The sequence below is a fragment of the Microcoleus sp. PH2017_35_SFW_U_B genome, from assembly GCF_020737865.1.
Taxonomy (GTDB): Bacteria; Cyanobacteriota; Cyanobacteriia; order Cyanobacteriales; family Microcoleaceae; genus Microcoleus.
The window spans coordinates 57,672-158,893 of sequence record NZ_JAEQDE010000028.1 but is presented as its reverse complement, the minus strand read 5'-3'; the positions used below and the strand labels follow the sequence as shown (position 1 = coordinate 158,893).

65 protein-coding genes, 1 tRNA gene and 2 pseudogenes (1 of these 68 only partly in view) are annotated in these 101,222 nt (G+C 44.9%); 34 read left to right on the top strand and 34 right to left on the bottom strand.

Annotation, left to right across the window (positions count from 1 at the left end):
• The 3 genes from JGK36_RS06545 to gatB all read right to left on the bottom strand — a co-directional run.
• The coding region (locus tag JGK36_RS06545) for a Uma2 family endonuclease (protein WP_293196957.1) at positions 1-241 on the bottom strand (241 nt) is incomplete at its 3' end.
• 38 nt (positions 242-279) lie between these two features.
• Entirely contained in the window at positions 280-1,446 is a 1,167-nt protein-coding gene (locus tag JGK36_RS06540; protein WP_293196956.1) for a pentapeptide repeat-containing protein, read from the bottom strand.
• A 1,226-nt stretch (positions 1,447-2,672) separates the two neighbouring features.
• Positions 2,673-4,178, bottom strand: a complete 1,506-nt coding sequence (gene gatB / locus JGK36_RS06535) for an Asp-tRNA(Asn)/Glu-tRNA(Gln) amidotransferase subunit GatB (protein WP_293200851.1) — start codon at positions 4,176-4,178, stop codon at positions 2,673-2,675.
• Between the two features lie 265 nt (positions 4,179-4,443).
• On the opposite strand from gatB, the gene JGK36_RS06530 reads away from it, so the two are divergent.
• The 9 genes from JGK36_RS06530 to JGK36_RS06490 all read left to right on the top strand — a co-directional run bounded on the left by JGK36_RS06530 (position 4,444) and on the right by JGK36_RS06490 (position 32,063).
• Positions 4,444-4,680, top strand: a complete 237-nt coding sequence (locus tag JGK36_RS06530) for a hypothetical protein (RefSeq protein WP_293179892.1) — start codon at positions 4,444-4,446, stop codon at positions 4,678-4,680.
• A 91-nt stretch (positions 4,681-4,771) separates the two neighbouring features.
• Positions 4,772-8,059: a PAS domain S-box protein gene (locus JGK36_RS06525; RefSeq protein ID WP_293179895.1), complete on the top strand. Its 3,288-nt coding sequence runs from the start codon at positions 4,772-4,774 to the stop codon at positions 8,057-8,059.
• Positions 8,060-8,454: 395 nt separating this feature from the next.
• Entirely contained in the window at positions 8,455-11,625 is a 3,171-nt protein-coding gene (locus JGK36_RS06520) for an EAL domain-containing protein (protein ID WP_293179898.1), read from the top strand.
• Between the two features lie 126 nt (positions 11,626-11,751).
• Complete coding sequence (locus JGK36_RS06515) at positions 11,752-13,341, top strand: glycoside hydrolase family 57 protein (protein WP_293179901.1); 1,590 nt, start codon at positions 11,752-11,754, stop codon at positions 13,339-13,341.
• 973 nt (positions 13,342-14,314) lie between these two features.
• A complete protein-coding gene (locus JGK36_RS06510; RefSeq protein WP_293196955.1) occupies positions 14,315-19,987 on the top strand; it encodes an ATP-binding sensor histidine kinase in 5,673 nt (1,890 codons plus the stop codon).
• A 453-nt stretch (positions 19,988-20,440) separates the two neighbouring features.
• Positions 20,441-25,921: a non-ribosomal peptide synthetase gene (locus JGK36_RS06505; RefSeq protein ID WP_293196954.1), complete on the top strand. Its 5,481-nt coding sequence runs from the start codon at positions 20,441-20,443 to the stop codon at positions 25,919-25,921.
• 259 nt (positions 25,922-26,180) lie between these two features.
• A complete protein-coding gene (locus tag JGK36_RS06500; protein ID WP_293196953.1) occupies positions 26,181-30,029 on the top strand; it encodes a beta-ketoacyl synthase N-terminal-like domain-containing protein in 3,849 nt (1,282 codons plus the stop codon).
• A 229-nt stretch (positions 30,030-30,258) separates the two neighbouring features.
• On the top strand, positions 30,259-30,849 hold the full coding sequence (locus tag JGK36_RS06495; RefSeq protein ID WP_293179913.1) for a transposase: 591 nt from the start codon (positions 30,259-30,261) through the stop codon (positions 30,847-30,849).
• Positions 30,850-31,019: 170 nt separating this feature from the next.
• Complete coding sequence (locus JGK36_RS06490) at positions 31,020-32,063, top strand: methyltransferase (RefSeq protein WP_293196952.1); 1,044 nt, start codon at positions 31,020-31,022, stop codon at positions 32,061-32,063.
• A gap of 133 nt (positions 32,064-32,196) precedes the next feature.
• Here JGK36_RS06490 and JGK36_RS06485 read toward each other — a convergent pair whose 3' ends face one another.
• The 3 genes from JGK36_RS06485 to JGK36_RS06475 form a co-directional block, all read right to left on the bottom strand.
• Positions 32,197-32,973: an ABC transporter permease gene (locus tag JGK36_RS06485; protein WP_293190902.1), complete on the bottom strand. Its 777-nt coding sequence runs from the start codon at positions 32,971-32,973 to the stop codon at positions 32,197-32,199.
• A 181-nt stretch (positions 32,974-33,154) separates the two neighbouring features.
• Entirely contained in the window at positions 33,155-33,874 is a 720-nt protein-coding gene (locus tag JGK36_RS06480) for an HAD-IA family hydrolase (RefSeq protein WP_293179922.1), read from the bottom strand.
• Between the two features lie 432 nt (positions 33,875-34,306).
• The gene (locus JGK36_RS06475; RefSeq protein ID WP_293179925.1) at positions 34,307-35,500 is read right to left on the bottom strand and encodes an NAD(P)/FAD-dependent oxidoreductase; all 1,194 of its coding nucleotides are present in this window, start codon (positions 35,498-35,500) and stop codon (positions 34,307-34,309) included.
• A 352-nt stretch (positions 35,501-35,852) separates the two neighbouring features.
• Here JGK36_RS06475 and JGK36_RS06470 point away from each other — a divergent pair, with 352 nt between their 5' ends.
• Both JGK36_RS06470 and JGK36_RS06465 read left to right on the top strand, forming a co-directional pair.
• On the top strand, positions 35,853-38,903 hold the full coding sequence (locus JGK36_RS06470; RefSeq protein ID WP_293179928.1) for a PAS domain S-box protein: 3,051 nt from the start codon (positions 35,853-35,855) through the stop codon (positions 38,901-38,903).
• 194 nt (positions 38,904-39,097) lie between these two features.
• A complete protein-coding gene (locus JGK36_RS06465) occupies positions 39,098-39,535 on the top strand; it encodes a thiol-disulfide oxidoreductase DCC family protein (protein ID WP_293179931.1) in 438 nt (145 codons plus the stop codon).
• Positions 39,536-39,775: 240 nt separating this feature from the next.
• Here JGK36_RS06465 and JGK36_RS06460 read toward each other — a convergent pair whose 3' ends face one another.
• The 3 genes from JGK36_RS06460 to JGK36_RS06450 form a co-directional block, all read right to left on the bottom strand.
• Positions 39,776-40,195, bottom strand: coding sequence for a hypothetical protein (locus JGK36_RS06460; protein WP_293179934.1), 420 nt, complete (start codon positions 40,193-40,195; stop codon positions 39,776-39,778).
• Between the two features lie 515 nt (positions 40,196-40,710).
• Positions 40,711-41,343 carry a 7-carboxy-7-deazaguanine synthase QueE gene (locus JGK36_RS06455; RefSeq protein ID WP_293179937.1) on the bottom strand — a complete coding sequence of 211 codons (633 nt, stop codon included), beginning with the start codon at positions 41,341-41,343 and terminating at the stop codon, positions 40,711-40,713.
• Between the two features lie 195 nt (positions 41,344-41,538).
• Entirely contained in the window at positions 41,539-42,237 is a 699-nt protein-coding gene (locus JGK36_RS06450; protein ID WP_293179940.1) for a class I SAM-dependent methyltransferase, read from the bottom strand.
• Positions 42,238-42,279: 42 nt separating this feature from the next.
• On the opposite strand from JGK36_RS06450, the gene JGK36_RS06445 reads away from it, so the two are divergent.
• The 3 genes from JGK36_RS06445 to JGK36_RS06435 all read left to right on the top strand — a co-directional run bounded on the left by JGK36_RS06445 (position 42,280) and on the right by JGK36_RS06435 (position 44,672).
• A complete protein-coding gene (locus JGK36_RS06445; RefSeq protein WP_293179943.1) occupies positions 42,280-42,435 on the top strand; it encodes a hypothetical protein in 156 nt (51 codons plus the stop codon).
• 696 nt (positions 42,436-43,131) lie between these two features.
• Positions 43,132-43,902, top strand: coding sequence for a hypothetical protein (locus JGK36_RS06440; protein WP_293179946.1), 771 nt, complete (start codon positions 43,132-43,134; stop codon positions 43,900-43,902).
• Positions 43,903-44,255: 353 nt separating this feature from the next.
• A complete protein-coding gene (locus tag JGK36_RS06435) occupies positions 44,256-44,672 on the top strand; it encodes a hypothetical protein (RefSeq protein ID WP_293152017.1) in 417 nt (138 codons plus the stop codon).
• Positions 44,673-45,160: 488 nt separating this feature from the next.
• Here JGK36_RS06435 and JGK36_RS06430 read toward each other — a convergent pair whose 3' ends face one another.
• The 11 genes and pseudogenes from JGK36_RS06430 to JGK36_RS06380 all read right to left on the bottom strand — a co-directional run bounded on the left by JGK36_RS06430 (position 45,161) and on the right by JGK36_RS06380 (position 56,796).
• Positions 45,161-45,715, bottom strand: a complete 555-nt coding sequence (locus JGK36_RS06430) for a cyclic nucleotide-binding domain-containing protein (RefSeq protein WP_293179952.1) — start codon at positions 45,713-45,715, stop codon at positions 45,161-45,163.
• 336 nt (positions 45,716-46,051) lie between these two features.
• Positions 46,052-47,038, bottom strand: a complete 987-nt coding sequence (locus JGK36_RS06425; protein WP_293179955.1) for a DUF1517 domain-containing protein — start codon at positions 47,036-47,038, stop codon at positions 46,052-46,054.
• A 190-nt stretch (positions 47,039-47,228) separates the two neighbouring features.
• Positions 47,229-48,428 (bottom strand): LPS export ABC transporter periplasmic protein LptC, encoded by a 1,200-nt coding sequence (gene lptC / locus JGK36_RS06420; RefSeq protein ID WP_293196951.1) that lies wholly within the window; start codon positions 48,426-48,428, stop codon positions 47,229-47,231.
• Positions 48,429-48,716: 288 nt separating this feature from the next.
• A complete protein-coding gene (locus JGK36_RS06415) occupies positions 48,717-49,322 on the bottom strand; it encodes an NYN domain-containing protein (protein WP_096831201.1) in 606 nt (201 codons plus the stop codon).
• Positions 49,323-49,413: 91 nt separating this feature from the next.
• Complete coding sequence (gene metG / locus JGK36_RS06410) at positions 49,414-51,021, bottom strand: methionine--tRNA ligase (protein ID WP_293196950.1); 1,608 nt, start codon at positions 51,019-51,021, stop codon at positions 49,414-49,416.
• Positions 51,022-51,768: 747 nt separating this feature from the next.
• On the bottom strand, positions 51,769-52,866 hold the full coding sequence (gene hrcA, locus JGK36_RS06405; protein ID WP_293179964.1) for a heat-inducible transcriptional repressor HrcA: 1,098 nt from the start codon (positions 52,864-52,866) through the stop codon (positions 51,769-51,771).
• A gap of 272 nt (positions 52,867-53,138) precedes the next feature.
• Positions 53,139-54,005, bottom strand: a complete 867-nt coding sequence (locus JGK36_RS06400) for an alpha/beta hydrolase (RefSeq protein WP_293179967.1) — start codon at positions 54,003-54,005, stop codon at positions 53,139-53,141.
• A 265-nt stretch (positions 54,006-54,270) separates the two neighbouring features.
• Positions 54,271-54,996 carry a hypothetical protein gene (locus tag JGK36_RS06395; protein WP_006631881.1) on the bottom strand — a complete coding sequence of 242 codons (726 nt, stop codon included), beginning with the start codon at positions 54,994-54,996 and terminating at the stop codon, positions 54,271-54,273.
• A gap of 47 nt (positions 54,997-55,043) precedes the next feature.
• Positions 55,044-56,219 (bottom strand): transposase, encoded by a 1,176-nt coding sequence (locus JGK36_RS06390; RefSeq protein ID WP_293190945.1) that lies wholly within the window; start codon positions 56,217-56,219, stop codon positions 55,044-55,046.
• Positions 56,119-56,499 (bottom strand): annotated as a pseudogene (locus JGK36_RS06385) (hypothetical protein). The gene JGK36_RS06390 and the pseudogene JGK36_RS06385 overlap by 101 nt, the downstream one beginning before the upstream one ends.
• A 120-nt stretch (positions 56,500-56,619) precedes the next feature.
• Positions 56,620-56,796, bottom strand: a complete 177-nt coding sequence (locus JGK36_RS06380; protein WP_293179970.1) for a hypothetical protein — start codon at positions 56,794-56,796, stop codon at positions 56,620-56,622.
• 247 nt (positions 56,797-57,043) lie between these two features.
• Between JGK36_RS06380 and JGK36_RS06375 the strand changes: the two genes are divergently transcribed.
• From JGK36_RS06375 to JGK36_RS06365, 3 genes are all read left to right on the top strand, one after another.
• Positions 57,044-57,595 carry a GNAT family N-acetyltransferase gene (locus tag JGK36_RS06375; protein WP_293152075.1) on the top strand — a complete coding sequence of 184 codons (552 nt, stop codon included), beginning with the start codon at positions 57,044-57,046 and terminating at the stop codon, positions 57,593-57,595.
• Positions 57,596-57,827: 232 nt separating this feature from the next.
• Positions 57,828-57,901: transfer RNA gene (locus tag JGK36_RS06370), tRNA-Pro, on the top strand.
• Positions 57,902-58,054: 153 nt separating this feature from the next.
• The gene (locus tag JGK36_RS06365; RefSeq protein WP_293196949.1) at positions 58,055-58,888 is read left to right on the top strand and encodes a Tic22 family protein; all 834 of its coding nucleotides are present in this window, start codon (positions 58,055-58,057) and stop codon (positions 58,886-58,888) included.
• 282 nt (positions 58,889-59,170) lie between these two features.
• Here JGK36_RS06365 and JGK36_RS06360 read toward each other — a convergent pair whose 3' ends face one another.
• The gene (locus JGK36_RS06360) at positions 59,171-59,311 is read right to left on the bottom strand and encodes a hypothetical protein (protein WP_293190884.1); all 141 of its coding nucleotides are present in this window, start codon (positions 59,309-59,311) and stop codon (positions 59,171-59,173) included.
• A 28-nt stretch (positions 59,312-59,339) separates the two neighbouring features.
• On the opposite strand from JGK36_RS06360, the gene prmC reads away from it, so the two are divergent.
• The 3 genes from prmC to JGK36_RS06345 all read left to right on the top strand — a co-directional run bounded on the left by prmC (position 59,340) and on the right by JGK36_RS06345 (position 61,968).
• Positions 59,340-60,227 (top strand): peptide chain release factor N(5)-glutamine methyltransferase, encoded by an 888-nt coding sequence (gene prmC / locus JGK36_RS06355; RefSeq protein ID WP_293196948.1) that lies wholly within the window; start codon positions 59,340-59,342, stop codon positions 60,225-60,227.
• A 177-nt stretch (positions 60,228-60,404) separates the two neighbouring features.
• Complete coding sequence (locus JGK36_RS06350; protein ID WP_293181748.1) at positions 60,405-61,007, top strand: L-threonylcarbamoyladenylate synthase; 603 nt, start codon at positions 60,405-60,407, stop codon at positions 61,005-61,007.
• A 25-nt stretch (positions 61,008-61,032) separates the two neighbouring features.
• Entirely contained in the window at positions 61,033-61,968 is a 936-nt protein-coding gene (locus JGK36_RS06345; RefSeq protein WP_293181746.1) for a HAMP domain-containing sensor histidine kinase, read from the top strand.
• Positions 61,969-62,263: 295 nt separating this feature from the next.
• Here the strand turns inward: JGK36_RS06345 and JGK36_RS06340 are convergent, their stop codons facing one another.
• From JGK36_RS06340 to ffh, 5 genes and pseudogenes are all read right to left on the bottom strand, one after another.
• On the bottom strand, positions 62,264-62,752 hold the full coding sequence (locus tag JGK36_RS06340; RefSeq protein ID WP_293181745.1) for a GNAT family N-acetyltransferase: 489 nt from the start codon (positions 62,750-62,752) through the stop codon (positions 62,264-62,266).
• Between the two features lie 444 nt (positions 62,753-63,196).
• Entirely contained in the window at positions 63,197-64,180 is a 984-nt protein-coding gene (gene hemB, locus JGK36_RS06335) for a porphobilinogen synthase (RefSeq protein ID WP_293181743.1), read from the bottom strand.
• Between the two features lie 282 nt (positions 64,181-64,462).
• Positions 64,463-65,007 (bottom strand): annotated as a pseudogene (locus tag JGK36_RS06330) (Uma2 family endonuclease).
• Positions 65,008-65,025: 18 nt separating this feature from the next.
• Positions 65,026-65,580 carry a Uma2 family endonuclease gene (locus JGK36_RS06325; RefSeq protein WP_293200848.1) on the bottom strand — a complete coding sequence of 185 codons (555 nt, stop codon included), beginning with the start codon at positions 65,578-65,580 and terminating at the stop codon, positions 65,026-65,028.
• 190 nt (positions 65,581-65,770) lie between these two features.
• A complete protein-coding gene (gene ffh, locus JGK36_RS06320; protein ID WP_293196947.1) occupies positions 65,771-67,192 on the bottom strand; it encodes a signal recognition particle protein in 1,422 nt (473 codons plus the stop codon).
• 225 nt (positions 67,193-67,417) lie between these two features.
• On the opposite strand from ffh, the gene JGK36_RS06315 reads away from it, so the two are divergent.
• Positions 67,418-67,642 carry a type II toxin-antitoxin system HicA family toxin gene (locus JGK36_RS06315; protein ID WP_293181737.1) on the top strand — a complete coding sequence of 75 codons (225 nt, stop codon included), beginning with the start codon at positions 67,418-67,420 and terminating at the stop codon, positions 67,640-67,642.
• Complete coding sequence (locus JGK36_RS06310) at positions 67,639-67,866, top strand: type II toxin-antitoxin system HicB family antitoxin (protein ID WP_293181735.1); 228 nt, start codon at positions 67,639-67,641, stop codon at positions 67,864-67,866. The genes JGK36_RS06315 and JGK36_RS06310 overlap by 4 nt, the downstream gene beginning before the upstream one ends.
• Before the next feature lie 242 nt (positions 67,867-68,108).
• Here the strand turns inward: JGK36_RS06310 and JGK36_RS06305 are convergent, their stop codons facing one another.
• Positions 68,109-69,566, bottom strand: coding sequence for an NB-ARC domain-containing protein (locus tag JGK36_RS06305; RefSeq protein WP_293196946.1), 1,458 nt, complete (start codon positions 69,564-69,566; stop codon positions 68,109-68,111).
• 155 nt (positions 69,567-69,721) lie between these two features.
• Between JGK36_RS06305 and JGK36_RS06300 the strand changes: the two genes are divergently transcribed.
• The 4 genes from JGK36_RS06300 to JGK36_RS06285 all read left to right on the top strand — a co-directional run bounded on the left by JGK36_RS06300 (position 69,722) and on the right by JGK36_RS06285 (position 71,850).
• The gene (locus JGK36_RS06300; protein ID WP_293181731.1) at positions 69,722-70,231 is read left to right on the top strand and encodes a hypothetical protein; all 510 of its coding nucleotides are present in this window, start codon (positions 69,722-69,724) and stop codon (positions 70,229-70,231) included.
• Positions 70,232-70,234: 3 nt separating this feature from the next.
• A complete protein-coding gene (locus JGK36_RS06295; protein ID WP_293196945.1) occupies positions 70,235-71,014 on the top strand; it encodes a Tat pathway signal protein in 780 nt (259 codons plus the stop codon).
• An 83-nt stretch (positions 71,015-71,097) separates the two neighbouring features.
• Entirely contained in the window at positions 71,098-71,406 is a 309-nt protein-coding gene (locus JGK36_RS06290; protein ID WP_293181727.1) for a hypothetical protein, read from the top strand.
• 15 nt (positions 71,407-71,421) lie between these two features.
• Positions 71,422-71,850: a hypothetical protein gene (locus JGK36_RS06285; protein WP_293181725.1), complete on the top strand. Its 429-nt coding sequence runs from the start codon at positions 71,422-71,424 to the stop codon at positions 71,848-71,850.
• A 39-nt stretch (positions 71,851-71,889) separates the two neighbouring features.
• Here JGK36_RS06285 and JGK36_RS06280 read toward each other — a convergent pair whose 3' ends face one another.
• From JGK36_RS06280 to JGK36_RS06270, 3 genes are all read right to left on the bottom strand, one after another.
• On the bottom strand, positions 71,890-73,371 hold the full coding sequence (locus JGK36_RS06280) for a tetratricopeptide repeat-containing serine protease family protein (protein WP_293196944.1): 1,482 nt from the start codon (positions 73,369-73,371) through the stop codon (positions 71,890-71,892).
• A gap of 164 nt (positions 73,372-73,535) precedes the next feature.
• Complete coding sequence (locus JGK36_RS06275) at positions 73,536-74,141, bottom strand: Uma2 family endonuclease (RefSeq protein ID WP_293181721.1); 606 nt, start codon at positions 74,139-74,141, stop codon at positions 73,536-73,538.
• A 215-nt stretch (positions 74,142-74,356) separates the two neighbouring features.
• Positions 74,357-75,136 (bottom strand): calcium-binding protein, encoded by a 780-nt coding sequence (locus JGK36_RS06270; protein ID WP_293181720.1) that lies wholly within the window; start codon positions 75,134-75,136, stop codon positions 74,357-74,359.
• A gap of 707 nt (positions 75,137-75,843) precedes the next feature.
• Here JGK36_RS06270 and JGK36_RS06265 point away from each other — a divergent pair.
• Together JGK36_RS06265 and JGK36_RS06260 are read left to right on the top strand one after the other, a co-directional pair.
• Positions 75,844-78,237, top strand: a complete 2,394-nt coding sequence (locus JGK36_RS06265; RefSeq protein WP_293196943.1) for a GAF domain-containing protein — start codon at positions 75,844-75,846, stop codon at positions 78,235-78,237.
• A 226-nt stretch (positions 78,238-78,463) separates the two neighbouring features.
• Positions 78,464-83,968 (top strand): ATP-binding sensor histidine kinase, encoded by a 5,505-nt coding sequence (locus tag JGK36_RS06260; protein WP_293196942.1) that lies wholly within the window; start codon positions 78,464-78,466, stop codon positions 83,966-83,968.
• A 161-nt stretch (positions 83,969-84,129) separates the two neighbouring features.
• On the opposite strand, the gene JGK36_RS06255 is transcribed toward JGK36_RS06260, so the two are convergent.
• On the bottom strand, positions 84,130-87,786 hold the full coding sequence (locus JGK36_RS06255; RefSeq protein ID WP_293196941.1) for an AAA-like domain-containing protein: 3,657 nt from the start codon (positions 87,784-87,786) through the stop codon (positions 84,130-84,132).
• A gap of 291 nt (positions 87,787-88,077) precedes the next feature.
• On the opposite strand from JGK36_RS06255, the gene JGK36_RS06250 reads away from it, so the two are divergent.
• Positions 88,078-88,896 carry a calcium-binding protein gene (locus JGK36_RS06250; RefSeq protein ID WP_293196940.1) on the top strand — a complete coding sequence of 273 codons (819 nt, stop codon included), beginning with the start codon at positions 88,078-88,080 and terminating at the stop codon, positions 88,894-88,896.
• A 251-nt stretch (positions 88,897-89,147) separates the two neighbouring features.
• Positions 89,148-89,648 (top strand): hypothetical protein, encoded by a 501-nt coding sequence (locus tag JGK36_RS06245; protein WP_293196939.1) that lies wholly within the window; start codon positions 89,148-89,150, stop codon positions 89,646-89,648.
• A 50-nt stretch (positions 89,649-89,698) separates the two neighbouring features.
• Here JGK36_RS06245 and JGK36_RS06240 read toward each other — a convergent pair whose 3' ends face one another.
• Positions 89,699-91,054: an AAA-like domain-containing protein gene (locus tag JGK36_RS06240; RefSeq protein WP_293196938.1), complete on the bottom strand. Its 1,356-nt coding sequence runs from the start codon at positions 91,052-91,054 to the stop codon at positions 89,699-89,701.
• A 283-nt stretch (positions 91,055-91,337) separates the two neighbouring features.
• Between JGK36_RS06240 and JGK36_RS06235 the strand changes: the two genes are divergently transcribed.
• Both JGK36_RS06235 and JGK36_RS06230 read left to right on the top strand, forming a co-directional pair.
• Positions 91,338-92,072: a calcium-binding protein gene (locus JGK36_RS06235; protein ID WP_293181713.1), complete on the top strand. Its 735-nt coding sequence runs from the start codon at positions 91,338-91,340 to the stop codon at positions 92,070-92,072.
• Positions 92,073-92,269: 197 nt separating this feature from the next.
• On the top strand, positions 92,270-94,075 hold the full coding sequence (locus tag JGK36_RS06230; protein ID WP_293181712.1) for a serine hydrolase: 1,806 nt from the start codon (positions 92,270-92,272) through the stop codon (positions 94,073-94,075).
• Positions 94,076-94,319: 244 nt separating this feature from the next.
• On the opposite strand, the gene JGK36_RS06225 is transcribed toward JGK36_RS06230, so the two are convergent.
• A complete protein-coding gene (locus JGK36_RS06225) occupies positions 94,320-96,101 on the bottom strand; it encodes an SWIM zinc finger domain-containing protein (RefSeq protein ID WP_293196937.1) in 1,782 nt (593 codons plus the stop codon).
• Positions 96,102-96,448: 347 nt separating this feature from the next.
• On the opposite strand from JGK36_RS06225, the gene uvrA reads away from it, so the two are divergent.
• Positions 96,449-99,415 (top strand): excinuclease ABC subunit UvrA, encoded by a 2,967-nt coding sequence (gene uvrA / locus JGK36_RS06220; RefSeq protein ID WP_293181710.1) that lies wholly within the window; start codon positions 96,449-96,451, stop codon positions 99,413-99,415.
• 385 nt (positions 99,416-99,800) lie between these two features.
• Positions 99,801-100,154 carry a hypothetical protein gene (locus tag JGK36_RS06215; protein WP_293181709.1) on the top strand — a complete coding sequence of 118 codons (354 nt, stop codon included), beginning with the start codon at positions 99,801-99,803 and terminating at the stop codon, positions 100,152-100,154.
• Between the two features lie 557 nt (positions 100,155-100,711).
• Here JGK36_RS06215 and JGK36_RS06210 read toward each other — a convergent pair.
• Positions 100,712-101,222: the 3' portion of a hypothetical protein gene (locus JGK36_RS06210; RefSeq protein WP_293181708.1), read on the bottom strand. It continues 32 nt past the right edge of the window; the window shows 511 of its 543 coding nt (coding positions 33-543); its start codon lies beyond the right edge, outside the window — the gene reads right to left on this strand; it ends in the stop codon at positions 100,712-100,714.

Sequence of the window (101,222 nt, the reverse complement as noted above, 5' to 3'; positions counted from 1 at the left end):
GTTCGGTATCATCTGACAAAATAATCGGTTCCTGTACGCGCACGCGAGCGCGTCTTGCCAGTAAAATGATTAACTCCTCAACTAAAAGAGTATTACAAATCGAATGAAGCCTACCTTTGGCAGCCATTTTGATAATTTCTCCGCGAATCAATTCAAATCGGTTATCGGATTCAAAAAATCCCAGTTCTGCCAAACGGTCATATTCGGCGATCGAGAATCGTTTTGCAGTTACGGCAGTCATAGCTTTTATTCCCCTCTACAATTACCAACATTCCTATTTTACTCGAAAATCCCGCCCCGCGCGCTCAACTCAACTTTGACCCCTTCCGAAATCCCCAAACAACCAACAAACCTCGCATTCTCCACTACCACATTTTTTAAATCAGCGCGGCTTAAATCTGCACCGTTTAAATTTGCACCGCTCAAATCAACACCGCTCAAGTCAGCATTTTTGAAATCAGTGTTTGTCAAATTCGCATTAACTAAAATTGCATTCGGTAAATAAGCACTGCTCAAATTAGCTCCGGTTAAATTTGCACCGGTTAAATTTGCCCTCGGCAGCTTGGTTCGCAAATCTGCACCGCTCAAATTGGCGCTGCTGAGTTCAGCATCCCGCAAATTAGCATTGCACAAAGTAGCATCAATTAAAATAGCAGAACTCAGCAAAGCACCGCTGAGATCTGCCAAGGTCAAATCTGCACCTTGGAGGTTGGTTTCGCGTAAATCTGCACCGTTCAAATCAGCGTAGTTCAAGTCAAAATTCCTTAAATCAGCTCCGGCAAAATCTTCGACGGGATTCAAACCAACTGTTTCTGCAAGTTGGACAAAATCATGATGTTTGTCGGTTAAAAACAGTTCCCGCACGATCGCCAATTGCTGCTGTCGGTACTCGTCGGCTTTCTCGTAATCGGCTAAATATTTGTAAGCCAGCTTCAAACTCTTGAGAGCACTGCGCTCAACGCGATCGTCCTGGTGGGCGCGCGCCATCGACAATTGCTGCTGATAACACTCGATCGCATCGGGCAAATTTCCATTAGCATCGCAAGCCAGGGCCAAATTGCCCAAAGCTTCCAACTCTCCGCGAAAGTCGCCAGTCTCTCGCGCGATCGCCAAACGCTGCTGCTGGTAATCAATAGCACCAGAAAAATCTTCAAGGGCACAGCAAGCATTGCCCAGATTTCCCAAAGCATTTGCCTCGCCCCGGCGATCGCCAATTTCCCGCGCTAACACCAAATGCTGCTGATAACAGTCGATCGCGCGATCGTAATTCAAGAGCGCCTCGTAAGCCACGCCCATATTACCCAACGCTGCACCCGATCGGCGCTTATCGTCCATTGAGCGATACAGCGTCAGGGCTTCCTGCCAAGAATCCAGCGCCGCCTCAAATTGGTGCGCCTGATATTGCAAAATCCCTTGCTTGATTAGCTCGCTAGCTTGTTCGCTCATGCTGTCAAAATCACTTAATAACTCAAGTTGATATTAATCGACTTCCAGCGGTAATTGCTAATGGGTAATTGCTAATGGGTAATTGCTAATGGGTAATTGCTAATGGGTAATCGGCAATCAGTATGGCCAACTCTCGCCATTGTCCCCTCTCCCATTCTCCCCATTCAGACAAAAAAAGGAGAGTCACCTCAGTAACTCTCCCGACCATCAGGGTGCATCTCTGTAACATGATATAACATATTGAGAATGAGGGGCAAAGCCCAGTTTGTCAGGCTTTGATGAAAAAGTATAGCTGGCGCAACGATTTAAACCTTGCGGGCTGAAGATTGGCAGTTGCTTCAGGTATCTTCCTTCGTGACAAGCGTCCTCGCGGTTCCACAATTCGGGATTCTTCCAAGCAGAAACCGCTCATCAGTATTTTCACGTCCGTGCCCCACAAAAAAAGACAAAAAAAAAGAGAGAGCTACGGAAGTAACTCTCCCTGCCATCAGGGTGCATCTACATAACAGACTATAACACATTAGGGATGAGGGGTGACACCATCTTATGTAAAATTTTAATGAAGAAGTATAGCTAGCCCAAGCGCCTCAAACCTTTACATATCAAGATTGCCAGCTTCTTATTGTCTATTTCTGACTGTCTTTAGCATTTTCCTGCTGCGATTATTCGGTATTGGTCCAGCCAGAATCTTGCGATCCGTATTTTTACGACCGTAGTCACAAAAAAAAAGACAAAAAAAGAGAGAGCTACGAAAGTAACTCTCTTTGCCATCAGGGTGCATCTACATAACACAATATAACACGACAGGACTGAGGGGTGATACCCCCAAATGTGAAGATATTGTCAAGAAATGTATACTTAATTGTAAAGTTACCATGAAGCGGGAAGGACGGGCTCAGGAAAAACCGATTGCCCGCTACTCTATCCGCTACACGATACCACGATTGAAACCTTCCAGAAACCGCTCATCCGTATTTTCACGTCCGTGTCCCACAAAAAAAAGACAAAAAAAAGAGAGAGCTACGGAAGTAACTCTCCTTGCCATCAGGGTGCATCTACATAACAGAATATAACACAACAGGCATGAGGGGTGATACCCCTAAATGTGAAGATATTGTCAAGAAATGTATACTTAATTGTAAAGTTACCATGAAGCGGGAAGGACGGGCTCAGGAAAAACCGATCGCCCGCCACTCTATCCGCTACACGACTCCTTTAACGACTGCTTAGGCTGGGCTGTTAAGCTTGGCTGCCAGCAACTCATTGGTCAATTTGGGATCTGCCCGGCCGCCTGTTTCTTTCATCACCTTGCCGACGAAAAAGCCCAGCAGCTTAGTTTTGCCAGCCCGGTACTGTTCGAGCTCCTTGGGATTGGCGGCCAACACTGCATCGATCGCGCGATCGATCGCCCCTGTATCAGAAATTTGAATCAAACCCTTGCTTTCAACCAACTTCTGAGGCGAACCGCCGTTTGCTAGTAACTCCGGCAAAATATCCTTAGCGATTTTGCCGCTGATCGTGCCAGCATCAATTAGCCCCAGCAGTTCGGCCAAATCCTGCGGTTGGAAAGGAATTTGTGCGATCGCCAGTTTCTCATTTTTCAGATAAGCAGTGATATCGCCCATCACCCAATTCGCAGCGCCTTTAGCCACAGCACCGGCGGCGATCGACTTTTCAAAATACTCAGCCACCGCTTTGTCGTCAGTCAAAACCCGCGCGTCGTAGGGAGAAAGACCTAGTTGAGTTTCGTAGCGGTATCGTTTTTCTGCTGGCAATTCCGGCAGTTGAGCTTTCCAATCGTGCAGTTGATCTGCCGAAACTTCGATCGGAGGCAAATCCGGTTCCGGGAAATAGCGGTAATCGCTCGCACCTTCCTTAATCCGCATACTGAAAGTACACTGCTTGTTTTCATCCCAAAGCCGCGTTTCTTGGATGATGGTTTCGCCATTTTCGATCGCTTGAATTTGCCGCTCGATCTCGTAATCGATCGCCCGTTCGATCGCATTAAAAGAGTTCATATTTTTAATTTCCACCTTCGTGCCGAACTCTTTTCTGCCAACGGGGCGCACCGAAATATTCACGTCGCAGCGCAGGGAACCTTCCTGCATATTCCCGTCGCCGACACCGATATAACGCACGATCCGGCGCAATTCTTGACCGTACTCGGCAGCTTCCGCGCCCGTTCGCAAATCCGGTTCCGAAACAATTTCGATTAAAGGCACGCCGGCGCGGTTGTAATCTACCATTGAATAAGTAGAACCGCTGAGGCGATCGCTACCGCCGTGAACCAATTTCCCTGCATCTTCCTCCATGTGCAAGCGAGTGATTCCGATTTTTTTTCTAGTAGAATTGCCCGTCTCGTCCACCAGTTCAATTTCTATTGAACCGTTAGTAGCGATCGGCAAATCGAACTGAGAAATTTGATAATTTTTTGGCAAATCGGGATAGAAATATTGCTTGCGGTCAAACTTACTGTAAGGTGCGATTTCGCAGTTAAGAGCTAGCCCTGCCTTCACTGCATACTCCAGCACTTTTTGATTTAATACTGGCAACACTCCAGGCATCCCCATACAAATTGGGTCAATGTTAGTATTTGGAGCATTACCAAATTCTGTAGAAGAGCTGGAGAAAATTTTAGTATTCGTACTCAATTGACAGTGAGTTTCGAGACCGATAACAGCTTCGTACTGAGTTTTAACTGATGTAGCAGCAGTGCTAGAAGCCCATCCCACAAAAATCTTTTTTCTTGTGGGATGGGCTTCTAGCCCGTCCCAAAATTTGGTTAAAAGGATTTTTGCAAGAGGTCTATTATATTTTAGCTGTTTATTGACGAAACCGACTTGGGAGTATTTGTCGGCTAGGGACGGTTTTTACTTCACACCGGCAGAGTTCGCAAAAAAGATCGATCGACCATTTGGGCCACTGGTGGCTAATAATTGACTTCCCTGGGTTAGTTTTCCCCCGCCGCGCTCCTCTTGCTGGCGATCGGCACACCCAATGCTCTACTACGGATGCGCGATCGGCTCGCGCACAGATCTGCCTCAGTATTATTTCGACGCCACGGGAACACAATCCTGTGCAAAAATATACAGAGCAGAGTGCGCCCGTACTTGGGTGAGGAGAGTTTTGGGGCGATCGATCGCAAGTGCCGATCTGCACGCTAAACCTATACCTGCCGTCTTTAATAGCACCGCCGCCACTCAAAATCGGCGCCACGCACAAATTAAAAAGTAAAAATGTATAATTTAACAATAAACTACACATTTTTAATTGTTAAAGTTTAATTTAAAAGTCTCAACCTAACACTTGCTTAACTGTCAAAAATATGCCTGAAATTCCAGTGGAAAGTGCCGCACTGTTTCAGAACAGCATCACTGAGCTAGAGGAGGTGGAATCAGCCCTCGAACTCGCTTGGAACGAACTCGAAAAACAAACAGCAGAAACCATTGCTCAGATAGCCAAAGCCGGCGCCGCAAACGCACAGGAAATCAGCGAGCGCTTTGTCGCAGCCAAGGAACTCCGCCAGCAACTTCAAACCAAAATAAAACAAGCCAACTCGCAGCGGGAATTTCACCTAGAAAACTCGCCAATGGCAGTTCTAGAGTGGGATAGCGAACTGCGGGTAGTGCGGTGGTCGCCAATGGCCGAACAAATATTTGGCTGGAGTGCAGCAGAAATAATCGGCCAATACTGGCACGAATGCTCAATAATTTATCCAGAAGACTTCGAGCAAGTCAGCGCTGCGGCAAATCAAATGTTTTACAGCAGAGAACCCCGCAACGTTTGCCGCAACCGCAACTCTACCAAAGATGGCTCAGTAATTTACTGCGAGTGGTACAATTCTGCACTAATCGATGCAGAAGGAAAATTAGTTTCAATTCTGTCTTTTGCCACAGACATCACCGAACAGCACCGCACTCAAGAACAACTTCGCCAGCGCCAACAGGCCTTCAGCGCCCTCGCGGAAAATGCTACCGATATCATAGCGCGGTTCGATCGAGAACTGCGCCACCTTTACGTCAACAAAGAAGTCGAACGAGCCACCGGAAAACCCCCCTCAGAATTTATCGGCAAAAGCAACAAAGAATTAGGAATGTCCCCCCACATTTGCAACCTGTGGGACGAAGCGTGTGTCAAAGTTTGTCGCACCGGCAAACAAGAAACCATCGAATTTGACTTTCCCACTCCCGATGGGACAAAATACTATCAAAGTCGAGTAATTCCCGAATTTGCTGAGGACAATTCAGTAGAAACAGTTTTAAGCATCACCCGGGACATCACAGAAATCAAACAAGTCGAAGCTCAGTTGCGTCAAAGCGAAGCTAGGTTTAGGCGCGTAGTTAACTCTAATATTATCGGCATCTTTTTTTGGGAAATTAATGGTCAGATTACCGACGCAAATCAAGCTTTTTTAAACCTAGTAAAATACACAAGACACGATTTGCTTGAAAAAAAAATTAGCTGGCTAAAAATGACACCGCCAAAGTACCGCAGCCTAGACGAACAAAAACTTGCAGAAATGACAGTTACCACCACAGCTATTCCCTATGAAAAAGAATACATCTGCTCGGACGGCAGCCGCGTTCCGGTGCTGCTAGGCGCTGCATTTTTAGAAGGAAGCCAGGAAGTTGGGGTGAGTTTTGTGCTGGATTTGACACAGCGCAAACAAGCTGAATTAGAGCTGCAAAAACAGCAACAACTTTTAGAAAGCATTGTTACAACCCTCCCGAACTTTCTGTACATTTACGACACAGAAGCACAGCAAAATATCTATGCCAATGCAGCCGTCACAGCCATCCTGGGCTACACTCCCCAAGAAATGCAAGAGTTGGGTACAGAAGCTATTTCTAGCTTAGTTCACCCCGAGGATCTGCACAAGTTAAGTGCAAGTATGCAGTTGCTGGAAAACAGCACCAACCCTCACGCTACAAATGACACTGACTACAGAATCAAACACAAAAACGGCGAATGGCGGTGGGTGCACGATCGATCGACAATTTTCAAAAGAACCCCAGGGGGACAAATTCAGCAAATTATCGGTTCGATACTCGACATCAGCGATGCCGTGGCGGCAGCTACGCAACGCAAACAAGCCGAAGAATCCTTAAAAGAGCAAAACGAAGTGCTGCAAACAATCTTCGACAACGTGCCAGTCATGCTATCATTCTTGGGACATAGCGGTGAAATAGAGTGGGTAAACCGCTACTGGGAAAAAGTGCTGGGCTGGAGTTTTGCAGAACTCAAAAACTACGATATCTTTGCCGAATGCTACCCGCAGGCAGAATACCGCCAATACGTTTTGGATGAAATCCAAGCAGCAACTGAGAACTGGAAAGACTTCAAAACAACAGTTAGAGACGGGCGAATAATTGACACTACTTGGGCAAATATTCGTCTCTCCGACGGCCGACACATCGGCATCGGTCAAGATATCAGCGATCGCAAACGAGCCGAAGCAGAACTCAAACAGCTCTACGAAACTTTAGAAGTTCAAGTTGCCCAGCGTACCGCCGAACTTGAAACTTTTTTTGATGCTTTACCCGATCACATTTTTGTTGTAGAACGCGAAGATATGCGTCAGGTTTTTGTCAATCAACCTTTGGCAAAAATGGCAGGGTTCAACAGCCGAAAAGAAATGCAAGGAAAAACCGTGTCTGAGTGTTTTTCCCCTGAAGTTGTCACAAAATTTGTGCGTGAAAACTTGCTGGTATTTGAATCAGGTGAAACTCTACACTTGCAAGAAAAATTTGTATTGTCCGGCGATACTGTTTACTTCGACACTTTTAAAATTCCTCTCAGGAATCTCGATGGCGAGGTTTATGCTTTAATTGGCACTTCTCGCGATATCACTGAGTTGGTTGAGACAAAACAAGCTTTGTCGAAACGCACTGAGCAATTAGAGGCTGCTAATCAAGAATTAGAATCTTTTTGCTATTCTGTTTCCCACGATCTCCGCGCTCCTTTACGCCATATTTCAGGTTTTGTTAATGCTTTGAAACAACGCTTAGAATCAACTGAAATCTTGAACGATCCTAAAATCGTTCACTACATGGAAGTGATTGATGATAGCAGCCAAAAAATGAGTTTGTTGATTGACGGTTTACTCGCTCTTTCGCGGGTGGGCCGCACCGAGTTAGTGCAAATTCCGATCGATCTCACCCGCCTGGTGCAAACTGCGATTAAATTGACTAAACCCCGAACAGCCGGAGATCTGGGCCCAACTCCCGACAGCGTTGAATTTGCCGTCGGAGATTTGCCGACGGTGATGGGAGATCCCACCTTGCTGCAACAGGTGTTCAGCAACTTGATTAGCAACGCCGTCAAGTTCAGCCGCGGACGCACTCCGGCTACAATAGTTATTGATTCCTTACCTGATGGAACGATTTTTGTCAAGGATAACGGCGTGGGTTTTCCGATGGAATATGCCGATCGACTTTTTGGAGCCTTTGTGAGGCTGCATTCCCAGAGAGAATTTGAAGGTACGGGGATCGGTTTGGCGATCGTCGGGCGGATTATTCACCGCCACGGCGGCACGATTTGGGCAGAAAGCATACCTAGTCAAGGAGCCACGTTCTACTTTAAACTAGGCAAACAATCTCAAACAGCAATGTAGATTCGCAAGTGACCAGTATATAGCAGTTCTCAGAAAGATCGGGTACGCTTGGGTAATCGGGAAAAAGGTAATCGGCAATCACCGAAAAGCTTGCTGTTCAAAAGCTTTCTGGCACATTATTCATTACCTATTACCAGACATACGTCACTCTTCGCCTTCGATGCTATAGTAGTTCTTAATTTATAATTGAAAACTATTATACAGTTCAATAAGTAACAGTCGGTTCTGCCAGCCCTCCGTTGCACGTGCTAAATCAATGTCATCAAAACATCATTAATATTGCTAAAGCATTAAAAATCTAACTAAAAACAGTGATACAAACTTAACTATACTCAATTTAATAAATGAAATCTAGCCCAAAAACGAACAACAAATTTAATACTCCACAATACCGTATGTTAGATAGAACTCAGACAAACTATTTACTAAAAACAGTATCAGAATCAACGTTAAAATTGTTGATTGTCGAAGACATGGCGGAAGATCTGGAATTAATAGTGCTCGCGTTAGAAGCGGGGGGAGTAAATTTTAACTACGATACTGCCGAAACAGCAACAGAATGCAGACAACTGATCCACAATTGCAAGTACGACGCAGTGCTGTCAGATTACCGCCTCCCTGGGTTTAACGGTTTAGAAGTGTTGAAATTAATGCAGGAATTAGGGCAAGAAATACCATTTATTTTAGTAACGGGAAGTTTGGGAGAAGAAGCGGCAGTTGAGTGCATCAAAGCCGGCATGAACGATTTTGTATTAAAAGGGCGGCTGTTTAGGCTGCCAACAGTATTAGAACGATCGCTCCAAGAATACAAAATGCGCCGCCAGCAACAATTCGCGATCGCCCAAATTCAGCGGCAAGCGACTCGTGAGGCGATCGTCAACCGCATCATCCAAGCCATGCGCGAAACCCTGGTACTCGACGAAGTGCTGCAAACTACCGCAGATCAACTGCACGAATCTCTCGAAATCAGCGGCTGCGCGATCTTGCAGCCAGATGCTGAAGGCAGGATTGTAGTCCGCCATATCAGCAAAGCCGCAGAGAAACAAGGACTCATCGGGCTAAATTGCACATTTGCCCAACACTACCAAACCGAACTCGCGGCAGGAGAAGCCGTCGTCATCGAAGAGTTATCGGGCCTGTGCCCGTCCCTGCAAGCATCAGCAGAGTTTGTAGGGTTTCGCACCGTCACGATCGCACCGCTGCTTTACCGTCAGTCATTTTTGGGAGGAATTAGTATCTATCAGTGCGATCGCGATCGCTATTGGAGCGCCGAAGAACTGTCGCTACTCAAAGCGATCGCAGATCAATGTGCGATCGCAATCCACCAAGCCGAACTCTACCAACAAGCCCAAACCGAACTCGCAGAACGCAAACGCGCTGAAGCCGAAGTCCGCGGCATCCAGCAACAGCTAGCCACAATGGCAGCCAACATTCCCGGTTCAGTCTACCGCGCCGTGCTGCATCCAGACGGCACAACCTCCATGCCCTACATTAGTCCGGGGGTGCGCGAACTTACTGGGATCGGGCCAGAAGAAGCAATGGCGTACCCCGAACAGTTGACCAAAATCATCCATCCCGATGACAAAAGTTCCTATGACAGCAGCGTCGCAGCATCGAGTGCCAGTCTGTTGCCCTGCGATCGCCAGTACCGGATCCTGTTGAATTCAGGCCAAGTCAAGTGGGTGCAAGACAGCGCCAGATTTTCCAAAAACAAAAACGGGGACATCATTATAGACGGAGTAGCCCTTGATATCAGCGGACGCAAACAGGCAGAATCAGCCCTCAGACAAAGCGAACAGCGATTTCGATCGCTGATTGAAAACGCCACAGACATCACGATCATTCTCGACGCCGAGGGCATATTCCGCTACATCAGCCCTTCCGTCAAGCGAATTTTAGGCTACGCGCCCCACCAGGCGATCGGGCGCAGCGCCCTAGGGACTGTTCATCCCGACGACTGCGCCGCGATCGCCCAAACCCTCCACAAAGCCATTGAAAACCCCAAAACAAGCCAGTGCCCCCTGGAGTATAGAGTGCTCCACCGCAACGGTTCCTGGTGTTATGTAGAAGCTGTAGCCACAAATTTACTGCACGATCCGGCAGTCAAGGGCATCGTGATCAACTGCCACGACATCACTCAGCGCAAACTCGCCGAAGCACAATTGCTGCACGACGCTTTTCACGATGCCCTTACCGGATTGCCCAACCGATCGCTATTTAGCGATCGGCTGGAACACGCTCTGAGGCTAGCAAAACGGCGCAAAGACTACTTATTTGCCGTGCTGTTTCTCGATTTAGATCGATTTAAAGTAGTCAACGATTCCCTCGGCCATGCGATCGGCGATCAACTGCTAGTTGCGATCGCGCAGCGTCTAACAGCTTGTCTCAGAGTCGGAGATACAGTGGCCCGCCTCGGAGGAGACGAATTTGTGCTGTTACTCGAAGACATCGACGGCGTAAATGAAGCTACCAACATAGTCAACCGCTTGCAAAAGACAATCACCTCCCCCATCCTGCTAGACGGACACGAAGTCTTTATCACCGCCAGCATCGGCATTGCATTGAGCTCCGGCGAATACGAGGAACCGACAAGCCTGCTACGCGACGCCGATACAGCCATGTACCGCGCCAAAGAACTCGGCAGAGCCCGACACGAAGTTTTCAATAGTTCCATGCACGCCCACGCTTTGAAGCTGTTGCAGTTAGAAAATGACCTGCGACGGGCGATCGAATCAATTAGAGACCCCGCTAGAGAAGAAGACTCTCCGCAATCAGCCCGATCGGGCTTACCTCCCTTATCCCCAACACCCCAGTTTATCATTCACTACCAGCCGATTATGTCGATCGCCCATAACACAATTATCGGTTTTGAGGCCCTGGTGCGGTGGCAGCATCCTGAACGAGGCTTAGTTTCGCCCAACGAATTTATTCCCATAGCCGAAGAAACCGGATTGATCGTACCGCTGGGCCGCTGGGTACTCCGCACAGCTTGCCAGCAAATCCGCCAGTGGCAGCAGCTATTTCAAAATAACCCGCCCTTAAGCGTCAGCGTCAACCTGTCAGTCAAACAGTTTTCTCAGCCAGATTTAATCGAATATATCGATCGAGTTCTCGAAGAAAGTCACCTCGACGGCAACAGTTTAAAGCTAGAAATTACCGAAAGCGTACTCATAGAAAATTCCGAATCAGTCACAGCCATGCTGGTGCAGCTTAGAGCCCGAAACATACACCTGTGCATCGACGACTTCGGCACCGGCTATTCATCACTCTCCTACCTGCACCGCTTCCCCACCAATACCTTAAAAATAGACCGATCCTTTGTCAGCAGGATGGGAGGCGACTTCGACCTCGGCAAAGGAGGCATCGACCCCACAGAAATTGTGCGATCGATCGTGACTTTATCCCACAATTTAGGAATGGATGTAGTAGCAGAAGGAGTCGAAGAAGCCTCGCAACTATCGATACTCAAAGGATTAAAATGCGAGTTCGCCCAGGGATTCTTTTTCTCAAAGCCAGTAGACTCTCAAACAGCAGCAGTCTTAATCCAGCAGCAAGCACAAAATTAGAATTTGCGAAGATTTAGTCTGTCACACAAAGGTCATTAAAAAAACACTGAACTTTGTGGATCCCATTTCGGCATAAAATCTTAAAATATTTTAAAGCTGTCCCTAACTGGCGTCATCCAAATCATTATGGCTATTGGCTACCTCGCCCTCGTTCTCCACGCCCACCTGCCCTTTGTCCGCCACCCCGAAAGCGACTACGTTTTAGAAGAAGAATGGCTGTTTGAGGCGATCGCCGAAACCTACATTCCCCTGCTGCAAGTCTTTGAAGGGCTAAAGCGCGACGGCATCGACTTTAAAATTACCATGAGCATGACACCGCCCTTGGTAGCCATGCTGCGCGACCCCTTGCTGCAAGACCGTTTCGACGACCACTTAGCAAAACTCGAAGAACTAGCCGAACTCGAAATTGAACACAACAGCGACAACGGTCACGTTAGGTACTTAGCCGAACATTACACCGCCCACTTCTCCCAAGTTCGGAATTATTGGGAAAAGTTCGATCGAGATTTAGTCAAAGCCTTCAAACAATTTCAAGACAGCAACAACCTTGAAATCATGACCTGCGGGGCCACCCACGGCTACCTACCGCTGATGAAAATGTACCCCGAAGCAGTTTGGGCGCAAATACAAGTAGCCTGCGAAAGCTACGAACAAAACTTCGGCCGCCGCCCAAAAGGCATTTGGCTGCCCGAATGCGCCTACTACGAAGGCTTAGAGAGGATGTTAGCCGACGCCGGCCTCCGCTACTTCCTCACAGACGGTCACGGCATCCTCTACGCCCGCCCGCGTCCCCGCTACGGTAGCTACGCCCCAATTTTCACCGAATGCGGAGTAGCAGCATTCGGTCGGGATCACGAATCATCCCAGCAAGTTTGGTCATCCGAAGTCGGCTATCCGGGCGCCGCCGAATACCGCGAATTTTACAAAGATTTAGGTTGGGAAGCCGAATACGACTACATCAAACCCTACATCATGCCCAACGGCCAGCGCAAAAACACCGGGATTAAATATCACAAAATCACCGGTCGCGGATTGGGTTTAGGCGACAAACAGTTATACGATCCGTATTGGGCGCGGGAAAAAGCAGCCGAACACGCCAGCAACTTTGCCTTTAATCGCGAACGCCAAGTCGAGCACCTCAACGGCATCATGCAGCGTCCTCCGATTATCGTTTCACCTTACGACGCCGAACTTTTCGGTCACTGGTGGTACGAAGGGCCTTGGTTCTTAGACTACCTGTTCCGCAAGAGTTGGTACGACCAAAATACCTACGAAATGACGCACTTAGCCGATTATTTGCGCGGAAATCCGACTCAGCAAGTATGCCGTCCGTCCCAGTCTAGCTGGGGTTTCCGGGGTTTCCACGAATATTGGCTAAACGATACCAATGCTTGGATTTACCCGCACTTGCACAAAGCCGCGGAACGGATGATTGAATTGGGAAACATGGAAGCAGAGGATGAGTTGCAGTTGCGGGCTTTGAATCAGGCTGCGCGGGAAGTGTTGTTAGCTCAATCGTCTGACTGGGCGTTTATCATGCGTACAGGGACGATGGTGCCCTATGCAGTGCGGCGGACGCGATCGCACTTAATGCGCTTCCACAAGCTGTACGATGAAGTCAAAGAAGGCAAAGTCGATTCCGGCTGGTTGGAGAAGGTTCAGGAGATAGACAACATCTTCCCCGAGATCAATTATCGCGTTTATCGATCGCTTTAAGCAAACTTCGAGCTAATTTCCCGCATAAAAAAACCCGCCAGTGCGGGTTTTTTTATTAAGTCTTAATTTACCCGCTCGTAGTAAGTCCTAGGGTGCGCCGCCATCAACAATATGTCGAGCAAATCGAACCATATAGTAGCAACGCACCATGTCAGGGGTGGCTTAACTAATATCATTTCTCTCAATTAGGACTTACGCACTGGTGGTCTGAAACCGGATTTTTTTACAAAAATTATTCTCTAGAGGCACAACTTTTGGGGAAAAACCTGTTTACTCGATCTAAAATGCGTAATTAGTGTCAATTTTTGATACTAAAAAATTAGTTTTAAGTGTGTTTACTCAACTATTTTTCAGGTGCATCGCTGCTCAAAAAGTCGATTTTTATTGAAGATTTTTTATGTATCGGCACCCTAGGGCTTCAGACTACGTTTATCAACGTTAATCAGCCGTTTCCCTATCCATCAAAAAATTATGGGCGTTGCTGAATTTAGGTATGATTCAGTCGCTTAGGCAATCTCGGAAATGAGCGAGTAGGGGCAATTCATGAATTGCCCCTACTCGCTCATTTCCGAGGCAAATCATACTCCAAATCAGGAACGCCTAATTTTGTTCTCTAATTATACCGCGAATTTAGGAATACCAATTTGCTTACTTGTTCAGACGAAAAGAACATCAGGTTTGAGCGAACCAACTATACAATAAACAATCCTAATTTTTTATTGGTATTTAGAGGGTGGCAAAACTTGCGATCGCTTTTGGTAGTAGCAATAAAATGAAAATCATGTGGAAATTACGGATTCTAATCAGACCCCAAGTACGTTAAGATAATTTGTATCACAAACATAGTCAACCAAAAAACTCCCAAAAAGCTCCCAAAAAGCTCTCAGATATTGTGTAAAAAAGCACACTTTTAGATTGACTGTGGTATATTATAACATAATTCACTCACTAGATTTAATTTAACTAAATGCTTATGAGTATTAAGATTAACTACCAATTAATAGAAAAAATTAACCAAGGTTTGAATACAGTAGTTTATCGGGCTCAGAGGAAGCAAGATCGACAAGCTGTAATCATCAAAATTTTGAGAGCAGAATATCCTAATCTCGAAGAGATTATGCAATTGAGACATGAATACGAACTCTCTAGAAATCTCAATTTAGAAGGTATTGTCAAGCCCTACGGATTAGAAAATCATCGCAATGGTCTGGCATTGATATTAGAAGATTCAAAAGGAGAAGCACTCAAAAACTTTTTGAGCATTCACAAGCTTAAACTAAAAGATTTTTTATCAATCGCTATTCAGTTAGCAGATACTCTGGGTAAGCTGCATGACAACCAAATTATTCATAAAGATATTAAACCAACAAATATCATCATCCATCCTGCCACCCTCCAAGTAAAAATTACTGACTTTAGTATTGCTACGCGATTGTCTAGATCGACCCAAACACTCAGCCATCCCAATTTACTAGAAGGCACAATTGCCTATATGTCACCAGAGCAAACTGGGCGGATGAATCGCTCAATTGACTACCGCACAGACTTCTACTCTTTAGGTATCACATTCTATGAAATGATGTGCGGTGAAGTGCCATTTAAAGCTACAGATCCAATGGAATTAGTTCACTGCCATATCGCTAAACAGCCTGTATCGCCCTGGAAGATTATATGTGCAAAAGAGCAAAATAGGCAAGTAGAAATTAGCAGCAATCACTCCAAATCTCAAATTCAAAATGGCGAGATTCTCAAAGCAATTTCTGACATTGTGATGAAATTAATAGCCAAGACTGCTGAAGATAGATATCAAAGTGGTTATGGCCTCAAGGCCGATCTAGAACAATGTCTAAATCAATTGCAGCAAAGTGGAAAAAATTGTAACTTTATTCCGGGCAAGTGTGATAAATCAGGTCATTTTCTGATCCCCCAAAAACTGTACGGACGAGAAACGCAAGTAGCCAATCTAATGGATGCTTTTGATAGAGTTAGTGCTGGAACAGCCGAGATGATGCTAGTTTCCGGTTACTCAGGAATAGGTAAATCATGCTTAGTTTATGAAATCCACAAACCCATTGTCAGAGCAAGGGGTTATTTTATCGCTGGTAAGTTCGATCAATTTAAACGCAATATTCCCTATGGAGCCTTGATTCAAGCTTTTGAAGAACTAATTCGACAATTGTTAACAGAAAGTTCTGAAAAAATAAATTTTTGGAAACAGGAGATTTTAAATAATTTAGGTCAAAATACTAGAGTCATAATTGACGTTATTCCCGAATTACAATTAATTGTTGGCGAGCAACCCGAAGTTACTCAACTAGGGGCAAGCGAATCACAAAACCGTTTCAATCATGTTTTTCAACAATTCATTCATATTTTTACCCAAAAAGCACATCCCCTAGTATTATTTTTAGATGATTTGCAGTGGGCAGATTCTGCTTCTTTGAAATTGATTCATGTGCTGCTAACTGACCGAGATAGCAAATATTTATTCGTGATTGGAGCATATCGAAATAACGAAGTCAGCCCAGCTCATCCGTTAATGCAGACCTTAGATAGTATTTATTCATCTGGATCGATCGTCAATAATATCATCCTTCAACCGTTGACATTTAATACCGTCAGTCAATTAGTTGCTGATACTTTGGGTGAAAGCTTCTTATCAGCAGCATCTCCTCTGACTTGCTTGTTCGATCAACAAGAACAACTTGAGGAAGAAAGTTTACTTGTAGGAAACGATGGATATGAAACACAAAGATGGCAATTACTAGCTGAGCTAGTTTTCAATAAAACTCAAGGAAATCCCTTTTTCTTAACTCAGCTACTCACTACCCTTTACGCAGAAAAGCTGTTGACATTCGACTTCAGCATTGGCAGATGGCAGTGGGACATGGGACAGATTCAAACTGTAGGAATCGCCGATTATAATGTCGTAGAACTCATCGCCAGAAACATTGAAAAACTACCTTCAGATACCCAGAAAGTTTTAAAGTTAGCAGCTTGTATTGGGAATCGATTTGATTTGGATGTTTTGGCAATAGTCAATGAAAAATCTATATCAGAAACGGCATCTGCTTTATGGGAGGGGCTTCAGACTGGTCTAATTTTGCCTTTGGGAGAAAGTGCTTGCAAAATACCGTTACTGTGCCAGAGTAATGAGTCCTTGGTAGTAGCCAATACTCAAGGAACCCAATTAGAAATTAATAATTACAAAGTTTCCTACAGATTTTTGCATGACCGAGTGCAGCAAGCAGCATATTCTCTGATTCCTACTGAGCAGCAAAAAGCTACGCACCTGAAAATTGGTCAACTCTTGTTACAGAATATGAATCCAGACATCCTAGAAGACAATATCTTTGATATTGTTAACCAGCTAAATGTCGGAGTGGAATTCCTTACCGAGCAAGAAGAAAAATATAACCTGGCTCACTTAAATTTAATAGCTGGTCGGAAAGCCAAAGCAGCGTCAGCTTATGAAGCTGCTGTCACACAACTAAGAGTAGGGTTAAAACTCTTAGCAGAAAACAGTTGGCAGACCAACTACAATCTGACACTATCACTCTATGTAGAAGCCGTAGAAGCGGAATATCTTAATACCAATTACGAAAGGTCAGCAACCCTGGCTGAAGTTGTTTTGCAAAAAGCAAACACTCTGCTCGAAAGAGTGAAGGTATACGAGCTCCAAATCCAGTTTTATATGGCTCAAAATCAGATGTTAAAAGCCATTGATACGGGTCTGCAAGTATTGGATATGCTGGGTGTTTCCTTGTCAAATGAAGTGGGCGACGGGGGTTTTGTTTTTGAGTTACCAAAGCTCAGCGACTTAGAAAATATCCCAGAAATGACAGACCCCTACAAAATAGCGGCTTTAAGGATAATGACATCCCTTGTTTCTCCTGCTGTCGCTGCTAATCCCGAAATTTTGCCCCTGCTTATAGTGAGCTTGGTTAAAATCTGCCTGGAACACGGCAACTCCCCTCTTAGTGCTGTTGCGTATGTTTCTTATAGTGTAATACTGTGTTCGGCAATCGGGGATATAGATGCCGGATATCATGCAGGCAACTTGGCTTTAAAGTTGTTGGATAAATTTAATGCGAACTCGCTTATATGTAAAGTACATCAAATATTTTATGGTTTGGTTATACATTGGAAAGCGCATAGTAAAGAAGCGTTGTTACCCTTACTATCTGGGCTACAAAGTGGACTGGAAACTGGAGATATAGAATATGCTGGTTATTGTATTACTGTTTATTGCGCGAGCATATTTTTGACGGGGGAGCGATTAGACATTGTAGATCATAAGCAAAGACAATATCTTGATTTGGCAATCAAGCTAAAACAAGACTATTCAATCTACTACATCAAAATATTCCACCAAATGACGCTAAATCTTGAAGATAGAAGTGGAGAAAAATGTCAGTTGATTGGCGAAAGTTTTAATGAAACACAAATGCTGCCTGTTTTTATTGAAAGTAACAATCGAACTTTGCTATATGTTTCCTATCTTGCCAAAACAATTCTTTCTTATCTATTTAAAGAACCTAAGAATGCTATTGCCAGCGCCAGTTTAGGCGCAGAACACGCAGGTAACGTCATGGGTATGGTAGTTTCTGCTCCTCATAACTTCTATTATTCCCTTGCTCTACTCGCTGTTTATCCTCAAGTTTCTCAGGCCGAACAACAACAATATATGAGCTTGGTAGAAGCTAATCAACAACAAATGCAGAAATGGGCATTCCATGCCCCCTTTAACTTCCAGCATAAGTACGAACTTGTGGAGGCCGAAAAAGCAAGGATTCAAGGGCAAATTGTAGAATCAATGGACTATTATGACCGAGCTATAACGGGAGCTAAAGAACAAGGATACATTCAGGAAGAAGCACTAGCTTCAGAACTAGCGGCAGAGTTTTATTTATCCCTGGGCAGAGACAAGTTTGCTCAAATTTATCTGACACAGGCTTACTATGGATATATTCGTTGGGGAGCCAATGCCAAAGTTAAAGATTTAGAGTCTAGATATCCTTTGGTATTTTCCGAGATTCTAAAGCGAGAATCCATAGGCCTAGAGATTAATAGGACAACAACATCGGTCGCAGGAGGAAATTCGGCGGTATTGGATTTGTCTACTGTCAACAAAGCATCTCTAGCCTTGGCTGAGGAAATAGTGCTGGATAAGTTGCTGAATAAGTTACTTAAAATTGTGATGGAAAATGCCGGAGCTACAAGTAGCTGCCTGATTCTAGAAAAAGATGGAAAGCTTTTGATAGAAGCTACAGGTGTTGTGGATAGTGATGCGGTTGTATTGTATTCAGACTCACCATTTGAAACAAGTGACAATCTTCCTGTTTCTATGATTAATTATGTTCGCATTGCCAAAGAAAATATCGCATTAAATGATGCAGCAGTTTCAGGAATATTTATCAACGATCCTTACATCATCAAAACCAAGCCGAAGTCAATCTTGTCTATGCCTCTTATTAATCAAGGCAAACTAATTGGAATTATTTATTTAGAAAATAATCTGACAGTAGGTGCCTTTACAACGGAGAGGCTGGAATTGTTGAAGATACTTTCTTCACAGATAGCTATCTCCCTTAAAAATGCGATGCTCTATGGTAAATTGGAAGCCGCAACTCAAAAATTGAAAACAGCCAACGAGCAATTAGACGATTACAACCAAAGGCTGGAACAGAAAGTCGAAGCAAGGACGCTGGAGTTACAAGAAAAAAATAGACTTTTGAGAGAACAAGCAGTTGAGCTTGAACTTGCTTTACAGGAATTGCAAGCGACACAGACTCAACTAATTCAGACTGAAAAAATGTCAAGTCTGGGGCAATTGGTTGGTGGTATAGCTCACGAAATTAATAACCCGATTAACTTTATCTATGGCAATCTTACCCACTCTAGTGACTATGTCGATCACTTGCTGGGGTTGCTGAATCTTTACCAGCAGCAATTGCCTAATGCAACTCCTGAGATTCAAAACTATGCAGAAGATATTGATATCGAATTCATAATTTCAGATTTTCCTAGATTGATTGATTCGATGCAGGTAGGGGCAGAGCGCATTCGCCAGATTATCTTGTCGCTACGGAATTTCTCGCGCTTGGATGAGGCTCAAATGAAACCAGTAGATATCCATGAAGGGATCGATAGCACTCTGCTGCTGTTACAAAATCAGCTACAAGCCAGCACCTCAAAATTAGGTATTGAAATTGTTAAAGAGTATGGAAAATTGCCTAGGGTAGAGTGTTACCCCGGCTTTTTGAACCAAGTATTTATGAATATACTCAACAATGCGATTGATGCGATTGAAGAGTCATTTGCGGTTTGTCCCACAGTAGCTGCACAGAAAAAAGAATTTGTGACGCATAATAAAGGAAAAATTTGCATTCGCACCAGAGTCGTAAACCGTAATAAAGTGGAGATATCTATTGCGGACAATGGAGCGGGGATGACTGAGGAAGTATGTCGAAAAATTTTCGATCCTTTCTTTACTACGAAACCTGTGGGATCGGGTACTGGTTTGGGGTTAGCTATTAGCTATCAAATTGTGGTGGAAAAACATCAGGGGAGCTTAACTTGTATTTCAGCACGAGGTAAGGGAGCGGATTTCGTGATTGAGATTCCTATTCAGCAGAAAATTTAATAAGGAGAAGGTAGCAGGTATAATTTTTCTGAAAATTTGATAGTTAAAAATTATTCTATATTTTCGTCTTTCGATTATTGGCAATACCCTTTTTCAAGGGTTTTGCTACATCAGTCATGGATGCAAGTTTCACATTAAAGAAAGGTACGTTGTTGCGCTTGAGCGCTCTCATGTATCAACTAGAGCGCTCAAGCGCAACAACGTACCTAATTTTCGGACATTAGCGCTAAGTGAACCTTATAGAAATATAATAGGTGAGTTTAGGAATAGCAACTAAAATATAACGATGCCAGTGACTAGGTTTATGGGCTTGTATAAAGGGGTTTAACCCCTTATGTATGACGGCATTTTTGTTAATAATTTAAGCCTTTTGGCTGGATCAGCTTAACTCAGCAATAGTTACGAAAACAAAGAAAAAAAAACTCTGTATACCTCGATATAAGGAAAAATAAAATGTTAGATAATTTCCCGGATAGGTGCATTCACGAACTATTTGAGTTCCAAGTAGAGCGATCGCCTGATGCCATTGCCGTAATTTTTGAAGGGAAGCAGCTAACTTATCAGGACTTAAACTCTCAAGCTAACCAGTTGGCACATTATCTGAAGACTGTGGGTGTTGGGCCAGAGGTATTGGTGGCAGCCTGTGTGGAGCGATCGCTGGAGATGGTTGTAGGTCTATTAGGTATTCTGAAAGCAGGGGGAGCTTATGTACCGCTAGATCCGCATTATCCGGCAAATAGACTGGCATTTATGTTGGAACATTCTCAAACGCCAGTGTTGCTTACACAACAGCATTTAGTCGAGTCTCTTCCCTCGCATCAAGCGCGTGTCATCTGTTTGGATGGGAATTTAGAAACTGTCGATCGCTCCAGAGAGGAAAATCCAGACAGTGGGGTGACATCGGATAATTTAGCTTATGTGATTTACACATCCGGCTCAACTGGTCAACCGAAGGGAGTAGCGATCGAGCATCGGGGTGCTGTCAACACTCTACTCGATATCAACCAACGCTTTGAAGTGGGAGCGGGCGATCGGGTCTTAGCTCTATCTTCCCTGAGCTTTGACCTATCGGTATATGATATTTTCGGCTTGCTGGCAGCAGGAGGAACTGTTGTAATCCCTCAAGTATCAGCAACGCCAGATCCCGCTCACTGGGTCGATTTGATAGTGCAAGCACAAGTCACTATCTGGAACTCTGCACCGGCATTGATGCAGATGCTGGTAGATTATGCCGCTGTTCATAGCAAAGATTTATCTTCGTCTCTGCGATTAGTCCTTCTCAGCGGCGATTGGATACCTTTGACTTTGCCAGATCAAATCAAAAATTTAGTTTCTAGGTGGGTGTCGGAAAGTTTAGATTTAGATATTGAACCTCAGTTGAGTAGGGCGGGCGTCCAGCCCGGCCAGTGCCTTGATTCAAGCTCTCAGCTAGACGAATCTTTAATCCCTGCTGTCATCGGCTTAGGAGGTGCAACGGAGGCTTCTATCTGGTCGATTTTATATCCCATCGAAACAATAGACCCCACCTGGAAAAGTATCCCTTACGGTGGGTCAATGACCAACCAGCATTTTTATGTGCTCGACGAAGCGATGGAACCATGTCAAGAGGGAGTAGTAGGAGAGCTTTATATTGGGGGAATTGGTCTAGCCCGATGCTATTGGCGAGATGAGGAAAAGACTAGCAAACGCTTCATCACTCATCCCCATACAGGCGATCGGCTTTACTGTACGGGCGATTTGGGCAGCTATCTGCCGGATGGCAATATCGAGTTTATAGGCCGCATCGACCACCAAGTGAAAATTCGCGGTTTCCGCATTGAACTAGGCGAGATTGAAGCGGTGCTGGGACAACACCCCGACGTGCAGGTAGCAGTGGTAGCAGCACAAGAAGATGTCCCCGGACAGAAGCGCTCGATCGCCGCTTATGTTGTTTCCAAGGTCACCGCAGAACGAATACCCTTTAAAAGCGAGTGTTTAGCAGAATTTGATGGCGATCGCTCAGTTAAGTTAGAAACAGAAGACATATCGATCAGTGGGATTGGCGCGATCGGAGTGCCAGATAATTGGTCAAAAGGTAAACGCCTGCACTTGCGCCTCGTGCTACCGGGAGATACCGAAGAGCGATGTTTTGAGGGAACTGTCGCTTGGTGTCAAGGAAATCAGGCAGGAATTGAGTTATCTCTCACAGCGAGTGAAAAAGCTGTGATTCAGCAGAGTATGGACTACCTCCTAGAAACTCAAGGCTTCTTAAAATTTTTGCAACGCACGACAGCGGGCAAGTTGCGTAACTTCCTGAAAGATAAGTTGCCAGACTATATGGTGCCTTCCAGCTTTGTGTTCCTGAAAACCATGCCGCTCACGCCCAACGGCAAAATAGACCGTCAGAAGCTACTAGCGCCTGCCATTAAAATTCCCGAACTAGGACAAGATTATGTGGCACCTCAAACTCCTGTGGAAGATGTGGTGGCAGGAATCTGGGCCGAAGTTCTGGGACTAGAGCGAGTGGGTATTCGCGACAATTTCTTAGAATTGGGAGGTCACTCTCTGGTAGTCACGCAGATTGCAACTCGAATCCGAGACACTTTCCAGGTAGAGTTACCTTTGCGTACCTTGTTTGAGTCTGCCACAGTCGCCGATCTGGCTCGCAATCTGGAAATCGCCAGTCAAAAATCTCCAACACCCCAGCCTTCCTCGATTCAACCGATTTCGCGGCATCGGGACTTACCTCTATCCTTCAGCCAGCAACAACTGTGGTTTTTATGTCAACTGGCTCCCGATCTACCTTTTTATAACGAACCGATTACCATTCGCCTACCTGGTTCCGTCAACATTGCTGCTCTGGAGCGCAGCATCAACGAAATCATCAAGCGTCACGAAATTTTGCGAACGACCTTTGCTGTCGTGGATGGGCAGCCAGTGATGGTGATTCAAGATGCCTTTAATTTCATCCTGCCAGTGGTGAATATTGGGGAATTGCCAGAGGCAGAACGGGAGTCTGAAGCATTGCGGCTGGGAACTTTGGAAGCGCAGCAGCCTTTTGACCTTACCCAAGGGCCACTGCTGCGGGGTACTCTCATGCGGTTGGGCGAGGCTGATTACAGGTTGTTCCTGACCATACACCACATCGCGATCGATGGTGTTTCTTTGTACAGCTTGTTTATGAAGGAACTGGCGACACTCTACAGCGCCTTTTCTTTGGGCGGGCGATCGCCCCTGCCAGAACTGCCGGTTCAGTTTGCGGACTTTGCCTATTGGCAACGGCAATGGCTACAGCCAGAGGTGCTGGAAAACCAACTGAGATACTGGAAACAGCAACTAGCGAATCTGTCAACGCTGCAACTGCCCACAGATCGATCGCGATCGCCAATCCAAACTTTTCGGGGTGCAAGGCAATGTCTAGCGCTACCTCAAACTTTGAGCGAGGCGATCGCGAAATTGAGTCAGAAAGAAGGCGTTACCCTCTACATGACACTGCTGGCAGCGTTCAAAACCTTGCTCTATCGCTACACGGGGCAGACCGATATTGTTGTAGGCACTGTCACCGCAGGACGCAACCAGCCCGAGATTCAGCAGCTAATTGGGTGCTTCGTCAACACTTTGGTACTGCGTACCGATTTCAAGGACAACCCTACTTTCCGGCAGTTGCTCGAAAGGATGCGGGAAGTGACTTTGGAAGCATTTGCTTGCCAAGATGTGCCTTTTGAGAAGTTGGTAGAAGCACTGCAACCGGAGCGAAATTTGGGTCAAAACCCGCTGTTCCAAGTTGCTTTTGTTCTCCAACCCCCAATGTCAGGCGTTAATTCGATTCTGAATTGGAGCCAGTTAGATATTGATACCGAAACGGCAAAGTTTGATTTAACCCTGGAATTACAGGAGACATCCGAGGGCATAGTCGGTCGTTTTGAGTACAGCATAGATTTGTTTAATGCTGACACGATCGATCGGATGGTTGGACATTTCCAAACCCTGCTGGAAGGAATCGTCTCTAACCCAGAGCAAAAAATCTCAGAATTACCCCTTTTAACTGAGTGGGAACGGCAGCAGTTAGTAGCGTGGAATAATACCGCAACCGATTACCCTCAAAATGCGTGCATACACCAGTTGTTTGAAGAGCAGGTAGAGCGATCGCCAGATGCTATTGCCCTAGTATTTGAAGACCAACAACTTACCTATAAAGAGCTGAACCAACGAGCAAACCAGTTAGCGCATTATCTGGGCAAATTAGGTGTCACCGCTGAAGTAATGGTGGGAATTTGTGTAGAGCGTTCCTTGGAGATGGTAGTGGGACTGCTGGGTATTCTCAAAGCTGGCGGGGCTTATGTACCACTAGATCCAGCTTATCCGCCAGAGCGTTTGGCCTTGATGTTAGAAGATGCCCAAGTACCAGTGCTGCTGACTCAGAGGCGGTTAGTTGAATCTCTTCCCAAACACCAAGCGCGAGTTGTCTGTCTGGACACAGATTGGGAAATTATTGAGCGACAGAGTGAGGAAAATCCTGAATGCAGCTTAACCTCTGAGAACCTGGCTTATGTGATTTACACTTCCGGGTCTACAGGGAAGCCAAAAGGCGTACTTGTCGGGCATCGAGGACTATGCAACCTGGCTATAGCACAGATTCAGATATTCGACGTACAACCGAACAGCAGAGTTCTCCAATTTGCTTCCTTGAGCTTTGATGTTGCAACTTCCGATTGGGTTATTGCCTTGTGTTCGGGAGCAACTCTCTGTATCGCAATCAATAATGCTCTTTTGGCAGGTTCTGATTTGATTGAGGTATTGCGCGATCGAGCTATTACCCACATTGAATTACCAGTAGCAGTCTTGGGAGTTGTTCCTTTTGAAGAGCTTTCTACATTGCAAACAATTATTGTTGGGGGAGAAACTGTTTCCGTCGATGTTGTGGCTAAGTGGGCACCGGGTCGTCGATTCTTTAACGCTTATGGGCCGACCGAATCCACCGTTTGTGCAACGATCGCCGAATGTACCGATAGTCAAGAGCCGCCGTCCATCGGTCGCCCGATCGCCAATACGCAAGTTTATCTGTTGGATGCCCATTTGCAGCTTGTGCCGATCGGCATTCCCGGAGAAATCTATATTGGCGGTGCTGGTTTAGCGCGGGGCTACCTCAACCGACCTGAACTAACTGCGGAACGCTTTATTCCCAACCCCTTTAGCAACGAACCGGGTTCTCGCCTCTATAAAACAGGCGACTTAGCTCGCTACTTACCCGATGGCAATATCGAATTTCTAGGCCGCATCGATCACCAAGTAAAAATTCGGGGCTTCCGCATCGAATTAGGAGAAATTGAGGCGGTATTAAGCCAACACCCAGATGTGCAGGAGTCTCTAGTTATCAGCCGCTCCGATGTCTCCGGCAACCAGCGCTTAGTCGCTTATATTATTTCCAACCTCGGACTAGAACACACAGATTTCGGCAGTTGGCGAAACTTTTTGAAGCAAAAACTGCCCGACTATATGGTGCCTTCCAGCTTTGTATTTTTGCCTAATTTCCCACTTACACCCAATGGCAAAGTAGACCGTAAGGCACTGCCTGAACCTGAGGCTATTAACCCAGAGTTGTCAGCAACTTATGTGGCTCCTCAAACTGAGATAGAACAAAATATCGCTACTGTTTGGCAACAGCTATTACACTTGGAAAAAGTAGGTGTAGATGATAATTTCTTCGATTTAGGAGGTCATTCATTATTGATGGCTCAGGCTCACAGCCAACTGCGCGAAGTGGTGGACAGAGATGTGTCAATCGTTGAAATGTTTAAATATCCAACCATCAGCTCTTTGGCTAAATATTTAAGTGAGGAGGCTGCGGAACAATCCTCTGTTGGGTCAAGTCAAGAGCGGATCAAAAAACAAAAAGATGCCATGAACAGCCAAAAGCAAAAACAAGCGCTAAAGGGAAAGAATAAAAATCGATAACTCTAAATTTTCCAAATGAGGTACGTAGTTGCGCTCTTAGGTACGTAGTTGCGCTTCAGCGCTCCGGAAGGAGGCTCAAGCCCAACAACATACCATCCCGAAAGAGGGCTCAAGCCCAACAACATACCATCCTCAAAGAGGGCTAAAGCCCAACAACATACCTAAGAGGGCTAAAGCCCAACAACGTACCTAAGAGGGCTAAAGCCCAACAACGTACCTAATCAATTGTCCAAAGTATTGTTACCAGGAAAGAATCAAAATGGATAACTCTGAAAAAACCACCCAATCTTCTCTAGAAGGTATCGCGATCGTCGGCATGGCAGGTCGCTTTCCTGGCGCGAAAAATGTTGATGAGTTTTGGCAAAACCTGCGTGATGGTGTTGAATCTATTTCTTTCTTCTCCGAACAAGAACTAGAATCTTTCGGGATTGACGAGTCAGTCGTGCGCGATCCTCGCTATGTAAAAGCCAGAGCGGTACTAGCAGATATTGAGTTGTTTGATGCTTCATTCTTTGGGTTGAATCCTAGAGAAGCTGAAATCACAGATCCACAACACCGCTTTTTCTTGGAATCGGCTTGGCAGGCTCTAGAAAATGCGGGCTACAACTCGGAAACTTACGAAGGTGCGATTGGGGTTTACGCAGGTGCAGGGAGTTTCAATACTTATTTTTTGAATAACCTTTATCCGAATCGTCAGCTTAGAGAATCTGTGGGAGATTTCCAACTTACGATCGCCAATGAGAAAGATTTTTTGTCAACTCGCGTTTCTTATAAATTAAACTTGAAGGGGCCGAGTGTTACTGTCCAAACAGCCTGTTCAACTTCATTAGTTGCGATCGGCATGGCTTGCCAAAGTTTGCTAAATTACCAATGCGATATGGCTTTGGCTGGTGGCGTTTCTATAGGCGTCAATCAAAAGACAGGCTATTTTTATAAAGAGGGCATGATTCTTTCTCCAGACGGGCACTGTAGGGCTTTTGATGCTAATGCACAGGGAACTGTTAGCGGTAGCGGTGTGGGAATTGTGGTTTTGAAAAGATTAGAGGAGGCGATCGCAGATGGAGATTATATTCATGCGGTAATCAAAGGTTGCGCTATTAATAACGATGGTGCTCTGAAAGTTGGCTACACAGCTCCTAGTATAGACGGTCAGGCGCAGGCGATCGCAGATGCCTTAGCAATAGCCGAGATTCCCCCTGAAACCGTCAGCTATATAGAAGCTCACGGAACTGGAACACCCCTCGGCGATCCGATCGAAATCGCTGCGCTGACGCAAGCTTTCTCTGTGGATACTAAGAAAAAAGGCTTTTGTGCGATCGGTTCGGCCAAAACCAATATCGGACATTTAGATACTGCGGCTGGTGTTGCTGGCTTAATCAAAACTGTCCAGGCTCTCAAACACCAGCTAATACCCCCTAGCTTGCATTTTGAACAGCCAAATCCTAAGATTGATTTTGCCAACAGTCCTTTTTATGTCAATACCCAACTTTCCGAATGGAAAGCAGGTAAATCACCCCGTCGTGCTGGAGTTAGTTCTTTTGGCATTGGTGGAACTAATGCTCATGTAGTTCTTGAAGAAGCGCCTATTGCAGAAGCATCAGGAGAATCTCGCCCATCGCAACTATTAGTTTTGTCGGCAAAAAGTAGCTCTGCACTTAATAGTGCTACTGCCAACTTAAGCAAGTATTTGCAACAAAATACCGAGGTAAATTTGGCTGATGTGGCTTACACGCTGCAAGTCGGTCGAAAGGCTTTTAATCATCGACGCATAGTGGTTTGCAATGACAGTCAAGATGGTTTTACAGCCCTTGAGAATCTCGATCCAAAACGAGTTTTTACCAACTTCCCAGAGTCCAAAAATCCACCTGTCGTATTTATGTTTTCAGGACAGGGTTCGCAGTACATCAATATGAGCTTGGAGGTTTACCAAGTTGAACCAACATTTCGCGAACAGATCGATCTATGTTCGGAAATTCTGAAACCTTACTTGGGCATTGACTTGCGCCACGTACTTTATCCAAGCGCAGCAGAAGCAGAAGCAGCTACCAACCAACTAACACAGACTGCGATCGCACAACCTGCACTATTTGCGATCGAATATGCTTTAGCTAAATTGTGGATGTCTTGGGGAGTGCATCCTCAAGCAATGATTGGTCATAGCATTGGCGAATATGTAGCAGCTTGTTTGGCTGGCGTGTTCTCCTTGGAAGAGGGCTTATCCTTGGTAGCTGCACGAGGTAAATTGATGCAACAACTGCCTGCTGGTTCCATGCTTGCAGTGCCACTTACAGAACAGCAAGTCAAACCCTTACTCGGCAATAAGCTGGATCTAGCTGCGATCAATGGAGCATCTCTAAGCGTGATTTCAGGTGCCATCGATGCCGTAGATGAATTGGAACAAAAACTAAAAGAAAAAGGTATAGAGGGTCGCAGGTTGCACACCTCCCATGCCTTTCATTCACAAATGATGGAGCCAATTTTAGAGCCATTTACCGAACAGGTGAAAAAAGTCAAGCTCAAATCACCAAAAATTCCCTACATATCCAATGTTACTGGGAATTGGATTACAGCGGGGGAGGCGACAAGCCCCGGTTATTATGGTCAACACCTGCGTCAAACAGTAAGGTTTGCAGAGGGTTTACAACAGCTATTAAACCAGCCCAATCAAATATTGCTAGAAGTGGGTCCCGGACGGACATTGAACACGCTAGCAAAACAACATCACAATAAGCCTTCTGAACAGATTATACTTTCTTCATTGCGCCATCCGCAAGACCAAAAATCAGATGTAGCTTTCTTACTTACTACATTGGGTCAGCTTTGGCTAGGAGGAGTACAAATAGATTGGTCTCAATTTTATGCTGATGAGCAGCGTTATCGTCTCCCATTGCCAACCTATCCCTTTGAGCGCCAACGTTACTGGATTGAACCACCAGGAATCGAGCAACCGATTAAAATTGGATCTTTGTCCGATGACAATTCCCCAAATGTAGATTCAGCACAACTCCATTCTCGGCCGAATCTACAAAATACTTATAGTGTTCCTAGAGATGAAATTGAGCAAACTATTGCTACGATATGGCAAGAATTTCTAGGGATTGAACAAGTGGGAATTGATGATGATTTTTTTGATTTAGGGGGGGATTCATTATTAGCAGTTCAACTAATAACTAAGTTAAACGAAAAACTGCAAAAAAACTTGTCTCCCCACAGCCTGTTACAATCATCAACTATTGCAGCTTTGGCTGAATTAATTAAAGATGATTCCGGGTTGTCTGCGAGCGATAATCAGCAATCCCAGTCAGCTTCGGAGTCCTTATTAGTGGAGATTCGGCGGGGGAGTTTGAAACAACCTTTGTTTTTAGTGCATCCGGTAGGCGGACACGTTTACATTTATCGGGATTTGGCACGTTATCTCGGTTCAGAGCGGCCTATTGTGGGAATACAAGCACCTGCTTCGGTTGATGAAACAGATGCCTGTACTACAGTTGAGGAAATGGGAACTCGCTATATCGAAGCTTTGCAGATTCGCCAACCTGAAGGGCCCTATTTCCTAGGAGGTTCTTCCTTTGGTGGCACAGTTGCTTTTGAGATGGCGCAACAACTGAATGCGATCGGTCAAAAAGTAGCATTGCTAACTCTGATAGATACTCCTGGCCCCGGTCAAATGCCTGTTTTAGAGACAGAAGATGATACAGCAATTCTGGTTTATATACTAGGTGTTGGTTTCGATCTGTCTCTTTCTTTGGATGTCCTCCAACAGCTTGAGCAAGATGAGCAACTTCTCTACTTTTTAGAGCAAGTAAAGATTGCTAATAGGGTAGTTCCTCCCGATTTTGGATTGCCTGAGATTCGTCACTTTCTTCATCTGTTTAAAGTACACGGTCAAGCTATGCGAAATTACATCCCTCAAGCTTATCCGGGTCGAATTATCTTTTTTCGTGCTAGCGAACAAAATGAAGTTAATCCTAAAAATCCTGAATTGCCATGGATTGAGGTGGCTGGGGGAGGGATAGAGGTTCGAGAGGTGCCGGGAAATCATATTACTATGAATTACCCTCCTCATGTTCAGGTTATGGCCCAACAACTTAGAGAATATATTGATTAGGTACTGATTAGGTACGTTTTAGGTACGTTGTTGGGCTTTAGCCCTCTTTCAGAGCTCTGAAGCACAACTACGAGCCTTTCGGAGCGCTGAAGCGCAACTACGTACCTTTCGGAGCGCTGAAGCGCAACTACGTACCTTTTGGAGCGCTGAAGCGCAACTACGTACCTTTCGGAGCGCTGAAGCGCAACTACGTACCTTTTAGAGCGCTGAAGCGCAACTACTTACCTTTATGTATGAATATCGGAAATTAACTTTAGAAGAACGGGTGCAACTTGTTAATGAAAGGTTGGCTAAGGGATATCCTGCTCATTCTCCACCTCATCCAGTGCGAGATTTTGAATTTTATCATCTTACAGTTAGTTGTTTTGAGCATAAATCTCGGATTAATACTCAGGAACGCCGTCACCAACTTTTAGATTCAATTTTTGAGAAGTTTATTTCCGATGGTATCGAAATTAATGCTTGGGTAGTTTTACCGAATCATTATCATCTCTTAGTCCATCATGTTAATATGCCACAATTAAGTGTGCTATTTCGTTCGATTCATGGCCCCTTGGCTCGACAATGGAATCTTGAGGATCGTGTTACAGGTAAAGTGTGGTGTTCATTTAGCGATCGCGCTATTCGTTCCGAAAGGCATTATTATACAACTATTAATTACATCAATTACAATCCTGTCAAACATGGCTGGGCAAAATCTCCTTATGATTGGTCAGCAAGTAGCGTACATTGGTATTTAGAGTATCAAGGAAGAGAGTGGCTAAGAAGTGCATGGACAGAATATCCGGTAAGAGATTATGGAAAAGGATGGGATGATTAAGGTAGGTAGTTAAAGGTACGTAGTTGCGCTTCAGCGCTCTTAGGGTACGTAGTTGCGCTTCAGCGCTCTTGGGGCTCGCATCCCAACAACATACCAAAGTGCTCTTGGGGCTGAAGCCCAACAACATACCAACAACTTATAATTGAAGATTGTAATTCACAGGATAACTCATGGTTTTATATACAGAAAATGCCCAACCTGAAGGCGAAAAATCATCGTCAGTGCTACTAGAAATGATGTATGGATTTAAAAGATCCCAGGCTCTTTTTGTGGCGGCTAAACTTGAAATTGCAGATATTCTGAGTGAGGGTTCTAAGACTGCTGATGAACTTGCGGAAGCTGCTGGTGTAAATTCTCAGGGTATTTATCACCTGATGCGTATGCTAGTAAGTGTTGGTGTGTTTTCTCTCGAAGATAATGACAAATTTTGCTTGAATGCTCTCGGGAAACATCTCTTGACTGGTACTTCTGATTCTTTACGAGGTACGGTTCTGGCAATGGGTGATGAACTATATCAGGGATGGGGGAATTTATTGTACAGTATAAAGACGGGAGAAACGGCTTTTGAACATACTTTTAAGATGAGTTTTTATAGCTATTTGACGCAGAATTCTGAGGCGGCTATAAATTTCAATGAGTGGATGAAGGAGACAACCAGGGAGTGGCTGCTTCCGGTGCTTGAAGCTTATGATTTTTCAGGATTTAAGACGTTTGTGGATGTTGGAGGGGGCATTGGAACTCTAACGGCTGTTATTCTGAATGCGAATCCCCAAATGCAAGCTATTTTGTTCGATCGCGAAGATGTTATTGTGGATGCACCTCAGGTTTTGCACGTGGCTGGAGTTGCAGATAGGTGTGAAGTAGTTGGAGGCAGCTTTTTTGAAGCGGTGCCGCGTGGTGGGGATCTTTACTTGCTCTCTCGTGTCCTCCTGAATTGGGATGATGAGCGTGCTATTGCAATTCTTAAAAATTGCTATCAAGCTATGACAGCTAACGATCGCCTGCTGATTGTTGATTTTATGTTGCCTTCAGGCAAAATGTCGCCTTTTATTGGTATGGGTAGCCTAACTTTGTTTGTGATAGGCGGTACTTTTATGCGTAGAGATGATGAATTTTATCATTTACTTTCCTCCGCTGGCTTTAAAGTGACTGATACGATCGCCACAAAAGGGCCTGCAAGTGCGATCGAGGCGGTAATAACCAATCCTAGTTAGCCACTCCTGTTATGATTGAGCGGTTGAGACCGCTTGCGGACAAATGAAATGGGTGCATCTCACTTTGTACAAAGCAAAACTGAGATACTCTCAGCGAAGTCAGCCGACGCGGACTAATGAGTGCGGACTTCCTTCAGTCTTGTTGGGTAGAAAACTGGCGGGCGCCGATCGCAGAAAAGGCGATCGCAGCCACCAACAAAACAGGTATGCTGTACCAAGGAAACTTGGCGATATCGTAAGCAGCAGCCCTCAATCCAATACTGGCATAAGTCAGCGGTAACAGATAAACTATCCCTTTCAGGGCTACTGGTAGCGACGCGGGGTCGAAAAATGTCGCGCCCAAAAATGACATCGGAGTTATCAGAAAATTGTTGTACAATCCGACTGATTCGAGAGATTTTACGTTTAAACCCACTATCACTCCCAGGCCCGCAAATACAGCGGAGTTGAGAATTATCACTAACAAAAATAGCGGATGCAAAAATACTAGCTTTTGAGTAAACACAACTGCTACTAAAATCACGGAAACCGAAGTTAGCAGTCCCCGCAGTATTCCGGCTAGCATTTTGCCTGCGTGCAAAGCTAGGGGGTGTACCGGCAGCAGTAGCAATTCCTCAAATGTTTTACTAAAAAGGCGTTCGCCACAAATAGAAAATACTGCGCCTGTAAAACTTACTGTCATCGATGAAAGTGCAACCATTCCCGGCAGCATGAATTCTAGATAATTGCCACCAATTGCCGGTTTAGGCATGGAACTGCCCAACCCGAAACCAAAAGCTAGAATGTAAATTAATGGGGATGTTAAACCAGCAGCGGCAATTGGCAGGATTCGGACTCGCAAATCTAGCCATTCTCCCCAAAACACGGTCATTGTGTCTGTTAGTATAGTTTGAATTGAGTTTTGTTTCATGGCGAGGTGATTTGCATAATAGATATCAAGTTCTGTTAATTAACGGGACTAATGACCGTAGTAAAATTGGTTTGTAGTGAGGACTTTAGTCCGCATCAAAAAGGACTAAAGTCCTCACTACAAACCTTTTGGATGGCGGGTAATTGACCGGACATGATTTTACATCTTGCTCATTATCCGGTTAAAAGGTTAAATAATCAAGGCTGCTGCACTGTTCTAATTTAGTTTCAGTTAAAGGCAATGTGCCGGATTCTACTTTTTCCTGTTCTCGGTTCAACCAAATTGCTTTTAAGCCTGCGGATTTGGCGCCGCAATAATCGGCTTTGAAGCTGTCGCCGATATGCCAGACATTCTCGGCTGTGCAGTTGTGCTTTTGCAAAGCTGCGGTGAAAATTTCCGGCTGGGGTTTTGCTGCACCTACTTCGGTGGAAATTGTCACTGATGTGAAATATTCTGCTAAATTGAGTGCTTTTAATACTGGATAAAGTCGCGAGTCGAAATTCGAGACTACTGCTAATTCGATTCCTTGTTGCTGCCATTTATTTAATGCTGGGAATACGTCGGGATAGACGAACCAAGGTTCGGGGGTGGCAAAATGAGCGTAGAGTTCGGCAAAAAATTTGGGAAAGTCTGAAAATTGATTGAAAACGCCTGCTATTTGAAAAGCTTTTGCCGAAACTGCTAGCCACCACTCAAATTCTAGTTGGGGAATTTTTGCTGCTTCGATTCCTGGAAATGTCATCGGATTTGCTGAGGCGAAGCTTTGGTAAAATGCTGTATTTAAGTCTTTACTATTAACTGTTACTCCGAAGTTTTTGGCTAGTTTTGCGTAGACTTCGCCGACGCTACCGCGAACGTAAAATAGTGTGCCTGCTGCATCTAAAAAGATAGTTTTTGTCATTGGTTAGAATGAATTTGAAAACGAGTAATATAATACCGGGCGAAGGTCATTCGCGTCTACACAAACACTCACGTGCCTCCGCAGGTTGAAGAACCAGAATCAGAATAATACCGTGCGAAGGTCATTCGCGTCTACACAAACACTCACCTGCCTCCGCAGGTTGAAGAATCAGAATAATACCGGGCGAAGGTCATTCGCGTCTACACAAACACTCACGTGCCTCCGCAGGTTCAAGAATCAGAATAATACCGGGCGAAGGTCATTAAGTTATTTTTTTCAGTCCGCGGAGGCGGACATCGTTTGTGTAGACGCGAATTCTATTCGTACGTCTTATCTCAAAAAGATGAGGTATAACTGACAGCTTACATAACCGTTTAAACCAAGAGGGCCCAAGCCCAACAACGTCCGCGAATCTTTCTGATAACCGCTATATTACTTTTTCAGCAACTCCTGAATCGGCTTGCTAATCCAGTTGAAACCAACTTTTAGTTGGTGGTCAAATGTTGGCATTCGATAGAGATAGGCTAGGCGGCGTGCAATGTGTGCTAGTTGTCCGTCGAGTTTGATTCCTAAACCTGTCAGGGTGGCTTCGTCTATTCCTAATGTCATCATTTCTCCTAGCGGCTGGTACCGGAAAGGTAGTAATGGTCGATCGCTCAGGGATGCCCATATGTTCCATGCCGTGTAGTCAGCTTGCTGGAATGCTGTTTGGGCTGTTCCGGGGACTTTTTGACCTGTTGCGTCGTGACATTCGGCTAAGTCTCCCAAGGCAAATATGTCTGGATGGTCGATGATTTGCATCTGGGAGTTAACTATTAATTGACCGCGGTGGTTTTGTTTCAGGGGGAGCGATCGCACTGCTTGACTAACTTGGGTTCCTACTGTCCACAATACTATGTCTACGGGAAGAACATCTAATTGTCCTTTGTAGAGTAAGGATATGGTGTCGGATTCGATCGCCTCTACTGCTGTTTCTAAGTCGATCCAGACTTTGCGTTTTTCTAATGCTTTGTTGGCGGCTTCGCGGTTGAACTCGGGTGATGTCCGCAAAATCGTGTCGCCTTGCTCGATTAATCGGACGCGACCTTTGTCTCCGAGTCGATCGGCTAATTTACAAGCTAATTCTACTCCCGAATAACCGGCGCCGACGATCGCAATCCGAATTTTGTCGGGGTTGCTAGCTTCGAGAAACCGCAGTCTTTCTTCCAAGCGGTAGGCGTCGTCGAGGCTGCGGAAGGAATAAGCGTATTCAACGGCTCCTTTGACCATATCTAGGGGTGTTTCGCCACCTAAAGCTAATACTAGGCGATCGCACGGAATTTCTGGCCCGTCGTGTAACTGCACTTGCTTGGACTCCACGTCGATGCCGGAGACAGTGCCTTGACAAAAGCGCACGCCTGTGTTTTGCAAGAGTTCCGCAAAGGGCGGCGCGATTTCCCAGGTTTGGAGTTCGCCGGTGAGGAGCTCGTACAGTAGGGGAACGAACAGGAAGCGATCGCGACGGTCAACTAGGACTATTTCGGGTTTTTCGGTTTTGGAGAAGGGTAACTGACTCAAGCGCAGGGCTGTGTGGAGTCCGCCGAAGCCTCCGCCGAGAATGCAAATCCGGGGTTGTTGTTGAGCCATGGTTTTTGTTTGAGGGCGATCGGTAGCAAGGCAACTTATCTTATTGTAACGAGAGTGGAGGATTGGGGGAGCGGGAGATGGGGAGAGGGGGAGAGGGGGAGAGGGGGAGAGGGGGAGATGGGGAGATGGGGAGATGGGGAGAGTCGCAAAATCTTCCTTCTTCCGACTTCCTTCTTCCCTCTTCCTTCTTCCCTCTTCCTTCTTGCTATTATCCACCCTCAAATTTTTTGAATGTTCGGACAAGTAATTTTGTACTATATTAGTTGATAGCGTATTATTTCGCCAATTAAATTCACTTTTTATACAGCCATCTACTCTAACACTTGCCCCCGCAGTCACAAGTGAAAAAATCATGCAAATTTCCTCGAATTCTTCTAAAGTTAAGAATGGCGATCGCCATAACGAAGACAGCTCATCTTTGTTAAGCAGCGAAGAACGATATAAAAATTTAGTAGCTAATATTCCCGGTGCTGTATACCGCTGCAACTGCGAATGGACGGGATCCGATGGCGAATTAATACGGACAATGGCGTTTTTGAGCGAGGCTGTTCAAGAAATATCTGGCTATCCATCATCTGATTTTATCAACGATCGCGTCCGTTCTTTTGCGAGCATCATCCATCCTCAAGACCGCAAAAATATGGAGGAGGCTCTCATAAAAAGTGTAGCAACTAGAACTCCGTATATCCTGGAATACCGCATTCTCCGGGCTGACGGCGAAATTAGCTGGGTTTACGAAAAAGGTCAAGCTGTTTGTGGGGAGGGGGATGAGGCTAGAGAAAGAAAAGAGGGACAAGGGGAAATAGAGGAATTTTTGTCGGGTGTAGTTTCGTCGGTTTCGCCGATCGCAAATTCTCTGTGTCAGGTTGTCTATCTCGACGGAGTGATTTTGGATATTACTGAGCGCAAGCGCGCTGAGGAAAAGCTGCGAAACACTCAAGATTTTCTGAATGCGGTACTGCAAAATCTGCCGGTTAGCGTCTTTATTAAAGATGCCGTGGAACAAAGATTTATTTATTGGAATGCTGCTAGCGAAGAATTGTTTGGCTATTCGAGGGACGAAGTGCTGGGAAATAATGCTGCTGACTTGTTGGAAGCAGATCAGGCAAATTACTTGCAAGCACAAGATTTAGAAGTATTTGCCACGGGAAAAGAGGTTGATATACCAGAAGAAATTATCCAACTTCCGCACCGGGGAAAACGGATTTTGCACACAAAAAAAGTTCCTTTGTTTGACGCTGATGGCGCGCCTAAGTACATTCTGGGTATTTCTCAAGATATTACCGAAAGCAAAAAAACTGAAACAGAATTGTCGCGCTTGGCCATCGTGGCTCAAAAAACGCAAAATGGTGTGATTATTACTGATGCTCAAGGCTGCATTGAATGGGTGAATGAAGCATTTACTCGGATTAGCGGTTACGTGTTAGAAGAAATGCTGGGAAAAAAACCGGGTGATGTGCTGCAAGGCCCTCAAACAGATCCATTAACTATTGCCCAATTGCGATCGGCTTTGGATAAAGGCGAGCCGTTTAATCAGGAAATTTACAATTACAGGAAGGATGGAAAGGGTTATTGGGTGGCGCTTTCGATCGCCCCGATTTATCGAGAAACCGGGGAACTTGAAGGTTTTATTGCGGTGGAAACTGATATTACCGATCGCAAACAAGCTACTGAATCTGTCAGGGAAAGCGAGAGTTATTACCGCTGCATCGTCGAAACTGCTTCGGAGGGCGTTTGGATGTTTGACGCCGACAGCAGCACGACTTTTGCGAACTGTCGGATGGCCGAAATGCTGGGGTATACTGTGGAGGAAATGCTGGGGCGATCGCTATTTGAGTTTATCGATGACGAGGCTCGGGAAATAGCCGAAAGTTATGTGCAGCGCAGGCGGCAAGGCATTCGCGAACGCCACGATTTTCAGTTTACCCGCAAAGATGGCTCTCACTTGTGGGCGATCGTCTCAGCGACACCAATGTTCGACGCTGACGGCGAATTTGCGGGGGTTTTGCGGATGATTACCGATATTAGCGATCGCAAACAAGCCGAAGCAGAATTGCGCCAAACTCTCCAAGAATTAGAATTTGAAAAATTTGCCTTAGATCAATCGGCAATTGTCTCAAATACCAACGAATTCGGCGTTATTACCTACGTCAACGAGCAATTCTGCGAACTGTTTAAATATTCTCGGGAAGAATTGAACGGCAAAACCCACAAACTTGTAAATTCCGGCTATCACCCAACTGATTTTTTCAAGCAGCTTTGGTCAACAATCCGCCAGGGAAATGTTTGGCGGGGAGAAATGAAAAATCAAGCTAAAGACGGCAGATTATTCTGGTTGGATACTACGATTGTACCTTTCTTAAATTCTCGGGGAGAACCCCATCAATATGTAGCAATTCGCAAAGATATTACCGATCGCAAACAAGCAGAAGAAGCTGTGCGGCTTTCCGAAAGTCAATTGAGGACTAAAAATGAAGAATTAGCGAAAGCCCTGCGGGACGTGCATAAAACTCAAAGCATGATGGTTCAAAATGAAAAAATGGTAAGTTTGGGGCAATTAGTAGCTGGCGTCGCTCACGAAATAAACAATCCAGTTAGCTTCATTTACGGCAACGTCATGCACGCTGACGATTACTTTCAAGACTTGCTAAAAATGCTGCAACTTTACCAGCGCGAATACCCGGAACCAACAGAGGCAATTCGAGAAGAAATAGATGATATAGATTTGAAATTTCTGCTCAAAGATTTGCCAAAGCTATTAACTTCAATGAAAATGGGAGCCGAGCGAATTCGCCAGATTGTGCTGTCACTGAAGAATTTCTCGCGATTGGATGAAGCAGAACAAAAACAGGTGGACATTCACGAAGGGATTGACAGCACTTTGTTGATTTTGCAGCACAGGCTGAAAGAAACGGCAGGACATCCGAAAATTACGCTGGTTAAAGAGTTCGGCAATTTGCCCCGCTTACAGTGTTATGCAGGACAGTTGAATCAGGTATTTATGAATATTATTGGCAATGCAATTGATGCTTTGGAAGAGGCAATGGAAACCGGACAGTGGGGCGACGGGGAACAGGCGCCTATTCCTTCTTGTCCTTCGCCGACGCTGCGGATTTGTACTGAGGTAAAATATGAACAGGCTGCTGTTTGTGCTGATTCTATTCGCCGTCCTTCTCATATTGTGATTCGGATTGCTGACAACGGGCCGGGGATTCCGATAGATGTTCATGAAAGGCTGTTCGATCCGTTTTTTACTACGAAAGAACCGGGGAAAGGTACTGGCTTGGGGCTGTCTATCAGTTATCAAATTGTGGTGGAAAAGCACGGCGGGCGGCTGAAGTGCAATTCTGCACCGGGTCAAGGTACGGAATTTGCGATCGAGATTCCTGTCGCTAGAAGTTAGCGGTAAAATTGGAAATTATGAGTTATAATTCCATAGATGCAGACGGCGGTTGAAACCGCGTCTATACAAACAATGTCCGCCTCCGCGGACTGAAGAAGATAATGTATTTTAACCGCATTGCCTTCAACCCGCGGAGGCGGGTTTTGCTTGTATAGAAGCGGTTTCAACCGCCCAGTTTTCTAGGTTATTGACTTATGAATTACAACGTAATTTACGACGGCAATTGCAATCTCTGCGTCACATTGGTGCAGTTACTAGAAAATCTAGATCGAGGCGAGAACTTTGAGTATATTTCCATGCAAGATTTAGAGGGATTAAAGCGGTTTGATATAACTGCTGAGGATTGCGAAATGGGGATGATTTTGATAGATAAGAATAATCCCGAAAAACGCTGGCAAGGTAGCGATGCAGCCGAGGAAATCGGGCGGATATTGCCTGCTGGCGAGGTGTTTGTGGCAGCTTACCGGGCAATGCCGGGGATGAAGTGGATGGGCGATCGCGTGTACGAACAAGTGCGCGATAACCGCTATACTTTGTTTGGCAAGCGATCGACAACTTACAAATCGGCTTATCCAGTGGGCTGTAGGTCGATCGACAATTGCGATAATCAAGACTTAAAATCAGGTTCGTAGTGAGGACTTCAGTCCTCTCCATCTGTGGTTCGTAGTGAGGACTTCAGTCCTCTCCATCTGTGGTTCGTAGTAAGGACTTCAGTCCTCTCCATCTGTGGAGAATTTAATTCAAGAAGGACTAAAGTCCTCACTACAAACCTGGACTTCAGTCCTCTCCATCTGTGGAGAATTTAGTTCAAGAAGGATTAAAGTCCTCACTACAAACCTGATTTATGATGAGTCATTAACCGGGAATTATTCTCAGCAATTAAACAAACCTAATATCTCGCGGCAAAATTGTTTGAGCTTTTCGGCTGATTCCGCAGCGGGCTCAGTTTCACCCACAAAACCCCAATTTTCCACGGTAGAAAAGCGCCACTGTTGACCAGTATGATCGTAACCTGCCGCCTCAACCCCGATCGCCCGCCGAGATCCTTCGACCGGATCTTGGTAAAATCGGATTTGGATTAAGATACTGCGGCTTTGCAACAACCGACTTCTACCGGGAAAATGGAAGCCAATATCGATCGACTCAGGATCGACAAGTTCTCTGGTATCCTGGTCATTCATCCAAGGTTTCAAATCGACTTTCACATCCGGAAAATCTGACTTAAATAAATTAACAACCGCAGCAATTTTGCTAGCTAATTCTATATTTCTGGCTTGTTCGGCAGCGTTCACTCGAAATACTCCTATCAAATACAGTTATTACACATTTAGTTAACAATGTAACTGCATATTGCCTGCTTTAAACGGTAAACTGTGGACTATTTGATAGATTACAGTTCGCGATTGCACGGGTGGCCAGAAACCGGGTTGTTTTACGAAAAGACGTGTTACAGCCGACAATGCAAGTAAAAACCCGGTTTCTTTGGTATTGATGCGTTTAATCTGCTACATTTTCCCAGGTTGAATGAATTTTAGTCGATCGGCACTTCGATCGCAAATTCCGTACCTGGGCCCAACACAGATATGCCCTATGTAGTGGCGATGCGTCACAATCCTTTGTTGAAAGCGACTCGCTGTGCGATTATTGGCTCGTGGCTGGCGTGAAAATGCAGGTGATTGGTGCGAGTCATGCGGAAATGGGTACATTTGCCTTTTGGGATTTTAAAATCCCAAAAACCTTTCGATCCAACTTATTTGCTCGCTACCCCTTGACTTTTCAAGACAGGAACTACAGCATTTTGGGATGTTTATTGAACACCAATAAACTTGTGAGTTTGCAAAGACAACCTGTAACTCGGATGCTGTTTCAATAACTCCAAAATCATCGGAATTGCCCGATCGCGCTTTTCCCACTCCGGCTGCAAATATACAGGAATATTCACATTGTCAGCCAAATATTTTGTGTAAAAATCAACTTCTTCGCCACTGCTAACCACCAACTTAATTTCATTAGCTCTCGTCCAGAAACGGTCTTGCACCGGATATTGAGGATTGACGTGTTCTTTAGGAGAAAGAGTAATCCAAGCCAGCGGCGAAATATCCTGCCAGTAAGCGCCAGAAGTTTCAATATTCACCTGTTTGTCAGTTGCTAACAAAGCTCGCACTAACTCCGGCAAATTCTGGTGAATAAAAGGTTCGCCACCACTAATGACAACCCTCGAAGACTGCAATTGATCTAGCAATTGTGCGATCGACTGTGGCACCGATGGCAAACCTTTGCCACCATTTCCGTAGCCTGTATCGCACCAAGCACACCGCACAGGACAACCAGCTAATCTGATAAAATCAACTAAAGTCCCCGTCCAATAACCTTCACCTTGAACCGTACACTGAAAAGTTTCATGAATCGGTAATTTTATTTGTAAATTCGATCCCTGCATTTTTACCTCAAAGTAATTAATAATACTTGTTATTACTTTTAGTAATTGTAATTTGTCATCGGTAATTGATATAGTCCTGGATGCACCGGTAGGCAGAAACCGGGTTTTTTATGCAAATACTGTATCGCAGCCTTTAATACAGATAACCACCCGGTTTCGAGGAGTCTTAATGAAGTTCCCAGCCACTTGAACTATTTAATTCTGTTCTTCAGGTTCCATCATCGTAGCCCAGCGGCGTTTCAGGGCCAAACTCAACCCGTCACCAATGGGGACAACACTGAGTGTTATTCTCGGATCGTTACGCAACTTGTCGTTGAAACTACGAAGGGCGAGGGTACTTGTGTCTTGTACTTCAGGATCCGCAACTCGTCCAGACCACAGAACGTTGTCAATTACAATTAAACCGCCATTCCGCACCAGTTGGAGCGATCGCTCAAAATAAGCCTCATAATTTTCTTTATCGGCGTCGATGAAGGCAAAATCAAAGGTTCCGGCTTGTCCCTCGGCTATGAGTTTGTCGAGAGTATTTAGTGCTGGGCCCAAATGCAAATAAATTTTGTTAGCCACACCCGCAGCTTCCCAATACCGTCGCGCGATCGAAGTATATTCCTCGCTGACATCGCAAGCAATAATTTTACCGTTAGAAGGCAGTGCTAAAGCTACACATAGCGAGCTATAACCAGTAAAAACTCCAATTTCTAAGGTTTTTGTCGCTCCCATAAGCTGCACGAGCATCTCCATAAACTGCCCTTGTTCGGGAGCTATTTGCATCATACCCATAGGATGCTTAGCAGTTTCTTTCCGCAGTGAAGCGAGAATATCTGGTTCCCGCAAAGAAATAGATAACAGATAATCGTAAAGTTGATTTTCTAGGCCAAGAGTTGAGTTCGCCATCGGTTTGTCCTTGCTGCTGACTTTTGATTTTACGTGGTAGACGTGCAGTTATTGGAAATTGCAGACGGTAGAGTGAATTTTGGCACCTATTTTGCTGTCGTTTCTCTCAGGGTAAGAGTATCGCCGTCTCGCTTGCAAGAATCTGGTAACTTGCTCTCACGGGCGATCGACCTCCCAATCAGTTTATCTCAGCTATAGGTGATTTAGTCGCCCTGGAAAAGAAAAGAGAACAAAAGGATGGTTTTGAGATTGCTGCATTCCTCGCGCTGCGTAACACTGTGAGTAATGCCAGCTTAACAAAATAATCTAACAGTCGGCAAGTTGCCAACCGATACACAATCAGTCATTCCTCATCTCAACTCTCCAACTTGTAGGAGCGCGCCTTGCTCTGAGCGTAGCCTTTCATGAAGTCGAATGATCTCAAATGTCAAATGGTACGATCTGGGGAGAATATAACTTAATTTTGACAACTAATCGCCAATAAATAATTATTTATAATTTGCCCACAACTCACAAAAATAAAGTTTAATTTGAGTCTTGTTGATGGCTTATAGCCTGTGTATTCTTCAGGAATCAAACAGGCGCATGGCAATCCTTCTATCCGGGAGGATTACTAATAACTAACAAGTCGGCTAGACCGGGACAATTTTTTAAGTGTCACAGTATATTTATCCACACCTAAACCACCTACCACAATAAAAACAACATTCTCCTGTTGAAGCAGAACAAGTATTTTGGTGACAAAACCCGGTTTTGGGCAGCCTTTGCCCTGGACTGTTACTAACCACTAACGAACCGGGAACACTCTGACAATTTCTTAACTGTCACAGTTGATTGCTCGACACATAAACAACTTACCCACAATCAAAATAACATTTCGCAAAGGCAATCGCTATGTATTATACTTTTGCAGGTTTCGGTGCTGGTACTGGCCTATTGTTACTGTTAATTTTTGCTATTTTACAATGGCTGCACGTCCCCGCCGGCAGTTTTATAGATTGGGTAATTGCCATTGCTATTTTTGAATGGCTGTTGCTGATAGTTACAGTTCCTTGGAATATCCATTTTGAAGCTAAGGAAGTGTTAGCCCAAGGCGCAGAATCTACTAAAAAAAATATTGCTGTCGATTCCGAACAACTCAAATACGTTACTGTATTAGCTAGCCGATCGCTCTGGGTGGCGATCGCCCTTCACCTGGTTAGCGCGATCGCACTTTATGCCCTATCCGCCACCGGCATTAGCGCTGTTGGCTATCTCAGTTCCGGTGCAGCACTGCTTTTAACTATACTGCGTCCAGCTATCCGAGGTTATCAGTATTTAGCCCAGCGGCTGACAACCATCCGCAGCGAATTTTTCCACCCCCGCGAAGATATTCTCGAACTCCGCAACCGCTTTGCAGAATTAGAATCTACAGTCAAAAATTTGGCCGATCAATTAAATTCAGACGATCCTAATTCGTGGGCGACTCTCCAACAGCGGGAACAACGGGCCACTAGAAGAGAATTAACTAATTTAGCCGCATCTCTAGAAAATTTGCGATCGACAAATCAGGCAGAACACACTAAACTGGCAAGAGATGCCGAAAGTGCGATCGCCCAACTCACCGATGACGGACAATTTCTCAACCACGTCCGCGAAATCATCCGCTTCTTCAAAGAATCGTAAAAGTAGTCAGTAGTCATTAGTCATTAGTCATTAGTCATTAGTCATTAGTTAGTTGCCATGCCCAATTCCCAATTCCCAATTCCCAATTCCCAATTCCCAATTCCCAATTCCCAATTCCCAATTCCCAATTCCCAATTCCCAACCTTTAGATAGATGTCAGAGCCTCGCAGACTGTGAAACTTTTAATTAAAATAGAACTTTATCAGTCTTGAGGAAGACTCAATAAATGTGTTTTAGATAACAGCAAGTTTCAGGAAACTATAACCAAAGATAGTGAGTCAATGAGTTAGCTTAGGCTTAATATTTAAACATAAGCCAAAGACCTTTTTGAAAAGATAACTCAGGAAGAAATCATGACAACTAGCAAATCAACACCGACCGACGAACAAATCGAAGCTAATATGGAAGCCCCCCACTACGATAGGGGCATTACTCCTGCTGAGACAGCAGCGCGGCAAGAACGCGAAGGCTCTAACTTCATGCACACAACCACTGAAGCGAAGCAGCAAAGCGCCAAAACCGACGACCAAACCGATGACGAAAGCATTCACACTACAGATGGTTATACAGTAGACAAGGAAGGTCTGGTTAACAATTACGCGATCGAACCCGAAATGTACATCAACGAACCGGGCGATTTGAGAGCAAAAGAGGAAGCCGAAGCCGCAGAACGCGCTCAAATTCTCGCAGAAATCAAAGATAAAAAAGGTGAGGAAGGAAAACTGACAATGGATGAAGACACCCGCGGCAAAGGCCCAGGAATGATCTAGGTTGTCTGCTTGGTAGTTGCGCTTTGGCGCGCGAGGCTGCAACTGCAAAGCCAAGGGGCAGGTTTTTCTAGATACGGGAATTGTCGATCTTTTCGGTAAAACCAGCCTCTATTTTGCTTTCGACTGATGTTTTGATAATATACCTCTTGCAAAAATACCTACGACGGGCGGGACGCCCATCCCACAACTTTTTTTCTTGTGGGATGGGCGTCCCGCCCGTCGTAAAATTTCATTAAAAGGACTTTTGCAATTCAGGTCTAATTTAGGACTTAATATTATCCTCCGTCAATTACCTCCAATAAAAACAGCTCGAGCGCGATCGCTTCAGTCAAGCGTCATGGATGAGGGCTGAAGCCCTCACTACAAACCAATATTGTATTCGGAGATGATATTACGCACGGGTGGTTAAAAAACCCGGTTTCTTGAGCAGGAGTGCTTCTGTTTTGAGAGTTGAAAATTTACCTCAATGCCGATCGCATTAAAATTAATCAAGCCCTCACATTCTCCCTCAACCAATTAAACTTTGCTTGAGCTAGCGCCAAATTTTCCAGGACGTTCGGATTAATATCCTCCCGATCTAATTCTTGCTGCTCCAATTCTATATTGCGACCGTATTCTATATGTCGGATCGTACCGCGCATCCGGTCTGCCAGACACAGCGAAATTCCATAATAAAATCTGGAAGCAAAACCCATATCATGTTGAAGTTTGACGACTAGCTGCCTTCGGGGAATTACCAACAAGTGAGTTTCTTCGATCGCCATCACCGTGGCCAAAGGAGGGCGTGCGTCAATGAAAGAAACTTCTCCCACAAGTTCTCCGCTACCTATTTTAGCGAGTTCTTTACTCTGCTCAGCCTCGATCCAAACGCTCATACTCCCCTTCAAAACAATGTAGAGGGCATCGTGCTGTCTCCCTTCATGGATCAAAATCTCGCCCGGTTCGAGAATTTCTTTTTTCCCTTTTTGAACGATCCAGTCGATATCGTCATTATTTAACTGGCTCAAAATAAAAAGCGCTTTTTTTCTACTGCTGTCGGCCATAACTTTAGCTCCCGATCGCTTATTTATATTAAATTTAGAGGGCGCGCGGTCGCAACTTCTTCCTAAGCAGTCACTCCTCGCTGAATACAGTTTTTTTATCCTGCCTAACTGCTTGGCAAAATCCTATTAGGGCAGACATTCCCAATATTCACAGATGAACCAGGCTGAATCATAATCTCTCAATACTAGCATTCGTTGAACAATCTTTTTTAAATCGATCGGCATTCCAAAAAATCCTGCTTCATCTCCGTCTTAAAACCAACCCGGTTCTCCCCCACAGCATGGGTGTGGCAGGGGGCGCGGGAGACAGTGCTCCGCGCCCCATCTGCTGTATCGCTAAATCGATCGCAAATCAGGATAGCCAGCCAACATATCATCAGCAGTCAGAGTGTCGCCGTTAGCTTGAGGAGTCCACAGCACCTCAACCGCCAGCAACTGCTCGCTCGATACTCCCCCAATTTGGCGCAAAGCTTGGCGCAAATCTTCAGAGTTTTTCACTGCTGGCAATTGCAACTTGCCCTGAGTACCGACAATCACCGTTACCACAATAAATTCACCGGGCTCTGAATTCAAATCAGAACCAACTAGGGCGCCGTTTTCCTGCACAACTGGCAGGTTATTGCTGCTCCCTGCTTGCCGGAGCTGGTTGTTATAATTCGAGAGCGTTTCTTCAGTAAACTTACTGCGTTCTGCCAAAGAAAACTGGTTAAATTTAGCTTCGGCTGCTTCCAAGCGAGTTTGCACAGAGTCAGCGCCCGCGTAAACCCAATATTCAGGATGCCGCAGCATCGCCAGAGTAGATTCTTGCAGCACTTGAGCGCGGCCGATCGCTGTATCGGTATTCGCTTTGCGCGCTAGCGCGTCGAGTTCGGCTTGCAAACCGCGGGCTTCTGCTAGCAAACCAACTTGCAAGCGTGCCACAGATACCGTGGTAGTAGGCGCGCTGTTGCCGAGTTCGTCAGTTGAATCCCCAGCGCGGCGGAAGCTTTGCACGAGGAAATTGGCGATCGAAATAAAAATCAAAATCGAAAACAGGCCGCCAAATCCGCCCCCAAAGCCAAAAAACGGCAGCAAGAATGGGAAACCGAAACCGCCACCAAAACCGCCGCGATAGCCACCACCGTACCCACCAGACGGCGCGTAAGTGCTAGTCGGAGACGAGTAACTGCGCGCCGGAGCTCTAAAAGATCCGCCCCCCATCCGTCCTCCGCTGCGAGCAGCCAGAGCTCCGTCAGCGTTACCGAGGGCTAGCGTCAGTACCAGACCGATCGCAAATAGTGATTTCAAAAGCGGTTTGATCTTTGAAATTAGTTGCTTGTACATAAGACCGTTACTATTCGATACATTTATAATTTACAGTCTATCCTCGCTTATGGGCAGCCCGGTTGCAGGTGTGCAGCGTGCGAGATATCCGTACCAACCGATCCCAGCACCCCGAGAGAAGCAGAAAGGCTAGAGTCCAAAGCTACCGCCTGCCACCTCAGATGACCCATAATTAATTGTCAAAACAATCCTATCTACTGTCCAAAATTCCCTTATTCTCATCCGGCACAAATTCCGTCACCACTTGGCCGCCCGCACCGTCACCTTTGACAATCACAGTTTGATTTTTTAACTCTCCCGCCGCCCTCGGCCCAGTCAAATTAAACACCGGATTTAATTGCTTGTAAACCACATTTCCTTCGGCGTCGAAGGTCTGGTTACTTAAATACCACGTTACGCGATCGGTATTTAATTGAGATTCACGTTTTTCCCCGATTCCTACCACATTTCCCGTCAAATAAAAAATCTTTTTATCTAAATCTCCCCGCCCAGTATCCCCGGTCATCGTCACCTTTTCCACGCGGTGAAAAATCTTCACATGCCCGGGCGATATCACATATTGAGCCGGAAAATTCCAACTCATCAAACTGCTTTCTATTTGCAGCGGCGGGTCTGATGGCATCAATTGAGCGTTTTGGGTTAGCGTGGCAATTTTGGTTTTTAAGTCTACATCTACCTTGTCGGCAAAACCGCTGTCTGTTACTTTTTTATCTTTATATCTGTCAAGTTGAGTCGGTTGGTCGCTGTGTACCTTTTGTTGCTCCACAAACCAAACTAAATGTTCGGTTCGCAATTGCAAAATTGGATCTTTAACATTCGCCACCACAGATCCGAATAACTCCATCCTCTTAGCCCTGCTGAAAATCCGCGCTTCCTTCGCTGAAACAGTCACCTGTTTGTTCTGTCCAGTCAAATTATTGCGAACAACTAAAACATCTTCCTTCGGGCGCCACTCTAACTCATTTCCTCGCAATACCACGCCATTTTTGAGATCGGTAGCGACTATGTTACCTTTGAGAAAAACCTGATTTCCTTCCTGAAATACCTGCCCGGTTTCTCCCTGAATATCATAAATTTCTTTGCCGTCCTGAAACAATTTGCCCACAGGTTTCTGAACGTTAACTATTTTTTGGTCTTTGCTGTAAACCGCATTTTTCGATTTTACTTTCCAGAACGTCTCACCCTTTTCGTTTGCTTGTTCTAGGGTTACTTTGTTCAAAGTTAAAGTGCTATTTGACTGCTGAGCTGTTTTGATATCCTCAGCTAATTTGTTCTTTTGAGTCTCTTGGGGAGCCGCACAAGCATTAATCCCCAAAATCATTGCTGCTAACAATAGCGACATTGATTTTGGGGATTGGAAATTGGTAATTTGGGATTTGAGATTAATCATTGGTAATCGATAACAGGGCATTGGCCAAACAGGGCATTGATAATTGGTAATTGGGCAAACAGGGCATTGATAATTGGTAATTGGCCAAACAGGGCATTGATAATTGGTAATTGGCTAATTAAAAACACTAATCAAAAATCTGTCATACTTGAGCTAAATTTTTAACTTCTAATTTTCAATTATTCAACCCCCATTCCCCATTCCCCATTCCCCATTCCCCATTCCCCATTCCCCATTCCCCATTCCCCATTCCCCATTCCCCATTCCCCATTCCCCATTCCCCATTCCCTATCTGTCGTCGTGTTCGTCCATCAAGCTCAAACCCGACAACGGGCGGTAGGCATAATTAGGACGCGAAGTTTTTTGGATGTCGTCCTTAATCATTTCCAAATCGATATAGCGATCGGCTACATTGATTAAACTGTCACTGGTCATCGATCGCAAACTCACCACCTCAACCCGCACGCCGCGATAGCTCACAGCATCCACAGCATAGGCCAAATCGCCGTCGCCACTGACCAAAACAGCCGTGTCGTAGGATCCCACCAACGCCATCATGTCCACAGCGATTTCTACATCCAAATTCGCCTTCTTAGAACCGTCGGGTAACTGCACCAAATCCTTAGAAATCACGCGATAGCCGTTGCGGCGCATCCACAGCAAAAACCCCTGCTGTTTTTCGTTCGTGCGATCGACACCCGTGTAAAAAAAAGAGCGCAACAGCCGCGATCCCGCAGTTAAACGACACAATAGCTTAGTGTAATCAATCTCAATTCCCAATTGCAAAGCCGCGTAAAAAAGATTAGATCCGTCAATAAAAATTGCCACTCGACCGCGATTTTCCAGAACCTGTTCCGGCGTAAAAAGGTCGTTGCTTTCTATTCTATTCAACATGATTGTTATGCCTCAAATTTTATGAAAGATTGGTAAGGAAATTAAGTGCTAATTCATAATCTGTCATAGCACCCCGATCGCAGGCTGCCGACTATGACGCTACTGTTTCCAGCAGTTCCAGCCGCTTAAACACTGGTTGGGGTTCCCCCAGAGTTTGGTTTGCAGGCAAAGCGCCCCAGGCAGCATGAACTGCAAAAGTCGCTAAACTGTTAACTGCAACCCGATCGTTAAAGTCAATTGAAAAACCTAGCTGCTGATAGATAGCACTGCTGATATTGGGAATAATCGGCGATAAAAGGTAAGATGCTAGTCTAACAGATTCCAGAACAGAATATAGCACTTGTTGAACACTTTCGAGCTGTCCTTGCTTGTACAAACTCCAAGGTGCTTGTACGTCAATAAACTTGTTACCGGCTCGAACTAATGCAAGCACAGCTTCGCAAGCCTTGCTAAAAGCTAACTCTTCGTAAAAACCCGCCACTCGATCGCCCAAATCCAGGCTCATACCCTTGAGAAGGTTGTCGCCGGAAATACTTTCCCCAGACACATTTGGCACGCAGCCACCGCAATATTTGCGAGCCATGTTTAAGGTGCGGTTAAGCAAATTTCCCAAATCATTTGCTAGCTCAGCATTCAATATATTGATAAACCGAGTTTCGTTAAAATCGCCGTCCTCTCCAAATTCAATTTCTTTGAGGAAATAGTAACGAACTGCATCAGCGCCGTATTTATTCACCAATTCGACTGGGTTTAAAGTATTTCCCTCCGTTTTTCCCATTTTTTTGCCGTCTTTGGTCAAAAAACCGTGAGCGAAGACGCGGCCAGGTACGGACATACCCGCGGACATCAGCATTGCCGGCCAATAAACTGCGTGGAAGCGGAGAATATCTTTGCCGATCAAGTGCAGGTCAATCGGCCACCATTTAGATAAAGCATTCTCTAACAATGGGTCGCTGTCCGGATCGAGCAGAGCCGTGATGTATCCCAGCAAAGCGTCAAACCAGACGTAAATGGTGTGGCCCGGATCAACTGGTATTGGCAGGCCCCATTCCAGATTCACCCGAGAAATCGAAAAGTCTTGGAGTCCGGAGTTGACGAAGCTGAGCACTTCGTTACGCCGACTTTCCGGCGCGATAAAGTTGGGACGTTCTGCGTACAATGCCAGCAGTTGGTCTTGATAGCGCGACAGGCGGAAAAAGTAATTTTCTTCGTCGCGCCACTCCACTTCCTTGCTGGTGTGGACGGAACAGCGATTTCCGGGGAGCAAATCGCGTTCATCTTTGAATTCTTCGCAGGAGACGCAGTACCAGCCTTGTTGCTGGTTCAAGTAGATATCGCCGGAGTTCCAGACGCGCTGGAAAAATTCTTTGACAATGTACTCGTGGCGTCGCGAAGTTGTGCGGATAAAGCGATCGTAATGGATAGAGAGTTGCTCCCACAGCGCCTCAAACCCGGGAACTACTAAATCGCAGTGAGCTTGGGGCGATCGTCCCAAACTGCTTGCCGTGCGCTGAATTTTCTGCCCGTGTTCGTCGGTTCCGGTAACCAACAACACTGATTTGCCCCGCAGCCGCTCAAATCTGGCTAGGGCATCGGCTGCCATAGTCGTGTAAGCGCTGCCAACGTGAGGCAAATCATTGACATAATACAGAGGCGTTGTTATGGCAAAGGTATTCTTAGTTATATCGGTCGATTTCATTGAATGGTAAAAGAAAATTCCCTAAATTTAATTTCGATCTTAACTCAGCGCTTCAATCTTTTCTGGAGTGGCATTCAAGCCAAAATTGCTGCAACTTGTGGGCAATTGTTTAACCCGGGCTATTCCCAAAAGAAATATAGCTTTCCTCTCAAGACTAATCTTTTTTAGATCTTTTTGACGAACTCTCTAAAATGTCTTAAGATTTTGATATTTTGCTGCCTTGGGGGCCCATAGAAGTGCAGATCCCGGGTCTTCAATTCATTTCTCGCAGGCACTATCCTGGAGTGCGCGGGATCGCCAACTGGATAGTGCCGACAAAACTCCTTGCTTAGCTTGCTGAAAGCAACCGAGCGACTGGCGCTCCGCCAGCGCTTCCTGTAAATGGGCGATCGGGGTTCACTGGCTGTGTCAAACCCGATCGCCCGCAACTCCTGCCAGTTTCCGAGTTACTCGTAGAAGCAGCAACCGGGTTGTTTGCGAAAATCTCTATTGAACGATGCTTTGGTTTCGTTTTTGAAGAGGGCGAAGCATGACCGCATATAAGTTATTAGTTATAATCTTATATTCACTGCGGTCATGCTTCGCCCCTACAAACATATTTGCCTTGCACAGGTCGCTGCACCCAAGCAAATGTTTATTGACAAAAAAATGGTTTTTTTAATGTTGCCACTACATCCGGCAAACACAATTAAACCCCAAGCCAGTTAGGCTTGGGGCTATCTAAATTATGGTAAATATAACAATATGTTATCCTTCGGGAAAATTCACTCGATTTCCGCCAATAGCTTCGGACAAATAATCCGCCGCAGCTTCCACCACCGCGATCGCATTTTCGTAAACCATCCGCGTCGGTCCCAAAACCCCAACACTACCCACTGGCATTGATCCCCGGCGGTAAGTCGAAGAAATCAGAGTACAGCCGCGAATTGGTTCTAACGAATTTTCTGAACCAATACGCACCGTTACCCGTTTCCCAGGCGAGTCCAAATCAGGCGATTCAAAAATCAAAGGCCAAAGCAGTTCCTGTTCTTGTTCGAGCAGTTGCACCAGGGTTTGAACTTGCTGCAACTGCGAAAACTCTGGCAAGCGCAGCGCTTCTGCCAAACCGCCGATCAGAATCCGCGTGTAGGTTGGATTGCTTTGACGGCTGCTCAATGCAGCCAGCATGGTTTCCATCCACTCCGCGTACAGTTCAAAGTCCCGGTCTAACTCGCTCCAGTCTACAGCGGAGAGTTCCGAGAGCGATCGCCCGCGTAACTTGCTGTTCAAAAAATTTGACAAAATCTGCAATTCGCGATCGACAATTTCAACATCAGGCCAATTACCTTCTGCGCCCTTCGGCAACTGTACTAACACCGAATGAGTTTCGTAGGCATCCGTCACCACGATCAGCATCACCTTACCCGCCTCTAGCTGCACCAGTTGCAAGTGTCGCAAGCAAGCCATATTGGTTTGCGGTATGGTAATCATGGCAATATAACCGCTGATCGTTGCCAGAATTTTAGCAGCGCCGCGGAGTGCCCCATCCATGCGCCCATCCGACCAATTGAGTTGATCCAGTACCTGTTCCACCTTACGGGCCAGCGTATCAGATGGCTGAATCAACTGGTCTACGTAAATTCTGTAGCCGGAGTCAGAGGGGACTCGTCCGGCAGAAGTGTGGGGCTGATATAGCAGTCCAGCTTTTTCAAGAGTCCCCATCGCATTGCGAATGGTAGCTGGGCTGACGCTGAGGTTGTATTCGTCAACCAAAGCTTTTGAGCCAACGGGTTCCGCTGTTGCTATGTAGTGGCGAACCGTTGCCCAAAGGATGTGTTGTTGCCGATCGGTGAGGTTAACGCGCACAAATAATATTTAAGCAGAGTAAGATTTTAGAGTTGAAAGCCATTGAAAAGCTCTGTCCGAAAAGGGCGATCGGACAGACTTATCTACTTAAACATAACAGATTTTAGGTTAAGGAAGAAGTCAGTTGTTACTGGTTATTGGTTATTGGTTATTGGTTATTGGTTATTGGTTATTGGTTATTGGTTATTGGTTATTGGTTATTGGTAAGTTCTAATGCCCCATGCCCCATGCCCTGGGAAGGCCCATGCCCCATGCCCCATGCCCCATGCCCTTTAAGTGTGTTCTTTCAGAATATTTTGTAGGTAACTAGCCACTGCATCTGGCTGTTCCACCATTGCCAAATGGCCGCAATCGGGAAGCTGAAGCACATTTTCGCCACAACCTTGGAACATCCAGTGAAAGCTAGCCAAATGCAGCACGTATTTTGGTTCCATAATTTTGTCTTTAGTGCCGGCAATAAAATACACAGGCTGCTTGAGTCGGGACACTATTTGCGGCAACAGGTGAATCTCGGCTTCTGTGGTGGAGTCCAACAAAGCCCCCAAAGCTGCATCTGGATGGGCTGCCACGAAATCTCTCAAGCGCTGCCGTCCCCACGATCGCCCGATCGAGCGATCGACAGAATCGCGGGCAAACACCAAATCTGCTAGTGGCAAATGAGGCAGCCAGCGGGGACGCATTTTTACTAGCTGTGTGCCGACGGCTCGAAATCGCTCGAATTCTTCCTTTAGATAGATGCCGCCGCCTGCATTAATACAGAGAACACCTTTAATACGATCGCACAATTGGCTGGCTCCCCAAAGAGCGATCGTACCGCCGAGAGAGTGTCCCACCAGCCAAGCACTAGAAATATCCAGTTTTTTGAGTAAAATTTCCAAATCGCGAGCGTAGGCTGCGGGAGTGTAGGAACTTAGCGATTCTCCTCGCTCGCGACTATCATCGCCGTCGGATTGAGAATCGCCAAACCCTCGCAAATCGTAAGTCAGGCACTGATAGCTGGGTGCCAAGCGATCGGTCAGAGGTTGCCAGTAGCGGCGGCTTAACAGCCAGCCGTGGACAAATACCAGAACCGGGGAAGTTGGAGTGGGAGCCGTCAAATCGCAAGCGTGCCGAACCCCTAGGATGTCGATGGTTGCCATAATTTTATCCTATCGCGAAATCAAGACAGAGGGATCGGCAGTTACACTCCGGGCGATCGGCTCAGTTTAACTTTCTCTCGATGAATATCAGGTTTTGAGCAAAAACCCAGTTTCTGAACGCAAGAGAAATGGAAGTCGGAAGTAGAAATCACAAAGAAGTAATAAAATCAAGGGTTTCAGGAATTAAGAACGTCCTTAAGCTCGATCTGATAGCTCCGAAACGTTGTTGTGATAAACCGGCTTTCACCAGCGTCAGGCGCTATTCCTAAAACCGCTCGCCCAACAATCTTTGTCGCACCCCCTCAGCGATTTTCTGCCCCAGATACTCAGGAATCAAACTTTCATTGGGGCCCAACAAGTAGAGAATCAAGCGAGTTCGCCCCCGCCAAACCAATAAATTTGCATTTACCACCAACAAATCCTCTTGCCAGATGGCATACATAACTTTGTAAAAAAGTCCAGGCTGGTTGTCTGCTTCAATCAGCAAAGCCGGCAAGTGGAAAACCGGATCGACGTAAAATTCAGTAGCCACATCCTCCAAACCCGCGTCTAAATTAAATTCCACAGCCAACATCTCTTCCACCTCAAAATGCCCCGCCAAGGCCTCTCGAACCGCCCTACAGACGTTTTCGGCTGTTTTATCTGCCAGTACCTTGCCACCGCGAGATACCACCAATTTGATAAATACCAGCATCGGCGGGTAAATTTGACCGTAGAGACTGAGACTGTGAATCGTCAGCCCGTAGGCAGCCAGCACACCGAAAATGTCGCTCAGTAGAAAAGACTGGTTCCGGTAAGCAAAATGCAGGGCACTTTTGTTACCTTCGGCTCTTATTTCGATGACGGCTTGCCGAGTTTTGTAAAGTTGGTAAGCTAATTTGAGGTTTTGCAGTTGGATTTCGCTGCTGACAAATTGCTCGTAAAACTGTGGAAACGCTCGGTTAAAGCGCTTGAGAAGTTCTAGTGTAGATGGTTTTAAACCCGAAGCCATAATTGAGGGGAAGGTGCGGGAGATATACTAGGTATTGACTGATACATTTACGCGACACTTGCCCGGCTATTACCGGACAAAGTAACGAGAGCACTATCACCCTCATAGGAGATAGAGGCGGTATCCCGCAAAGCTTTCAGTAATATACCAAAAGCGCCATTGTAATCTCGTGGGATTGAACAGCCACATTCAGGACAAGTAAACACTTTAGAACCACCTAGCTTTTGATGTACGTGACCGCAATGGGTACAAGTTTTAGACGTGTATTCTTCAGTGACATCAATCACATTGACATTTCTAACATTTGCCTGATGTTTGATGGTTTGTTTGAATCTGTAATGCGCCCATGTCAACATGGCTCTAGCAGTTTTTGAACGAATCTTTCTTCGTGCTTTGGCGACCATTTGGGAAGACTCAAAAGTCGGAAGAAATATGACTCTATAGTTGCTAGTTAAATAGCAAGCGGTTTGTTTCTGGCATTCGTCTACTAAATTACGAATGCGTATTCTCATACGGTGAGCCGCTTGTCTCATTCGTTTTCGGCGCTGTTTCGTAGCTTGAGACATTCGGCTCATTAGGTTATCTAGGTGTTGACAGAGACGAGCTATTCGCCCCATGTCACCACCTCCAAACTCAAGGAATTTATTGCCATCAAACCCGGTCATAAATGTTCTTACGCCGGGATCTAATGCAATAATTCCTGTTGCGTCCGTAGGCTCTGCGGTAACTGACAGAGGAAACACTGCAAACCAACGACCCTTGCAGTATACCAACTGAGTACCTCGATCGCACTCAGGAATTATCTCAGAAGTATGATAGGTTAATCCTTTGGTTAAGGAAGGATACCAAGTGCCTTTTTTGAAGTTTGAATCGTTAAACTTTATGGTTTGAGAGTAATCTCTGATGCTACGGAACTTGGCGTCTGAACTTGCCTTAAATGCTCGGTGAGCATCAAAAATAGCATTCTGTCTGATATGACAAGGCGTTTCTTTTACCCATTCTGGTAAATCGCCTCGCATAACTTCGTTACGCAACTGCAACTTACTTAAGGGCTTTTTGCGCTGCATTGCTATTGCTTGGTTGAAACAATAACGACAGGCTGCTAGCCATTTACGCCAGACTTTATTTAATTCCTGACTGGGATAAATCCTGAGCTTGTGAGATTTGAGTTTTATACTGTCGCCGTCCGTACAATCTACTACTCGATCGGTGGAGGACTGCAAGCACGTCTTCAAGCATTTTTTGTTCTGGACTAAGGTTTGTTTTACCCGGTACCAGGAGTTTACACCAGTTTTGCTCGCTGTTCCATTGGCATTGGTCAAAGCCTCTTCTTGCCAATCGGTTTTTGTGGGCAACGACAACCATTCGGACATCTCATGAGAAAATTCGTTCCAATAGGGGAAGAAGCTTTTGGATTTTTCACTGGCTTTGTTCCCAACATCGGAGATTTCTTTCGTTGACTCCAAGGATGAATGATGGTGAGAGTGGGACGTACTTGACAATAGTTTTTTCCTCAACTCTTGTTTGATTGTATCAGATTGTCCCGTAATGTCCGGCAAATTTGTTATTTAGTTAGTCCTCCCATGCCTTATGGCAATGGGATTTTCGATTTGACGATTCGACTTAAATTTCGCCCGTCTCCTCACTAAAAACAAAAATCAAATCTGTCTGGGAATATCTAACTAGAATGTCACGGTTGTGCCATTCCATTAGCATTTTCCACCAAGTATATGAGTTCCGACGCGATCGGCGGTACTCAAAAGAAGCAATTCCTAAAATGCCTCTGTCCTGGTTGGGCAACAAATTTTACCTTAACACTGGGTTGTCCTGGCACAGGCTAGGAGAACAGTTCTACCAAACTTGACGAGAAGCAAAAAAGCACAGAGTCAATGTTGGACGACAAATCCCTGTTTTCGGCGTAAGATGAGTGTACCGTAAACTGTTCCTCAAGAGGCTACCCGCAGTTCATCCCACGCCGATCGGAGTGGGTTTATCTATCGGGCTCTCTTTCACGTCGTCCAACTTCTACTACCTTAACCGCGCCTGCATGGGTTTTTGGAAAAACTTATTTAGTAGTTCTGAGTCTGCCTCTGTACCCCAAACAGCGGAATTTGAGGAAGATGTGGCTCTTGGGTTAGGCGATCCGCTTTCCCCAATGTTTCGCAAACCCGCCAGCGGCAACGCTCGCATCTTTTTTAGTTGCGATCGGGACATTGACCTCTACGAACTCGAAGAACTTTGTAATGCAGTGGGTTGGTCCCGCCGTCCCCTGCGTAAAGTCAAAAAAGCTATTGTGCACAGCTTCCTAGTCGTCTCTATGTGGGAGATACGGGGCAGCCAGCGACGGCTGGTCGGTTTCGCCAGAGCGACTTCAGACCATGCTTTTAATGCCACGCTTTGGGATGTGGTAGTTCATCCTGATTACCAGGGTAAAGGCATGGGCAAGGCACTGATGAAATACATCATTAAAAAACTCCGCAGTGAAGACATCAGCAACATTACCTTATTTGCTGACCCTCAGGTGGTGGATTTTTACCGAAATTTGGGCTTTATGTCCGATCCAGAGGGCATTAAAGGTATGTTTTGGTATCCAGATTAGCTCGTCCGGTGGAGGTCAGCATTGATTTGTTGAATAAATCCAATATTCAAGCTGTCAAACACCTCACAAGCCTGTGGGCTGCGGTCAGTTACGCTTTTATGTATCCCCGCAGCTTGTCAAGCCCCACAACCTTAAAAAAACTTCGACGTAGCTGCATCGAAAGCTAAAATTAAAAAAAAGCTTGACAAGCAGGTGGTTTTCTGCGTTAATGGTTAAGAGATAGCCAATACACCGGGATGTAGCGCAGCTTGGTAGCGCGCCTGCTTTGGGAGCAGGATGTCGCAGGTTCAAATCCTGTCATCCCGATCGCACAATTTTAAATAATAGATTCAAGCACAAACTGCGGCTGAGGTTTACATTTGTTGAAAATGCCAACCGATTGAGGTAGTTTTTGCCGATCGTGTCAAGGAGCCAGTCTTTGCGTTAATGTGTTTCAGGATCGCTCGGGAGTGGAAAAACATGAAATCATTAGTTCGTTTAGGCGCAATATTGGGGATTGTGGGCTGCACTCTGCTCGGCCCCTCGCCCATTGCCAAGATGTCTGCACTCGCATTGCCAGTGCCACAAGTTGTAGAAAAGTTAAGCCCGGTGCCGGTATTTACGATTACAGACGGTCAGAATGCGTTCTTCATCACTACTGTTCCCAAGCAAGGTCAGGGTCAAACTGGTAATGCTTCGGTAGCCAGAATTTTCATCAGCCAGAAAGATGCTCAAGCTTTTGTCGATCAACTGAAAACGGGAAATCCTCAGTTGGCGGCTTCGGCGCGCGTGACACCGGTGTCACTGGGGGAAATTTATCGGCTGGCTCAAGAAAATAAAGGCAAGCCGGATCAGGTGCTGTTTGCTTTTATTCCAGCAGCGCAGCAGGTACAGTCGGCGAAAACTATTCTTCAGCAGACTGGGCAACAAGTTAACGAGTTAAACGGTGTACCTCTGTTTTTGGCGAGAGGTGGCCCGGAAAATGGTTATCTGACGATTCAACGGGGCGGTAAAGAAGAGCTTCCTCTGTTTTTTAATAAGGAGGACTTGCAGGAAATGGTCGAACGTTTTAAGCAGCAGCAGCCGAACGTGACTGCCACAATCAAGATTGAGGTGGCGAACTTGGAGAGGATTTTGGAGGCTTTGGGTACTGAAAATGACCCGTCTTTGAGCCAAATGATTTTAATTCCGTCGCGGGAATCATTAGAATATCTGCGATCGCGCCAACCGGCTGGTGCTGGCCAAAATCCACAGGCTGCTCCATCTCCAGCTCGATCGGCTCCATCTCCAGCTCCAGCTCGACCGGCTCGCTAATAGTCATTAGTCATTAGTCATTGGTCATTGGTCATTAGTCATTGGTCATTGGTCATTAGTCATTGGTCATTGGTCATTGGTCATTAGTCATTGGTCATTAGTCATTAGTTACAGACAAGATATACTCAAAAATTGGTTTCATGTGCTACATAATTAGGTTTTGCGTTCGGGACTAAGTTGGTAGGTTGGATTGTTGCATTTCTCGACTCAACCTACTATTTATCAATTACCAATTACCAATTACCAATTACCAATTACCAATTACCAATTACCAATTACCAATTACCAATTACCAATTACCAATTCCCAATTACCAATTCCCAATTCCCAATTCCCAATTCCCAATTCCCAATTCCCAATTCCCAATTCCCAATTCCCAATTCCCAATTCCCAATTACCAATTCCCCATTCCCCATTCCCCATTCCCCATTCCCCATTCCCAAAAAGTCTTATGTTTGTTTCCGGTTTAGAGCTTTGGCAGTGGGTGAATCAAGCTAAGATTGATGCGATCGCCTCTGAGATTCCCCAAGTAGAACTCGACTGGCTGCTGCAAGAGCTGGCAGGTTTGGATAAGTTGGCTCTGCGTTTGGAGTCGTTTAAAGATTTGCCAAAAGTTCAATTAAAGTTGTCTGTATCAGAACTCGATCGACTTTGGCAGCGACGGTTGCAGGAACGGGTGCCGGTGCAGTATTTAACGGGAGTTGCACATTGGCGGGATTTTTCGCTGAAAGTAACGCCGGCGGTGCTAATTCCTCGTCCTGAAACGGAATTGCTGATCGATTTGGCTGTGGATGCTATGAAAAGCCATTCAGTGAATCCAACATCGGATTGGGTGGATTTGGGAACGGGTAGCGGGGCGATCGCGATCGGCTTGGCTTGTGCGTTGAAAAATACTACGATTCATGCAGTAGATTGCAGTTCGGAAGCTTTGGCAGTTGCTCGACTGAATGCTGAAAATTTAGGCTTTGGATCGCGAATTAATTTTTATCAAGGTTTGTGGTGGCAACCGCTAGAATTTCTCAAGGGTAAAGTTAGTGGCATGGTGTCTAACCCGCCTTACATTCCCAGCAGCACGGTGCTGACTCTGCAACCGGAAGTTTTGAAGCACGAACCTCACCTGGCTTTAGATGGCGGTTTAGACGGGTTAGATTGCATCCGGCATTTGGTAGAAACGGCTCCCGATTATTTAGAATCTGGGGGAGTTTGGTTGGTTGAGATGATGGCGGGACAAGAAACGGCGGTGGCTGATATGCTACAAAGTCACGGGAGTTACGGTGAAGTTCAGATATTTTCGGATTTGGCAGGAATCGATCGCTTTGCTTTAGCCTATCGTCTTTAGATTCCAAAAATATGCTGCAATTCTAAAATAGACTTGCATGGGATTTATTCGCTCTCCGATCTTGAAATTATCTGCGTCGATCTGTGTTGATCTGCTTGACATCTGTGGTTAACTTATCAATCAAAGATTTATGCAAAATCTAAAATCTAAAACCTAAAATCTACAATCTAAAATCGGATGACTCAAGTTTCGATCGCCTCCTTGATTCAAGGGGCAATTTCAGGAGATTATATTGTCAGCTTTCCTACCGATACTGTACCCGCTTTGGCGACGCGGCCCGATCGCGCGGAGTTGATTTTTGCAGCTAAAGGGCGCCGTCAAGACAAACCGCTGATTTTGATGGCTGCATCGGCTGAGGCTTTGTGGCCTTACGTGCAGGGGAGTCCAGCAGAGTTCAATTTGTGGCAGCAAATGGCCGCATCCTATTGGCCTGGGGCGTTAACTTTGGTGCTGCCGGCTTCGCCACTGGTGCCGGCTGCCATGAATGCGATCGATCGCACTACGATCGGAGTACGAGTGCCTAACTTTCCCCTTGCACTCCAGATTTTAGGGCAGACAGGCCCTTTGGCAACTACCAGTGCTAATTTATCAGGCCAAGCGCCTCTAGAGTCGGTGGCAGAAATTGAGGCACAGTTTCCCGAAGTTTTGACATTAGTTGCTACTGAATTAGCAACAGCGCCAACCGCACCGACGGCTTCGAGTTTGCCTTCGACTGTGGCTAAATGGACTGGTGGCGGTTGGGAAATATTGCGACAAGGCGCGATCGAGCTAGAATGCTAAAAGCTAAACTCCTAGGCAAAGTAATATGGCGCCGATCGGCTGGAGCGACTTGATATATTTAGGTATGGGACTCGGACTGGGTTTCGGAAGCAGTTTGATTTGGCGCAGGCAGCAAAAAAGCTCGCAACAGCCAGAACCTGCTCCCTATGTGCCTCCAACTCCTCAAGAAAATGATTTAGAGAAGTTTGATGCCCTTTCCGATCAACTGAAGCAAACTCAATTGGCTTATCAGATGGCATCGGAGATGAGTCTATTTAAGGCGGGCTTTTTGGCTCGAACTTCTCACGAGTTGCGATCGCCCCTGAGCACTATGATTGGTACGCTCCAATTAATTCTGTCGGATTTGTGCGACGATCCTGCTGAGGAGCGAGAGTTTGTCGAACAAGCTCACGTTGCAGCACTCAAGCTGGTGAAATTGATAGATGAAATTATCTCTGTTGCTAAAACTGAACACGGCACTGACACGATGGATATTGAGCCGATTCAGTTAGCTAAGGTTTTTGATGAAATTGATGATTTAACTTACTTACAAGCTGCTAATCGCAGCATTCGTCTGGAGATATTGCCACCCGATCCGGGCATTTATGTATTGGCAGATTTGCCGAGGTTTAGGCAAGTTTTAGTCAATTTGATAGATACTGCTATTGCTCAGATGGAGGAGGGAAGTATTTCTGTTTCTGCACATTCTTCGCCGGAATCTGGATGCGTTCATATTTGGGTGGACGATCAGCGCTCGGTTAGTGCTTGGAGCGAATCTTGGGATTTGCTGAAGCATGATTTGGAGTCGGATGCTACTAAGAGCAGCGATAATTCTCACGTCTCTTCTGGCATGAGGTTGTTGATGAATCAGACACTTTTAACTTTGATGAAGGGAAAGTTGGAAGTTTTGGCTGTGCCTTCTGAGTCGGAAGAGTCCAATTTTAACCGCACTCAATGTTCTATTCCTTTGGCAACTTTGTGATCGAGGAAGTTCGGCAACTGACTTTGTAACTGATTAATATCCATTCCGGCTTTGCCGAAATAATATAGAGGACACGGCAGTGCCGTGTCCCTACCGCGATCGATGGTAGGGAAACGACACTGCCGTGTCCTCCGTTTATATCATTCCGATCCTAACGGATTTGAGATAACTATCGCTCAATTAATTGTAGGAAAACGACTGTCTTGTGGCTGATTGTGGATAATAATTAATAAGTAGTAAGGTGCGCTGCGGCGCACCTACATTTTATAGATTTGGGTGGGACTTTTGTGCTGGTTTAGCAAATAGCAGTTAGCAATTCGCCTTTGCTAATTTCTAATTCGATATTCTCTTCTAAAAGCTGATTTTCAAGTACCATTGTAGTGCTGGCGTTATGCTGAAAACCGATGCGCTCGTAGAAGCTTTGTTTGTAAGTTGTCATCAGGTAAACTCGCTCTACTCGGCACATCCGAGGGTGACTCAAGACAGTTTGCACTAATTTGCGGCCGAGTCCTGCACCTTGGTAATCTGGATGAATGGCGACATCCCAGATGGTGGCTCGATAGATGCCGTCTGAGGTGGCTCTGGCAAAGCCGATCGCCTGCGGGCCATCCCAAACTGTCACAACTGGTTCGCTGTTGGCGATCGCAATTTCCCAATCTTCTATCTTGCGCGCCCTCGCCCAAAAGGCGGCGGCTTTAAATAGTTCTTGGATTTGTACTATGTCAACGCGATCGCGACTTGTGCAAAATTGAATCTGACTGGAATCCCTAGTCGTTGATGTCATGCTCAATGTGCCTGTAAGTTTTATCTAAACTGTGTTACTTTTACTGTCTTGCAGGAGTGAAAGTTAATTTTGCTTGGGAACGATCGATGATTGAATTCCCGATTTACAAAACTATTTTTATTTATACACAAAACGCAACTAATTTCCGTAATTATTAATACTTTTTTGTATAAAGATTAGACGGCGGTTGAAACCGCTTCTAGACAAGTGAAGTCCGCCTCCGCGGACTAAAGAAGATCGCGTAATTTGTACCTCCTTGTCTTCAACCCGCGGAGGTGGGTTTTGTGTGTATAGACGCGGTTTCAACCGCCCAGTATTCCTAAAGAAGATCGCGTAATTTTTACCTCCTTGTCTTCAACCCGCGGAGGCGGGTTTTGTTTGTATAGACGCGGTTTCAACCGCCCGGTATGCCGAACCCAAACATATTGGGGCATCACGAATGTCTCAGTTTTGCAGCCAGCGGGCGGCATCTTTGGCGTGATAAGTCAAAATCAAATCGGTACCAGCACGCTTGAATCCTGTCAAAGTTTCCATTACCACTCTTTCTTCATCAATCCAACCGTTGAGGGCGGCGGCTTTCACCATCGCGTATTCTCCAGAAACGTTGTAAGCAGCAACTGGCAAATTAGTGGCTTCCTTGACGCGCCAGATAATGTCCATGTACGCTAAAGCGGGTTTAACCATTAGCATATCCGCACCTTCAGCAATGTCCAGAGCAATTTCTTTGAGAGCTTCCCGGCCATTTCCTGGATCCATTTGATAGGTGCGCCGATCGCCAAATTGCGGAGCCGAATCCGCCGCATCCCGGAACGGGCCATAATAAGCTGAGGCATATTTTGCCGCGTAGGACATGATGGGAAGATCTTCAAATCCAGCCGAGTCCAATCCTTCGCGAATTGCTCCCACAAAACCATCCATCATTCCCGAAGGTGCAATAATATCTGCACCAGCTTGAGCTTGAGCAACGGCTGTTTTTTTCAGCAATTCTAGCGTCGGATCGTTCAAAACTCGGCCGCTTAAATCTCCGACTTCCAAATAGCCACAGTGACCGTGACTCGTATATTCGCACAGACAAGTATCGACCATAACAATTAAATCTGGTACGGCTGCTTTAACTGCTGCCGTCGCTTTTTGGACGATGCCACAATCGTGCCAAGCACCTGTCGCGTCTGTATCTTTGTCTGCGGGAATGCCGAATAAAATAATCGCGGGAATACCGAGATCGTAAACTTCTTTTGCTTCTTCTACGATTTTGTCTACCGATAGCTGGTAAACTCCGGGCATCGATCTGACTTCTTTGGCAAAAGCTTCCCCTGGTACGGCAAATAGGGGGTAAATTAAGTCGCTGGTTGTCAAGATATTTTCGCGTACCATCCGGCGGAGTTGGGGATGGTTGCGGAGGCGGCGGGGGCGGTGAGTTGGAAACATAATGTTTTTTTACGGTAGATTAAAGTCCGGATTTCTGGAATTAGCGACATTTGTTTAAAAGTCTAAAGCTTATTGTTGGTCGATCGCTCTCAAGCTACGTAAAGTTCTGTAAAACTCGTGATGTCCGTGGTTCGCAGTTAGGACTTGAGGCCAATGGCATTAAAAATCATCGCATCAAAAGCTGTAAGGTAACAGCTAAATCTATCGTGGCCTGACAAAGCCAAATATCTCTCTGGGCCAGAACTCGGGCGCCATCTTCTGGTATGGGGGCGTACAGGAAATTTAACGCCAAACTCGTCTTAAATTCAACACAAATCCCGGCAATACGTCTTCACCCGATAACTCGGTTGGATTAACCAGCCCAATCTCGCACCATTGTCAATATATTCTCGCATCTTTGTTTGGAGGGTGGAGAGACTGTCAGATGCCGATCGCAATTCTACTACAAAGTCGGGACATAGGGGAACGAAGCCTTTTCGTTCTTTTGCAGTTAGTGCTTCCCAGCGAGCTCGACTCACCCAAGAAGCATCGGGAGAACGGGTTGCACCGTTAGGAAGGATGAATCCTCCCGAAGAGTCAAAGCCTTCTCCTAAATCTTCGTGTGTTTCGCACCAGTTGCCGAGTTGCCCGCTGATGCTGAGGTTGCGGCTACTGGATTCGCCTCCTGTGGGTGGATTCACTATTAATTCTCCTTGTGCGGTTCTTTCTAATCTCAAGTCGGGATTTGCGAATACTAAGGCCTCGAATTGGTCGCCGGTGACGGTTAGGGCGATCGAATTCGGCACTTCTAGAGATATGGTTTCTAGTTGAGTAAATGTTTGTACCATAGCAACTTCTCCGTAAATTTAACCCCAAACTCGCCTTAAATTCAACACAAATCCTGGCAATACATCCTCTCCCGACAACTCGGTTGGATTAATTAATATTAACCAGCCCAATCTCGCACCATTGTCAATATATTCTCGCATCTTTGTTTGGAGGGTGGAGAGACTGTCAGATGCCGATCGCAATTCTACTACAAAGTCCGGACATAGGGGAACGAAGCCTTTTCGCTGTTTGGGTGTCAAGGCTTCGAGGCGTTCTCGACTCACCCAGGAAGCGTCGGGAGAACGGTTAGCACCGTTAGGAAGGATGAATCCTCCCGAAGAGTCAAAACCCGATCCTAAATCCTCGTTGTCATCGCACCAGCGAGCAAGTTGCCCGGTAATGTTGAAATTCCTTTCGCTGGATTCTCCGCCGGTGGGTGGATTCACTATTAATTCTCCTTCTGTGGTTCTTTCTAATCTTAAGTCGGGATTTGCCAATGCTAGGGCCTCGAATTGCTCGCAACTTACAAGCAGGGCGATCGAATTCGGCACTTCTAGAGATATGGTTTCTGGTTGAGTAAATGTTTGTACCATATTCAATTGCAGCCTTTTTTGGGTAAAAATTGGTAACAAAAAAACTATTGTGTAGGGTGCGTCGCTATGAGCTTTTCAAGCTGATGTGCAAATTATCAATAGCGACGCACCCTACGGTTTCCATAGGTTTGTAGTGAGGACTTCAGTCCGCATCAAAGAGAGGACTGAAGTCCTAACTACGAACCATTTTTTACAACTGACCAAAACCTTTTTTAGGCTTGTTTTTTTTCTTTTTCTTCTGGCCGCCCATTCCCTGCATTCCTTGCATTCCCGGCATTCCCGGCATTCCCGGCAATCCTCCCATTCCTGTAAAGTTACCTTGACTCATTTGCTGCATCATGGTACGCATTTTTTGGAAGTCACTAACGAGTTTTGTTACGTCGTTTTCTGCGTAGCCTGCGCCTTTTCCGATGCGGCGGCGGCGGGATGGAGAACTTGCTAAAAGTTCGGGATTGCGGCGTTCTTCAGTTGTCATGGAATTAATCATGGCTTCGGTGCGTTTTAATTGCACTTCTCCCTGCCGCATTTGTTCATCGGTGAGTTTGTTCATCCCCGGAATCATTTTCATGATGCCGCCTAGGGAACCCATATTTTTTAGTAGTCTGGTTTGCTTGAGAAAGTCGGTAAAGTCAAACTTTGCCGTGAGCATTTTCTCTTGCATTTTTTCGGCATCGGCGATGTCGAATTCTTCTTGAGCTCTTTCGACTAGCGTCAAGACATCGCCCATACCAAGAATTCTCGATGCCATGCGATCGGGATAAAATGGTTGCAATGCTTCCACTTTTTCACCAACGCCGACAAATTTAATTGGCGCGCCGGATATTTGCCGCACTGATAGCGCTGCACCGCCGCGACTGTCGCCGTCTAATTTGGTTAAGATGGCGCCGGTAATGCCGATTTGGTCGTGAAAAGTGCGGGTTAAATTCGCTGCTTCTTGGCCGGTCATGGCATCAACAACTAACAGCGTTTCGTGGGGTTGTACTGTTTGTTTGATGCGAAGCAATTCGGCCATCATGTCTTGGTCGATTTGCAGGCGGCCTGCTGTATCGACGATGATTGTATCGACGCCTAGTTGTTTGCCATGTTCGATGCCTTGGCGGGCAATTTCTACGGGGTCAGTATCTGTACCTAATTCAAATACTGGTACGTCGATTTGTTTGCCGAGAGTCAGCAATTGGTCGATCGCCGCTGGTCGATAAATGTCGGTGGCGACTAGCAGTGCGGTAAGATTTTGCTTGCGGAGGTGCAGCGCTAGTTTGGCGGTGGCTGTGGTTTTCCCGGTTCCTTGCAAACCGGCCATCAGGATGACTGTGGGCCCGGATTCGGCGGTGGCGAGGGGTACGTTGGTTTCCCCCATGACGCGGACGAGTTCGTCGTGGACGATTTTGATGAATTGTTGGTCGGGACGGACGCCTGAAACGACTTCTGCGCCTTGTGCTTTGGCCGCTACCTCTGAGATGAAGTTTTTGACGACTTGGAGGTTGACATCGGCTTCCAGGAGGGCGCGGCGGACTTCTTTGAGCGCGTCTTGGATGTTGCTCTCGGAGATTTTATTTTGTCCGCGCAGTTTTTTCCAGGTGGATTCGAGTCGATCGGCAAGGGCTTCAAACATAGGGCATTGTTGGCTAGTCAGTCTTTTTCATTTTAGGGCTAAATGGGGCTTTTTGGATTAATGTTTTGCTAAAAGTTAGATTTTTTATTTTTTAACCGCTGATGAACGCGGATTAACGCTGAAACTACTTCAAATTCATGTAGTAGGGTACGTTTGTCCAAACCCTACTTTCTGGAATATGATTAAAGTATTTTCGTCGCCTAGCCACAATTTTAATGTCTGTTTATGCCCAAAAAGATTCGAGAACTCAAAAGCCTGCTGCTAAAAGCTGGGTTTACTTATCGTTCGGCAAAAGGCAGCCATACAAGATGGGTTCATCCTTTACTACCTACTGAACCAATTACCATTGCTGGCAATGATGGCGATGATGCGAAACTGTATTTAGAGAGAGAAGTTAATCGAAAACTTGGAATATTGAAAGCAATTGAAGAAGAGGAACCTGAATCATGAAATTACCTTATATAATTGTTATTCAATGGTCGGATGAAGATAACTGCTATCTAGTTCACTTACCTGATTTTCCATCTCAGCAGTTCCACACTCATGGAGATACCTACGAAGCCGCTTTGCAGAATGCAGTAGAGGTATTAGAGCTTTTAGTTGAAGAATATCAGGTAGATGGTAAATCTCTCCCAGAACCTAAAACTTTAGTAGAAAATTTGCTGTTTGCTTGAATATAGATTTGAAGAGATCGCCATTCCCCAAAAATAGGCGATCGCTCTTTTATGTAGAAGGGCGATCGTTGTTATTGATTTTTTTATTTTTTAACCGCTGATGAACGCAGATTAACGCTGATGTGTTTGGATGTTTTACAGTTATAACCTCGCTATCAACTGTTTGCTGTCAACTGTCAACTATCAACTGCCTGCCCTGAGCGTAGCCGAATGGTCAACTGTCAACTGTCAACTGTCAACTGTCAACTGTTTAAGTATTCTGCGATCGCCCGTTGGAGTGTAAATAGGGTTCGATCGCCCTTTTGGACTTTTTCGATTAATAACCGCCGTCTCAAGGATTCGACGGCTTTTAGGAATTCGGAAGGGGATAATTCGAGCAGGGCTGGCTTTTTGGAGATTTCGACTGGTTTGTTTTGATTTGCCAACCAGGACATGACTTGTTTTTCGGTGTCAGACAAGCGCTGAAAATGTTGGTGCAATAAATATTCTAAGTCTCCTAAAACTAGGCTATCATAGGATAAAAAATCTGAAACATTGCCGTTAAATAAGTCTTGAATTGCAGCGGCTACTGTATTTAACCACAAGGGATTGCCTTGGTAAAGGTCGATTAATTCTGACCATTTTTCTGATTCTGATAGGCCTTTTTCTGTGAATATTTCTCGCGCTGATTCGCCTAAACCATTGAGTTGCAATGTTTGACAATTTTTCTGGTGGCTTTCTAATGCGGCAATTTCTCTGGGTTTTTCCCAACTAATCAAGATTATGCAACTGTTGTGGCATGATTCTGCTATTTGTTTGAAGAATGCGCCATAGTTTTCATAGCCTGGTTTGTAGTTTCCTGCTAGTTGTTGGCTGCTGAAGATTGTTTGGACATCATCGAGGATGATGAGACAGCGCTGCGATCGTAAATGGTGGATTACCCCCCCCAACCCCCCCTTGCTAAGGGGGGGAGAAAGAGGTTGAATCTCTTCGCCACGCCTGGGAGAAGCAGGCTGAATCTCTTCGCCCCCCCTTGATAAGGGGGAATTGGGGGGGTTAGTTTCTTGCTGCTGGGAGAGGAATTTAATTATGTCGGTTTGGAGTGATGCGAGGGGTGGCGCGTCGCGGAGGCTTCGCCAGATAATGCAGTCGAATTCGTGTTGAATTTGTGGGATTAGTTCGAGAGTCAGGGCGGTTTTGCCAATACCGGATAAGCCGAGGATGGTGATGAGGCGGGTGCGGCTTAAAATCCAGTTTTCGAGGGTTGTGAGTTCGGATTTGCGATCGAAAAATGTCGAGATTTCTGGTGCGTCGCCTAAGTCGATGCGGGGCTGTTTTGCTGTTGGTTCGGGGTTTTGGGGTGTTTTGGGCGATCGCACTTTTTCAGGACAAACATTAAGGTTTTTATTAACTGTTATATTCTCACCTGTTATATTTTCAACAATACTTGATTTATAATTATAAACTATACCCTTTTCTAATACAGCCCTAAAATTATTTTTAGTAATATTTTTTTTCAATCCTTTAGAAAGTGTTTTCCAAAGGTCCGATCCGACATTTCTGACATGACTTGGACTTGAGTAAACTTCTTGAGCAATTTGCGTGTAAGTTGCGTCTTCTAATGTTCCCCGCAGAATAGCATCTTGCACATAATCTAAATGCTTTCCCGTCTTAGCAAAAATTAGCTGATCTGCCAGTGTCAAGACTTCTGCAATATCCATAGATTCGGGAAAAGCTGGAGTTTACGCCATTCATTATACCTGACATTTCGTACAATCGTGACATTTTTGATTTTGTCATCTATCTAAAGTCAGGATTTTTCCTACACAGCTCATCCTTTATATTAGTTCGTTAAGGTGTTAGCAGGATATTTTATATGAAGCGAGTTCGTTGGCTCAGCGGTTTGTTCTCGGCTGGGGTATTGTCTTTTAGTTTAGCGACTGTTGGGGCACAAGTGGCCCAGGCCCAGCGGCCTATTCCTTTGGCTGACCTGCCATGTGTTAAGCGATCTGGTTACTGGAAGAGTGACCAACGAGATATTTCTGTAGGCAGACAAATTTACACCACTGTTTTATATATTCAAAATGGTACTGCTATAACTTGTAGGCTTGCTGGTGGCCCCGCTTCTCTCCGACTGGAGTTTGCGATTCCTGACACCGAAAACTCCCCACCAGCACGAATAGATGTTTATGTAGACGGAAATCAAGTAGCTTCTCGCACTGGTGATGGAGGTCAAGTAAATACAATGCTAGTAGATATTAGCAATGGCAAAAGTCTAGCAGTAGAAGTATTTTGTGCTAGAGCCACAAATTGTCAGAGTTTTACTCCCTACTACTTTATGAAAGCTCAAATTGAGCCGGGGGCAAGCTCTCCAGGGAGAAGATAAATTATGAGTATTAGCCGCCGTCAATTTAATCGTATCATCATCTGGGGTGGCGCTTCTTTTGCTGCTTCCGCCACATCCGGCATCTTTTTCCCCAAACCCGCCGAAGCTTATTCCCTAGAATTTCCGATTAGTGCTTTATCAGCCGATCGCGTTTTCAACGGTATTCAAAAATATTGTGGAGCACAACCCATCCCCGGCGTTCTCTCACCGATCGTACAAGGCAATAGTAATGTTAGCAGTAAAATAGAATCAGCCGCCGCCAACGCTATTCGCACCGCAGACAAAGAATTTGTCAACCGCAATTTTACCAGTAAAAGAACCGAATTAGCCGTAACTGGCAGCGGTTCTAATTTTGCATCAGATACCAGTCGGCTGTGGGGGCGGCAAAGACAGGATAAAGTCGGCCCGAATGTTGGTTTTGGCTTCGTCCAAAAATGGGAAGATCAATACAGCGATGCCAAAATTTCTGGGCCGACAATGTGCGCTATTCATAACGCTCAAAGAGTCTTAGCCGATCAAAGATTAACACCGCCAGAAATCGCCGCTTCTATCTTACCAACGCGATCGCGATTGGATGATTGGGGCTCTTGGGGAGGGGATGCCGATGCGTCTGCTGGGAGGAATCCCGGTGCTGTTTTTGCTCAATACGATACAGCCGCCGGGACGGTGACATCTCGCTATGATTTAGTTGAACCGGGGCCGAGAGGTTTTGGGCGGGTTGAGTATACTATTGAAGCGGAAAATCAGCCTCGGCGGGTGATTTTGGTGACGGTGAGGTTTTAGGGGAAAAGGTAATACTAGATCCGGGTTAAATATCCCCTATCGCTGTCTAGTATAATAAAATAATCCCGATCGCATACAACCGAATGGAATCTCTACCCAATAACTGGGCGGACATTCAGCCTGACATCGTATATCAAACGCTGGCTGATATGCTAGTATCTTTTAGCAAAAAGCAAATCCGCCTCGGCCAAAGATACGATGGAACCAATAAACATCTCAAAGCTATTCAAAATGGTAGAGTACCGCCCGATGGTAATATGGGTCTTGTTCCTTCGGAACAAGAAGGATACGATCTCAAATCTAAGGTGTTAGGATCGGGTGGAGATTATCGCTATCATGGAAAGTTTATTGAAGGAGTTTTACACTTTCCTGGTGTCAAAACAAGTCATTAACGGAGAATTAAGCTGATGAGTGCAGTAACTTTGACCGATCGCCAAATTTGGGATGAACTTGCTAAACTCTTAGCACCTATTAATATAGATCGCATCGCCACCCAACATTTAGAAGCCTGCAATTACACAATAAGAGGTTACTGGGATAGCAATAACAAATTTTACGAAGAAATTGCTTTAATTCATCCAATCTGTGCGGATCTAATCGGTCGATCGATAGGCACAAATCTCACCAACAACCACCCGAATTCTGACTGGATTAAACTGAAAATTTTACTCAAAGCAGATCTATCTGCTAGCAAAAAGGACTTAGTTAACGATGAGGAAGATGATGAAATTGGCGAACTCACTCTAATTTTAGATACCAATCTCAAAGTTATTGATGAAAACTGGTCGATCGACCTAGAATCTCCTTTTGTTATTGCCAAAATTCAACCAAATTAGCAGCATTCTGCTTAAAGTACGATGATTAGATCGTAACGTTTATTGTCTTTGCAGTTGCCCAATCAAATCTAATGCTTTTTGAGCATCTGCATTCATTCCTTGAGCCTTAAATAAACGAGCCGCTTGCTGCAAATCGGCGATCGCCCCTTGTCTATCTCCCATTCTCACTAACGTAATTCCTCGGTTAGCAAAAGCCTTTGCATAACTGGGATTGAGTTGAATTGCTTGAGTATAATCAGCTAAGGCAGAGCGATCGTTATTGATGCGAAATAGCGCCAATCCTCGGTTAAAATAAGTGTTAGCGCGACCGGGATTAATTTGCAGCGCCTGATTGAAATCGTCGATCGCCCCTTTTTGATCGCCCAAGTCCGAAAGCGCTAATCCTCGGTTGTTGTAAGCCGCGGCAAAGTTTCGATCCAAGCGGATGACTTGAGTATAATCGGCGATCGCCCCCGGTTTATCTCCCAATGCCGACAACACCAGCCCCCGATTGTAGTAAGCATCGACATAACTGGCATTTAGGGCGATCGCCTTGCTATAATCAGCGATACTCTTGGGCATTTGTCTCAAATCAAAATAAGCCAGTGCTCGATAAAAATAAGCTTCTACATAATCCGATTGAGTTTGAATCGCTTGGTTAAAATCGGCAACAGCACCTGACAAATCTCCCTTGTCAAATCGAGTTAAACCGCGAACATAATAAGTCTTAGCATCTTGCGGATTGTTCAGTTTCAGAGGTGCAGTAGCAGTTGGAGAGGTATTTATCAAAAGAGCCGATCGATTTAACCCAGCCTCGGATAATTTAGATAGAAAAGTGTTGATAGGAATTGCTGAATTAAATCCCGTTTTGGAGATAGCATCTATAGATGCTCCTGTATCATTTGTCGAAAAATCTAGTTCGCCTTCTCCATGAATCCCAACTACGCGCCCTTCCCCATCAAATACAGGCCCTCCACTCATTCCTTTTTGAGTTATGGCAGTATAACGCAAGGTATAACCGCGCTTATGAGTCGGAGAACGACTGGTAACAAAACCCTGTGTAAACTCAGGATTCGGCTGATTTCTCGATCTATTATTTGGATAGCCAATCACAAAAATTTGTGTACCGCTTTCTGCTTGTAGGGAATCGCCTAAAGTTACAACTCGATAAGTTTCTGTACTGTTAAATGTTGCGACTGCTAAATCCAGTTCGTTATCGGTTTTTTGTAATGGTATAACACGGGTTACTTGATGTTCTTTTCCCGTAGAACTGCGAATCTTATAGGTAGCTTTACTATTTGGAACAACGTGCTTAGCTGTCAAAACCGTGTAAGTCGTGCCTTGTTTGGCAATGATAAATCCCGTCCCGCTACGACCATCTGTTCCATTAATTTGAAGGGTGACTGATTCAGCAATTTTAGCAATTTCTTGGGGAGTTTTTGCGAAAACTGGTGCTGCTGCAAAGACGACTATTCCTGCCACCGTTACTGTTCCTGCTAGGATGCTGGCGAGGGAATCAAACCGCGAATAATCCCTATTCATAGATGATTGCTGAAGACTAAGATTTTTTATACTCCGAATAGTATAGATGAAAATCTAATATTTTAAAACCAGAAAGCCTGGAGGAGATTTTTAGGCGATCGCGATTTTTATGACATTTCGTACATTTCGTAATTTTGCCATATTTTACTTGTGGATATTCTAGGTTAGCAGCCTCGCACTGCGTCCCGAAACACTTTCAAAGCTTCTTTTTCTTCCGACATTTGCAGACATTTCCCCAGCAATTCTAGATCCAAATCCGGCAACAGCATACTCCGAGAAACTAGCTCGTAACCCTCCGAGTTCAGTTGGTAAATCGAAAACACTCCGTCTTCCCAAAACCAAACTTCCGCTACGTTAAATCTGCGGTAGTATTCCAGTTTGTTGATTGTTCCGCTAGTAAAAGTAACTTCGATCGCCAAATCGGGTGTTTCTCGCCTCCGCCGGTCTTCGCCAAAGTAGTAAGATAAATCTGGTTCCTTGCTGCTGCCTTTTGTTTCCCCTTGGAGTGTAGCGCTACCCGTCGGTCTAAAACTCATATCTTTTTCTAAAAAGAATTGACCTAGCAGCAATGCCAGCAGGCATTTAATGGTTTCGTGTTCCGGCGAAAGTGTCATAATTTCTACATATCCGTCGAGGTAAGACAAGCGAACACTGCGAGTGTACTCTAGCAAGGAATCGAGAGCTTTGAACTGCTCCCAAGTCATTGATAGCGGCAAAATCAACCGCTGTTCTGGGAGTGCAGTCAATGGGGGGTGAATTGTAGCGGTCATTTATACTTTCCCCGAGTTTGAGTTTCCTACTTCTAGATTAGCTTAAAAACTATCTAAATGGAGAACTGTTTTAATATCAATCTTGCCAAATCCGCGATATCTGTAGGGACACGGCAGTGCCGTTTCCCTACCCAAAACTAGGACACGGCAGTGCCGTTTCCCTACCTGGAACTAGGACACGGCAGTGCCGTTTCCCTACCTGGAATTATCAATAGCTAAGCCAAAAACTGAAATTGAGAACCGTTAACTGCCAGAGCAAACGGACTCGCCGGTTCAAATGCACCGATAAGTTCAAAGTTATTCGTGTTTAAAACTATCCCCACAATCTGTCCATTTATTGCGTTTTCAATCACCATGTCGTTGATAATTCCGTCATTGTCGTAAGCAATCAAATTGTCGTCAGTGAAGATGAGGTCTAATTCTGTTAAACCGTCAGTCAAACCAATGCGATCGCCCTCGTCAAAGTTAAAATCGGTAATGACATCGGCTCCATTGACTCCAGGCTGTTCGTTGCTTCTGAGGATAAATATGTCAGCACCAAGGCCTCCCGTGAGTACGTCAATTCCCCGATCGCCCGCCAAGAAATCGTTGCCGTCATTGCCCTCTAAATCGTCGTCTCCTTGCCCTCCCCGCAGGATATCGTTCCCGGCCCCCCCAAAGATTAGGTCGTTGCCGCTGTCGCCCCTAACTACGTCGTTGCCATCATTTCCATCCACACCATCGTTACCTTTACCGCCGTAAATGATGTCATTTCCGCCGCCACCACCGATAATATCGTCCCCATTATTCCCTAATAGGCGCTCGTTGGAATCCGACGAACCTGCGATCGTATCGTTGCCGTCTAGTCCCCAAACTCCCCAGGGAAAAGACGACAAATTTCCATTCTCTACATCAATGTCATCTGATGTAGCGAATCCCAAAAGACGCGGCCCGCCGCCAGAAAATACAGGAAATCCGGTGAAATCGCCGATGAGATTGTTAAGCGTTAAAGCCATAGATATGTCCTTTCAAAAGTGTTCCTACCTTTATTATATATTTTAATTATTCCATTGCCCAATAGCAACTTTATGGGTTTTGCTTTTAATAGTGCTGTCCCCGCTCGCGATTTGTAGAATACGCGAGCTCTTGAAGTGCTCGCACTATAAAAAAAAATGCTTTTTACAAAACTGAGATGCTCCCGTTTGATTGGCTAAATTAGTGGCTCGCAACCTGCTTGCCACTTGCCAATTACAAATTACCAATTCAATTATCAATGCCCAATTCCAATTACCGGGCCTGTTCTTCATTCAACCGAAAGCTGCCATATATCTCGCCTGTGAGTCAAATATAGCCTTTCTCAAAAAGATGAGGTATGGCTGACGGCTTCTATAACCACATAAAAGAGGGCCCAAGCCCAACAACGTACCTGATATTTCTGAGAACCGCTATAGCATTAGTCGCTGACACTATCCACTACGGCACACCACTTATAATGGGTGTTACCAGCCAGGTCGCAAACACGTTAATATCACTTATAACGTCAAGACTCAGAGCTTGTTTGTGAAGAAAAGTAAAAATTTAGGAACATATCGTCCGAGAAAATACTTAGTTTCGGATACATACACAGAAACTTTACAAACAGGCTCTAAGTTCTTGACAAATCCATAAATCGCCGATCGCTCACATTGTTTAACAAAATCTACTGCTTTCAGGTGTTTTCCTCATGCCTACTCCTAAATCATCTTCCTCTCAAAACAATAACAACTCCGTAAAATCACTGCCAACGGCAGATCCAGATATCATTGCGACAGAGCAAGACAGTGAGAATCTGCCCAACGAACCAGATGTGGAACAGCTACTCGAAGCTTTGACGGCTCAAGTACCGACTCAATCTGCTGAAATTGAACGCTTGAAAACTTGGAAACAAGATTTAGAGCGACTGTTTCAATTTCTGGGCGATCGCCGCGTTTTAATCGCAGTGATGGAACCGGGAACTTTTGCTCTGCGTTACGCTAACGCGGCATTTTGTCGCTTGGCGGGCTGGGAGGGAACGCCTTTGGTAACTCAATCTCATAACGGTTGGTTTACAGAAACTGGGATCTGTTTGCTAGAACTGTTCGAGGATTGTGATGCAAAAATAGTAGAACAATTGTACCGCCGCCACCTTTTACACTGGGTATTTAAGCAATTTTATGAAATAAGCCTCGATGGTTTGCGGGTGCTAGATGAACCTGTCACGGTGAGCATTAAAAATTCGCAACAGGATGAATCTAGATTTATTGAATTTTGGCTGGGTTCGGAACAGTTGAAAATTACTCAGATTAATTCAAAAAAAGATGAATTTGCAGATCTTCCCTTAAATTTAATGCCTGTTGCAGAACGGGAAGCTTGGCTGATGCAGCCTAATCAATTGGGAAGTTTAGCCGATCGACTAAATTTAGATAATTACCGCATCGAAGGTTTGCTGCTGCTAGAAGGTTTTGATGTCACGGTACAGGAGCAAATTCGCCGCCTGACTCAGTTATTGATCGATCGCGATTCCATGCTGCGCCCTGACAAATTTGAGAGAATCGATCGCTATTTGCGATCGCTCTTTAATGCTGACGGCACTTTGCTTTTGCGCCCCGACGGCGAACAGGTACAGCTATTAGTTGCTAAAGACGGCCATCATTTGCAGCCGGTTGCTTATTCAATGGAGTCCCTAGAAACTTCTCACTTTTTCAAGGCTACCGCAGCAAATCAAGTTTGGAACGTCCCAGACTTGCGCCGGGAGTGCCGCACCGAGTGCGAGCGAACTTTGCGGAAAATGGGCGCTCAATCGATGCTGCTGGTGCCCCTGGTAGTCAAATCAGTCACCCGCGAGGGCTGCGGGCTGCGGATTTTGGGCGTTGTGGGGCTGTTGTGCGATAGCCCCAACCACTTCAACAACATTGACGCCCAACACGCCCAAGAACTCATTCCCGCCTTCATTGCAGCCCTGCGGCAAGCCATCCAGCAGCGGTTTACCCACATTCACAACATTCATCCCGCAGTCGAGTGGCGCTTCGCCCAAGAAGCAGAAAGGCGAAGTTGGGGACTGCCCCAAGAGACGATCGTATTTGCAGACGTTCATCCCCTCTACGGAATTTCCGACATCCGCGGTTCCAGCGACGAAAGAAACCGAGCCATTCAAACAGATTTGCTCGAACAATTCCGCTTGGGTTTAGCCATAGCCGATGCCGTTTGTAAAACACAAACTACCCACCTCGGCGAGCAACTGCGGCTCGACTTGCTCGACTACATCGAGCATTTAAAAGAAAAAGTCACAGTCGATATGGAGGTGCGAGCAGCCGAATATTTAAACGAGCGTTTAGAAGTGTATTTTGACTACTTTGTGCAGTGTAGCCCCACGGTTCAGGCAGCAGTTGAAGCTTACCAAGCCGCCTGCGATAACGAACACAACTGCGTTTATGGCGATCGTAACCGCTACGATCAAATGTTAAACCTAATCAGCACCAAACTCCAAGAAACCTGGACTCGCTGGCAAGAAAAAATGCAGCAAATCCTCCCCCACTACTGCGACATCGAATGCACCGACGGCATGGATCACATGATATATGTCGGAAAGGCGATCGATCCCAAATTCAGCCAATTTCATTTGCACAGTTTGCGGTACGAACAACTGCGAGCAATTTGCGACTGCGGTCGCACAGTTTTTCGCCTGCAAGCCGAGTCTCAAATTAACATGGAACTAGCCCATTTAGTCTTAGTACAAAATACCACCATCGACATTTTTCATAATGAAAATACCGAAAAAATGTTTGATGTCAAAGGCACCCGCGACATCCGCTACGAACTCGTCAAAAAGCGCATCGAAAAAGCCGTTGACAAAGACGCACAAGAGCGAATTACCCAATCAGGAATGCTAACCGTAGTTTATTCAACCGAAGACGAATGGGAAGAGTACCAACAATACCTGCGCTACTTGTCTCGCGAAGGTTGGGTAGAAGCAAAAGTGCAGACAGGGATGGTAGAATCACTGCAAGGAGTCAGCGGTTTAAAATTTGCCCGCGTCCGTATTTTACCGGAACCCGAATCAATTGTTCATATCAGTGAAGTTACGGTCGTACAAGATTGAAAATCGCTAATTTAAACAGCAATTACTACGAGTAAGGTGCGCTGCGGCGCACCCTACAAAATGTCTATTGATGAGTGCAAGCCTGACCCAGCAAGGTTTTCATCAAGCTTTTGTACGTTGCTTGTGATTTGTAGCGTCAAAAAGTGCGATCGGCATCACATAAATTTTCCCTAAATTAGCGCTAGTCTAGGCTAAATTAGATGCCATAAATTTTTAAAATAAACCTATGCAAATTTTTTCAGAATACCAAATACATTCTACTCTGCACGAAGGTGCCGAAACAATTATTTATCGCGGACAGAGAGCGAGCGACGAGTCCGCAACAATTCTTAAAGTTCTCAAAGCCGAATATCCCACACTCGAAGCCATTACCCGCCTCAAACACGAATATCAAATCCGCCAAAATTTAGATAGCAAACAAATCGTCAAAGCCATCAGTCTCAAAACCTTTAACCACCGATTAGGCATAGTTTTAGAGGACTTTGGCGGCGAGTCTCTCGGACAACTACTCGAAAAAGCAAGGCTGAGTTTGCTAGCAACTTTAAACATCGCCATCCAAATCGTCAAAGCCTTAGAATACCTGCACCAAAATCAGATTATTCACAAAGACATCAAACCCAGCAACATCATTATCAACTCCCAAACAAAACAAGTTAAACTCACCGACTTCGGGATTGCGACAAAACTAAACAAAGAAAACCCACAATTTAACAATCCCAACTCCGTCGAAGGCACATTAGCTTATATGTCTCCCGAACAAACCGGGAGAATGAACCGCACCCTCGACTACCGCACCGACTTTTATTCACTCGGAATTACCTTGTATGAAATGCTGACAGGTGAACTGCCATTTCCGAGTAAAGACCCTTTAGAAATAGTTTACAGCCACATCGCAACTCAAGCAATTTCGGCCGCTCAAATCAATTCGGAAATTCCCACATCAATCTCAGGAATAGTGATGAAATTGATGTCAAAAAATGCCGAAGATAGATATCAAAGTGCAGCCGGATTATTGGCAGACTTAGAAAATTGTTTGCATCAGTTAGAAGCAACAGGAGAAATAATCGATTTTATCCCCGGACGCTTAGATATTCTCAGCCAATTGTTGATACCCCAAAAATTATACGGTAGAGAAAACCAAGTCAACGAACTATTAGCAGCCTTTGAACGTGTAGGGGCGGGTTCGCCCGAATCTTTGCCACCCAACCAAAATACAGAAAAACCCGCCCCCCCCAACGCCGAAACCCTTTCGCCCCAATCTTTACCACCCAACCAAAATACAGAAAAACCCGCCCGTTCCCAAAGCGAACTAATGCTAGTATCCGGTTATTCTGGCATCGGCAAATCAGCAGTCGTCAACGAAGTTAGCAAACCAATAACTCGCTCAAAAGGTTACTTCATCAGCGGCAAATTCGACCAATTCAAACGTAACATTCCCTACGCATCATTAATTCAAGCATTCAACTCGCTGCTGCGCCAATTGCTCACAGAAAGCACTGCTGCTATAGAAACATGGCGCACTAAAATTTTAACAGCTTTGGAAACTAACGGCAAAGTAATTTCCGATGTAATTCCGGAAGTTGAATTGATTATCGGTAAACAGCCAGAAGTAGCAGAACTCTCCCCTGTAGAATCGCAGAATCGCTTCAATCGCGTATTCAAAGAATTTATTCGCGTCTTCGCCCAAAAAGAACACCCGCTAGTTATCTTTTTAGACGATTTGCAGTGGTCAGATTCAGCTACATTAAAGTTAATGCAAACACTGATAACTGACCCCGACCAGCAATATTTGTTGCTAATCGGTGCTTATCGAGACAATGAAGTTAGTCCGACTCACCCGTTAATTCAGACAGTAGAAGAGATTGAAAAAACGGGTACGGTTGTCAACAATATTGTATTGCAACCGCTAGAGTTAGAAAATGTAACGAAATTAGTCTTTGAAACCCTTAGCAATTTCACAGAAAAAGCCAACAATTTAGCCGAATTAATCTGCAATAAAACGGGAGGAAATCCTTTTTTTTTAACGCAACTGTTACAAGCACTTTATCAAGAAAACTTTTTAAAATTCGAGTTCGATTATCTAGCAGGTAAAGGAGGCTGGGATTGGAGTATTGATGAAATTCAAGCGATTGGAATCACCGATAAAAGTGTCGTCGAACTCGTAGCTTCTCGCATTGAAAAGTTGCCCGCAGCCACGCAAGAAGTGTTAAAATTAGCAGCTTGCGTGGGCGATAAATTTGCTCTAGATGTACTGTCACTTGTCAGCGAAGAGTCAGTGAATGTTACAGCTACTGAACTTTATTCAGCTTTGCAAGCAGGGTTGATTCTGCCGTTGAGCGATGCTTATCGCATTCCTTTGGTTTTCGATCGCGCTGAATCGATCGACCTCAAATTAGATACTTCGCGGGTTAGTTACAAATTTTTGCACGATCGCGTCCAGCAAGCCGCCTATTCTCTCATTCCCGAAAATCAAAAGCAATCCACCCATTTAAAAATTGGCGAATTACTGTTACAGAATACTCCACCCGAAAAGCTAGAAGAAAACATCTTTGATATTGTCAATCAGTTGAATGTGGGAATTGACACAATTAGCCAGCCAGCAGAAAAGACGCAGTTAGCCGAATTAAATTTAACTGCGGGACGCAAAGCAAAATCAGCGAATGCTTATGAAGCTGCTGTGAGGTATTTGCGGGTGGCGATGGGATTATTGCCAGAGGAGAGTTGGGACAGTCAGTATCAATTAACGTTAGCAATTTATGAATCAACAGCGGGAGCTGAATACTTAAATACGAACTATTCAATCTCAAAAGAATTAGTTGATGTTATTCTAAGTCGGGCTAAAACTTTACTGGACAAACTCAATGTTTATGAGCTGCAAATTCAGTCTTATACTGTTCAAAATAGAGTTAGTGAAGCAGTAAATACAGGGCTGGAAGTCCTAAAATTGTTAGGGATTTATTTTCCTCAAAATCCCAAATTATTGAATATCTTGGTGGAATTGATTAATACAAAACTGAGATTGGGGTTGAAAGGAATTGAGGATTTAGCTAATTTGCCAGAAATGACAGATTCTAAAAAACAAGCAACCATGCGAATTTTATCAGGGATTCTGGGTACCGCGATGGCGGTCAAGCCCAGACTATTACCATTGTTAGTATTTATGATGGTTAAGCTGTCCATTAAATATGGAAATTCGCCTTATGCTAGTGTCGCTTACGTTTTTTATGGTGCAATTTTGTGTGGAATAGGAGACATTAGTTTAGGATACCAATTTGGTCAATTGGCAATTAGGCTTTTAGATAGATTTCCATCTGATTCTATCAAAAGTAGAGTTTATCTAATACTTACTTGTTCAATTCAACACCGTAAAGTAGATATCAAGTTAGCCTTGAGTTATATGATGGAAGGGTTTAAGGCTGCAATCGAAACTGGAGATTTACCGTATGTTGGTTATTCTGTCAATGGATATTGTACTTATAAACTGTGGATGGGAGAGCCTCTCGAACTGGTTGAAGAGGAAATAAGTAAGTATCTAAAATTAATGCAGAAACTTAAACAAGAAGGCTCTTCACAATGTATTAGTATATTGAGATATACAGCCATAATTTTGCGTGGTCAATCTGTAGAATCATGTAACTTGGTAGATAAGAAGTTTAATGAAGACCAAATTGTTACGGCTGCAATTGAAACTAAAAACTTTTTTTTAGTTTGTTTTATTTGTAATGCCAAATCTATGATTAATTTCTTCTTCGGCAATTATGCACAAGCTTCAGAAAATTCAAGGTTATTTGAGAAATATGAAGAATCAGTTTCTGGATTTTATCTAGTTTCCTTGAATAATTTTTACTACTCTCTCAGTCTCCTAGCTTTGTATTCCCAATCTGACAAAGAGGGGCAAAAGCAATATTTAAATAAATTGGTACAAAACCAAAATAAAATGAAAAAATGGGCTGTTGATGCTCCAATGAATTATCAACACAAATATGACTTGGTAGCAGCGGAGAAAGCGCGGGTATTGGGGTATGATACGCAAGCAATGGATTTGTACGATCGCGCAATTGCTGGAGCTGCCAAAAATGGTTATATTCAAGAGGAAGCATTAGCCTATGAATTAGCCGGAGAATTCTATCAATTTCTGGGAAAACAGATAATTTCTCAAGCATATCTGACTAAGGCTTATTACGGCTATATCCGCTGGGGAGCTCTAGCGAAAGTTAAACACTTGGAATCAAGACATCCTTTCTTAGTAGCACAAACGCGCGCAACAGAAACTCGACCCATCGATGTCACGCGCACTAATACTGGAAGCACTACCAGCAACAGTTTAGGCGATTTTTTAGACGTGGCTACTTTTATTAAGTCTTCGCAAGCCATTAACAGTGAAATTGTCCTGGACAACTTGCTGACAAAATTAATCACAATCATTTTAGAAAATGCGGCGGCTCAAAAAGTTGCGCTGCTGCTGCTAAAAGATAATAAACTCTACATCGAAGCTGTAGGAAATTCTACTGATACCCAGGCTACAGTTTTACGATCTATACCATTTGAAAATAGTCAAGATTTGCCTGTTTCTGCTATAAACTATGTTTTTCGCACTCAAAAGCCTCTGGTATTGGATGATGCGACTGTTACTGCACCTTTTAATGCGGATGCGTACATTCGAGAATTTGAAATTAAATCAATCCTGTGTTTGCCAGTTATTTATCAATCCCAGTTGCAAGGGATTATTTATCTGGAAAATAAGTTAGCGGCAGCAGCTTTTACCGCAGACAGGGTGGAAGTTTTAAAGGTTTTAGTTAGTCAAGTCGCTATTGCGATCGAGAATGCTCGTTTGTACGCGCGCGAGCAAGAAAAATCCCAACAGTTAGAAAAGTCTTTTGCGGAACTGCAACAAGCGCAATTGCAATTAATTCAAGGTGAAAAAATGTCTTCTTTGGGCAATTTAGTTGCTGGTGTCGCTCACGAAATTAACAATCCAGTCGGTTTTATTTCGGGGAATATTACCGAAGCTACTGCGGCTGTGGGCGATTTAATTAGCCACTTGCGACTGTATCAGGAAGAAGTTCTCGATCCTAGCTCAAAAATTGCACAGGATGCTGAGGATATTGATTTGGAGTATCTTATAGAAGATTTGCCGAAAATGTTGGGGTCGATGAAAGTTGGGTGCGATCGCATTCGCAATATTAGCACATCTCTCCGCACGTTCTCCCGTGGGGACACCCGCCAAAAAGTGTCGGCGGATATCCATGAAGGAATTGACAGCACTTTAATGATTTTACAGCATCGCTTGAAAGCTAATCCAGGCCGCCCGCTGATTCAAGTGGTTAAGGAGTATGGAAATATTCCGAAAGTTAAGTGTTATTTGGGACAGTTGAATCAGGTGTTTATGAATTTGTTGGCAAATGCGATCGACTGTTTTGACGAATTCAATCGGGGTCGCAGTTATGCTTCTGTTGAGGCTGTACCTAATACGATCGCCATTATCACCCATGTCTCGCCGGATAACAACAGCGTGGTGATTCGCATCAAAGATAACGGGGGAGGGATGTCGCCGGATGTGAGGGCGAAAATATTTGACCATTTGTTTACTACGAAGGGAGTCGGGAAGGGTACGGGTTTGGGGCTGTCTATCAGCCGCCAAATTGTGGAGGAAACCCACGGTGGTAAGCTGACTTGCGAATCTGTGTTGGGCGCAGGTACGGAATTTGCGATCGAAGTGCCGATCGACTGATTGTCGGTGCGATCGCCCTCACTCTTTTAAGATACAAGGTCAAGACAGTATCTACAAGCCCTGAATTATGTGATAATTTATGGCATTTTTTGAACAGCACAAATCTGCGATCGCCCTTTCTTCAGGATAATTGGCAATATAATCGCTCAGCCATAAATTATTTATTTACAGATTTGGCTAAATTTTATCGCCTCTTCAGGATAGGAAGCAAAGTAATCTTCCAACCACAAGCAACCTTGACTAATAGAACGATCTAAATCAAGTTCTAAGTTCCACAACTTGATAGTATTGTCAAGCCCAGCAGAAGCCAGTGTTTTACCATCGAGACTAAACATAACGCTATTAACGCTACCGAGATGCCCTTCTAACGTGGAAATTTCCATACCATTTTCTATATTCCACAGCCTCACAGTACCCTCCTCACTAGATGAAGCTAAAATCTTGCCATCAGGACTGAAACTGATATTAGTTACACCCGATAAATGTCCTTTGAGAGTGAACAATAAGCTGCCATTTTCGGCATTCCATAGTTTGACGATACTGTCCGAACCAGCAGAAGCTAAAATTTTACCATTGGGACTAAAACTAATGGTATTTGCCCAACCACTATGGGCTGGAAAAGCCTGCATCAAAGTAGCTGTTTTTAAATTTAATAGCATTATATCACCGTCAGAACAAGCCACAGCTAGAGCTTTTCCATCTGGACTAAAACTTAAATCGGTGACAATACTGCGAGGTTCTTTAAAGGTTTGCAGCAACCTACCATCTGCGACATTCCAAAGTTTTACTGTACTATCAGAACTACCAGAAACAACGGTATTCCCATCTGGACTAAAGCGAACTCTCCTTACCCAAGCACGATGGCCGTTGAGAGTTTTTAGCAATCTACCATCTTGCACATTCCACAACTTTACTGTTTTGTCATCACCGCCGGAAGCTAACATATTACCATTGGGACTAAAACTAACACTTAACACCCGACCTTGATGACCGTTAAGAGTTTTGAGTAAAGTACCATTTTTGCTATTCCACAGCTTTATTTTAAAATCGTCGCTACCGGAAGCCAACGTATTACCATCGGGACTAAAACTTACAGCTTGAACATTAGTGCTATTTCCTTTAATAGTTTGCGGTTCCCTAACCTCTAAATTCCACAGCTTGATTGCACTATCAAAACTTCCAGAAACCAGAGTTTTGCCATCTGGACTAAAACCGATACTCTCAATTCTCCCGCGATGTCCTTTGAGAAGTTGCGGTTCAATTCTATTGTCGTTTATATCATCTAAATTCCACAACTTTACGGTACTATCGGAACTAATAGTAGCTAGAGTTTTGCCATCAGGACTAAAAATCGCACTCCAGACAGCCCTGCGATGAGTTGGGAGGTTTTGTAGCAAAGTTCCATCGGATACATTCCACAGTTTGACTAGGCCTTCTTGATCGGTAGAAGCTAAGGTTTTACCATCGGGACTAAAACTGACACTTCTGGTATTACTTTTATGATCTTTCAGAGTATTTATGATAGTTCCATCGCCAATATTCCACAGCCTCACGGTTGTATCGAAACTTGCAGAAGCGAGAGTTTTACCATCGGGACTAAAACTAATATGAGTAACGATATTGGTATGTCCTTTCAGAGTTTTTAATAATGTAGCGTCGGCTGTTTTCCACAAATTAATAAAACCAGCGGAACTACAGGAAGCGAGAATTTGACCATCAGGACTAAAACTAACAGTTCTTACCCAGCTATGATGAGCCTTAATAGTTTTAATTAAAGTGCTGCGCGTTACATCCCACAACTTGACCGTACCATCTTCACTGCCAGAAGCCAAAATCTTGCCATTAGGATGAAAACTCACACTCGTAACTCTACCAGTATGTCCTGTCAGGGTTGATATCAATGTCGCTGGTTTGGCATTCCACAGTTTTACCGTACCATCCTCGCTAGCAGAAGCAAAAATTTTGCTATCGGGACTGAAAGTTACGCTTCTGATAGCGCCACGATGACCGATCGCGCGATCGCGTTCTCTGACATGATATATTGCTTGTTGCAGGGTTCTCATTACCTGCATCTGTGTATCTTTGGTAGCTGATGGTTCTAATTTTTTCATCTTTTGTGCTGCTTGTAATGCTGTCAGCAGTGCTGCAAAAGGATCGGAAACTAAAGCTACTTTAGAGAATGAAGTTTGTAGCACTACTTGTTGTTCTGCTAGTTCCTGTTGGGCTTTTTTTACTTGTAATTGGATCGAGATTGCTGTGATGATAGAAACTGCCAGAACTATAGAACCGATAGCCATAATCCGGGTAGCCCTCCGCTGGGCTTGAGTTAATTTTACTTTTGCTTGTTGTTGAGCTGAAACTAAAGTATCATTCGCCTTTGCTAATATCTGACCTTCTTCTTCTTGAATGGCTAAAGCTAATTTAAATTCTCGTTTTTCCAAATTTTGAGATGTTGCTAAAAAGCGGTAATCGAGATAGCTCAAATTTTTATCGATCGACCATTCCAGAGCCTCTTGCAGCGCATTTCCCCGCAGCAGCCGCGAATTATCCTCAAAATTAGCAGCAGCCCAAGCATTAAAACTTTCCGCATAAGGCCGCAGCTTGCCTAACTGTTTTTCCACCCATTCCAGATTGAAAACTTCGGCATAAATTCGGTTGTAAACTTTTAATCTTCCCTGCTGTTGCACCACTAAACCTGACAGTCGCAATTCGGTTTGTTCGGGACTGCCATCGGTAATAACCCCCCCCAGCCCCCCCTTGGTAAGGGGGGGAGCAAGAACAGAATTTAGCTCACCCATTCCTAGGGGAGATATAGCGGTATTTAGCCCCCCCTTAGCAAGGGGGGGTTGGGGGGGGTTAGCCGATTCCAAAACTTGCTGGTAAAGCCCCAATAACTGTCCGGCTTTTTGCTGATTTCTCAGAATGCGATCGCGAATTGTCTTCAAATGTTCGGGTTCATCCTGGGATTCCCAATTATCCACAATCCGCAACTGCACCACCTGTTCAACCGATCGCGAATTACCCAATGCTGATTCCTCCAACACCAACTTACACAGCTTTTGCGTCAGAAAAGGTTGTCCGCCCGTCCAATTTAATATCTCAGCAATAACGCTTTCAGAATTTACAACCCGCCCCCGCCAACCATCAATCAAAGGCTGCACTTCATCAATTTTAAAACCGCCCAAATTTATCGCCTTACCAATATTAAAAGGAGTTTGAGTTTTATCCGCAATCAAATCCGAAGGAGTCGCCACTCCCAACAGCGCAAAAGTCAACCTACTGTATAGAGGATTGTCAACTCTTTGATTGTAAAACCAGCGGATCAGAGCAAAAAACTCATCTGCCGAAAAATTCATGCTTAACACTCGATCGATCTCGTCAATGAAAATAACTATATTTTGTTCTATCTCAACTAAAACCACTTCTTCAATAAACAAACTAAACCGCTGGAGTGGCGATAACAAATCCCGGCGTTCTCGCCACCAATTGCGCCAATTAATTTTATCACCTAACTGACAGCTACTGACCAAAGAATTGATCATTCCCGCATACCATTTTTCGGGAGTTACATCTTCCTTACCAATCCCAGTTAAATCGATAAAAGCACAAACAGTACCGACCGCTTGCAGCCTTCGCATCGCCCGCACCCGCAAACTAGATTTACCCATTTGGCGCGAGTTCAAAACATAACAAAACTCACCAACTTTCAAGCATTCGTAAAAGTCCAAGTCTGCTTGGCGCGTGACGTAACACGACGCATCTGCTGGGAGACTACCGCCAATCTGATATTCATAACTAACTGGAAATTCTCTGGTCATTGCTTGTACCCAAATCTAGCTTTGATTGTACGATCGCAAACTTGACTATGTAGAGATTTAGCAAAAAACCTGACTTTTACTGATTTGCGATCGGGCTGTACCTGATTTTTTCCTATAAATTCACAACCGAAAGCTATTTATCAGTTCCTATAACACCTGATTATATCACCATTGCGGTTCAGGATTTTTAGCAACAAACTGATAACAGGAAGCAAAAGGTGCAGCAAACAAAATACAAACGCCGATTGCTTCCGCAAACTTAAACAATAGTCAAAAATAGGAACTACTCCCATGACAGCCCTTAGAACGATCGCCGATGCTAACATTTCTACCGCTACATTCGGTTTAATTGAAGACTTGACCGATGTTCCCTGGACAGACCCCGATGGCGAACCTAAGCCTAACAAACCCCGTTTTATTGAAGACTTGACCGATGTTCCTCGGACAGACCCCGATGATAATTTAATGCTAGAAACACGTGAAGTAATCGCCTCTGACCGTCACTTTACTAACAGCTTGTTTGGTAGCATCGATAAAATAGGTGGCTTACCCAATGACAACATAAATGGAACACCAGGAAATGATTACCTAGTAGGAAATGATGACAATCAGGTTAGTGATGCCATCTTTGGTGGTCGCGGTGCAGATACACTCAAAGGTCTTGATGGTGACGACTTCCTGTTTGGCGGTAGTGGTAAAGATCAGCTTTATGGCGGTCGCGGTTCCGATTGGTTGGAAGGTAATAGTGGGAATGACATTCTAGTCGGTCACACCAACGATCAAGGACAATATGATTATTATGAAGTTGATACCTTAATTGGAGGTTCGGGAGCCGATCAATTCTCGCTAGTTATGAACGGGGGGCCAGACCCTAAACTTCCTTACTTAGATGGTCTGGGCGAGACTGCTTATGCGATTATTTGGGACTTTAAGAAAGCAGATGGAGATGCAATTTTGATGCTTGGTAAAAAGCAAGATTACGAATTTACGTCTGGCAACTACGGTTATGGAAATCAGTCAATCGATGATACAAGAATATTTTATCAAGGTGACATGATTGCCGTGGTTTCAGATAACATGGCTGCGGATTTAACCCTCTCCTTCGTCTAATTTTATCTGTAGGGTAACTGGTTCGCAGGTTCTGTCTGGGAACCGATATCCAGAGTCTCTGCCTCGAAGAGCGATCGGGAAAATAAGGTAGCAATGTCCAAGACACGGCAATCTTCTACAAGGGTGATTTGATTGGTGTTATGCAAGACCAAAATATTACCAAACTTAACCTAAATCAGGTGTTTATCTCCGCATCTAATACGCTCTAATACCTAATTTTATTACCGAACAACATTACTTGGAGAATCATCATGGATAACAACATTCAAAACCAAAGCCTCTCAGTTGTACGGCCTGTAACATCCATAATCCTTGCCACCTTGATGGCAGTATCTTTTTGTTCCACAATGGCAATTTTAGGTAACACTTCTCAAGTTTTTGCCAACCCCTTAAAATCACAACAGGTTAATCACCTTCAAATTAATGAAATAATTACTTCCCCATCTTCGATTGTCGGTAACTGGAAAGGGAGTCTTTATTCTCAAGGTGATGATGTAGTAACTTCTGTTGAAATGGTTATCAAACAGGGAGCAAACCAGCAAGGAACATGGAAATTTATAGGAGAAAATAATACTCCTTTTGAAAGTGGTGCAGTAGTTGCTTCTTTGAGTCCTAATAATGCAACTTTGGAATTCAAGCAAGAAAACAAAAAACCTAGTTGGTTTTTCAAATGCAAACTTCAAAACAATACCAAGCTTTCTTGCGAAAAGGTTGGTAATACATTGACTAAGCTCACTTTGAAAAAGATTTAGCTTAACTCGCGAGAAGCCCTACGTCTCACCGAAAGGTGAGCGTGTTTTCTTTAACCTAAAACACGGCAGAAATACTCGCGGTACAAATTGCAACGCGGCAGGACATAATTGTTTTGCCGCCGCACAATTCCCATACTGTGCAATTTGTAAATTTGCATGGAATCTAATTCAACTGGTTCGGCAGAATTTACAACTTTTTTTAAAGCTAAAGCTAATTCGGGATTGTGTTGCAGGATTTCCAAATGCTTGCGTAAATGATTGCTGTAGATTCCTGATTCTGAAGCAGCATTTTTTAATAGCTGGGTTAAGGTAATGTTGCCACAACTAATCTCATACATTGCCAATCTTACTAGATAAGGATGTCCGCCGATCGCACAAATCAACTCTCCCAACTGCCCTTCATCCCAATCCAAGCCGTGCAACCGCGCTAAATCGTGAATTTTCTGGCTGTCAAACTCCTGCAACTCCACGGGAACCCCCGCATTAAACGGAGATTGATTCATGTCCAAAGGAATATAAACTTCGGTAGAATGCGCCATTACCAACCGCAGTTTTTGCCAGATATCCGAAATCTTGGCTTTTTCGTGCCAGCTTCGCAGCATCCCCAGAAAGTCTTCCACTACTTCAGTGTAGCCAAATAGGCGATCGACTTCATCCAATCCCAACACTAGGGGAGTTTCTATTTCTGCTAGCAAATACTCTTCAAAGTAAACTGTGCAGTTATCGTTGCTACCTAAGATATCCGTATCCCAATATTCGTTTAATTTGTTTTCTAATTTTAACTGTCGGCTGACCATCAAACACAACCAGCGCAGAAACTTATCAAGATTTGTTAATATTCCTCGGTCTGCTGCGCTAAAATCTAAATAAACTGCGTGATATTTTTCCAGTTTTGCATGAGCTAAGATGCGGTTCATCAGTGAAGTTTTGCCCATCATTTCCGGTGCTTTAATCCGAATCAGCGAACCGGGTTTGAGAACTGTTTCGTCGCAGAGTGATTCGATGCTGGAACATTTGATATAAAAAGGCGAATCTAAGGCTACTGAACCTTCGGGAAAATGCAAATTTACCGCAGTTGGTAATGTTTGTAAAGGTGGATTTGTCTGAACAGATTGACTACATTCTGATTCAGAAGCTCTTCTTAGAGCTTCTTTGAAATTTTTCTTGGTAATTTTTTCTCCCAAAGCTTCGGAAAGCTTATGCCACAATTTGTTGCCGACATCTTTGTTGAGGTATTCAGCACTGTAGCCGTAAGTTGTGGCGATTTCATCGTAACTTTTGCCTTCCCAAGAACCTTGCAGGACTTTCATTTCGATGTCGCTGAGATATTTGCCGGTGTTTTGGGCAAAAATGCGATCGGCAGATTCTTTGGTTTTGTTCCAAGAGAATTCTAATTCTGATTTCATGGGCTGGACACGGGTAATTAAATATACACGTAAGTATGCAGACTATGGCAAGAGAGGAGTTGTTCCTCTATCGGGAAATCACCCTGACTTTTCCCTATTTTAACTGATTAACTTTGGTTTTTACTGTAAATCAGTGGTGCCGGCCATATTTGTGTTTATTTAAACACCTGATTTTATTCCCATTGTCGGTTCTTTGACGAGAGGAGAAACTAAATACATCAAGCCAGTTAGTTGAGTCTTTCTCATTCTTGCACTAATTGGAAAACCACAAGGAGCAACAAAAATGTCCTCACTTATCAAAGGTACTGACTACGACGACAACAACACTGTCAACGGCGACGGTCAACTCCATAAATCGTTAGTGGGAGATGATTGGACAATCGACGGTCAAGGTCAAATTCAGATTTCAAATGATATAATCTACGGCTATAAAGGCGATGATATCTTGTCAGGTCGCGGGGGAGATGACATCCTCTACGGTGGCTTCGGGGGGGATAAGCTAGATGGCGGCGCGGGTAATGATAAATTATACGGCGAAGCTGGCGAGGATTTCCTGTATGGAGGTAGTGGCAAAGATACACTGTCTGGCGGCCTTCACAACGATTATCTATTCGGAGGAAGCGGCAAAGATTATCTAATCGGCGGCGACGGTAACGATTACCTTGACGGTGCTAATTTTTCGGGTGCTGGTAACGGTATCGGCGCAGGTAGTGAATCCGATTCTCTCGCCGGCGGCGCGGGTGCGGACACATTTGTACTCGGTAATGTTAATAATGTTTACTATCTCGGCACTGGCTACGCTACGATTACGGATTTTACGTTAGGTACTGATAAAATCCAAATTAAAGGCAATCTAGCAGACGGCTATTCGCTGAAAGCTGGCGATTGGAGCAATAACAAGGTTCAAGATACTGGTATCTTCTACAAGGACAATTTGATTGGTGTTGTTTTAGAGACAAACTTAACTAATGTTAACCCGAATCAAGTATTCTTGTCCGCGCCTCCAATCCCTCAATAGTCTTAAGCTTGGGTGCATCTGGTTTTTGAAGCCTGAAGAAGCATGACCGCATATAAGTTATTAGTTATGATCTGATATTTACTGCGGTCATGCTTCGCCCCTACCAGACACATTTGCCACTCTGAAATGCACGCTTAAGCTTCGCTACCTCAGGGCGAAAATTGAGGATTTCTCACTATTTTAAAATAGGAGTTTTTATGATGAAAATTGCGGACGATCGACCGAAATACCACCGACTTTTCTACACAACTTTGATATTAATTTCAGCTATCCTTTTAGGAGGATTGGGAAAGGTTTTCGAGTCCAACAACAACATAGCTTTGGCCCAAGAAAGCATCCCCGTTAGCGGTAGCGGCGACGCACAACTCCAGCCAATTGTACAATCGCTGACAGAATTTATGCGCCACCGCTGCGTCGGTGCCGCCGTACTCGGTGTTTCTGTTAAAGGTAAGCCCGTGGGTGTTTGGGGTTTGGGGCGCATGAAAGACCGATCGACCAATAACTCAAATCCGGCTTGCGGTGACGATATGCAGACCCCTCTAAGTGCGATCGTACCCGCAGATACCCCCATGCGGATCGGCAGTATCAGCAAGCCTGTTACCTTTGCCATGGTGCGCTGGGCGCTAAAACAGACGGCGCGCGATCGGGCAAATTTAGAACTGACTGACGACCAAATTGAAGGGATGAAATTGTTCGACCCCCAACATTATCCGCCGCTAATTCCCGGTTTGAACAAGCAATATCCAATAGCCATTATCCCGGAAAAATTGCACGCGGCATTTTCGGGAAAAGTCAAATTTCCAGTTGCTATTAAAGACAGTAATTGTGGCAATCTTAACTCAGGATTTGCAGACAAACAGTGGCAAAACGTCACCCTCGGAAATTTATTATCCCATCGCTCGGGACTTCAGCGGAGCGCGCCCAGATACGGTGAAGATATGACGGCAAATTTGCCAGTGCTGCGAAATCTGAAAACCCCAGCAGATTTTAAATCCCAAGAACAGCTACTTGTCAATGAATGGGGGAACAAATCTGTCATTTCTGCTAAAAATCAACTCGGCATCTCTGCTAATGCAGGCTATTTTTTGCCTAGTCCTAATTTAGAAGAAACTATGATGGTTTTGGCTGGGCGATGCCTTCAGTATCCTCTCGGTCAATATCATTATTCCAATACCAGTCCGGCATTTCCTACGATTATTTTGCAGCAGTTGGTAGCTTCCGGCAGATTTGCTGCTAAAACGGGTAAACTAGAAACTCATCAAGGCTCTGCTTTGGAGGTTTTCTTCAAAACCGAGTTGGGAATTCCTACTACGGCTACCAAGGGAATTTTCATGAGCCAAGGAGTAGAAAATTTTGGCGATCGCGAGCCGGAAAAACGCCACTGGAACGGCAAAGATTACTACGGTAAGGGATGGGATTTGAAGCGACCGCACTGTATTTGGAATGGTAATTTTTGCGACTTTTCTAGCTGGATAAATCCGCAGCCAGGGAAGATTAACTGGTCTTGGAATTTAAGCCAGGTTCCTTTTTCCCGAAGAAGTACAGATTTGAGTCCAGGAACTGGTTCGCTTGCTGCGGAAGCTGGAGTTTTTCTCAAATTCATGTCACAATATTGGGTGGGCGGTTATGAAAACAATCCGCGCATTGGGGAAAGGCGAAATAATGTTTGGAATCGATATACTGCTCATAACGGAGCGCTCGATGGTACTGAGGCTTGGGCAATTCAGTTAGGGGGAAGTAACAATCCGAAAGAGTGGAAATTGCCGCCTGTGGACGATAAAGGTCGCATCCTTGATGATTTTGCTAATTTGCAGATGTATGCGGGTTTGTTGCCGGATGGAGTTGATATTTTTGTGGCTGTGAATCAGAGGGCTGATAAGAAGTGTGTTGAGGCTAAAGGTTACAATTGCGGGGATGCTTACGGGCTTTTGAATAATTTTATTTTGTACGGTGCTTCACGGGTAAATTGGAATATGGTTGCACCGACTGCTGTTGTCAAATAATATTGATAAGTCAACGGCAGATGCGAGGCAGATAAACACAGATAAACGCAGATTGTTCGTAGGGTGCCTCTCCCTTCTTTAATCCCATAATTCAATCAATTATCTAGCAAGCGATGCACCTCATACATGGGAATTGTGTCAGGTGCATCGCTATCAAATTGTCGGTCTTGATGCAAAGATTGTTGGTGGCGACGCACCCTACAAATACTGTCAACTGTGAACTGAATGAAGGTAAAGTTAAGACTCAGTTTAAATATGAGTTTTTGAACAAGCCCATGAATTTCCGCTTCCTACTGTGTACTTCCATGAGTTGAGCGCGATAAGCAGACCATTCAACATTTCGCCCAGTTTGTATATAGGCAGCACGGGCTTTTTCTAGCCACTCGATCGCACTATCGTACTCGGCTGATTTCATTTGATTTAGAATCGATTCAGCGCGGCGACTAGCATTGACGATTACCCAATCGGGGCGATGGGGAATTGCCGCCATCATCACTCGATGAACCAGTTGTGAACCGTAGGATGTGTCAACAAGGGCGATCGCCTCTTCAATCAGTTTTTCATGCAGAAAAATATCCACCTTCGCTTCGGTAGAATTGTAGCTTTGACTGGCTCTTAAAATTGCCAATAAATCTGCTTTCAAAGTTGACAAATTATCTCCTGATAACTCCTGCAATGAAAGATAATCATTCAAGGAAGGTTGAATCTCAAAAATTTTCATTTTAGCCTTAAACGCAGCTTCTTTTTCTCCCAATTCATCGGCTAATTCACTCATACAAACTGCCAGTTTGTAGGTAGAATTTCCGGGTAAATTTAACCCAAGTTGACAAACTTTTAGAGCTTCTTCTGAGTTGCCGTCTTCTTGTAAGGTTTGAACTAGAGCAAAAGCTTCTTCCACTGATGTCATGTCGGTTGCGGCAGCTTTCACAGCTTCTTCTATTCTCCCCAAACGAGCTAACATTGTCAGATATTGTTGAATGCAGCCTTCTGCTTTGGCTAAGTATAAGTATTCTTTGTCGCGATTCTGCCGATCGAGAATTTGCAATCTAGTCAAGGTTAAGTCACGAGCATAATCTGGTGCGTCAACCTCCCAAATCCCTTGTCCACTAAGGTTTCCTTCCAATATCTGCTGGAGTGGCGGGTAGTCCCAACCTTGGCGTAAAGCTTCCAAGCTCATACTGAAATCACAATCCCATTCATCTTTCCAACCTTCTAACATCACCTCGAAATCTATTTCTTCTTCAGCAGTTAGCTCAGCCGTCAAAATGGCTTCTGTCCAAGCTTCATCCAAAGCATTAGTGATTTCATAACTTTCACAACCATATTCTGCTACGTCATCCCAATCATCAACACAACCTGAGGTAATGGCTTCTAAAATTACTAAAGCATTTTTGCCGTCTCCATGTTCGCTGAATTCCTGGGCTTGCTGAATCAGTTCTAAAATTTCTTCTGTAATCGGGTCTTCTTCATCATAAGCATATTCATCCTCCCAATGATTCTGAGCTTGTCGGAAAATTTCTCGCACTTGTCGCCGAAAAGGAGCAGGATCGATCGCACTTCGCCGATGTGTTGTCGCCAGTTGGTTTGTCGGCCCAGACACAGCGTTTGAGTTGACGTATAGTTCGATCGCACTTATCAGCGACGGTTCGTTGTCCACTAAATGCTCTAATAACTCATAGATTTGGGCGTCATTGAGGCGAGAGAGCAACTCTTCCAGCGTTTCGCCCCGTTCAATTTTTTCTGGTTCTCGCAGGCACAAAAACAGCGTAGCGATAATGTGTTTGCACCATCCATCGCCATCGTAAGGACAAGTGCAGAATACTCCAGATGTTAATCCGGCATGAGTAAAGGGCAAGGTAACATCGTAAGGTTCAACTTGAGAACCGTATACTTTTGCTTGCACCATATGGCCGCGGAGAACTGCGCTAGCAACATTGCCACCGAGATAGTAATCTTCGGCTCGGTTGAGCGATCGCTCAGAACTGTTATTCTTGATAATCGTTTCACTAAGTTTGGGAATTGGCATCACACCAGACCTCAGCAATTAAAGGATTAGACTCGATTTTACTTCAGAAATGCACTTGGTCTACGATATGCAGTCTGCTCTACAAACAGCAGCGGGCATTAAAACTGAACCCTCAAGTGTCAACTGTTAACTGTCAATTTTTTAAGATTCTTTAATATGAATTTCAAAGCAGGGGAAGTAAACATTATCCAGTCTACTGTGCAAACAGCAGCGGAAAATAAAACTGAACCCTCAACCCTCAACTGTCAACTGTCAACTGTTTAAAATTATTCGATATTCTTGAGTTTGGATGCCAGCTAGTCCAAAGGCAGCGCTAAGATGGTTAAGCACTGTTTTGCACTACTCTCATGTCCCAACGCGCCAAAACCTCACACAGCCAGCCAAGTGCATCCGACAACGGGCATCATGTGATGACTTCTAACTCCAACAGCCAAAATACGATTCGGATTCGCGGTGCGAGACAGCACAACCTTAAGAATATCGATCTGGAACTGCCGCGCGATCGACTGATAGTTTTTACCGGTGTCTCCGGTTCCGGTAAGTCTTCCCTGGCTTTCGATACAATTTTTGCCGAGGGACAGCGCCGCTACGTGGAGTCTCTCAGCGCCTACGCCCGCCAGTTTTTGGGACAGTTGGATAAGCCGGATGTCGATGCGATAGAGGGGTTGAGCCCTGCTATTTCGATCGACCAAAAGTCAACTTCGCACAACCCGCGATCGACTGTCGGCACTGTTACAGAAATTTACGATTATCTTAGATTGCTCTACGGCAGAGCTGGCGAACCGCACTGTCCGATTTGCGATCGCTGCATTGCGCCGCAGACAATTGATGAAATGTGCGATCGAGTTATGGCACTTCCAGACGGTACTCGCTTTCACCTTCTGGCCCCAGTTGTGCGCGGAAAAAAAGGCACTCACCGCAAATTATTGTCGAGTTTAGCTTCCGAAGGATTTATTCGCGTCAAAGTTAACGGAGAAATTTTAGAACTTTCGGAAAATATCGAATTAGATAAAAATCATATCCACAATATCGAGATAGTTGTCGATCGGTTAGTTAAAAAACCGGGTTTAGAAGAGCGTTTAGTGGATTCTCTGGCAACTTGTTTGCGACATTCTGAGGGAATTGCGATCGTAGAAGAGTTACCGCCTGACGAAAATTCTGAACCAGCCAATGGGCCGATCGTATTTTCGGAGAACTTTGCTTGTCCCGAACACGGCGCGGTGATGGAAGAACTTTCGCCCCGGTTGTTTTCGTTTAATTCGCCCTACGGCGCTTGTCCCAACTGTCACGGTTTGGGGAGTTTGCGGACTTTTGCACCGGAGTTAGTCATTCCTGATGAGAAAGCACCTCTTTATTGTGCGATCGCCCCTTGGTCAGACAAAGACAACTCCTATTATCTCTCTTTGCTGTGCAGCGTTGCCGATAGTTGCGGGTTTGATATCGACACTCCTTGGTTCCGCTTGAGGCCCGAACACCAGCGAGTGATTTTGTACGGTAATGAGTCAAAACAAACCGCAGAAAGCAAGAAGCGAGACAGCAACGCCAGCGATTTGAGGAGAGATTTTAAGGGCGTAATTTCCATGTTGCAGCGCCAGTACGACGATACAGGTTCTGATTTGATCAAACAGAAGCTGGAACAGTATCGAGTCGATCGCTCTTGCGATTGTTGTCACGGCAAACGCTTGAAACCAGAGGCGCTGTCTGTACGGTTAGGAAACTATGGAATTGTGGATTTGACGGGGATTTCGATTCGCGAATGTCGGGAACGAGTCAATAATTTGGGATTGAGCGATCGGCAATTTCAAATATCCGATTTAGCCCTCAGAGAAATCAAAGCAAGATTGCAATTTTTGCTCGATGTCGGATTAGATTACCTGACATTAGACCGTGCAGCCATGACACTTTCCGGCGGAGAAGCCCAGCGAATTCGCCTCGCAACTCAAATCGGTTCCGGTTTGACCGGCGTCCTCTACGTTTTAGATGAACCCAGCATCGGACTGCACCAAAGAGACAACTTTCGCCTGCTGCAAACCTTAACAAAACTGCGCGATTTAGGCAATACTTTGATTGTCGTAGAACACGATGAAGAAACCATGCGCGCCGCCGATCACATTGTCGATATCGGCCCCGGCGCAGGCGTTCACGGCGGCAAAATCATCTCGCAAGGAAGTTTAGAAAACTTGCTAGCGGCCGAAGAATCTTTGACTGGTGCTTATCTGTCGGGAAAACGAGTAATTGAAACTCCCAATGAAAGGAGAAAAGGCAACGGCAAAGCTCTCTCGCTCAAAAATGCGAGTCGCAACAATTTAAAAAACGTCGATGTGGAAATTCCCCTGGGAAAACTTGTCTGCGTGACAGGTGTTTCCGGTTCTGGAAAATCAACTTTAATCAATGAATTGCTCTATCCGTCACTGCAACACTATCTGACCAAAAAAGTTCCTTTACCACCCGATATGGACGCCCTAAAAACCAAGGGCGAACGCTCTCTAGATGATGTGGTTGATAAGGTCATTGTCATCGATCAATCTCCCATCGGCCGCACTCCGCGTTCCAATCCCGCTACCTACACGGGAGTCTTTGATGTGATTCGGGATTTGTTTTCCGAAAGCATTGAAGCGAAGGCAAGAGGTTACAAAGCCGGGCAGTTTTCTTTTAACGTGAAAGGGGGAAGGTGCGAAGCTTGTGGCGGCCAAGGCGTGAACGTGATTTCGATGAATTTTCTGCCGGATGTTTACGTACAGTGCGAGGTTTGTAAAGGTGCGCGGTACAACCGGGAAACGCTGCAAGTGAAGTATAAAGGCAAGTCAATTTCTGATGTTTTGAACATGACTGTGGAGGAAGCTTCGGAAATGTTTAAAAATATTCCGAGGGCGGGCGCCAGACTGGAAACGTTAGTGGATGTTGGCTTGGGTTACATTCAGTTGGGACAGCCTGCGCCGACGCTTTCTGGCGGGGAAGCGCAGCGGGTGAAGTTGGCTACGGAACTGTCGCGTCGCGCTACTGGGAAGACGCTTTATTTGATTGATGAACCCACGACTGGCTTGTCGTTTTATGACGTTCACCACTTACTCAATGTGCTGCAAAGATTGGTGGATAAGGGTAATTCAATTTTGGTCATCGAACACAATTTGGACGTGATTCGGTGCTGCGATTGGGCGATCGATTTGGGGCCAGAAGGGGGAGATAAGGGAGGGGAAATTATTGTGGCGGGGACGCCGGAGGATGTGGCGGCAAATCCTCGTTCTTATACTGGGAAATATTTGAAAGCTGTTTTAGAGCAGCATCCTTTAGGGAGTGCTGTAGCTGTTAGCTAATACTCGGTCAGGATAGATATTGTAGGGTGCGTCAGCGATTAGCCTAATTTTCAGGTGGAGAGGCAGAAGTGGCTGACGCACCCTACTGCTACCCACTCAGGAACGATTTTGCGTCATTTGAGGTGCATCGTTGAGCGATTTACCCCGGATTATTGAGCGGATACACTTCTGGCTATGTTAAGAAGTGCGGAATGTAGGTCATAAATCTTTATATTTTAGAGCCTTACAATAAAATAATATTAAAAGGAATACTATAAAGCAGAGAGCGATCGCTCAAATCACAAAGGAAGAACCTATATTTGATCTGGCAATCGCAATTTTCGATATAGTTCATCAATCAATAAATTGAAATATCCACCATTAAATCATCTTTAAGGAGTCGTAAATGACTACAACTTTTTCGCGTCTAGAACTTCAGAAAATTGCCGAGGATCACAGATTGTTTTTATGGTCTATCCTCGCCTTGATAGTTATTAACCTATTTCATGTTTCTTTACAAAATCAAGCTATAAATCTACAACCTATACGTTTACTCGCACATTTTGCAGCAACAGGATTTCGGATATTTGCGCTATACAAGCTGGTAAGATCCCTCAAGCTTTCTGCATGGATAATTTGGCTTATTGTTGGTTCACTTGTGCCAATTCTGAGTCTACTGGTACACGATAAAGCAATGAAAGCAATGAAATCTGCTGGCATAAAAGTCGGATTCATGGGAGTCGATCCAAGCTCTATCTAATATGCTGTTGTAGTCTAACAATTGTGGTGTACCGTACTGGCGAGAAATCCTGATACATTACGAGGTAGTTTGCAGCAGATTAAGCAAACAGTTATCTCGTTTCGTTTCTGAGTTATGACAGTACAAAGCATTGAAAAAACCTTTCAACTCATCCTACAAAAAACCATTCCGACAACAGCACAATAAACTGAGAGCAACCCCCTTTAAACCCAGTTAACCCAGGGTGGATTAATTGTCAGAGGGGGAATAGACTTCTTGCAAAAATAGTTAGGAAGTTGCTGGGAGCAACGTCCCACAAAAATCTTTTTTATTGTGGGACGTTTCTCCCAGCAGCGTCCCACAATTTGATTAAAAGGGCTTTTGCAAAAGGTCTATTGTCTAGGGCGTCGGTAGACCTTGGCAGGGCTCTCGCATGAGGACAAAAAAATGGTTGGCGATCGCGATCTACTGTCACCCTCATCCTTCGCCCTACATAATACATATTTCGTTATTTTTGTCAAAATATTCTACTGTACCGGCGCCCTAGGGCGACTTTTGCTCTCATGGTATAAGTTAGCCTAATTCAAATACTGAATATTTTCCGGTACCGAACTAAAAAATTTCCATTCTCCATTTGATTTGCGTAACGTATGTAATATTATCATCTTATTATCTCTGAAAGTTGAAGATGACCCGTCAATCTTTGTGGTTGTTTGTTCGATTCTTACTTTGGCTTCGTTTCCTGAAATTCCCACAATTTCAATTTTTGTTGGTTCGTACTTTAAATTTCTTTTGAAGACTTCTGCAATTGTAATTATTGTTGGTTGAAAACCAGGAGAGTTTGGATCTACTGTCGCCATATAGGATTCAGGATTTCTTTCATTCAAAGCTTTGAACTGCCGATCGATTAATAATTTGATTGCTGCTTGATCGCTGGTGTTATCAGCTATAATCTCTGTTGAGTTTATGAGTATAGGTGTAGTTAATTGATTGTTGCTTAATTTCGAGTCAATGTTAGGCACTTGGCCGCGGTCAATGTTGGTGGTATAACTGCTAAGGAATAAGCCTAAGATAACGGTAGGCAATGCT

Bases quoted from the DNA above. Each gene is read 5' to 3' on its own strand.
- JGK36_RS06540 (WP_293196956.1), bottom strand. From the start codon at position 1,446: ATGAGCGAACAAGCTAGCGAGCTAATCAAGCAAGGGATTTTGCAATAT.
- JGK36_RS06530 (WP_293179892.1), top strand. From the start codon at position 4,444: ATGCTCTACTACGGATGCGCGATCGGCTCGCGCACAGATCTGCCTCAG.
- JGK36_RS06525 (WP_293179895.1), top strand. From the start codon at position 4,772: ATGCCTGAAATTCCAGTGGAAAGTGCCGCACTGTTTCAGAACAGCATC.
- JGK36_RS06520 (WP_293179898.1), top strand. From the start codon at position 8,455: ATGTTAGATAGAACTCAGACAAACTATTTACTAAAAACAGTATCAGAA.
- JGK36_RS06515 (WP_293179901.1), top strand. From the start codon at position 11,752: ATGGCTATTGGCTACCTCGCCCTCGTTCTCCACGCCCACCTGCCCTTT.
- JGK36_RS06510 (WP_293196955.1), top strand. From the start codon at position 14,315: ATGAGTATTAAGATTAACTACCAATTAATAGAAAAAATTAACCAAGGT.
- JGK36_RS06505 (WP_293196954.1), top strand. From the start codon at position 20,441: ATGTTAGATAATTTCCCGGATAGGTGCATTCACGAACTATTTGAGTTC.
- JGK36_RS06500 (WP_293196953.1), top strand. From the start codon at position 26,181: ATGGATAACTCTGAAAAAACCACCCAATCTTCTCTAGAAGGTATCGCG.
- JGK36_RS06495 (WP_293179913.1), top strand. From the start codon at position 30,259: ATGTATGAATATCGGAAATTAACTTTAGAAGAACGGGTGCAACTTGTT.
- JGK36_RS06490 (WP_293196952.1), top strand. From the start codon at position 31,020: ATGGTTTTATATACAGAAAATGCCCAACCTGAAGGCGAAAAATCATCG.
- JGK36_RS06485 (WP_293190902.1), bottom strand. From the start codon at position 32,973: ATGAAACAAAACTCAATTCAAACTATACTAACAGACACAATGACCGTG.
- JGK36_RS06480 (WP_293179922.1), bottom strand. From the start codon at position 33,874: ATGACAAAAACTATCTTTTTAGATGCAGCAGGCACACTATTTTACGTT.
- JGK36_RS06475 (WP_293179925.1), bottom strand. From the start codon at position 35,500: ATGGCTCAACAACAACCCCGGATTTGCATTCTCGGCGGAGGCTTCGGC.
- JGK36_RS06470 (WP_293179928.1), top strand. From the start codon at position 35,853: ATGCAAATTTCCTCGAATTCTTCTAAAGTTAAGAATGGCGATCGCCAT.
- JGK36_RS06465 (WP_293179931.1), top strand. From the start codon at position 39,098: ATGAATTACAACGTAATTTACGACGGCAATTGCAATCTCTGCGTCACA.
- JGK36_RS06455 (WP_293179937.1), bottom strand. From the start codon at position 41,343: ATGCAGGGATCGAATTTACAAATAAAATTACCGATTCATGAAACTTTT.
- JGK36_RS06450 (WP_293179940.1), bottom strand. From the start codon at position 42,237: ATGGCGAACTCAACTCTTGGCCTAGAAAATCAACTTTACGATTATCTG.
- JGK36_RS06440 (WP_293179946.1), top strand. From the start codon at position 43,132: ATGTATTATACTTTTGCAGGTTTCGGTGCTGGTACTGGCCTATTGTTA.
- JGK36_RS06435 (WP_293152017.1), top strand. From the start codon at position 44,256: ATGACAACTAGCAAATCAACACCGACCGACGAACAAATCGAAGCTAAT.
- JGK36_RS06430 (WP_293179952.1), bottom strand. From the start codon at position 45,715: ATGGCCGACAGCAGTAGAAAAAAAGCGCTTTTTATTTTGAGCCAGTTA.
- JGK36_RS06425 (WP_293179955.1), bottom strand. From the start codon at position 47,038: ATGTACAAGCAACTAATTTCAAAGATCAAACCGCTTTTGAAATCACTA.
- lptC (WP_293196951.1), bottom strand. From the start codon at position 48,428: ATGATTAATCTCAAATCCCAAATTACCAATTTCCAATCCCCAAAATCA.
- JGK36_RS06415 (WP_096831201.1), bottom strand. From the start codon at position 49,322: ATGTTGAATAGAATAGAAAGCAACGACCTTTTTACGCCGGAACAGGTT.
- metG (WP_293196950.1), bottom strand. From the start codon at position 51,021: ATGAAATCGACCGATATAACTAAGAATACCTTTGCCATAACAACGCCT.
- JGK36_RS06400 (WP_293179967.1), bottom strand. From the start codon at position 54,005: ATGGCAACCATCGACATCCTAGGGGTTCGGCACGCTTGCGATTTGACG.
- JGK36_RS06395 (WP_006631881.1), bottom strand. From the start codon at position 54,996: ATGGCTTCGGGTTTAAAACCATCTACACTAGAACTTCTCAAGCGCTTT.
- JGK36_RS06375 (WP_293152075.1), top strand. From the start codon at position 57,044: ATGGGTTTTTGGAAAAACTTATTTAGTAGTTCTGAGTCTGCCTCTGTA.
- JGK36_RS06365 (WP_293196949.1), top strand. From the start codon at position 58,055: ATGAAATCATTAGTTCGTTTAGGCGCAATATTGGGGATTGTGGGCTGC.
- JGK36_RS06360 (WP_293190884.1), bottom strand. From the start codon at position 59,311: ATGGGGAATGGGGAATGGGGAATTGGTAATTGGGAATTGGGAATTGGG.
- prmC (WP_293196948.1), top strand. From the start codon at position 59,340: ATGTTTGTTTCCGGTTTAGAGCTTTGGCAGTGGGTGAATCAAGCTAAG.
- JGK36_RS06350 (WP_293181748.1), top strand. From the start codon at position 60,405: ATGACTCAAGTTTCGATCGCCTCCTTGATTCAAGGGGCAATTTCAGGA.
- JGK36_RS06345 (WP_293181746.1), top strand. From the start codon at position 61,033: ATGGCGCCGATCGGCTGGAGCGACTTGATATATTTAGGTATGGGACTC.
- JGK36_RS06340 (WP_293181745.1), bottom strand. From the start codon at position 62,752: ATGACATCAACGACTAGGGATTCCAGTCAGATTCAATTTTGCACAAGT.
- hemB (WP_293181743.1), bottom strand. From the start codon at position 64,180: ATGTTTCCAACTCACCGCCCCCGCCGCCTCCGCAACCATCCCCAACTC.
- JGK36_RS06325 (WP_293200848.1), bottom strand. From the start codon at position 65,580: ATGGTACAAACATTTACTCAACCAGAAACCATATCTCTAGAAGTGCCG.
- ffh (WP_293196947.1), bottom strand. From the start codon at position 67,192: ATGTTTGAAGCCCTTGCCGATCGACTCGAATCCACCTGGAAAAAACTG.
- JGK36_RS06315 (WP_293181737.1), top strand. From the start codon at position 67,418: ATGCCCAAAAAGATTCGAGAACTCAAAAGCCTGCTGCTAAAAGCTGGG.
- JGK36_RS06310 (WP_293181735.1), top strand. From the start codon at position 67,639: ATGAAATTACCTTATATAATTGTTATTCAATGGTCGGATGAAGATAAC.
- JGK36_RS06305 (WP_293196946.1), bottom strand. From the start codon at position 69,566: ATGGATATTGCAGAAGTCTTGACACTGGCAGATCAGCTAATTTTTGCT.
- JGK36_RS06300 (WP_293181731.1), top strand. From the start codon at position 69,722: ATGAAGCGAGTTCGTTGGCTCAGCGGTTTGTTCTCGGCTGGGGTATTG.
- JGK36_RS06295 (WP_293196945.1), top strand. From the start codon at position 70,235: ATGAGTATTAGCCGCCGTCAATTTAATCGTATCATCATCTGGGGTGGC.
- JGK36_RS06290 (WP_293181727.1), top strand. From the start codon at position 71,098: ATGGAATCTCTACCCAATAACTGGGCGGACATTCAGCCTGACATCGTA.
- JGK36_RS06285 (WP_293181725.1), top strand. From the start codon at position 71,422: ATGAGTGCAGTAACTTTGACCGATCGCCAAATTTGGGATGAACTTGCT.
- JGK36_RS06280 (WP_293196944.1), bottom strand. From the start codon at position 73,371: ATGAATAGGGATTATTCGCGGTTTGATTCCCTCGCCAGCATCCTAGCA.
- JGK36_RS06275 (WP_293181721.1), bottom strand. From the start codon at position 74,141: ATGACCGCTACAATTCACCCCCCATTGACTGCACTCCCAGAACAGCGG.
- JGK36_RS06270 (WP_293181720.1), bottom strand. From the start codon at position 75,136: ATGGCTTTAACGCTTAACAATCTCATCGGCGATTTCACCGGATTTCCT.
- JGK36_RS06265 (WP_293196943.1), top strand. From the start codon at position 75,844: ATGCCTACTCCTAAATCATCTTCCTCTCAAAACAATAACAACTCCGTA.
- JGK36_RS06260 (WP_293196942.1), top strand. From the start codon at position 78,464: ATGCAAATTTTTTCAGAATACCAAATACATTCTACTCTGCACGAAGGT.
- JGK36_RS06255 (WP_293196941.1), bottom strand. From the start codon at position 87,786: ATGACCAGAGAATTTCCAGTTAGTTATGAATATCAGATTGGCGGTAGT.
- JGK36_RS06250 (WP_293196940.1), top strand. From the start codon at position 88,078: ATGACAGCCCTTAGAACGATCGCCGATGCTAACATTTCTACCGCTACA.
- JGK36_RS06245 (WP_293196939.1), top strand. From the start codon at position 89,148: ATGGATAACAACATTCAAAACCAAAGCCTCTCAGTTGTACGGCCTGTA.
- JGK36_RS06240 (WP_293196938.1), bottom strand. From the start codon at position 91,054: ATGAAATCAGAATTAGAATTCTCTTGGAACAAAACCAAAGAATCTGCC.
- JGK36_RS06235 (WP_293181713.1), top strand. From the start codon at position 91,338: ATGTCCTCACTTATCAAAGGTACTGACTACGACGACAACAACACTGTC.
- JGK36_RS06230 (WP_293181712.1), top strand. From the start codon at position 92,270: ATGATGAAAATTGCGGACGATCGACCGAAATACCACCGACTTTTCTAC.
- JGK36_RS06225 (WP_293196937.1), bottom strand. From the start codon at position 96,101: ATGCCAATTCCCAAACTTAGTGAAACGATTATCAAGAATAACAGTTCT.
- uvrA (WP_293181710.1), top strand. From the start codon at position 96,449: ATGTCCCAACGCGCCAAAACCTCACACAGCCAGCCAAGTGCATCCGAC.
- JGK36_RS06215 (WP_293181709.1), top strand. From the start codon at position 99,801: ATGACTACAACTTTTTCGCGTCTAGAACTTCAGAAAATTGCCGAGGAT.